Raw genomic sequence first — 111,421 nt, forward strand, 5'->3', positions numbered from 1 at the left:
TGTGTCTTTTCTTGTGGTGGGGCTGGGGGGGTTGGGGGGGGGGGGCGGGGCGCCCCGCCCCCCCCGCGGGGATCAGCAGCTCGCCTGGTTGAGCAACGGCGTGAGCACGTTTTCGAGCCACACCGTGTGCGTCTTGATGTACTGGTCGAGGTTCAGCAGGTCGGTCACCTGCTGGCCCAGCGACGTCTCCAGGTGCGCGCTCTTGATGTGCGCGACGATCGGCGCGAGCGTGTCGGTGAGGACCTGGCTACCCGAGCCGTCGAACGCCGGGGCGAGCACCGTTTCCAGCCACACCGTGTGGGTCTTGATGTACTGGTCCAGGTTGAGGATGTCCTGCACCTGCTGACCGGGCGAGGTCTCCAGGTGCGCGCTCTTGATGTGGTCGAGGATCGGCTGCAGGACCGCCTTCGGCACGCAGGAGCCGCCGCCCGGGGGAGTGGACGGGGCCGGCATCGTGTGGGTGGGCGCCGAGGTCGGGGTGGACGGCGGTGCCGAGGTCGACGGGGTGCCGGTCGGCGCCGAGCCGGTGACGGTGACCGTGGCCTTCATGTCCGGGTGGATCGAGCAGTAGTACGAGTACTTGCCCGCCTTGGTGAAGGTGTGGCTGAACGTCTGGCCGGTCTGCAGGGTCGGCGAGGTGAACTTCTCCGGCCCGTCGGTGACGACGACGTTGTGCGGCGCGGTGTCGTGGTTGGTCCACGTCACCGTGTCACCGACGTTGATCGTCAGGTCGGCCGGCGAGAACTTGTAGCCCATGGCTTCGACCGACTTGCCGGACGACGCCGCGGCCGGGGCGGCGGCCCCGCCCGCCTGTTCCTGGACCAGTCCCTGGTAGAGCGGGATGGCCAGGGGGCCCTGCTGGGCCAGCGCGGCGAGGTCGACGTTCGCCGCCTGGCTCGGCGCGGCCTGCTCGGTCTGCCCGCCGCGCAGGGTGGCGAGGCTGAACAGCGCCGCCGCCAGTGCGACGATCGCCACGGCGATCGGCCAGTTCCGCCGTCGCCGCACCACCTCCGGCTGCTCGGGGGCGGTGGGGGTGGGGTTGTCCATCGAGGGACTCCTTTCGCAGGGCGATCAGCGGCCGGGGCTGGCCGTGACGAGGAAGCTCGCCGCGAGGAGGACCACGAGCACGAGCGTGGTCTCGGCGGCGACGGAATGGACGAAGGGACGGACGGTGCCGGCGTCCCCGCGCAGGACGACGGCGAAGTCGAGGCGGCGCCCCACCCAGCGGCGGCTGAACTGGGCGGCCAGCAGCACGACGGCGAGCACGCCCAGCTTGACCAGCAGCGTCTGCCCGTAGGACGTGCCGAACACCCGGCTGACGCTGCCGACGGTTTGCCACGCGAGCACCACGCCGGCGGCGACCACGACGGCGACCGACGTCATCGCCAGTTTCGAGTAGCGGGGGATCACCGAGGCGAGCTCTTCGGGGTCACGGCGGGCCAGGACGCCGAAGAGCAGCACGGCCAGGCCACCGATCCACGCCGAAGCGCCCGCCAGGTGCGCGAAGTCCGCCAGCTGCGTCAGCCACGGCCGGGTGCTCTCCACCGCGTGCCCGGTGAGCCCGGTCGTGCGGAGCAGCCCGACCAGGACCGCGCCGGCCCCGACCCGCCAGGGCAACGCCGTGGCGGCGTCCCGGCCGCGTTGCAGCAGCCAGGCCAGTACCACCCCGCCGAGCAGCCACAGCAGCGCCCTGGCGAACCAGATCCGCCCGAACTGGCTGTCGAGGGCCTGGCTGAGCAGATCCCAGCTCAGGAAGTCGCCGGGCGGGCGCTGCGCGGCCCACGCGGCCTGCAGGCCCAGGCCGGCGAGCGTGCCGAGCAGGCCGAGGACCCAGCCGGTGACCAGCACCGCGCGGGCGCCGCGGTGGCCGGCGCCCGCGGGCCAGAGCACCGCCAGGAAGAGCAGGCCGCCGGCGAACAGGGTGAGACCGGCGTAGTCGACGGTGCGGGCGAGGACGTACCACGCCTTGACGGGTTCCACCGGCTCACCGTCCACTCGGGACGGTGGAGGCCGGCACCATCGCGGGCTCCAGGCCGCCGTCGGTCGTCCGGCAGTAGCCGAGAACGAGCGCGCCGGCCCCGTCCGGCCCGGTCACCCCGAGCCCGGTGGTGACGGCCCCGAGCAGCGGCAGCCCGCCGACGGTGTCCAGGACCTGTTGCGGCACACCGGGTTGGCACGCCGGCACGTCGGTGCCCGGCGGCGGGGGCGTGGGCGGGGCCGACGGCGGCGGGGACGAAGGCGGTGGGGAGCCAGGACCGGGGGCGCCCGGATCCGGCACCGGCGCCACGACGCCGCCGTCGCCGGGCATCGGCGGCATCGGCGCGGCCGGCACGTCGCCCACCGGCAGTGCGGGCAGCGGGGAGGCCGGGCCGCCGGTCGGCAGCCGGCCGGTCGGGATCGGTTGCGGCGCAGGGGTTTGCGGGGTGACCGGGTGTCCGCCGTCCGCCACGACGGGTGGGGTGGCCGCCGCGGAGCCCGGACGCAGGCCGATGCCGGACGCGTAGCCGACGACGATGACGACCGCGCCGGCCAGGCTCGCGGCGATGACGTGGTCACGGCGCAGGGCGGGTCCTCGCACGGTTTCGTCCTCCAAAGAACGGGAATGCGCTTCCCGGAAAGGGTTCTCGGGTAATTCCGGAGCAGTGGGGAAAGAGCGGGATGTGGGAGCAATAAACCAGCCGGCACGTTTCGCGGGGTGATCCTCACGTGAAGGACAGGTAAAGTCGAGCGGGGCGCGGTCGGGGCGCAGCGGTGAGAAGCTGGGCCGAAAGCCGGTTCTGCTGGGCTGTTCGGGTGACCGGCGGTGCCGACCGCCGGGCTAGCTGCCCGATTTGTCCGTTTACCGGGCCGGGCTCCGCGGCGGCGGTGAGAATTGGTTAACACAGGCGTTTCACGGCCTTCCGCCGTGGCGCCGGATCCGCTCGCTACGGTTCCGCTCGTCGCTCGAATTCCCAGAAGGCGAGGAACCATGACTTCCCGCTGGTCATTCCCGGTCCGCGTCGCCGCCGCGCTGGCGGCCGCCGGCGCCGCGGCCCTGCTGTGCGCGCCCGCCGCGGCCGCGCACAGCGTCCTGGTGTCCAGTTCGCCGGCCGCGGGCGCGTCGGTCGCCACGGGCCCGGCCGAGGCGGTGCTCGAGTTCAACGAGCAGGTGGAGAACCGGTTCACCGAGCTCGCGGTGCTCGGGCCCGACGGGACTTCGCATTGGGAGTCCGGTCCGGCGTCCGTTGTGGACGGCAAGGTCTCCGCGCCGCTGCGCCCGCTCGGCCCGGCCGGCGCCTACACCATCCGGTACCGCGTCACCTCCGCCGACGGCCACCCGGTCTCCGGCACCATCCCGTTCCGGCTCACCGTGGCGGGCCCGGGCGCCGCGGTGCCCGCCGTCGCGGCGGTCGCGCACCAGGACGGCGACGGCCCGGTACCGCTGTGGCCGTGGATCGCCGGGGGCGCGGTCCTGCTCGGCACCGGGTTCGCGGTGGCCCGGCGCCTCGGCCGCGCGGACGCTTGAAGCCGTGACCGGGCGGGTATCCCGGGCCCATGACGAACCTCGACGACACCACGACCGCGAAGCTCGACGAATTCGTGCTCGCCCGGCTCGCGGAGGACGAAGAGCGCGTCCGGGCGGGGGAACTGCCGCTGATCGACGAGGCCGAACGGCGCGGGCGGCTGCGGATCATGTACGCCGACGACGGCGACGGCCTGCTGCTCGCCGGCGGGCCGGTCGAGGCGATGGAGGACCGGCACCCGGTGCCGTTCGCCGAGAAGGCCGAGTTCCTGCGCCGCGAGATCCGCGACGCCCACGACGACGCGTCCGTCAAGCTCATCGCGTCCGTGTACGAAGCCCACCCCGACTGGCGCGACGAGTGGCGCCCGTGACCTGATGCCCGCGTGGGAGGCCCGTCCGCGCGTCTTCGCCGACCGCGAGGACGGCGGCCGCCGGCTCGCGGGCGAGCTGCGGGGCCGCCGGTGGGCCGACCCGCTGGTGCTCGGGCTCGCCCGCGGCGGGGTGCCGGTGGCCGCCGTCGTCGCCCAGCGGCTCGGTGCCGAGCTCGACGTGGCGGTCGCCCGCAAGATCGGCGCGCCGGGCCACCGCGAGTACGGCGTCGGCGCGGTCACGCCGGACGGCCCGGCGATCTACGACGAGGCCGGCCTGCGAGCCCTGAAGCTGACTGCCGCGCGGATGGCGCGGGCCGAAAGCCGCGAACGGGCCGAGGCGCGCCGGCGGCTCGCGCGGTACCGCGCCGGCCGGGAGCCGCCCGGTGTCACCGGCCGTGACGTCCTCCTCGTCGACGACGGCCTCGCCACCGGCGTCACCGCGACGGCGGCGCTGCGGGAGGTCCGCGTGGCCCGGCCCCGGACGCTCGTCTTCGCCGCGCCGGTCGCCGCCCCGGGCGCGGCGGCGCGGGTGCGGCTGGAAGCCGACGACGTCGTCTGCGTCGCCGAGCCGCGGGGATTTCGCGCGGTCGGCCAGTGGTACGCCGATTTCCGCCAGCTGGGTGACGACGATGTCCTTGACCTGCTCGGCCGGGGCGCGTCGGGTTGACCTGATGGGTGATGGGGTATCACCCGTTGGGGCCACCGACCGGAGGGGCGGGAGCGGGATGAGTGAACGGGACGGGCTCGGCGCGGCGGCGCGCGGGCTGCGGCAGTACCTGCTGGCCGTCGCGGCCAGGCTGGACGCGCCCGCCTGGTTCTGCGAGGTGGACGTCCCGGCGGGGGCGTACCTCGCGCTGGAGCGGCGGCTCGCCCGCTTCCCGGACCACGAGCTGGCACTGATGTGGGACGAACGTGACGGCTGGTCGGCGGCCGTCGAGACGGCGACCGGCGACGAGGTCATCGTGCTCGCCTACCTCGGCGAGGACGTCCTGCCGGCCCCGGAAGCCGTCGTGGCGTTCGTGACGGGCCTGTACGGCGAGAACTACCCAGGGCGGCCGGATCCACCGGACTTCCGCAGACCCGGCACCGCGGACGGCTTCGACGAGCGGCTGGCGGCGTACGCCGGGGACCCGGTCGGGCAAGCCTGAATCAGCGGGGCGGGAGCACGCAGAACTCGTTTCCCTCCGGGTCCGCGAGCACGACCCACGGGTCGTCGGCCGGGTCGTCGATGACCTTCGCGCCGAGCATCACCAGGCGCTCGACCTCCGCCCGCTGGTCCAGGTCCACCGGGGCCAGGTCCAGGTGCAGCCGGTTCTTGACCGTCTTCTCCTCGGGGACCGGCTGGAACAGCAGCGCCGGACCGCCGGGGATCTCGACCTGGCGGTAGGTGAGCCCGTGGGAGTCGGTCCACGTGCGGGTCTTCGGACTGCCGAGCACCGCGGACCAGAACTCGGCGAGCAGGTCCGGCTGACGGCAGTCGACCGTCACGGCGAGCATGCGCGCGGCGGTCATGACGCCGCCACGATCCGGGTGATGGCCTCGGCGACCAGCTCCGGTTCGGACACCGTCACCGTCAGCCCGGGGTGGCGGATCCACCCCTGCGGGTCGATGCCCCGCACCGGTTCCCGGAACCGGAGGCACACGCCGCCCCGCGTCGTCGTGCCGAAGGTCAGACCCCGGTCGGCGAGGGAAAGCCGGACACCGAAGACGCGAAAAGCGCGGTACGGGCCGGTCGCTTCCGCCCCGGCCAGGTTGCTCAGCGGGGTCTCGACCAGCCACGGCCCGAACCGGACGCGCAGGCCGGCGGCGTCGAGTTCGAGGCCGGCGCGCGGACCCAGGATCCGGCGCAGCCACCCGGGACCGGCGAACTCCGCGTGGAGCCGGTGGTGCACGACGACGGTGGGGTCACCCACCGCCGCCGTTTCGCTCGTCGTCATGCGCCGCCGCCCAACGGCGGGACTTCCGGCTCGTCGTCGGCCGGGAGCTCCGGGTCGCGCCAGTCCTCGGCGCGGGACGGGCCGTTGCCCTGCAGGGTCCCGCGCAGCTCGGATTTCATCGCGTCGTCCTCCCGGGGCGAATGCCGGTCGCTTTCGCGGTGCATGGAACCTCCTTCACGCGGTGCTCTTTCCCGGCTACCCGGTGGCGGCCCGCCGAAACGCCATGATCACCGCGAGCGCGCGGCGGCCCGGTTGACCGCCCGTGCGGCGACGATCCCGAGCACCAGCCCGGCGACGGCGGTCAGCCCGTGCAGCCAGTTGTCCGCCCAGTTCAGGTTGATCGGGTCTTCGGGGTTGACGAGCGAGGTGGCGAGGATGCCGTACGCGGTCATCCCGGTGAAGCCGACGAACAGCACCCAGCAGTAGATGATCGCCCCGGTGCGGCGGGTCGCGGCGAGCAGCCCGAGCACGCCGACCGCCGTGTGGACGAGGTTGAGCAGCGGGGTCACGCTGAAGATCCAGACCGCGCGGCTGGTCTCGTGCCCGACGTCGGCGGTCTCCGGGGTGAGGAACCCGGCGATCCCCAGCGCGAGGTAGAGCAGCCCGAGGACGGCGACGACCGGCCGGAGCCAGGACGCCGGGAAACGGGTTTCGGCGGAAGACATGGGGTTCTCCTTCCCTCCCTGGCCGGATACCCCGTCACGGGTGCGGAAAACGGACAAGTGGAAAGGGCCGGACGGCGGGCTGGGGAGCCGCCGTCCGGCCCTTGGCCGGGACCCGCGCCGGTCCCTGCAACCAGGACGCGGGCCCCTGGTCTCAGGGGGAACAGTCTCAGGGGGAGCGCCAGTCGTGACCGCGGTAGGCGGTCCCGTGCTGGGCTCCCATCAGCAGCAGGCCGCCGTCGACGACGAGCGACGCGCCGGTGATGTAGCCGGCCGCCGGGGTCGCCAGGAACGCGACCGCGGCCGCCACCTCGGCCGCGTGGCCGGGGCGGCCGAGCGGAATACCGGGCCGGTCCTGCTCGCGCGGGTCGGCGTCGGTCTGGCCCGTCATCGGCGTCGAGATCTCGCCCGGGGCCACGGAGTTCACGGTGATGCCGTGCTCGGCCAGCTCCAGCGCGAGCACCTGGGTCAGCGCGCCCGCCCCGGCCTTCGCGGCGCAGTAGGGCGCGGCGCCGACGCGGGGCACGTGTTCGTGGACGCTGGTGATCGTGATGATCCGGCCGCCGCGGCCGGCGTCGATCATGTGGCGCGCCGCGCGTTGCGAAAGCAGGAAGACGCCGTCGAGGTCGACGTCGAGAACTTGGTGCCACTTTTCGTAGTCGAGGTCGATCGCGAGTTCGCTGCTGCCGGTGCCCGAGCAGTTGACCAGGACGTCGATGCCGCCCAGGTCGTCGGCGAACGCGTCGACGACGTCGGCGGCGCCGGGCAGCTCGGTCAGGTCGAGCTGCCGGACGTGCGCGGCCACGCCGTGCGAACGGGCCTCGGCCGCGGTCTTCTCGGCGCCGTCGGCGTCGGAGTGGTAGGTGAGGCCGACGTCCAGGCCGCCGCCGGCGAGGGCGGCCACGACCGCGCGGCCGATGCCGGAGTCTGCGCCGGTGACGACGGCGCGCCGCGGCGAAGCGGCTTCGGCGGGCAGGGGCGCCGGGAGCGACACGGGCTTCTCCTTTCGTTCCCGGTCGGCTACCACCCCCGCCGGGGACTAAACGCGGTCGCCGCGGGGTATTCCGCTCCGATGAGACTGGCCGTGCTGGACATCGGGTCGAACTCCGCGCAGCTGCAGGTCGTGGACGTGTCCGCCGGAGCCCCGCCGCTGCCGGCGCACGCGGTGAAGGAACCGACACTGCTCGCCGAAGAGCTCCAGCCCGACGGGACGCTGAGCGACGAGGGGATCGAGCGGGTGACCGCCGCGGTGAGCCGGGCGGTGGACGCGGCGGTGCGGCTCGGCGTCGACCACCTGTACCCGTTCGTCACCGCGGCCGTGCGCGACGCGGTCAACCGCGACGACGTGATCGACCACATCCAGGCGGGTGCCGGGATCCGGCCCCAGTTCCTCTCCGGCGAGGAGGAGGCGCGGCTGACGTACTTCGCCGCGCGCCGCTGGTACGGCTGGTCGGCCGGGCGGCTGCTGCTGATCGACATCGGTGGCGGGTCGATGGAGCTGGTGCTCGGCCGCGACGTCGAACCCGAGCTGGCCGTCTCGCTCCCGCTGGGCGCCGGCCGGCTCACCCGCGAGTTCCTCACCGCCGACCCGCCGACGCGCAAGCAGCTGAAGGCGCTGCGCCGGCACGTCCGCGACACGCTGTCGGAGGTGCTCGACCGGCTGCGCTGGGAAGGCCCGCCGCGCCGCGTGGTCGCGACGTCGAAGACGTTCAAGCAGCTGGCCCGCCTCACCGGCGCGCCGCCGCAGCGCAAGGGCCCGTTCGTCACCCGGGAGCTCGTCGTCGCGGACGTGCGCGGCTGGATCCCGCGGCTGGCGCGCATCCCGGCGGCGGAACGGGCGGGGCTGCGCGGCATCTCGAAGCCGCGGGCCCGGCAGGTGGTGGCCGGCGCGGTGGCGGCGGAAGTGACGTTGTCCGCGCTGGACGTCCCGAGCGTCGAGGTCTGCCCGTGGGCGCTGCGGGAGGGAATCCTGCTGCGGCACCTGGAACAGCTCGCCGACTCGATGCCGTTGCCGCTGCAGCCGCTGACCCGGCACCCGGACGCCACGGTCCGCCGGCTGCACCCGGCGGGGGAGCAGCCGGTGCCGTCCTGAGCGTGTGGGGGCGGCCGGGCGGGGTAACCGGGCCGTTCCCCGAACGGAAGGAGAGTTCCCGTGAGCAAGCCGAACCCGATCGAACTGCAGAAGTACCTGTCCGGCGTCGACTACCCGGCTCAGCGCGACGACCTGGTGCGCGCGGCCGAGCGGAACGGCGCGGACTCCGGCACCCTGGACGTCGTGCGCGGCCTGCCGGACCGGACCTACGAGGGGCCCAGCGGCGTGAGCAAGGAGATCGGCGGCTGACCCGGGCCCTCGGACGGGGCTTTCACGGGAAAGCTCCGTCCGTCGCCGCCGCCGGAACAGTGGCACTCGGCTGCGCGAGAGCCGTCACCGCGCGGCAGACATCGGCGGGGTCGATCGTCTCGAGGCAGGGGTGACCCGGGACCGGGCACACCCGCGCGCGGGTGGCGCGACAGGGCGCGTGCTGGTCACCGAGCACCACCGTGGGGACGCCGTAGGGCGCCCACCGCTCCTGCGGCACGACCGGGGCGAACAGCGACACCACCGGCGTGCCCGCCGCCGCGGCCAGGTGGGCCGGCCCCGTGTTGGGCGCCACCACGACCTGCGCGCCGGACAGCACCGCCGCCAGCTCGGCCAGTGACGTCCGGCCGCCGAGGTTCACCGCCGACGACCCGGCCACCTCGCGGGTCAGTGCGCGCTCCGACGGCGCGCCCGTCACGAACACCCGGTGCCCGTCGGCGGCCAGCGCCCGCACGGTCTCGCGGCTCCAGGCCGCCGACGGCTGGCGGGCGGGCACCGACGCGGCGGGGTGCACCACGACGTACGCCCCGCCGCCGGTCAGCCGGGTGATGTTCGGCAACGGTCGTCGCAACGCCAGGGCGCCGTGGTCGTCCGGAGGCAATGAATAGCCCGCCGCTTCGGCGAGCGACAGCATGCGGACCGGCTCCGGCGGGTCGCCGTCGACGCGGTGGCGCAGGTCGAGCAGGCTGCCCGGGTAGTCCTCCGAGATCGCGCCGATCCACGGCACCCCGGCCTGGCGCAGCAGCAGCGCCAGCGGCAGCGGGGACTGGTGGAACGACGTCAGGACCAGCGCGCGGTCGAACGCCTTCGCCCGGACCAGCGCGACGAACTCACCGGTGTCCTCGGCGGTCACCGGCGGCGGCTCGGGGTCGATCCAGGGCGCGGTCCAGGTGAGCAGGTCGGTCACGCCCGGCAGGAGTTCGCCGGCGGCGCGGCCGTGCGGGCCGGTCAGCAGCGTCACGTGCGCGCCGGACGCGGCGACCGCGCGGACGCAGGGCCCGGCGAGCAGGACGTCACCGAGGTTGTCCTGGCGGGCGACGAGCACCCGGGTCATCCGGCGACCCCGGCGACGCGCAGCGCCTCGGACAGGTCGCGGGCGACGGCGGCGTGCCGGCGGGCCCGGGCGATCTCCGGTTCGAGCGTGCGGCCGGTCGGCACCAGCACCGCGCGGGCGCCGGCCGCGAGCGCGGCGTCGACGTCGGCGCCGGTGTCGCCGATGACCACACAGGACGCGGGGTCGACGCCGAGCTCGCCGGCGGCCCGCAACACCATGCCGGGGGCGGGTTTGCGGCACGCGCAGCCGTCGCCGTCGTCGTGGACGCAGACCTGCCAGGTGCCGAACGGGCCGAAGATTTCCCGGACCCGCGCGTTGACCGCGTCGAGCTGCTCCGGGGAGATCAGTCCTTTCGCGACACCGGACTGGTTGCTCACCACGCCGACCGGGATCCCGCGCTCGCGCAGGCCCCGCACCAGCTCGACCGCGCCGGGGACCGGACGGACGCCGTCCGGGTCGTTGAGGTACGGGACGTCGACGATCAGCGTGTCATCCCGGTCGAACAGCACCGCCACCGGGGGCCGCGGCCGCCGGGCCGCGATTTCGCCGCGCAGCCGGTGGTAGCACGCGGCGGGCGGGATCAGGGCGCTGGTGACGACCATGCGTGCCACTTCGCCGGGGGTCCGCGGACCGGGCAGGATCCGGCGGGTGGCGAACTCCGCCGTCAGCCCGGCCCAGACGCCGGCCGCGAGCCGGGCTTTTCCGCGCTGGTCGAACAGCGGCAGCGCGAGCGCGGCCAGACCGGCCACTGTGGACAGTGCGTGCAGGCCGAGCCTGCCGGGTCCCGCTCCGGTGCGCTGCCGCCACAGCACGCCGTGCTTCGCGCGCATCAACGCGTTGTCGGCGTTGCCACGTTGGGCTTTCAAGCTGTAGAAGAACCCCGCCCGCCGGGCCGGGTGCGTGGTCAGCCGTTCGCCCTGGTCGATCCGGTGCCCGGCTTCGGCGACGCGCAGCGCGAGGTCGGAGTCTTCGCGGAACGCCCGCGGGAACCGCTCGTCGAAGCCGCCCGCCTCGACGAGCGCGCGGCGGCGGTAGGCCATGTCGGCGGTGATCCACCGCGCGTGCTCGAGGCCCGCGGTGCCGCGCTCGTCGTCGGTGGGACGGCGATCTCCGGGGAGCGGGACGGTGATCCGGCCCTGGGAGGCGGCGACGTCCGGCGGCAGCGCGGCGAGGTCGCGTTCGAGCTGCCGCGGCCAGTCGGGAGCGAGCACGACGTCGTCGTCGACGAACGCGATCCACTCGCTCTTCGCCGTGCGCCAGCCGAGGTTGCGTGCCGCCGCCGGCCCGCGCCCGCCGGAGCGGAGCACGCGCACGCCGTCGGGAAGGTCCAGACCGGACCCGCCGGGGCGGTCGTCGACGACGAGGATTTCGGCCGGTCGCGGGTCCGGGCCGTTCCGGAGGGTTTCCAGCAGTGGCCGAAGCGTCTCCCGGCCGGTCGTGGGGATCACCACGGTGTAGTCGAGGGTCACCGGCCCCGGTTACCCCGGGCGGGGGTGATCAAACGGCGTGTCGAAGCCGTCGTGCCCGGGTAACCGCCGGGCGACGAGAAGGAGGTGCGGATGATCGAGATCCGGAACCCGGCCGACGGCGGCGTGGTGGGCACGGTGCCGACCGCGGGCGACGACGAGATCGACGCGGCACTCGCGCTGGCCCGCCGGACCCGGGCGCGGTGGGCCCGGACGCCGGCCGCCGAGCGCGGGGCACTGCTGCACACCGCGGCCGAACGGCTGCGCGCGCACGCCGACGAGCTGGCGAAGACGAACGAAGCGGAGACAGGGAAGCCGCGGGACGAAGCGCGCGAAGGCGTGTTGGCGGGGGCGGGCACCTTGGACCAGTACGCCGAACTCGGCCCGGTCCACCGCGGCCGCAGCCTGCTCGGCGACGTGGGCGCGACGGACCTGATGGTGCCCGAGCCGCACGGCGTCGTCGTGGCGCTGACGCCGTGGAACGACCCGGTGGCGGTGGCGTGCGGGCTGCTGGGGGCGGCGCTGGCGACCGGGAACACGGTGGTGCACAAGCCGAGCGAGCGCGCACCGCACACCGGGCAGCTGCTCGGCGAGGTGCTCGGCGGCGTCTTCCCGGGCGGGGTGCTGCAGACCCTGCAGGGCGACGGCGCGGTCGGCGCACTCCTGGCGATGCGTTCCGAGGTCGACGTGATAGCCCACGTCGGCAGCACGGCGACCGGCCGGTCCATCGCGGCGAGCGCGGCCGCGACGGGGGCGAAGACCTTGCTGGAGAACGGCGGCAACGACCCGCTGGTGATCGACGAGGACGTCGACCCGGCGTGGGCGGCCGGTCAGGCGGCGCTGGGCGCGTTCGCGAACTCGGGCCAGATCTGCGTGGCGGTCGAGCGGATCTACGTGTGTTCGGCGATCGCCGAGCCGTTCCTGGCGGCGCTGGTGAAGGAGGCCGAGTCGCGGACGGTGGCCCCGCTGGTGGACCGGCGCCATCGCGAGCACGTGCATTCCCACGTCGCGGACGCGGTTTCCCGTGGCGCTCGGCTGTTGACGGGCGGAACGGTGCCGGACGGTCCGGGCGCGCACTACCCGGCAACGGTCCTGACCGGGTGCGGGCCGGAGCTGCGGGTGATGACGGAGGAGACGTTCGGCCCGGTGGCGCCGGTCCGGGTGGTGTCGAGTTTCGACGAGGGTCTGGCGGAAGCGGCCAAGGGCGAGTACGGCCTGGCGGCGACGGTGCTGACGGCCTCGATGGCGCACGCGCAGCGAGCCTGGCGCGAGCTGCCGGCGGGGACGGTCAAGGTGAACAACGTGTTCGGCGGAGCGCCCGGAGGGGCGGCGCACCCGCGCGGCCGGAGCGGGAGCGGGTACGGGTACGGGCCGGAGCTGCTGGACGAGATGACCCAGACGAAGCTCGTGCACATCGCGCCGCCGGCATGACGGGACAGCGGGAGAGACGGACGAGTGAGGAGGACCGGCCGGGCTCGCCGGGGGAGACGGATCGCGGTGGCGGGGCTTCGGCGGGCCGGGCACCTGGGCGGCCGAGTGGTGGCTCCGCACCGGACGGTGACCGGCGTGGCCGGTTGGCTCGCGCACTCCGTCTCCCCGCCGGCGGCTCCCCGGACGACGAGCGGCACGACCGCACCCCGATCGGCTGGTTCGCTCGCGCCCTCCGGGTTCCCGGCCGGGAACGCCGCGTCCTCGTCCAGAGCGCCAAAGCCACCCTCGCCGCGACCGCCGCCTGGTTGCTCGCCACCCTCGTGCTGCACCTGCCGCAGCCCTTCCTCGCTCCCTACGCCGCCGTCTTCCTCGTCGAAGCAACCGTCTACCGGTCCCTACGTGGCTGGATCCAGCAGGTCGGCTCCGTCGGCTCCGGTGTCCTGCTCGCCGCCGTCGCCGGGCACTTCATCCCGTGGCAGGCCGTGGCCCTGGCCGCCGTCGTCTTTCTCGGGTTGCTTGCCGGGAGCTGGCGGCGGTTCGGGGACTCCGGGGTCTGGGTGGGCGTCACCGGCATGCTCGTCATCTCCTACGGGACCGCCCGCGAGCCGGTCCTGCTCGGCGACCGCCTCCTCGAAACCGCGCTGGGCGCGGCCATCGGGGTTGCCGTGAACACGCTGATCTTCCCGCCCCTGTACGGCGAACGGCTGGCCGTCGCGGCCGGGCGGCTCGGGAAAGCGCAGGCCGGCCTGCTGGAGGCGCTGTCCGACCTCATCCGCCGTGACGAGCCGCCGGAAGACCTCGGCGGCCTGCTGTCCGCGGCGCAGGACACGCGCAGCCAGGTGCTGGCCGCCGAAGAAGCCGTCGGCCTGACGCGGGAAGGGCGGCTGCTGAACCTCCGCCGCGGCCGCCCCTCGGCCGGGACGCGCCACGAACGTCCGCTGAGGACGCTCATCGGGCTGTGGCCCGCGCTGTCGCAGCTGCTCGCCGCCGTGCGGACGACCGCGGCGAGCCGGCGGGAACACCCCTTCGAATACCCGTGGCTGGACGCGCGGGAAGCGCTGGCCGACCTGATGCACCACCTCGCGGGCGCCGTGCAGGCCGTGGCGGTGGCCGGCCGGCCCGTCGAACTGGACGAATGCCGGGTCCTGCTCGAAAAGCTCGAGAAGCGCCTGGTGACCGCCGAAGAAGACGGCGTCCCGGCCCGGCTCGGCCTGGGCACGATGACGTTGCCCGCGCGGCTTCTCCTGGAACAGCTGGAAAAACGGTGAAGGAGGCGGCCTTCACCCGCGGCGAGCTAGTGGACCGCGATCGCCTCGGCTTCGGCATCCGACCGGTGGCGACGGCAGGCCGTGCACACCATCGTCTGGCCCAGCAGCGTGCCGTCCCCGGACACCAGCCGGGCGACGTGCAGCGTGGGCAGGCCGCACTCTTCGCAGGGGATCGGCTTGCTGTCGCGGCTGATCATGACTCGGTTCGGCATGTGGAGCCCCCTGACGAGGATCGAAGGTCCGGCTGGGTTACCCACGTGGTCTGCGCCACACTCGTCCGGCGCAGTGATGCCACTCGAATGGCGTAATCATTGGGGCGGGTACTGCTGTTCGCGCAACAGGTTCGCCAGGTGGACGGCGTTGCGGACCAAGGTCGCGTTCGTCGAGGCCACGGCCTCGGGCGTCTCCTCGAGGTCCTGGTAGTCGCCGCCCTGCATGGCCTCGCCGTTCCAGTAGGTCGCGCCCTGGGCCGGCACCGTGAAGCCGACGTCGTTCAGCGCCTGGAACAGGTCCGCGATGATCTTGTGGGCGCCGTCCTCGTTGCCGACGACCGCGGCCACCCCGACCTTGCCGAACATCGCCGGGCGCCCTTCGTCGTCCGTTTCGGACAACTCCGCGTCGAGGCGTTCCAGCACCCGCTGCGCGACGCTCGACATGTGGCCGACCCACGTCGGGGTGGCGATCAGCAGCACGTCGGCGGCGGCGATCTTCCGCCGGATGCCCGGCCACGCGTCCCCGTCGCCCATGTCGGCCTCGACGCCCGGCCGGACGTCGTGGTCGACCACGCGGACCAGCTCGCCGGTGGCGCCGCGCTCGGCGAACAGCTCCAGCAGCTGCCGCGCGATGAGGTCGCTGCTGGACTTCGCCGGCGACGGCTTGAGCGTGCAGGTCAGCGCGAGGACGCGCAGGGTCATGACTGCCTCCGGGGATGGGTGCCGACGCCGATGTGGGCGAACCCGGCCTCGGCCAGGGCGTCGGGGTCGAGCAGGTTGCGGGTGTCGACGACGACCGCGCGGTCGGCCGCGGCGGCCAGCCGGGCCCAGTCGAGGTCCCGGAACTCGGGCCACTCGGTGAGCACGACGAGCGCCGCGGCGTCCTTGGCCACCAGGTACGGGTCGTCGACGACCTGGACCGCGCCCGTGCCGGGCACGCACCCGACGGCCGGGTCGTGCGCGGTCAGCTCGGCACCCGCGCGGGCCAGGTCGTCGGCCACCGCGAGGGCGGGGGAGTCGCGCAGGTCGCCGGTGCCCGCCTTGAAGGCCAGGCCCAGCAGGCCGATGCGGGCCCCGGCGAGGGACCCGGCGGGAGAGCCGGTCACCGCCTGCCGGACGGCCCGCACGACCCGGGCGCGCTGCCGGGCGTTGACGCGGACGGCGTCGCGCAGGATGCCGAAGTCGACGCCCGCCGACTCGGCCGCGTGCAGCAGGGCCGAGGTGTCCTTCGGCAGGCACGACCCACCCCAGCCGGGGCCGGGGGCGAGGAACTCGGGGCCGATCCGCGCGTCGAGGCCCATGGTGCGCGAGACCTCGCGGACGTCCGCGCCGAACCGCTCGCACAGCTCGGCGAGCACGTTCACGTAGGACAGTTTCACGGCGAGGAACGCGTTGCTCGCGTACTTCGCGAGTTCGGCGCTGGCCGAGTGGGTCGCCACCACCGGGGCCCCGGTCGGCTCGTACAGCCGGGCGACCCGCCGCGCCGCGGGCGAATCCGCCGGGTCGGTGCCGACCACCACCCGGTCCGGGTGCAGGAAGTCTTCGACGGCGTGCCCTTCGCGGAGGAACTCCGGGTTGGCCACCACCGGCAGGTCGTCGCGACCCAGCAGGCGGGGCAGCCGCGCCGCGGTGCCGACCGGCACCGTCGACTTGGTGACGACCACGCAGCCGGGCCGCAGCAGCCGGCCGAGCTGCGGCACGACGTGTTCGAGCACGCCGAGATCGGGGCGCCCGTCCTCGGCGGGCGGCGTCGGCAGGCACAGGAAGACGAGGTCCGTGCCGTACAGCTCGGCCTGGGCCGTGGTGAAGCTCAACGTCCGGTCGGCGAGCCCCTGGCCGACCAGCTCGGCCAGGCCGGGTTCGGCGATCGACACCACACCCCGGCCCAGCTCGTCCACTTTGGACTCTTCGGCGTCCACGCAGGTCACCCGGTGCCCGAGCCGCGCGAAGCAGGCGGCGCTGGTCAACCCGACGTAGCCCGCGCCGACGATCCCGATGTGCTCACCCATGGGCCACCCGCATTTCCAGGGCGGCTCGCGTCGCGGCCAGCACGCGCTCTTCGCCGAGCAGCAGCAGCCCGCCGTCCGGCTCCTCGCCGTGCGGGTCGCCGACGTTCCCGGCCCAGAGCACCACGTGCTGCCGGGCGGACGGCGGCGGGCCCCACAACCGCGGCGGAGTCGGACCGAACAGCAGCACCGACGGCGTGCCGAACGCGGTCGCGAGGTGTCCGACGCCGGTGTCGCCGCAGACGACCAGGGCCGCTCCGGCCACCAGCGCGGCCAGTTCCGCCAGGTCGGTGCGCCCGGCCAGCACGGCGTCGTCGCCGAGCCCGGCCGCTTCGGCGATCGAAACCGCCAGGTCGCGCTCGGCGGCGCTGCCGGTGAGCACGACGCGCCGGCCGTCGGCGGCGAGGTCGCGGACGACGGTCGCGAACCGCTCGGGCGGCCAGCGCCGGGCCGGGAACGCCGCGCCGGGGTGCACCACGACGGCGTCCGGGGCCGGGCTCGGGCCGGGCGGCACGGGCAGGCGCAGGGCCGAGCGGTCCGCCTCGAGGTGGTGGTACTCGACGAGCCGGCACCAGCGGTCGACCTCGTGCACGTCGTCGCGCCAGTCGAGCCCGGGCACTTCGGGGTAGTCGGGGTGGCGGTGGGTCAGCAGCTCGGCGGGATCGGTTCCGAGCAGGTCGTGGATGCTCTCCGGGCCGCTGCCGTGCAGGTTGACCGCGAGCCGCGGCGGGGCGCCGGGCCAGGCGAGGTCGCCGAGCCCGGACGTCGGCAGCAGCTCGTCGACCGCGTCGATCAGCTCAACCAGGTCCCGCAGGCCTTCCGGCGCGGCCAGCACCAACCGGTCGTCGGGGTAGGCCGCCCGCAGGGCCCGCAGCGCGGGGACCGCCGTCAGCAGGTCTCCGACGCCGAGCGCGCGCAGCACGAGGACCGCGGAGCTCACGGCCACGACCCCTCCTCCGACGCGCACACGACCATCTCGCGGACTTCGGCGCCCGGCGGCTGCTGGAGCGCGAACACGACGGTGTTCGCGACGTGCTCGGGCTGGTTGAGCTTCGCGTCCGGCGGCGGCTTGTACTGGTCGGTGCGGTCGTCGAAGAAGTGCGTCCACATCCCGCCGGGGACGAGCAGGGTGACGCCGACGCGGCCGGCCAGCTCGGCGGCCAGTGCCCGGGTGAAGCCGACGACGCCGAACTTCGAGGCGCAGTAGGCGGTCGCGTCGCTCACCGCCTTGATGCCCAGGGTGGACGCCACGGTGACGACCGTGCCGTGCGAGCGTTCCAGGTAGGGGAGCGCGGCGCGGATCACCGCGGCCGTGCCGAGCAGGTTCACCTTGACGACCCGCTCCCAGTCCTCTGTGGACACGGTGGCCAAGGGTCCGCAGGCGTCGGTGCCGGCCGCCGTGAAGACGCCGTCGAGTCCACCCGCGCGCTCGGCGAGATCGCGGACCGCGGCCTCGGTGGCGGCGGTGTCGGTCAGGTCGGCTTCGACGTATTCGGCCGGGTCCTCGGGTCGGACGCGGTCGAGGATGTACGGGGTGCCGCCGGCCTTGCGGACGGCGTCGACGGTGGCGGCACCTAGTCCGGACGCGCCACCGGTGATCAGGACGTTGCCGAGGGGTCGCATCGCTCTCCTTCGCGGGCAGAGGATCAGGCGCTGGCCGCCGCGGCGACCAGCCGGGAGGTCGAGTAGCCGGGCACGGTCGGGACGAGGACGACCTCGCCGCCGTGCCGTTCGACCACTTCGCGTTCGGGCAGGTCCGCGTCCGCGTAGTCGCCGCCCTTCACCCAGACGTCCGGGCGCAGCCGCTCCAGGACAGCCGTGGGCGAAGGTTCGTCGAACACGGCGACGGCGTCCACAAAGGACAAAGCCGTCAGCAGCCGGGCCCGGTCGCGGTCGCGGACCAGCGGGCGGCCGGGCCCCTTGAGGCCCCGCACCGAAGCGTCGGAATTGAGGCAGACGACGAGCGCGTCGCCGAGGGCGCGGGCCTGCCGCAGCAGGCTGACGTGCCCGGGGTGCAGGAGGTCGAAGCAGCCGCCGGTGGCGATCAGCCTGCCGCCGGTCTCGCGGATCCGCTCGGCGAGGCCGAAGGCGTCGGTCGCCGGCTGCGGGTCGGGCACCGGTCCGTCGTTCGTGGCCAGCGCGGTCGCACCGCCGGTGGCGACGAACCGGGCGGCCGCTTCGACCGCGGTCACCACGGCTTCGGTCGTGTCGGCGCCGCCGAGCAGGGCCGCGGTGGCCGCGGCGGCGAACCGGTCGCCGGCCCCGCACGTGTCGGGCGCGGGGTGGCCCGGCGTCCGCGCCGCGGCGGGGATCGGGACGGTCGTTTCGCCGAGGCCGTCGGCGAGCACCGCGCCGCGGGACCCGACGGTCACCGCGACCGCGTCGGCGTGCCAGTGGCCGCGCAGCAGCTTGGCCAGCTCGGCCGGTTCGTCGTGCCCGGCCAGCACCGCGCGCGCCTCGGCGAGGTTCGGGGTGACCAGCCGCGTGCCGGGTACCGGCTGCGCGCCGCGGGGGTGCGGGTCCCAGACCACCGGGATCCGCTCGGCCAGCTCCCGCAGGAGCCGCCGGACGTCCGGGTTGCGCGTCAGGCCGCGGCCGTAATCGGCCACGAGGATCGCGCCGGCGTCCGCCAGGACGTCGCGCACCCGGGCGGGCAGCGGGTCGGTGGTCGCCGTGCCGTCGCCGGAATCCAGGCGCAGCAACGACTGCCCGCCGGCGCGGACGCGGGTCTTGCACACCGTCGCGCCGCGCAGCGGCAGCGGCAGCACGGTGACGTCCGGTTCCAGCAGCCCGGTGAGCGCGTGGCCGCCTTCGTCGTCGCCGAGCGGGGTGACCAGGACGACCTCGGCCGCCGACCGCGCGGCGAGCAGCGCGGCGAGACCGGCCCCGCCGGGGCGGCGGCGCCGGGCCGTCAGGTCGACCACCGGCACCGGCGCCTCCGGGCACAGCCGCTCGGCGGTGCCTTCGGCGTCGACGTCCAGCAGCGTGTCGCCCAGGACGACCAGCGGCTTCACGCGGTCACCCCGAGCGCGTCGTCGAGCGCCGCGCACAGGCCGTGGACCAGCGCCAGGTGCATCTCCTGCACGGTCGCGACGGTCGGCGCCTCGACCGTCACGGCGTCGTCGCACAGGGCGGCGAGGGGGTTGGGGGCGGGCCCGGTCAGGGCCCACGTCGTCACGCCGAGCTCGTGCGCGGCCTTGGCCGCGGCGACGACGTTCTGGCTGGTGCCACTGGTGGACAGGCAGACGAGCACGTCACCCGGCCGCCCGTGCGCGCGCACCTGGCGGGCGAAGACCTCGTGGTCGCCGTAGTCGTTGACGATGGCCGTGGTCGCGGACGTGTCCGCGTGCAGCGCGATGGCCGACAGCGGCTGCCGCTCGTCGCGGAACCGGCCGACGAGCTCGCCGGTCAGGTGCTGGGCTTCGGCGGCGCTGCCGCCGTTGCCGCAGGCGAGCAGCCGGCCACCGGCCTCGAACACGCCGGCGAGGTGCCGTCCCCACGCGAGTATCTTGGGGGCGGATTCGCGGGTCCGGCCGGCCGCTTCGGCCAGCGCGGCGAGATGAGCTTCCATCACAGCACCTCCTTTTCCTCCGGCGACGCCGCGCCGGGTCGGGTGGGGCGGGGACGCCGGAGCACGAACGGCCCCAGCGCGAGCAGGTCGATCGGGGCCGAGCCGAAGCACTCCAGCGCGTCCCGGGGCGAGTCGACCATCGGGCGGCCCGCGGTGTTGAGGCTGGTGTTGATCACGACCGGCAGGCCCGTCCGGCGTTCGAAGGCGGCCAGCATCCGCGCCAGCACCGGGTTTTCGCGTTCTTCGACGGTCTGCACCCGGGCCGTGCCGTCGACGTGCGTGACGGCCGGGATGCGGTCCCGCCAGTCTTGCGCGACGTCGTGCACGAACAGCATGTACGGGCTGGGCAGCGGGCCGCGCGTGAAGATCTCGGCTGCCCGCTCGGCCCGCACCATCGGCGCCACCGGGCGGAACTGCTCGCGGCCCTTGACGTCGTTGAGCCGCTCGAGGTTCGCCTTGCGGCCCGGGTGGGCCAGCAGCGAGCGGTGCCCCAGTGCCCGCGGGCCGAATTCGGCCCGGCCCTGGAACCACGCGATGACTTCGTCGTTCGCGAGCGCTTCGGCGACGGTCTCGGCGAGGTCGTCGGGCCGTTCGTAGGGCAGCTTGGCCTTGATGAGGATCTCTTCGAGCTCTTCGTCCGTCCACCCGCGACCGAGCCCGGCGTCCCCCATGGGCGTCCCGCGTTCCCCGGCGTCGGCGGCCAGCTGCAGGGCCGCGCCGAGCGCCGTGCCCGCGTCCCCGGCGGCGGGCTGCACCCAGATCCGGTCGAACGGGCCCTCGGCGTGCAGCCGCGTGTTCGCGACGCAGTTGAGCGCGATCCCGCCGGCCATCGCCAGGTCGCGCTGGCCGGTGGCCTCGTGCAGCCAGTCGGCGAGTTCTAAGAGGATGTCTTCGAGGACTTTCTGGACACTCGCGGCGAGATCGGCGTGCCGCCGCGTGAGTTCTTCGCCGGGTCCGCGCCGCGGGGCGAGTGCGGCCAGGTCGACGCCGGACGCGTGGAAGCCGCCGTCGCCGGTCACGTGGACATGCTCGCAAAGCTCGTCGAGGAACTCCGGCTTGCCGTAGGAGGCCAGCGCCATGACCTTGTACTCGTCGCTGGACCGCGCGAAGCCGCAGTGCTCGGTGAGGTCCTCGTACAGCAGGCCGAGCGAGTGCGGCAGCCGCTGGGCCGCCAGCTCCTTGAACCGCCCGTCGCGGTATTCACCGGCCAGGTAGGACGTGCTTTCGCCGCGGCCGTCGGCGACGAGCACGGCGCAGTCGCCGAACGGCGCGGCGAGCGCGGCCGACGCGGCGTGCGCGACGTGGTGCCGGACGAACTTGACGATCTTCGGGTCCAGTCCGGGCAAAGCGGACTTCAGGAACAAGGGTGCCCGCTTGGCGAACTCCGTTCGCAGCTCCTCGCCGCTGGGGTCGTGGCCGGGCAGGCCCGGCTCGACCAGCGCGGGGTCGTAGGAGTAGCCGACGGCGTCGAGGTCCTTCGCGGACAGTCCCGCCTCGGCCAGGCACCAGGCGGCGGCCTGGGCTGGTTGCTCCCAGGTGGAAAACGGCACCGCCTGCTTGCCGTGCTTGCGGCGGCTGAAGCGTTCTTCCTCCGCCGCGGCGACGATCTCCCCGTCCACCACCAGCGCTGCGGCCGGGTCGTGGAAGACGGCATTGATCCCGAGTATGCGCATCGACCTGCCTCTGGCGTTTCGGCGCGGACTCGTCGGGCCCGCTCTCGCCTATAGCGCTACCCGGCGAAGTCGTTGATAAACGATCGCGGGCAAAAGCCCTGGGCGTCGCTACTCACCGCGACGGCGCCCGGCGGAACCACGCCGCAGTGCGACGGAGGCCGTCGCCGGCGTCGATCTTCGGTTCCCAGCCGAGAACATCGCGGGCGAGGGAGATGTCGGGGCAGCGGCGCCGGGGGTCGTCGACGACGGCGTCGACGTACTGGATGGGGGAGCCGGAGCCGGTGATGTCCTTGATCCGTTCCGCCACTTGACGGACGGTGAGCTCGTCGGGGTTGCCGATGTTCACCGGCCCGGGGTGGCCCGACCGCGCTAGGGTGAGCAGGCCGCGGACGGTGTCCTCGACGTAGCAGATGGACCGGGTCTGCTCGCCGGTGCCGGTGACCGTGATCGGCTCGTTCTTGAGCGCCTGGACCAGAAACGCGGGGATCATCCGGCCGTCGTGGGCGCGCATGCCGGGGCCGTAGGTGTTGAAGATCCGGGCGATGGCCGTGTCGACGCCGTACTCGCGGCGGTAGGCCGAGGTCAGCGCTTCGGCGTAGCGCTTGGCTTCGTCGTAGACACTGCGCGGTCCGATCGGGTTGACGTTGCCCCAATACCCTTCGCGCTGCGGGTGTTCCAGGGGGTCGCCGTAGACCTCGCTGGTCGAGGCGAGCACGAACCGGGCGCCGTCACGGCGGGCCAGTTCCAGCGCGTTCTCCGTGCCGTGCGCGCCGGCACGCAGCGTCTCGATCGGGAGGGCCAGGTAGTCGCGGGGCGACGCGGCCGAAGCGAGGTGGAACACGACGTCGGCTTCGCAGCCCAGCGGCATCGGCTGCGTGACGTCGTGGCGCACGAACCGGAACCGTTCGTGGCGCCGCAGGGCGTCCAGGGTGTCCGCCGAGGACGTCGCGAGGTTGTCCACGGCGATCACTTCGATGTCCTCTTCGAGCAACAGCTCGCACAGGTGGGCGCCGACGAAGCCGGCACCCCCGGTCACCACCGCACGTCCGAACCGCCTGGTCACTCCCGGATCCGTCATGCCGTGGCGGCTACCCGGCGCCGGTGGCCGCAAAACCGTGTAAGGGGGTGGAGAGCGGGTAAGCGTCCCGACCATGCGAGTTCTGCTCACCGGTTGGGCCAGTTTTCTGCACGGGGAAGCCACGGCGGGTGACGTCCTGAGCCTGCGCGCGGCGGCGGACGCGCTGACGGAGGCCGGGATCGACCACCGGATCGCGTGGAGTCCCGGCTTCCGGCCCGCCGCGCTGCACCTGCCCGACGCGCCACCCGAGGACTACACGCACGTCGTGTTCGCCTGCGGCCCGGTCCACGGGCCGCAGGTGCGTTCGCTGCACGAACGCTACGCCGGCTGCCGCCGGATCGCGGTCGGCGTGTCCGTCCCGGACCCGGAAGACCCGGCGGTGACGGGGTTCCACCGGGTCTTCCCGCGCGACGACGGCGGCACCGCCGAACTCGACCTGTCGCTCGGCGCGTCGGTGTCGCCGACGCCGGTGCTCGGCGTGATCCTGGCACCGCACCAGCCCGAATACGGCGGCGCGGGCCGCCACGGCGCCGTCCACGAGGCACTGACCGGCTGGCTCGCGCGCCGGGACTACGCCCGCGTGCCGCTGGACACCCGGCTCGCGCACGAGGACTGGGAGCGGTGCGCGACCCCGGACCAGTTCGCCGCGTTGGTGTCCAAAATGGACGCCGTGGTGACGACCCGGCTGCACGGCCTGGTGTTCGGGCTCAAGGCCGGCGTGCCGGTGCTCGCCGTCGACCCGGTGGCCGGCGGCGGGAAGGTGACCGCGCAGGGCAAAGCGCTGGACTGGCCGGTGCTGGCCACCGAAGACGTCCGCGACACCGCGTTGCTCGACGCCCGCCTGAAGTGGTGCCTGGCCGCGCCGGTGCGGCCGCCCGCGCACCCGCCGTCCCTGACCGCGCTGGTGGATGAGCTGGTGGGGCCGCGGTGAGCGCGCGCACGACCGTCGTCATCGCCACCCGCAACCGCGCCGCCGAGCTGGGGCGCACCCTGACCCAGCTGTCCTCTTTGGACCCGCCGCCGCCGGTGATCGTGCTGGACAACGCGTCCGAGGACGACACGGCGGAGGTCGCCGGGAGGCACGGATGCGTCCGGGTGATCCGCCTGCCGCAGAACCTCGGTGCCGCCGCGCGCACGCTCGGCGTCATCGCGGCCGACACGCCGTACGTCGCCTTCAGCGACGACGACTCGTGGTGGGCGCCCGACGCGCTCGCCGAGGCGGAGCGGATCTTCGACGAGCACCCGCGCACCGGCCTGCTCGCCGCGCGCACCCTCGTCGGCCCGGAATGCCGGGACGACCCGGTGACCCCCGAGATGGAGCGCAGCCCGCTGGGGCACCCGGACGGCGCGCCCGGGCCGCTGGTGCTCGGCTTCCTGGCCTGCTCCGCGATCGTGCGCCGCACGGCGTACCTGCAGGTGGGCGGGTTCAGCCCGCTGCTGCACTTCGGCGCGGAGGAGCAGCTGCTCGCCTACGACCTGGCCGCGCGCGGCTGGGAGGTCTGCTACGTCGGGCGCCTGCGCGCCCACCACCACCCGTCGCGGTCGCGGCCGCCGTCGTCGTGGCGGCGCCGGGCGGAACTGCGCAACCGGCTGCTCATCGCCGTGCTGCGCCGCCCACCGCGCGTCTGCCGCCGCGAGGTGGCGCGGACGCTGGTGCGGGCGCCCGGAGCCGTGCTCGGCGCGGTCCCGCGGCTGCCGCGCGCGCTGAGTTCCCGCCGCGTCCTGCCCGCCCACGTCGAACACCAGGCCCGGACTCTGGAAAGGACCACCGAATGGCGCGAATCTCGGTCGTGATCATCACCTGCAACCGCCGCGAGCAGCTGCGGGAGACCCTGGCGCACATGATGTCCTTGCCGGACGCCGCGCCGGTCTTCGTCGCGGACAACGGGTCCGCGGACGGTACGGCCGACATGGTCGCCCGCGAGTTCCCCGGCGTCCGCCTGTTCCGGCTGGCGGAGAACCTCGGCGCGGTGGCGCGTAACGTCGCCGTCGAGGAGGTGACGACGCCGTACGTGGCCTTCTGCGACGACGACACGACGTGGCAGCCCGGCGCGCTGACCCGGGCCGCGGACCTGCTAGACGCGTATCCCGGTCTGGGGTCAGTGACCGGGCGTTGCCTGGTCGAGCCCGGCCTGGCCGAGGACCCGATCACGCCGGAGCTGCGCGAGTCGCCGGTGCCCGGCCCGGACTGGCTGCCGGGGCCCGCGCTGCTCGGCGTCATGGCGGGCCTGACGGCGGTGCGCGTCCGCGCGTTCCGCGAGGTCGGCGGCTTCTCGACCCGGATGTGGCTCGGCGGCGAGGAGGAGCTGTTCGCCCTGGACCTCGCCGCGCGCGGCTGGTGGATGTGCTGGGCCGAGGACGTGGTGATCCACCACGCGCCGTCGAAGCTGCGCGACCCGCGCCACCGCAGGCGGCTCGGCATCCGCAACACACTGTGGACACTGCTGCTGCGCCGTCCTTGGCCGGCGGTCTTCCGCCGCGGCCGCGAGGTGCTGCGATCGGCGCCGTCCGACCGGGCCACCGCGGCGGCGCTCCTGGACGTGGCCCGCGGCCTGCCGTGGGTGCTGCGGGACCGCAAGGTGGTCCCGCAGCACGTCGAGCACGGGTTGCGGCTGCTGGAAGCACCGCAGCGCGAGTCGAAGGCCCGCCGCTACGTGGGCTGACGCGGTCAGCGGGCCTCGGCGGTGGCGGCCTCCTGCGGCACCAGCTTGTGGTAGGCCCGCAGCGTGTCGGCGGCGACGCGGTCCCACGAATACCGGGCCACCGCGCGGTCGTGGCCCGCGGTCCCGTAGGCGTGGCAGAGGGCCGGGTCGTCGAGCAGCCGCCGCACCCGGGACGCCAGCTCCTTCGGCTGGTGCGGGCGGACCAGCAGCCCGGTGACGCCGTCGACGACGGTGTCGGTCAGGCCGCCCACCGCCGCCGCGACGACCGGGACGCCGCAGGCCATCGCCTCCAGGGGCACGATGCCGAACGGCTCGTACCACGGCGTGCAGACCACGGCGTCGGCCGAGCGCAGCAGGGCCGGCATGTCCTCGCGGGACACCTGGCCGGGCCAGCGGACGCGGTCGCCGACGCCGAGCCGCTCGGCCAGCTCGCGCAACCGGCCCGCTTCGGGGTCCTGGGACAGCCTGCCCCGTTCCGGGCCGCCGGCGATGACGAGCTCGGTGTCCGGCAGCTGCGCCAACGCCGTGATCGCGATGTCGAACCCCTTGCGCGGGACGAGCCTGCCGACGGCGACGAGCCGGTGTGGCAGCCGGCGCCGGGCCGCCGGCCCGTCGGGGGAGAACCGGCCGAGGTCGACGCCGCACGGCACGATCGAGATCCGCGACCGCGGCACGCCGAGGCGGGACAGCTCGAAGACCTCGTCGGAGCAGGTGGCGATCACCCGCCCGGCCTGGCGGCCGATGATCCGCTCCAGCCGGATGCGGTCGGCCGGGCTGGTGTCCTTGTCGCCCTGGTAGCGCTTCTTGACGACGCCCAGGGCGTGGAAGGTCTGGGCCACCGGCGTCCCGGTCGCGCTCGCGGCCAGGGACGTCGCGAGGCCGGACATCCAGAAGTGCGCGTGCGCGACGTCCGGCCGGTCGAGCGTCCACCGGTCCCGCAGGAAGCTGCCGAACTCGCCCATGTACGGCAGGAGGTTGTCCTTCGGTTCCCGCCGCGGCGGCCCGGCCGGCACGTGCACCACGCGGTAGCCGTGCGGGGTCCGGACCTCCGGCGGCTCGTCGCGGCTCTCCCGGCGCGTGTAGACGGTGACGTCGTGGCCGGCGCGCGTCAACGCGGCAGACAGCTCGGCGACGTGCACGTTCTGGCCGCCGGCGTCGGCTTCGCCCAGCGCGGCGAGGGGGTTGGCGTGCTCGGACACCATCGCGATCTTCATCGGTGAGGCGTTCCCTTCGAAGTTCTAACGGGCCGTCTCGGCGAGGAGGTGGTCCCAAGCGGTCAGGAAAGCGTCCAGCCCGAAGTGCTTCAACGCGTGTTCGCGGGCGTTCTTGCCGGCGAGCGCGGCGAAGTCCGGCTCGTGCAGCAGCTCGCGGAAGCCCCGCGCCAGCACGGAGACGTCGGTGGAGAGCACGCCCGCGTCGGCCGGCACCGCCTCGACCGCCTCGGTGGCGGCGAAGACGACGACCGGCATCGCCAGGTGCATGGCCTCCAAAAGGGACAGTCCCAGCGACGTCCACCGGGCGGTGTGCAGGTAGACGCGGCGGCGGGCGATCTCGTCGTGCAGCTTCGGCGCCGGGACGTCGCCCAGGCCGCGCAGGGGCGCGCCGAGCTCCTCGGTCCCCATGCCGAACACGTCGACGGGGGCGGCCCCGGCGAGGGTGCCGAGCAGGTCGGCGCCGGTGACGCGCTCGCGCCGCACCGGCTCGTTGATCATCGACACGCCGGCCGCGAGCTCGCCGGTGTAGCGCGGTCCCGGGTCGGGGATGCCGTGCGGCACCACGGTCACCGGCGCGCGGCCGCAGTCCCACATCGCCGCGTTGAAGTGGGTCACGTGCGCGACGGTGATGTCGGAGCGGCCGGCGAGGGGGTGCTCACTGGACGCGGCGTGGGGCCGGGGCGCGTTGTGTTCCACGTAGACGGCGGGCACGCCCAGACGGGCGGCGAAGTCCAGCTCCTCCGGACGTTGCAGGACCACGACGTCGGGTTCGGCCCCGGACAGCCGGTCGAGCGGCACCTCGGTCACCGACGGCCAGTTCCGTCCCGCCTTGCCGAGGCCCCAAGGCGCACCTTCGGGTGACACCGGCAGCAGGTAGTCGTGGCGGCCGCGGACGAACGCGTCGGTCCACGAGCCGTGCACGTGCCAGAGCAGTACTCTCAGGCGCCGGGATACGGGATCGGTCATGACTCCTGATTTCCCGGAGATCGGCCGTTAAACGTCCGGCCGGACGGGGTACCCGGCCCCCGACGGGCGTGCGCGACGAAGGGACAGCCAGACCATGCGGTTCACCCCACGGGGCACCCGGTTCTTCGACCTGCTCGCCGACGCCGCGAAGAACCTCGTCGTCGCGACCACGCTGCTGAGAGACCTCGTCGCCGCCGATCCCGCCGAGCGGGAACCGATCGCGAAGCGCCTGCACGAGGTCGAACACCAGGGCGACGAGCTGACGCACACGATCATGGTGGAGCTCAACAGCTCCTTCGTGACGCCGTTCGACCGCGAGGACATCCAGGCCCTCGCCGCCAAGATCGACGACGTGCTGGACTTCATGGACACCGCGGCGGACCTGGCCGTGCTCTACCGCGTCGGCACGTTCCCGCCGGGGATCGACGTCCTGGTCCGGGTGCTCTGCCGGGCCGCCGAGCTGACGGCGTCGTCGATGCCGGGCCTGGCCAAGGTCGGCGACCTCGAGCCGTTCTGGATCGAGATCAACGAGCTGGAGAACGAGGCCGACCGCGTCTACCGGCGGATCCTGGCCCACCTGTTCGAGCCGGGCGGAGACGCCCTCGAGGTGCTCAAGACCAAGGAGGTCGTCGAGCAGTTCGAGCTCGCCGCCGACGCCTTCGAGCACCTGGCCGACGTGGTGCAGACCATCGCGGTCAAGGAGTCCTGAGTGACGGGGACCGCCGCCCTGGTCACCGTGATCGTGCTGACGCTGGTCTTCGACTACACCAACGGGTTCCACGACGCGGCCAACGCCATCGCGAGCGCGGTGTCGACCCGGGCGCTGACCCTGCGCGCCGCGCTCGTGCTGGCGGCGGTGATGAACCTGGTGGGCGCGCTGCTGTCCACCGGCATCGCCGCGACGGTGGCCAAGGGCATCATCGACGTCCCGGTCGGCCCGGACGCGCTCACCGTGGTCTTCGCCGCGCTGGCCGGGGCCATCACCTGGAACCTGATCACCTGGTACTTCGGGCTCCCGTCGTCGTCTTCGCACTCGCTGATCGGCGGGATGGTCGGCGCGGCGCTGGCCGCCGCGAGCACCGTGCACTGGTCGGGGATCGCCGAGAAGGTGCTGATCCCGATGGTGGCCTCGCCACTGCTCGGGCTGGCGCTCGGCTACTTCGCGATGGTCGCCGCGCTGTGGCTGCTGCGGCGGGCGAACCCGCACCGCAGCGGCCGGGTGTTCCGCCGGTTCCAGATCGTCTCCGCGTCGGCGCTCGCGCTCGGCCACGGCCTGCAGGACGCCCAGAAGGGCATGGGCATCATCGTGCTGGCGCTGGTGGCGGCCGGGCAGCAGTCGACGTTCGCCGTTCCGGTGTGGGTGAGCCTGGCGTGCGCCGGCGCCCTGTCGCTGGGCACCTATTCGGGTGGCCTGCGGATCATGCGGACGCTCGGCAGGCGCGTCTTCCCGCTCGACCCGCCGCACGGGTTCGTCGCGGAATCGGTGGCGTCGTCGGTGTTGTACGTGACGGCGTTCGCGGTGAAGGCGCCGATCTCGACCACGCACGTCATCACGGCGGCGATCATGGGGGTGGGCGCGACCAAGCGGCTTTCGGCTGTCCGCTGGGGCATCGCCCGCGACATCGTCATGGGCTGGGTGCTGACCTTCCCGGCCGCCGCCGCGGTGGCCGCTGCCGTGTATCTGGTGACCGACCTGCTCACCTGAGTTTGCCCTTCGCCGCGGGCGGGAAGCCGGGTCGGAGACCCCCGCCCGCGGAAAGGGAGAGCCATGAAGGCAGTGACCTGGCACGGCAAACGCGACGTCCGCGTCGAGGAGGTGCCGGACCCGAAGATCGAGGAGGCCACGGACGCGGTCGTGCGGATCACCTCGACCGGGATCTGCGGCTCCGACCTGCACCTGTACGAGGTGCTGGGCGCGTTCATGACCGAGGGCGACATCCTCGGCCACGAGCCGATGGGCGTCGTCGAGGAGGTCGGCCCGGAGGTCACCAACCTCAAGCCCGGCGACCGCGTGGTGGTGCCGTTCAACATCTCCTGCGGCCACTGCTGGATGTGCGAGCGCGGCCTGCAGTCCCAGTGCGAGACGACCCAGGTCAGAGACCAGGGCAAGGGCGCCGCGCTGCTCGGCTACACCAAGCTCTACGGCCAGGTTCCCGGCGGCCAGGCCGAGTACCTGCGCGTCCCGCAGGCGCACTACGGGCCGATCAAGGTCCCGGACGGCCCGCCGGACGAGCGCTTCGTCTACCTCTCCGACGTCGTCCCGACCGCCTGGCAGGCCGTCGAGTACGCGAACGTGCCGGACGGCGGCACGGTCGTCGTCTTCGGCCTCGGCCCGATCGGGCAGATGAGCTGCCGGATCGCCCGGCACCGCGGGGCCGGCCAGGTGATCGGCGTCGACCTGGTGCCCGGGCGCCTCGCCCGCGCCCGCGAACACGGCGCCACCGCGCTCGACACGCGTGACCACAAGGAAATCGGCGACACCATCCGCCAGCTGACCCACGGGCGCGGCGCGGACTCGGTGATCGACGCGGTCGGCATGGAGGCGCACGGCGCCCCGGTCGGCAAGCTGGCGCACACCCTGGTCGGGCTGCTGCCGCAGCCGCTCGGCGAGAAGATCACCGAGAAGGCCGGGATCGACCGGCTCAGCGTGCTCTACGCCGCCATCGACAGCGTCCGCCGCGGCGGCACGATCTCGCTGTCCGGCGTCTACGGCGGGATGGTCGACCCGATGCCGATGATGGAGCTGTTCGACAAGCAGGTGCAGCTGCGGATGGGCCAGGCCAACGTCCGGCACTGGCTCGACGACGTCATGCCGGTGCTCACCGGCGACGGCGACCCGCTCGGCGTCGAAGGCTTCGCCACGCACAAGCTGCCCCTGGAAGAGGCGCCCCGCGCCTACGAGATCTTCCAGAAGAAGCTCGACGGCGCCCAGAAGATCCTGCTGCAGCCGTAATCCTTGGGAGGAAGTTGCTCTTGCGAGCCGTCACCTCGCTGCCGTACGAAATCACCGAGGAAGACCACGTCCGGATCCCGATGTCCGACGGGACCGTGCTGTCCGCCCGCGTCTGGCGGCCGGTCTCGTCGGACACCGAGCCGGTGCCGGCGATCCTCGAATACATCCCCTACCGCAAGCGCGACCTCACCGCGCCCCGCGACTCCATCCACCACCCCTACCTCGCCGGGCACGGGTACGCGTGCGTGCGCGTGGACATCCGCGGCACCGGCGAGTCCGAAGGCGTCCTGGCCGACGAGTACCTCGAACGCGAGCAGCTCGACGCCGAGGAGGTCCTCGAGTGGATCGCCGGGCAGCCGTGGTGCACCGGCGACACGGGCATGATGGGCATCTCCTGGGGCGCGTTCGCCGCGCTGCAGGTCGCGGCGCGGAAGCCGCCGAGCCTGCGCGCGATCGTGATCTCGTCGTTCACCGACGACCGCTTCGCCGACGACATGCACTACATGGGCGGCTGCCTGCTCTCGGACAACGTCGCCGAGTCCGGCACGATGTTCGCCTACGCCACGCTGCCGCCCGACCCGGCGGTCGTCGGTGAGCGGTGGCGCGAGATGTGGCTGGAGCGCCTCGAGAACTGCAGTCTGTGGATCGAGAACTGGCTCGGCCACCAGCGCCGCGACGACTACTGGCGGCACGCGTCGGTGTCGGAGAACTACACCGACGTCCAGGTGCCGGTGCTGGCTTCGAGCGGCTGGGCCGACGGCTACTCCAACGCCGTCATCCGGCTGCTGGCCCACCTCGACGTCCCGCGCCGCGGGCTGATCGGGCCGTGGTCGCACAAGTACCCGCACCTCGGCGAGCCGGGCCCGGCGATCGGGTACCTGCAGGAAGTCGTCAAGTGGTGGGACCACTGGCTGCGCGGCGACGAGAACGACGCCATGGACGGGCCGATGCTGCGGACGTGGATGCAGGAGAGCGTGCCGCCGTCGACGTCGTACGAGGACCGGCCCGGCCGCTGGGTCGGGGAGGCCACCTGGCCGTCGCCGCACGTCGAGCCGCAGGAGCTGCCGCTGGCCCGCCACCGCCTCGCGCGGCCGGGCGAAGACGTCGCCGACGAAGCCCTGACTGTGTCGTCGCCGCTGTCGGTCGGGCAGTTCTCCGGGAAGTGGGCGTCCTACAGCGCCCCGCCGGACCTGCCCTACGACCAGCGCGAAGAGGACGGCGGGTCGCTGGTGTTCGACACCGACGTGCTGACCGAGCGCTGCGAGATCCTCGGCTCGCCGAAGGTGCGGCTGGAGGTCTCGGCCGACCAGCCGGTCGCGATGGTCGCGGCGCGGCTCTCGGACGTCGCCCCGGACGGGCGGGCCACCCGCGTCACCTACGGGCTGCTCAACCTGACCCACCGCGACGGCCACGACGAGCCGGCGCCGATGGAGCCGGGTGAGCGCTGCGCGGTCGAGATCGAGCTGAACGCCGTGGCGCAGGCTTTCCCGGCGGGGCACCGGATCCGGCTTTCGCTGTCCACGTCGTACTGGCCGCTGGCCTGGCCGCCGCCGACGCCGGCGCTGCTGTCCGTCCACACCGGACACAGCGCGCTCGAGCTGCCGGTGCGCCCGGTCGCCGAACCGGACGAGCTGCCGGCCCGGCCGTTCGGCGAACCCGAAGGCGCGCCGCCGATGTCCGTGACGGCGCTGACGCCCGGGGAGCAGCGCTGGACCGTCTCGCGGGACCTCGTCGACTACCAGTCGGCGCTGGACATCGTGAAGGACGCGGGGACCGTCCGGTTCGACGACCTCGACCTGGAGGTCACCCGGGACGTCCGCGAGCGGTACAGCTGGGTCGCCGACGACTTCTGCTCGCCGGTGGCCGAAACCGCGTGGGACGTCACCTTCGCGCGCGGCGACTGGGTGGCGCGCAGCGAGACCCGCACCCGCGTGTCGTGCACGGACACCGAGTTCGTCATCGACGCGCAGCTCGACGGGTACGACGGGGCGCGGCGGATCGTGTCGCGGAACTGGCACCGCCGGATTCCGCGCGACCTCGTCTGAAGTTTCGCGTGTGCGACACGGGGTAAGCCGTTCGGGTGCGCATGGTGATCACCGGAGCCACCGGGAACGTCGGAACGGCCCTGCTGGCCGCGCTCGAGCCCGGCCACGACGTGGTCGGGCTGGCGCGGCGGCTGCCCGACACGACCGTCGAGCCGTACCGCCGGGCGGGCTGGCGGGCCGTCGACGTCGGGCTGCCCGGCGCGGCGGAGGAGCTGGCGGAGGTGTTCGCGGGCGCGGACGCCGTCGTGCACCTGGCGTGGGCGATCTCGCCGGTGCGCGGCGACCCGCCGATGTGGCGCACCAACGACCACGGCACCCGGCACGTGCTCGCCGCGGCGGCCGCCGCCGGAGTGCCGCACGTGGTCGCCGCCTCGTCCGTGGCCGCCTACGGACCGGCGCCGCGCTGGGAGAAGGTGGCCGAGGACTTCCCGTGCGACGGCATCGACGGCAGTGCCTACAGCCGCGGCAAGGCCGCGCTGGAAACCCTGCTGGACCGGTTCGAAGAGAAGTACCCGCAGGTCAAGGTGGCGCGGATCCGGCCGTGCGCGATCGTGCACCGGAGCGCGGCGGGGGAGTTCGCGCGCTGGCTGCTCGGCCCGGCGGTGCCCGCCCACCTCGTCGGCGGCCGGCGGCTGCCGGTTCCGCTGTGGACGGACCTGCGGGCCCAGGTGGTGCACACCACCGACGTCGCCGCCGCCATCCGGCTGATCCTCGACCGGGGTTTCGCCGGCGCGGTCAACCTGGCCGCGCCGGAAGTGCTCGACGCCGACGCGCTGGCGGGCGTCCTCGGCGGCACCCGCGTCCCGGTGCCGAAGCCGGTGGTGCGGCTGGCGACCCGGGCGGCCTGGCTGGGCGGGGTGCTGCCGGTGCACCCCGGCTGGCTGGAGCTGGCCGACCGCGCGGCGCTCGCCGACACGACGCTGGCGGAGACCGCGCTGGGCTGGCAACCTCGGTATGACGCCGCGGCCGCGCTCGCCGACCTGGTCACCGGGCTCCGGGCGGGCGCGGGCGCGGCGAGCGCGCCACTGGCCCCGCCGCGCCGCGACGGGGTCCTGGCCCGGCTCCGCTCGCTCACCCGGGTCGGGCCGAGCCACCAGTCACAAGCCTGAGGCAGCCGGGAGGCCGGAGTGAGTACGGAAGCCGTCGACGCGGTGGTGATCGGCGCCGGGCACAACGGGCTGGTGGCGGCGAACCTGCTGGCCGACGCGGGCTGGTCGGTGCTGGTGCTGGAGGCGACCGAGTACGCCGGCGGCTCGATCCGGACCGCGGAGGTGACCGAGCCGGGCTTCCGCAACGACCTCTTCAGCGCGTTCTACCCGCTGTCCGCGGTGTCGCCGGTGATCAGGGGCCTGCGGCTGGACGAGCACGGCCTGCGCTGGCGGCACGCGCCCGAGGTACTGGCGCACGTGTTCCCCGACGACCGGTGCGCGGTGCTGTCCCGTGACATCGACCGCACGGCGGCGTCGGCCGACGAGTTCGCCCCGGGCGACGGCGACGCGTGGCGGGAGCTGTTCGCGCAGTGGCGTGAACTCCGCGAGCCGCTGTTGAACGCGTTGTTCACGCCGTTCCCGCCGGTCCGTCCGGCACTGAAGCTGCTGCGCCGCACCGGAACCGGCGACGCCCTGCGGCTGGCGCGCATGCTGACGCTGCCCGCGCGCCGCTTCGGCGACGAGCTGTTCGCGGGCGAAGGCGCGAAGCTGCTGGTGGCCGGGAACGCCGCCCACAGTGACCTTTCGGTGGACAACGCCGGCAGCGCGGTGTTCGGCTGGCTGCTCGCGATGATCGGCCAGGACGAGGGTTTCCCGGTGCCCGAGGGCGGCGCGGGGGAGCTGGCCGCGGCCCTGGTCCGCAGGCTGGAATCGCGCGGTGGCCGTGTCCACTGTGGACGTCCGGTGCGGTCGGTGCTCGTGGGGGACGGGCGGGCGCTGGGGGTCCGGGACGCCGATGGCGAGGCGATCCGCGCGCGCAGGGCCGTGCTCGCCGACCTGCCGGCGCCGGTGCTGTACCGCGAGCTGGTGGGGGAGGAGTGGCTGCCCTCCCGGCTGGTCGCCGACCTCGGCCGGTTCGAGTGGGACAGCGCGACGGTGAAGGTGGACTGGGCGCTGTCCGGCCCGATCCCGTGGACGGCCGAAGCGGCCCGGGGAGCGGGCACGATCCACCTCGGAACGGACCTCGACGGGCTGTCGGCGTTCGGGAGCGAGCTGGCCCGCGGCCGCACGCCGCGCCGCCCGTTCCTGTTGCTCGGCCAGATGACCACGAGCGACCCCTCGCGCTCACCGGCGGGCACCGAAGCGGCGTGGGCGTACACGCACGTCCCGCGCGGCACGATGGAGAACCGGGCGGCACTGGAGCGGCGGATCAAGCGGATCGAGGAGACGGTGGAGGCCAACGCGCCGGGGTTCGCGGGGCTGATCAAGGCCCGGTACGCGCAGGGCCCGGCGGAGCTGGCGGGCCACAACCCGGGCCTGGTCGGAGGCGCGATCAACGCGGGCACGACGGCGATCCACCAGCAGCTGTTCTTCCGCCCGATCCCGGGAACGGGCCGCGCGGACACCCCGGTGGACAGGCTGTACCTGGCGGGAGCATCGGCCCACCCGGGCGGAGCGGTCCACGGCGGCCCGGGAGCCAACGCGGCCCGCGCGGCCCTGACCCGGGCGGGAGTCCTGGGCGGCGGCTACGCGGCGGTGATCCGGGCGGCGCACCGGGCGATCTACGGCTGAGGCCGCGACCGCACCACCGGCGCGGCGCGGTCGCCCCCGCCGGGGCGACCGCCCATCACGCGAGCCGACTGTCCCGGTAGGCGAGGCGACCAATTCGGTACGCGAGCCGACTCTTCTCGCACGCGAGCCGACCGCCCGGGGCCGTCCGGCTCGAGCGGGCCTGGCTAGGGGTTCGGGTGGCCGTGCCGGGCTCGGGCGTGCTTGCCCGTCGCCAGGTCCGCCAGCCTGGCCAGCGACTCGGTGTTGCGCGGCTTGGCCAGTAGCGCCTGGGCCGCCTCCGGGAGGACCTTGCCCGGGCCGCGGATGATGTGCTCGGTCATCCGGACCAGCGTCTGCCCGTCGCCGTGGGGGACCAGCGTCAAGCCCACCGCCGCCGCGCCCAGGGGCCAGCCGCGGGCCTCCAGCGACAGGGACAGGCCCGGCTCGACCGCGCGGACCACCGTCACGTCCTGGATGTGCAGCGGCCAGGGGCCCACGCTGTGGTGGATCCGGGAGCCCACGGCGGGCCAGTCCTCGTCGACGTCGCGGATGTGCGAGCTGCCGACCACCCAGCCGGCGTAGAGCCAGCCGTCGGCGAGGACGGCGAACACGGCGTCGGGCGGTACGTCGATCACGCGGCTGACCTCGGGCACGGCTTCCTCCTGCTTCGGGTGACGAATCAGGCATACCCATTCGCGGACGGGGTATGCCTCGCCACGATCGAGCGGAGGTGGCGATGGCAGCCAAGCGAGGGAAAGAACCCGAAGGACCCGGAGAGCTGTCGAAGCGGTCGTGGGGCGCGGTGCTCAAACGGACGTTCAAGCAGTTCAACCGGGACAACCTCACCGACTGGGCGGCGGCGCTCACCTATTACGGCGTGCTGTCGCTGTTCCCGGGCATCATCGTGCTCACCGCGATTCTCGGCCTGCTCGGCCCGGACAAGATCCAGACGGTGATCGACAACGTCAACCAGGTCGTGCCGGGCCAGGGCAAGGACATCCTCGTCGGCGCGATCAGGGAGCTGACGGGCTCCCGCAGCCTGGCCGGCCCGCTGGCGATCCTGGGCCTGCTGGGCGCGCTGTGGTCGGCGTCGGGCTACATCGGCGCGTTCATGCGGGCGTCGAACGCGATCTACGGCATGCCGGAGGGGCGGCCGGTGTGGAAGACGATCCCGCTGCGGATCGTGCTGACGGTCGGGATCGTGGTGCTGCTGGCGGCGTGCGCGCTGGGCGTGGTGGCGACGGGGTCGGTGGCCCGCCGGATCGGCGACCTCATCGGCCTCGGCTCGACGGGCGTGCTGGTGTGGGAGATCGCGAAGTGGCCGGTGATCGCGCTGCTCGTGAGCCTGGCGTTCGCGTTGCTGTACTGGGTGGGCCCGAACGTGCGGCTGCCGAGTTTCAAGTGGCTGACGCCGGGTGGGCTGCTGGCCGTGGTGCTGTGGGTGCTGGCGTCGGCGGGGTTCGCGCTGTATGTCGCGAACTTCGGTTCCTACAACAAGACCTACGGTTCGCTGGCCGGGGTGATCGTGTTCCTTGTATGGTTGTGGATCTCCAACCTCGCGGTCCTGCTGGGGGCCGAGCTGGACGCGGAGCTCGCGCGCGGCCGCACGATCGAGGCGGGGCGCGTGGACGACCAGGAAGAGCCGTTCCTGCCGCCGCGGGACACGAAGGCGATGGACGACGACGAAGCCGCGGCGGTGGCGGAGTCGGAACGGAAGTGAGCGGATGGCCTGCCGGATCACGGAACTGGTGCTGGACTGCCGGGATCCCGGCCGGCTGGCGGAGTTCTGGTGCGCGGTCCTCGGCTACGAGGTGATCGGCCACGAGCCGGACGGCCTGGCCCTGGGCCCGGCGGGCGCCCGCTTCGGCGAAGGGCCGGTGACGCTGATCCTGGCCCAGACGGACAACCCACGCCGGGGCAAGCTCCCGCTGCACCTCGACGTGAGCCCGGCGGGCACGGACCAGGAGACGGAGCTGGCCCGCCTGACGGCGCTGGGCGCGCGGCCGGCGGACGTGGGCCAGACGGGCGAGGAGTCGTGGGTGGTCCTGCAGGATCCGGAGGGCAACGAGTTCTGCCTGCTGCGCAAGGACGTGGACGAAGCCTGAGGCGGGCTCGCCGAGAAGCACCCCAATGTGGCGTTGGTTGCGTCAGACGCACCGAATGCCACATTGGGTGCGTGGGATGCACCGAACGCCACATTGGGGGCGTTCGGCCGCTCCCGAACTCTGGGCCGCATCCTGGAGCCGCGGCCGCCCTCACCTTTCCGGCTTGCTCACCGTTCCCCGGCCGCGCAGCGACGCCACCGCACCCGGTCCCCGGTCCGGTCGGCGTGCCAAACCGGCGCCGCCTCGGGCTCCCACGTCGGCACCAGCCGGCCCGTCACCACGCGGCCGCGCGCGACCCGGCCGAACAACTCCACCCCGTCGCGCCGCCGGGCCGCCGGGATCCACGCCGGGTACCGCGTGCCCGGCAGCTTCCGCTCCACCCACTCCCGCGCCGAGCCCTCGCTCCCGTGCTCGGACTCCACGATGCTCGACACCGGCCCGTCGCCACCCACGGTGAGGGCGATCGACGCGCGCCAGCGGACAGCGGAGGATGTCATCTCCTCCAGGTTCCCCGACGAGCTCGGTCCCCGGCCAGTACACGTTCGGATGGATCCCACCGTGCCTCCCACTCCACACCGTCACGACGCGTTCAGCAGCCGCGCGCACGCCCGCTCCAGCACCGCCCGCGCGTCGTCGCCGTCCAACCGTGCGGCTCGCTTCAACGTCGGCGCGATCGTCTTCTCCGCGCGGTACGCCGCCACCAGCCGGGGGTCCACATAGGACGATCGGCAGACCGCGGGTGTGTTGCCCAGCGCCGTCGCGACCTCCTTCATCACCTTCGCCTCCGCGCGCTTGCGGGCCGTCTCGGACGTCGGGGGGTCCGCCGCCGCGAACGCGGCCGCCGCCAGGACCGTCGCGTTCCACGTCCGCATGTCCTTCGCCGTGCAGTCCTCGCCCGCCAGCTCCTTGAACCGCTCGTTGACGTCGGCCGCGTGCACCTCGTGCCACGTGCCGCCCTCGCGGTAGACCAGCAGCCGGTCGCTGCCGGAGCGGCTGCGCAGCAGCGACTTCACCACCGCCGCCAGCTCCGCGTCGCAGATGGCCACCTCGCGGTCCAGCCCGCCCTTGGCGACGTAGCAGAACCGGCACTCGTCGCCGCGGACGGCCGCGTGGGAACGCAGCAGCGTCGCGACGCCGTGGGTGCCGTTCTCCTCCGCGTACTCCTCGCCGCCGGTGCGGAAGATGCCCCGGTCGAGCATGCGCAACGCGGCCGCCAGGACCCGCTTGCGGGTCAAGCCACGGCCCGCCAGGTCCGCGGCGACCGACTCGCGCCACGCCGGCAGCCGCCGGGCCAGCTGCAGCACCCGGTCGTGCTTCTCCTCGTCGCGGTCCCGGCGCCACTGCTCGTGGTAGAGGTACTGGCGCCGCCCGGCGTCGTCGGTGCCCACCGCCTGGACGTGCCCGTTCGGGTACGGGCAGATCCACACGTTCCGCCAGGCCGGCGGGATGACGAGGGCCTTGATCCGGGCCAGCAGCTCGGCGTCGGTCACCGGGGAGCCGTCGGGCATGGCGTAGGAGAACCCGCGGCCGCGGCGGATCCGTCTGATGCCCGGGCCGCGCAGGTCACTGCGCCGGAGTCTGGTGCGTCCCACCGCCGCGAAATACCCGCCCGGCGTACCGGGAAACCATGATTGCCACCTCCGGTGGCGGGTAGCCGACGGGCAGAAGCACCGGAAGGAGCACGGATGACCACCGCAACCGAAGCAGTCACCGAGAAGGTGAAGCAGCTCCAGCGCGGCTACGCGGGCGAGGCAGACCGGCCGCTGGGCGGGTACGTCGCCGCGATGGGCGCCTACAGCGCGCTGGTGGGCGGGCTGACGCTGCTCGGCCGGGCCGTCGGCGCCCGGCTGCCGCGGCGGATCGGCGCCGGCGACACGGTCCTGCTGGGCGCGGCGACGTTCAAGGCCAGCCGGCTGCTGGCCAAGGACGCGGTCACCAGCCCGCTGCGGGCCCCGTTCACGCGGTACGAAGAGCCGGCCGGCGAGGACGAGCTGAACGAGTCCGTCCCCGCCAAGGGACACGTCCAGCACGCGGTGGGCGAGCTCGTGTCGTGCCCGTTCTGCCTCAACGTCTGGGTCGGCACCGGGCTGACCGCCGGCCTGGTGATGGCCCCGCGCGCGACCCGCCTGGCGGCCACGGTGCTGACCGCCGTCGGCGTGGCCGACGCCCTGCACCTGCTCTACGACGCCGGCAAGAAGCTCGCGTCCGGTTAGTAGCCGGACGAGCCGGCGGAGAACGTCCCCCGCCGGCTCATTCCGGGCCGCGGCGCAGCGGGCGGACCGCCGGGCCCTGCACCACGTCGCCGTCGACGCCGAAGCGCGAACCGTGGCAGGGGCAGTCCCAGGTCTTCTCGGCGTCGTTGAACGAAACCAGGCACCCGAGGTGCGTGCAGTGCGCGCCGACCGTGTGCAGCTTCCCGGCTTCGTCGCGGTGGGCGGCGACCAGCTCGCCGCCGACGCGGACGACCTCGGCTTCGCCGGGCTGGAGGTCGTCGAGCTTCTCCGAGCGCCACAGCGCCGCCACGTGGTCGCCGACGAGGTACTTCGCGACGGTCAGGTTGTCCTGGGCCACCTCGAGCACCGAGCGGGCGTCGAAGCGGTTGGGGTCGAACAGGTCTGCGGCCGCGTGCGGCTCGCCGAGGATCCTCGCCGCCAGCACGTGGCCCGCGGCCGTGCCGCCGGTCATGCCCCACTGGCCGAACCCGGTGGCCACCCACAGGGTCTTCGTGCCCGGCAGGTAGCGGCCGACGTACGGCATCAGGTCGGGGGTGGACATGTCGTGGGCGGACCAGCGGTGGGTGACGCGGCGCAGCCCCGCGTGCGCGTCCGCCCACTCCGCGAGCCGCCGGTAGCGGCGTTCGACGTTGACGTGCGCGCCCACGCGGTAGTGCTCGCCGCCGGCGATCACCATCGGCGTCCCCTGCTCGGTGTACCCGCGCACGGAGTGGTGCGTGTCGGCGTCGAGGAACATGCCTTCCGGCGCGGCGTTCCCGGCGGCCGGGCCCGCGACGACGAGGTCGCGCACCGGGTCGAGCCGGGCGAAGTACAGGCCGCGGTCGAGCACCGGGTAGTGCGTCGCGACGACGACTTCGCCCGCGACGACGTCGCCGCGCGAAGTGCGGACGGTCTGCCCGTTGAGCGCGGTCGCCCGGGCGTGTTCGACGATGGTGCCGCCCGCCCGCTCGGTTTCGGCGGCCAGGCCGAGCAGCCACCGGCGCGGGTGGAAGTGGGCCTGGCCGGTGGTCCGGACGGCGCCGAGCGCGGGGACGTCGAGCGCGACGTCCTCGGTGAACGACGCCGGCAGGCCCGCCGCGGCGGCCGCGTCCGCTTCCTGCTTGAGGGAGTCCACGGTGCTTTCCCGCGTCGTGTAGACGTAGCTGTCCGCGCGGGTGAAGCCGCAGTCGATGCCGAGCTCGGCCGCGGTGGCGGCAATCCACTCGCACGCCGCCGTCTGCGTGCCGGCGTAGGCTTTCGCGGCGCCGGCGCCGTGGCGGGACGTCAGGTCCGCGTACTTCGCCCCGTGCTGGGCGCTGACCTTCGCGGTGGTGTGGCCGGACACCCCGGCCGCGACCCGCTCGGCCTCCAGCACGACCACCGACCGGCCGGCCCGTGCGAGCAGCAGCGCGGTCGTGAGCCCGGCGATCCCCGCGCCGAGCACGGCGACGTCGGCGGACTCCGGCACCGGCACGCCGGTGCGATCCGGGGAAGGGGCGGTGTCGACCCACAGCGAAAGCGGTTCGGGCAGGGCTGTCATGCCTGCGGATGCCCGCTGACGGCCTCGGCAAACCGGCCATCCGGCCCCGTTTGACCCGCTCGAAAGCGGGGGTAGCCCCTGCGCATGAGTACCGACATCTTCGTGATCGGCCTGGACGAGGAGAACCGGCGCGTTCTGGAACGCCTGCCCTGGGCCGGGAACCACCGGTTCCACGGCCTGCTGACCCCCGAAGAGCTGCAGCACGGCGACATCGACTTCGAAGCGCTCCTGAAGACGGCGCAGCACGAACTGGACGCGTTCGACGGCGAGGTCGGCGCGATCGTCAGCTACTGGGACTTCCCGGCCGCTTCGCTGGTGCCCATCCTGTGCGCCCGCCACGGCCTGCCCAGCGTGCCGCTGGAGGCGGTGCTGAAGTGCGAGCACAAGTACTGGAGCCGGCTGGAGCAGAGAAAGGTGATCGACGAGCTGCCGAACTTCGGCATCGTCGACCTCGACGACGAGCACCCGGCCCCGCCGGAGGGTGTCGGCTACCCGATGTGGCTCAAGCCGGTGAAGTCCTTCTCCTCCGAACTCGCCTTCAAGGCGGAGAACGACGCCGAGTTCGCCGACGCCGTCGCCGAGATCCGGGCCGGCGTGGGCCGCGTGGGGGAGCCGTTCGGCTCCGTGCTCGACCAGGTCGACCTCCCGCCGGAGATCGCCCGGGTCGGCGGTGCCGCCTGCCTGGCCGAAGAGGCGCTGCACGGCGTCCAGGCGGCCGTCGAAGGCTACGTTTACCAGGGCGAGGTCACCGTTTACGGCGCCCTGGACTCGATCAACTACCCCGGCAGCTCGTCGTTCCTCCGCCACCAGTACCCGTCGCAGCTGGGGGAGGAGGCGGTCCAGCGGATGCGGGACGTCGCCGAGCGGGTGATGAAGCAGATCGGCTTCGACAACGCCACGTTCAGCATCGAGTTCTTCTGCGACCCCGAGTCGGGCCAGGTGTGCCTGCTGGAGATCAACCCGCGGCACTCGCAGTCGCACGCCGAGCTGTTCGAGTTCGTCGACGGCGTCGCCAACCACGAGATCATGGTCCGCCTCGGCCTGGGCCAGGACCCCGCCCGCCGGGCCACGAAGGGCACCTACCAGATCGCCGGCAAGTGGTACCTGCGCCGATTCGAGGACGGCGTGGTGACGCGCGTGCCGACGCCCGAGGAGATCACGACGGTGCAGAACCGCATCGACGGGACCCAGATCGAGATCGTGCCGGAGGCCGGGCAGCGGCTGTCGGACCTGCCGGAACAGGACAGCTACAGCTTCGAGCTGGCGCACCTGTTCGTCGCCGGGCACACCGAGCACGAGATGGTGCGGAAGTACCAGGCCTGCGTGGACGCGCTGCCGTTCGAGTTCGACCCGGCATAGGCCTGCTCAGTAATAGCCCTTCGTGCCGTCGAGCAGCTCCCGGACGATGTCGGCGTGCCCCGCGTGCCGCCCCGTCTCCTCGATGAGGTGGATCAGCATCCAGCGGAGGTTGGCACCCCCGGCGCGGAAGCCGGCGTGGCGGCCGACATCGTCCAGGGAGGCCGCGGCGACGATGGCGTTGCTGCGGGCGCACTGGGCCTCGTACTCGGCGAGGAGCTCGGCGAGCGGGCGGCCGTCGGTGCGCCAGTCGGCATCCTCGGCGGACTCGTCGAACGCCGGATTCGGCTTCTCGTCGCCGCCGAGGAACAACACCTCCAGCCAGGTGTGCTCGGTCCAGCGCATGTGCGTGACGAGACCGGCCATCGTCATGGCGGGTGAGGTCGGGACGACCGACCGGTGGGCGTCGTCCTCGCTCAGCCCCGCGCACTTCCAGCGGAGGATCTGCCGTTGCAGGTCCAGCCAGCCGATGAGCGCGGTGCGTTCGTCCGCCTGCAGCGGGGGACGTGTCAGTTCCGGGGCCATGCCGGCGCACGCTACCCCGGGGCGGCTTGGAGCGGCACCTGGTTTTGGGACCGGCGCACGGCCGCGAAAAGGCGGGGGCGCGCCCGGACTGTCCGAACGCGACCCCCGCCGCGGGGGTGATCAGCCCGACTGCGGGTCGCTGTCGTCGTGTTCGTTGCCGCCCGACGTGCCCTGCTCGCCGCGGAGCGTCTCGCGCTGCGCCTCCGGCGTGTCACCGTGCGGGTCGTCGCCGCGCGCGCCTTCAGCGGGCTCCGTGGGGTGCTGCGTGCGTTCCTCGGACGTCATCCGGATCCCTCCTTCACGTGGTCCTTTCCGGACCGGATACCCGGCTGCCCGCGGCTCAACCACCGGCGTTTGCCGCGATGATCGCCGGGTAGCCGGGAGCGACGCGGTTGTCCCACCGGCGATCGCGCCGGGACCGCGGTGAGGTGAAGGAGACCCTGATGACCACATCGGCGGAACCCGTCCGCCCGGGCCTCTTGGCCGCCCGGTCCGTCGTCCACCATCCGGTGCCGCCCACGCCGCGGGTGCTGCGGTTGCCCGGCGTCTACCGCCCCCAGGAAGACACCGCCCTGCTCGCCTCGGCGATCACCGAACTGGCGGTCCCGGCCGGTGCGCGGGCGCTCGACCTGTGCACCGGCACCGGCGCGCAGGCGATCACCCTGGCCCGCCGCGGCGCGGCCACCGTGCTGGCGATGGACCTTTCGCGCCGGGCGCTGGCCTCGGCACGGCTCAACGCGCTGATCCGCAGGCTCACCGTGCGCCCGTGCCGGGGCGGCCTCGCCAGAGCGCTGCGCGAAGGCCCGTTCGACGTCGTCGTCGCGAACCCGCCGTACGTGCCGTCGCCGGTCCCGGCGGTCCGGTCCACCCGGGGCTGGGACGCGGGCCCGGACGGCCGCGCGCTGCTGGACCCGCTGTGCGCCGCCGCGGGCACGCTGCTGCGGCCGGGCGGGACGATGCTGCTCGTGCAGTCCGCGCTGTCCGATGTGGACAAATCGCGGGAAATGCTGGCCGCGAACGGGTTGCGAGCCTCGGTGGCCCGGCGGGCGTGGATCCCGTTCGGTCCGGTCCTTTCCGGACGGACGGAGTTCCTCGAGGCGGCCGGGCTGATCGAGCCCGGTCAGCGCGTGGAAGAGCTGGTGGTGCTCCGTGCCGACCGGTGAGCGCGCGCCCCGCCGGGTGACCGTCGTCCCGGGCGGCCCGGTGCTGGTGGAGGGACCGGTCGAGCTGTGCACGCCGGACGGCGAGCTGGTGCGGTCCGACCGGTTCCTGGTCGCGGTGTGCGCGTGCCGGCGCAGCAAGCGGTTCCCGTTCTGCGACACCAGCCACCGCAAACGCGTCCGCACGCAGGACAGCTGAGCCGCCGGCGACGGGTGCTCACGACCGCAGCGAGGACTCCCCGGCCCGCCAGCGGCCGAGCACCTGCTCGCCGAAGCGGCCCTCGAGGAACTCGGTGGCCTGGATGCCGAACACGACGTCGGCGGCCAGCTCGGGCTCCTGCTCCAGCAGGTCGCCGAGCACGTCGTGGCGCATGACCTGCTCGTGGACCGCGTCCGCTTCGATGTGCTCGGTGTAGAAGAGCAGGCACGCCTCCGGCGCGTCGAGGCGCCGCAGGGCCTGGTCCATCCGCTGCGCGGACGGCGCCGTGGTGATCTCCGCCGCCGCGAAGTGCCCGCACAGCGCGCCCCGCAGCGACCGGTGCAGGCCGAACAGGGACATCATGTTGACCACCGCCAGCATCGTGCCGGGAACCTGGTCGATCAGTTCGAGGTAGCCGTCGGGCAGGCCGGCCGCGCGCAGCAGGTCGGCGTAGAGGCGCGCGTGCACCCGTTCCGCGTGGCCGCCGCCGAACTCGTCGAACTCGACCGCGACCAGCGCGGCCTTGGCCCGGCCCCGCAGCCGCGGGATGACCCACGCGTGCGGGTCGGCCTCCTTGTGGTGGTAGATCGAGCGGTGCGTGAAGTACTCCCGCAACTGCGGCCAGTCGCCGTGGTCGCGCAGGAAGTGGGAGATCCCTTCGGCGTCGATCGGCTCGACCAGCAGGGCGTCGAGCTCGGCCGTGACATCCTCGCCGCCGGCCACGTTGTCGCGGAGCGCGGCCAGGAACCGCGTCTCCAGCGCGCCGCGCAGGCGCAGCAGCTCCGGGTCCCACTCCCAGTCGGGCGAGACGCCCGGCAGGCCCTGGTAGTGCAGCTCGTAGCACAGGTGCAGGGCCAGCTGGAGGTCGTCGCCGAGCGGGTCGGTGTCCGCGACGACGTCGAAGTCCAGGTCGGCCCGCGGCCGGGCACGCAGGAGGGTCCCCAGGACGGACTCGGAGAGCGGGCCCCGGGCGGCAGGCAGGGTGACCGCGGCCGGGGTGGTGGAAGTCGTCATGCCACCGGCTACCCGGTGCGCAGCGTTCCATGCCCGGTGGGCACGGTCGCCGCGGTGAGCCACCGCACCGCGGCCGCCGTCCCGCCGTCGGCGGCCGCGCGCTGCTGCGCGGCGCCGGTGCCCTCGGCCCGCACCGCGTCGACGAGCTTCCGGACCTCGGCCAGGTCGCCGCTTTCTTCCAGCGGCGCCCGGACGTGCGTCAGCAGCTCCTCGACCAGGGCCCACGCGGGCCGCCGCGTCTGTTCGGCGGCGTCCACCAGCTGCCCGTCGAGGCCGTGGCGCGCCGCGGCCCACACGGCCGCCGCCGCGACCTGCGGGGACAGCGGCCCGGCTTCCCGGCCCGCGGCGAGGTCGTCCAGCGCCCGCCACACCAGTGCCCGGCTCAGCAGGGCCTGCAGCACGGCGTGGTCGACGGTCAGCGCGGTGTCGGCGACCCGGAACTCGACGGTCGGGAACCGGCCGGACGGGCGGGCCAGCCAGAACGTCTGGTCCGGGTCGACGAGCGCGCCGCACTCGACCAGCGTCTCGACGGCCCGGCGGTACTCGGCGTGTCCCCGCAGGTGCGGCGCGACACCGGACCCCGGGAAACGGGACTGCAGGACCATCCGCCAGCTGGCGTACCCGGTGTCGCGCCCGTGGTCGGACGGCGAATTGACCGACAGGGCGAGCAGCGTGGGCAGCCACCGGCCGAGGTGGTTGACGACGGCGACCGCGGTGTCGGGATCGGGCACCCCGACGTGGACGTGGCACCCGCAGGCTTCGTAGTCGGCGACGACCGCGCCGTAGACGGCGTCGATTTCGGCGTACCGGCCGGTGCTCGCCGGCGGCGGCGCGGCCGGCGCCGGCCCGATCGGCGTGCCGGTCGCCAGGAGCGCGCAGTCCTCGGCCGCGGCGGCCCCCGCCAGCACGCGGCGCGCGGCGGTCAGCTGGTGGCGGAGCTCGTCCGCGCCGGCGCAGACGCCGCTGGCCGCCTCGAGCTGCGTGAGCCGCAGTTCCCGGTGCACCCGCACGCCGTCGGGCAGCGGGCCGTGGTGGCGGTGGCGGGCCAGCACCGGTTCCGCGCACGGCGACGCGTGCCCGGTGCGGGGATTCACGAGGAGGAACTCCTCTTCGACACCCATCGTGGGCGGGCCGTCGGACATGGGCGGGCTCCTTCCGGAGGGCGTCCGCCGGGGTTACCCGTTCCCGCCGCGGAAATGCGCCCGGACGCGGGGCTTGTTTCGCCGTGCGCGCGCCGCGGGTACCTCGCACCCATGACGACTCACGAGCGGCTGCGGGTCGCCGGGGTGGAGACCCCGCCCGCGCACCGGCTGCCTTCGCCCCGCGCCCCGTCCGACGGCGACCTGGGAAGCCGCATCCGCTGGAAGAGCCCCGACGCGGTCGTCGTGGAGGTCACCGGCGAAGTCGACCTGTGCACGGTGGCCGGGCTGGCGGCCGTCCTGGACGAACACCTCCGGGCCCGCCCCGGTGTCCTGCGGGTGGACCTGGGGCAGGTCCGGTTCCTCGGCGCCGCGGGCATCCGGGTGCTGCTGCGCGCCCACCGGCACGCCGAAGCCGCGGGCGTCCACCTGGTCGTCGACCCGGGCCGGTCGCGCGCGGCGGTGCGGGCGCTCGAACTGCTGGACCGCCTCCCGGGTTAGCCGCCGGCGAGCAGGTCGACCACGTCTTCGGCGCGGTTCCGCTCGGCGAACCGCCGCCGTTGCCGGTCCGCGCCCCCGCCCTCGGCGGCCAGCCGGGCCGTTCCCTCCCGCGCGAAGTCCAGGTCGCCGGCCGCTTCGAGGGCGGGAGCCGTCAGCTCGACCAAGTCCTCCAGCACCGCCTTCGCCGGCTCCAGGTCCCCGCTCTTCGGGTGCGGGCAGCAGCCGGTGACCCCTTCGCGCGACGCCCGCCAGAGCTGGGCGCGCAGCACCTCGTTCGACAGCTGCGGTGCGGGCTCGCCGTCGGCCAGCGCCATGGCGACCAGGCCGCGGGCCAGGACACCCAGCAGCACGGCGTCCTCCGGCGCCGCGGCGACGTCGGCGATGCGGAACTCCAGCGTGGGCTGCTTGTCCGAGAGGCGGACGTCCCAGTAGATCATCCCGCGGTCGAGGATCGAGCCCGCGCGCAGCCAGCCGTCGACGATGCTTTCGTACTCGTCCAGCGACGCGAACCGCGGCGGTGGTCCCGCGGACGGCCACCGGCTCCACTGCTGGTACCGCCAGCTGCAGTAGCCGGTGTCGTAGCCGTCGGAGATCGCCGAGTTCGCCGTCACCGTGAGCAGGGCGGGCAGCCACGGCCGGACCCGGTTCAGCACCTGCACCCCGGTTTCCTTGTCCGGGATCGCCACGTGCACGTGGCAGCCGCAGGTGAGCGACGTCCGCGCGGTGGCGCCGAAGTGCTCGGCCATCCGCTCGTAGCGCGGGTTCGGCGTGATGACGGGCGGGTCCGCTTCGAACAGCAGCGGGGAGCCCGCGGGCAGCACGCGGTAGCCGCGGCGCCGGGCGGCCCCGGCGAGGTCGTCGCGCAGCGCGCGCAGCTGGCGCAGGGCTTCGGTGTGGGTTCGGCAGACGTCGGTGGCGGCTTCGGCTTGGGACCGCGTCAGCTCGTGCTGCAGCTCGCCCTGGTCGTCGCCGGCGGCTTCGGCGGCGTCGACCACGTCGTCGCCGGCGTGGGACAGGTGGCCACGGCGGTCGACGACGAAGAACTCCTCTTCGATGCCGAACGTCAGCGGTTGGTTCACCGGTGTGCTCCTGGAGGTCGGGGGACCGGCTGGGTACCCGGGCACCGGTTCGGGCAAACGGCGTTTTCCGGGCCGGTGAGCGGGTATTCGCCCGGTCATGTCAACCGACGCGATCGTGCTGCTCAAGAACGACCACAAGACCGTGGAGAAGCTCTTCAAGCAATTCGAAAAGGCGGGGGAGGACGCGTACGACGAGAAGCGCCGGATCGCGGACTCGATCATCGAAGAGCTGACCGTCCACGCCTACATCGAGGAGGAGATCTTCTACCCGGCGGCGCGGGAAGCCGTGCCGGAGACGAAGGACCACGTGCTGGAAAGCGTGGAGGAGCACCACGTCGTGGTGTGGATGCTCTCGGAGCTGCTCGGCATGGACCCGAAGGACGAGACGTTCGACGCGAAGGTCACGGTGCTCACCGAGAACGTCCGCCACCACGTCGAAGAGGAAGAGGACGAGTGGTTCCCCGAGGTCCGCTCGGCGATGGGCCGCAAGCAGCTGCAGGAACTGGGGCAGCGGATGATCGACGCCCGGTCCGACGCCCCCAAGAACCCGCTGGACCTCAAGAGCGCCACGGCCTGAAGGGCGGCGCCCGGCGGGTCGCGCACCCGCCGGGCGCCTTCGTCACTGCTTCGCGACGACCCGGATGGACTCCAGCTCCGAGTCGGCCGGGTCGGGCAGCTGCATGCCGGCGCCGAGCCCGCTGCGCAGGTAGTCGAGCATCGGCCGGGTGATCACCTCGCCGGGCAGCACCCCGGGCGCCCCGGGCGGGTACGGCGTGATCATCTCGGCGGCGACCCGGCCGGCCGCCTCCGCCGCGGGCACCTGCTCGGCCGGGCCGAAGAAGGCGTCACGCGGCAGCATCGCCGTCTCCAGTTCCATCTCGCGGGGCGACGGCAGGTCGACCTTCGGCGGCTTCTCGAACGAGGGCGCCACCTTCACCAGCGCGTCCAGGGCGTTGATCAGCGTGCCGGCGGTCTTCTCGTCGTCGGAGTGGTTGAACTGGGCCACGATCCGCCGGTGGTCGGCCAGGCCGACGGTGACGCGCTGGTGCTCGCGCAGCCAGTCCGCCGCCTGGTAGCCGCTGATGCCCAGCGTTTCGAGGTCGAGCACGATCTTCAGCGGGTCGAGCGAATCGGCGAGGTCCGGGCCGAGGAACTCGTCGTGCTGCACGGACAAGCCGAGCTCGGCCAGCCGGCCGCGCACCGACTCCACCAGCGTCAGCGCGCCGTCCAGCAGATCCTTGCCGTGTTCGGCCATCTGCCGCCGCCAGCCGTCGAGGGCCGCGTAGACCAGGGAGCTCGGGCTGGTCGTGCCGAGCAGGTCCTCCCGCGCCTTCAGCACGTCCGGGTCGACGCGGTCGCCCTGCAAGTGGAAGACCGAGCTCTGCTCGACCGCGGCCCCCATCTTGTGCACGCTCGTGACGCACACGTCGGCGCCGGCGTCCATCCCCCACGGCGGCAGGCCGTCGTGGAACGGCAGGTGCGCGCCCCACGCCTCGTCCACGATCAGCGGGAGCCCGCGTTCGTGGCACCACTCGGCGATCGCCCCGAGGTTGCCGCACGTGCCGTAGTCGGTCGGGGTCACCACGAGCGCCCCCTTGACTTCGGGATCGCGCTCGTAGGCCTCCGCGAACTCCCGCACCCCCGGCGGGTGGCTGAGGTGCCGCCGGGCGTCCCAGTGCGGGTGCACCCACACCGGCCGGACGCCGCTGACGATCAGGCCCGAGATCACCGACTTGTGGACGTGCCGCGGCACCAGGAGCTTTTCGTGCGGGCCGGCGACGGCGAGCATCGCGCTCTTGACCGAAAGCGAGCTGCCGCACGTCGAGAAGAAGGTGTGTTCGGCCCCGACCGCGTCCGCCATCAGCGCCTGCGCCTCGGCGAGCACACCGCGGCGCATCAGCCGGTCGTCGAGGCCGTTGAGCGCGATGACGTCGGACTTGAACACGTCGGCGCCCACGACGTCCAGCACCCGCGGGTCGATGCCGCGCCCCTGCTTGTGGCCGGGCGCGTTGAACGGGACGTAGCCGGCGCTGTGGTAGTCGCGCAGCGCTTCGAGCACCGGTGCCTTGCTGTGGTCCATTCCGCCGGAGTAGCCCCGCGCGGCCCGCGCGAAACACCACGGTGGCATGACCGTGGGGGGTTGGGGTATTCCGGACGGCATGGAGTGGCACGAGGAGCTGCACGAGCGGGCCGACGAGCGCATCGAGCACCTGGACGAGCGGCTGTGGGCCGTCGCCACCGCGCTGCACGAGCGTCCGGAACTGTCCTATGAGGAACACGAAGCCGCCGAGCGGCTCACCGGCGAACTGGCCGCGGACGGCTTCGCGGTGGAAACCGGCGTCGCCGGGCTCCCCACGGCGTTCGTCGCACGCGCCGGCGAGGGGCGGCCGTGCGTCGCGCTGCTGCTGGAGTACGACGCCCTGCCCGGCCTCGGGCACGCGTGCGGGCACAACCTGATCGCCGCGGCCGGCCTGGGGGCCGCGTTGGCCGCCAAGGAGGTGCTGGGGGACACCCCGGGCTCGCTGCTCGCGGTGGGCACGCCGGCCGAGGAACGCGGCGGCGGCAAGGTCGCGCTGGCCGAGGCGGGCGTCTTCGACGACGTCGACGCGGCCCTGATGGTCCACCCCGGCGTCCACTCGTGGTCGTGGGCGCCGCTGACCGCGCAGGTCGAGCTCAAGGTGACCTTCCACGGCCGGGCCGCGCACCCGACCGGCGACCCGGAACACGGCATCGACGCCCTCGCCGCGCTGATCCAGGCGTTCGGCGCGGTGTCGGCCCTGCGCCAGCGGCTGCCCGCGGGCTCGCACGTCCAGGGCATCATCACCCACGGCGGCGAGGCGACGAACATCGTCCCCGACCGCGCCGAAGGCCGGTTCGGCCTGCGCGCGCTGACGACCGACGCGCTGGACCGCCTGGTCGAGGACGTGACAACGTGCGCGGAGGGCGCGGCGCTGGCGACCGGGGCGAAGGCCGACGTCGAACGCCTCGGGCGCGGGTACGCCCACTTCCGCGACAACCCGGTGCTCTCGGAGCGGTTCACCGAGCACCTGGCGGCGTGCGGCATCCACGCGACCCCGCCGGCGCCGGGGGTCTTCCTCGGGTCGTCGGACATCGGCGACGTCAGCGTCCGCGTCCCGGCGATCCACCCGTTCGTGGCGATCACCGCCGAGGAGATGTCGGACCACACGCCGGAGTTCGCGGCCGCGGCGGCGAGCCCGCGGGGCCGGGCGGCGATGCTGGCCTCGGCGGCGGCGCTGGCGCGCACGGTGATCGACCTGCGGACGCACCCGGCGCTGGTCAGCCGCGCGTGGGACTGCTTCCGGGACCTGGCGCGGAACGGGCGCTGACCGGGCGCCGCCGCAGCAGGCGCTCCACGTGGTTCATCGCCTCGCGGCCCTCCGGGATCGCCTGCATGAGCCAGTTGTGGAACATGCCGGGGTATTCGCGGTAGTCGAGCTCGACACCCGCGTCCCCGGCGCGTTCGGCGAAGCGGCGGGCGTCGGGCAGCAGGACGTCCCGGGTCCCGATGAACAGCGTGATCGGGGCCAGGCCGGCCAGGTCGGCGTGGATCGGGCTGACGAGCGGGTCGCGGGGATGGCTGCCCTCGGCGTACATCCGGCCGGCTTCGCGCAGCCCGGCGATGCCGAGCATCGGGTCGGTCTCGTCGAGCAGCTCCGAGACCGGGTCCTCGAGCAGGACGTCCAGCCACGGCGAGTACAGGACCAGCCGTTCGGGCTGCGGCCGGCCGTCCGCCCGGAGGTTCTGCGCGATCGCCAGCGCCAAGGCACCGCCCGCGGAGTCACCGGACACCACGACCCGCTCGGCGTCGATCTGGTCGTAGGCCGCCTGCACCATCGGGATGGTGGCGGTGTGGTCGTGATGCGGGACCAGCGGGTACACCGGCAGCGTCACCGCGCAGCCGAGCCGCGCGACCAGGTCCGCGGCGTAGCGCCAGTGGTGCTTTTCGACCTGCTCGACGTACCCGCCGCCGTGCAGGTGGAGCACGTGCAGGTCGGACGCCGGTCCAGAGCGCGGCCGGAACGTGTAGCAGGGGAAGCCGCGCACGTAGTGCTGTTCGACGTCGACCCGCCGCCGGACCTTCCGCGGCGGCCGGGCCATCGACGGCTTCTGGTGCCGCGCCAGCCGGTGGTGCAACGCCGAGGCGTCGTCGTAGAACCGTTTCTGGCCCGACGCCCGCAGCAACCCCATCCTGACCTTCGCCTGCACACTGACCACTGCACACTCCTTCCCGTCCGCACCCGGTTACCCGGGCGCGGACGGGCACTAACTACGCGACGGAGGTGTAGTGCGACGCGTCACCTTCGAGTGACTCACTCGGCCGCCCGTCGATGCCGACGGGGACGTCCCCGGCGACCGTGACGCGGTTGAGCCGCCGCGGCAGGCCGTCGTAGTTGTCGATCGCGTAGTGCTGGGTGATCCGGTTGTCGAACAGCACCAGCTGGTCCGGCTCCCACGCCACCCGCACGATGTTCTCCGGCCGCGTCACGTAGGACTGCAGCAGCCGCAGGAGGTCCCGCGACTCGTTCACCGACAGCCCTTCGATCCGCTGCGCGAACCCACCGATGAACAGGCCGCGCTCGCCGGTCACCGGGTGCACCCGCACCACCGGGTGCACGGTCCGGTACTTCCGCGAGACGAACTGCGCCCGGCGTTCCCGCTCCTGCTCGTCCACCGTCTCCGGCGGCTGGACGTAGTCGTAGTCGTTGGTGTGCACCGCCCGCAGCGTGTCGGCGAAGGCGCGCAACGGTTCCGGCAGGTCCCGGTAGGCCGCGGCGGCGTTCGCGATCAGCGTCTCCCCGCCGTAGGGCGGCACCACCAGGCTCCGCAGCGTGCTGGCCTTGGGCGGGTTGAGGACGAAGGTGACGTCGGTGTGCCAGTGGTTGGCGCGGCCCCGCTCGCTGTCGACGGGCAGGATCGTCGGCGCGCCCTCGACGGCCGGAACCGTCGGGTGGGCCTTGGTCAGCTCGCCGAAGTGCGCGGCGAACCGCTGCTGGCCCTCGTCGTCGAGGCGGACGTTCCGGAACACCAGCGCCTTGTGCTCGTGCAGGGCGTCGGTCAGGAACGCCACCTGGGACTCGTCGAGGTCGCCGGCCGGGTCGAAGCCGACGATCTCGGCGCCGATCCTCCCGGTCAGCTTGCGGATGTCGGTGCCGATGGTGGTCATGCGGGCTCCTTCACTCGGTTGCGGTTGACGGGCCGCGCGAGGCCGTAGTGCTCGCGCAGGGTGGTGCCGGAGTACTCGGTGCGGAACAGCCCGCGCCGCTGCAGTTCCGGGACGACGAGGTCGACGAAGTCGTCGAGCCCGCCGGGCAGGGTGGGCGGCATGACGTTGAAGCCGTCGGCGGCGCCGCCGCGGAACCACGCCTCCAGCTCGTCGGCGACCTGGACCGGGGTGCCGGCGAAGACGCGGTGCCCCCGCCCGCCCGCGAGCCGTTCCAGGAGCTGCCGGATGGTGAGGTCTTCACGCCGGGCCAGGCCGACGACCAGGTCGAACCGGCTCTGGCCGCCTTCGGTGAAGCTGCCGACCTCCGGCAGCGGGCCGTCCAGCGGGTAGCCGGTGACGTCGTGGTCGAGCATCTTGGACAGCTGCTGCAGGCCGTAGTCCGGGGTGATCAGCGCGTTCAGCTCGGCTTCGCGCTCGCGGGCTTCCGCTTCGGTGCGGCCGAGGATCGGCGAGATCCCGGGGAGGATCTTGATCTCGTCCGGCGTGCGGCCGTACTTCGCGAGCCGGCCCTTGACGTCGTCGTAGAACGCCTTGCCCTCGGCGAACGTCTGCTGCGCGGTGAACACGGCTTCGGCGTGTCGAGCGGCATATTCCTTGCCGGTCTCCGACGACCCGGCCTGCACGAGCAGTGGGTAGCCCTGCGGTGGGCGTTCGATGTTGAGCGGGCCGCGGACCTGGAAGTGCGGCCCGTCGTGGGCGATCGCGCGGATCCGGTCGGTGTCGGCGTAGACGCCGCTCGCCCGGTCGACGAGCGCGGCGTCGTCGTCCCAGCTGTCCCACAGCTTCTTGACGACCTCGATGAACTCCCCCGCCCGGTCGTACCGCGCGGCGTGCGCCGGGCGCTTGGCCAGGTTGAAGTTGCGGGCCTCGTCGATGCCCGCCGAGGTGACGATGTTCCAGCCCGCGCGGCCGCCGGAGAGGTGGTCGAGCGAGGCGAACTTGCGGGCCAGGTGGTAGGGCTCGTTGTAGGTCGTCGACGCCGTCGCGATCAGTCCGATGTGGACCGTTGACGCGGCGAGTGCGGACAGCAGCGTCAGCGGTTCGAAGTGGCTGTGCGAGTTGTGCTTGACGTTGCCCCACAACGCGACGCCGTCGGCGAGGAAGATCGAGTCGAGCTTCCCGCGCTCGGCGGTCCGCGCGATGTCGACGTAGTGCTGCAGCGTCCGGGCCCGGTGCGGGTCGGTCGAGGGGTGCCGCCACGCGGCTTCGTGGTGGCCGTTCGGCATCACGAACGCGTTGAGGTGCATCATGCCTTCTCCTTGGTGCGCCAAGTGGAAAACCGCCGTTCGAGGCCGACGAAGCCGGCGTTGACGACGACGCCGAGCACCGAGACCGCGATGATCCCGGCGTACATCTGCTGGATCTGGAAGTTCACCTGGCTCGTGTTGATCAGATAGCCGAGCCCGGCCTTGGCGCCGACCATCTCCGCGGCCACCAGCACCAGGATCGAGTAGGACGCCGCCATCCGGATGCCGGTGAACACCGTCGGCACCGCCGAGGGCAGGATCACCTTCCGGAACAGCCGCGGGCTCGACAGGCCCAGCGAGCGGGCCGCCTTGACCAGCAGCGGGTCGACGGTGTTGACCCCGGCGATCGTGTTGAGCAGCACCGGCCACACGCAGGCGTACACCACGAGGCTGACCTTCGACAGCTCGCCGATGCCCAGCAGCAGGGTGAACACCGGCAGCAGGGCCAGCGCGGCGGTGTTGCGGGCCAGTTCCAGCAGGGGCTGCAGGAACCGCGCCACGGGCCGGTACCAGCCGATCAGGAGGCCGAGCGGCACGGCGACCGCGACGGCCACCGCGAACCCCGCGGCGGACCGGCCGACGCTGGCCAGCAGGTGGTCGGCGAGCTCGCCGTCGAGGACGAGCTCCCACAGGGCCTGCAGGTCTTCGGACAGCGGGGGCAGGAACGTCCGCGTGCTCTCGTCGAGGACGAACCGGGGGCCCAGCTCCCAGAGCAGCACGAACAGCACGACCGCGGCCGAGGCGTGCACCGCACGGGTGAGCTTCTTCGTGAACCGGCGCGGTTTCGGCGGTGGATCCTCGGGTCTGGTGTGGACAGCCGGGGCTTCGAGGGTGGTGGTCATCGGGCCGCGCTCCGTTCGTGTTCGGCCGCCTTGCGGACCTCGTCGTGCAGCAGTTCCCAGAGCCGGTGGCGCTGCCGCCCGAACTCCGGCCCGGACCGGACGTCGCCGGTGCGGTCGCCGAGGTCGACGTCCACCACGGCCTTGAGCCGGCCGGGCCGTGACGTCAGCACCGCGACCTGCTGGCCCAGGTAGACGGCTTCGTCGATGCCGTGGGTGATGAAGACGATCGTCTTGCCGGTGCGGCGCCAGATCCGCAGGAGTTCTTCCTGCAGCTGCTCGCGGGTCTGGGCGTCGAGCGCGGCGAACGGCTCGTCCATCAGCAGCACGGCCGGGTCGGAGGCGAGGCTGCGGGCGATCGCTACCCGCTGCTTCATCCCGCCCGACAGTTCGTGCGGGTAGCGGTCCTCGAAGCCGGACAGCCCGACCAGGGCGAGGTATTCGCGCGCCCGTTCCGCCCGCTGCCGCTTGCCGAGCGGCCCGCCTTCGAGGCCGAACTCGACGTTGGCGCGGGCGGTGCGCCACGGGAACAGCGCGTACTGCTGGAAGACGACCCCGCGGTCGAGTCCCGGGCCCCGCACCGGCTCGCCGTCGATGAGCACCTCACCGGACGTCGGGGTGGCGAGCCCGGCCAGCAGGTCGAGCAACGTCGACTTGCCCGAGCCGCTGGGGCCGACCAGCGACAGGAAGGTGCCGTCGGCGATGTCGAGGGAGACGTCGTCGAGCGCGGTGAGCTCGCCAAAGGTCTTGGTCACCGAGCGGATGCTGATCACTTGGTCACCGCCGGCGCGCCGTCGCGGTAGGGGTTGAACTCGTTGGTGTAGAGCTTCGCGGCGTCGATCTTGTCGTGCTTGAGGTAGCCCTCCTGCTTGAGCCACGGCTCCCAGCGGGTGTAGTCGGCGTCGGAGATGAGGCCGCCGCGGGTGATGCCGACGCTCTTCCAGTACTTCAGCGTGTCGGTGCTTTCGTTGCGGCCGCGGGCCTTGATGATCTTCGTGAAGCGGGCGATCACCTCGTCGCGGGGAGTCGTGCGTTCCCACTCGATCGCCCGAGCCACGGCGGAGACGAAGATCTTCGCGGTCTCCGGGTACTTCTTGATGAAGTCGGTGCGCAGCACGTACGGGCCGCCGTTGTAGGGCCCGAACGCGCCGACGTCGGTGAACAGCGGGCGGATGCCGCCGGCCGCGACGGCGTGGTCCTGCAGGATGCCTTGCAGCGCGGCGACGTCGAGCTGGCCGTTGCGCAGCGCCTGCTCGGCGTTCACCGGCGGGATGACGACGAGCTGCACCTGCTTGATCTCGTCGTCGGAGAGGCCCTGCCCCTTGAGCCAGGTGTCGAGCGCGGCCTCGAGGTTCGCGCCCGCGGTGTTGACGCCGACCTTCTTGCCGATCAGGTCGCGGGCGGTCCGGATCGGGCTGTCGGTTTTGGTGTAGAAGCCGATGAAGGCCAAGGCGTCGGAGCCGTAGTAGTTGACGACCGCCTTGACCGGGGCGCCGGCTTCGACGAGCTTGACGACCGCGCCGGTGAAGGCGCCGCCGAAGTCGGTCTGGTCGGTGGCCGCGGACTGGATGTCCTGCGGGCCGCTGATCGTGTTGCCGACCCACTTGAGCTTCACGGGGCCGAAGTAGCCCAGGTCTTCGGCGAGTTCGGGCAGGGTGACGGCGTTCGCGCTGCCTTGGTAGCGCAGCTCCAGCTTCTCCGGTTGCCCGGGCGCACCGGTGGCCGTCGCCGAAGCGCAGCCGGCCAGCAGCATCACGGCGGCGGCGAACAGGGGCAGGGTTTTCTTCACGGTGGTTTCGTCCGTTCCGGGAGTCGGTGGGGTTGCCGCAATTATTCGCAGCACCCGGACGGACGGTCAATTTTGCGAGTTGGTGAAATAACTCCGCCGATTCACGAGGCGTGGGGCCACCGTGTCAGGATCGGACCGAGCGGGTCTCCGTAGAGGACGTCGAGGAGCACCGCGCCGCCGGCGGTGGCCAGCTCGGTGCCCGGGAAGCTCGTGCCCACAACGGTTTCCGCCGGAGTGGGGCAGCGGGACCGGTCGCCGACCTCGTCCCGGATGATGGGAAGGCAGCTTGGCACGTGGGCTACACTCCGATCGACCACCACGAGCACGGCGGGATTGAGCACGTCGAGCAGCAATGCCGCCGCCTGGCCGAGCAACCGGGCGCGCTCGTGGAACATCCGCAATGCCGCGGAATCGCCGTCGACGGCGAGCGTGAGCAATTCCGGAAAGTCCGGAAGCGTGAGCAATCCGTTTTCCACGCCTTTGCGCGCGAGCGTTGCCTCGGAAACGGCCGCCTCGAGGCAGCCGGTCCGCCCGCACCGGCACGGCTCGCCGCTGTCGTCGACGCGCAGGTGCGCCACGGCGCCCGCGGCCGAGCGCGGCCCGTGGTGCACTGTGCCGCCGGTGGCGAAAGCGGCGTCGACGACGTTGCCGGCGAACAGTTGCACCACGCTGTCGCGGGCCCGCGGGTGCCCGAAGAGCCGTTCGGCGTGCACCAGCGCCCGCGCGTGCCCGTCGACCTCCACGGCCAGCCCGGTGCTGCCGGCCAGCAAGTCGCGGACCGGCACGTTCCGCCAGCCGAGCAGCGGGTGCTCGACCACGGTGCCGGACTCGCGGTCGACCCAGCCACCGGTGGCGACACCGAGTCCGAGCGGCTCACGGTCCGGGGCGTGCCCGAGCAGGAGGTCGTCGAAGATCTCGGCGGCGCGGGCGAGCAGGTCTTCGGCGGCCAGGCCGTCGTGTGGTTCTTCGTGCTGGACCAGGACGTTCCCGCGCAGGTCGAGCAGCGCGACGGTGGCGTGGTGCACGGCCAGATGCAGGGCGCCGGCGACATGCCGCCCGGTGTCGAGGTCGACCGGCACGTGCGGCCGCCCGACGCCCCCGCGTGACTCGGCTTCCGGGAGTTCGAGCAGCAGTCCTCGCTGCAGGAGCTCGGTGGTGTGCCCGGTGACCGCGGCGGCGGAAAGTCCCGTCCGCCGCGCGATGGTGCTGCGCGCAATCGGGCCGTCGTCGAGCACGGCCCGCAGCACGGCACTTGCGCTGGCACTGCGCCGGGCACCGCGCGCGTCCGTCCTCTGTGGACTCTCCGCCCGGCTGCTCATCGTCCGATCGTGACAGATCCGGCGGCGCGGGCCCAGCGTGCCCAGGATGCGGGCGGGCCGTCCGCGCCCGAGGTTCCTCGGTTCCTGCCGACGGCCCGGCTCTTGCGCCCCAATGTGGCGTTGGGTGCGTTGGACGCACCGAACGCCACATTGGGTGCATCCCGCACAGCTCCGGATGGGCTTGACGCATACCCATATGGGAATATGATAGGCCGGGTGGCACGAGCAGCGACTACGACGGACACCTTCAACGCGGTCGCCGAACCCCGGCGGCGGCAGATCCTCGACGTCCTCATGGCCGGCGAGCGGTCGGTCGGCGAACTCGTGGACCTGCTCGGTCTGGCCCAGCCCCAGGTGTCGAAACACCTGCGGGTTCTGCGCGAAGTCGGCGCGGTCGACGTGCGCGGCGACGGCCGCCAGCGGCTCTATCGGCTCAACGGCGCCGCGCTCAAGCCCATCCACGACTGGGTCAAGCGCTACGAACGGACGTGGGCGGCGCGGTTCGACCTGATGGACGACGTCCTCGAGGAACTCAAGGAACAGGAGCAGTGACGTGGAGATCACCACCCCCGCCGACGACCGGATCCTCATCACGCGCGAGTTCGACGCGCCGAAGCACCTGGTCTACCGCGTGTGGACCACGCCGGAACTGGTGAGCCGCTGGTGGAGCGGCCACCGCGGGACCACCACCGAGGTCAAGCTCGACCTGAGACCGGGTGGCCGCTGGCGGTACGTGCTGAAGACCGAAGACGGCGCCGAGGTCGGCTTCCACGGCGAGTACCGCGAGATCGTGCCGGACGAGCGGATCGTCTACACCGAGGTGTTCGAACTGCCGGGTGTGGACCCGGACGACGTCGACGGTCCGCTCAACACCGTCACCTTCATCGCCCTCGACGGCGACCGCACGCGCCTGGAGCTGCTGACCGAGACCGGCAGCAAGGAACTGCGCGACACGATCCTGCAGTCCGGCATGGAGGTCGGCATGCGGGAGCAGTTCGCGATCATCCAGGAACTGGCGGACTCCCTGCGTTAGCGGCCCGCAGGAACCGCTCGCCCGTCTTCGCCAGCGCCGCGGCGAGGTCCGGCGCGTCGAGCACCTCGAAGTCCACGTCGAGCAGCCCCAGGTACAGTCCGAGCAGCTGCGCGTTGTCGGACCCGACCTCGGCCACGCAGCTCTCCGGCCCGTCGGCCGTGACGTCGACCGCGATCGGCAGCCGGGCGCGGACGTCCGCCACCGGCGCGTGCAGCCGCACCCGGGCGTGGAACCGCCAGGTCGCCGCGCCCGCGCTGCGCTGCACGAACTGGGCGACGTCCCCCTCCGGGGGCTCGCGCGGGGTGAAGCGCGGGCCGGTCGGCACCTTCGGTGTCATCCGGTCGACGCGGAAGGTGCGCCAGCCGGCGCGGGCGGTGTCCCAGGCGACCAGGTACCAGCGGCGTCCCCAGTGCACCAGCCGGTGCGGCTCGACGTCGCGGCGGCTCGGCGTGCGCTGGTGGCTCGTGTAGTCGAAGCGCAGGCGCTCGCTCGCGCGGATGGCCGCCGCGATCGCGGTGAGCACGTCGGCGTCGACGGCCGGGCCGGCGCCGGGCACCGTCACCGTCGCCGTCTGCAGCGCCCGGACCCGGTGCCGCAGCCGCGACGGCAGCACCTGCTCCAGCTTGGCCAGCGCGCGCACCGACGTCTCGCCGATGCCGGCGACACCCGCCGCGGTCCGCAGCCCGACCGCCACCGCGACCGCCTCGTCGTCGTCCAGCAGCAGCGGCGGGAGCTGCGCGCCCGCGCCGAGGCGGTAGCCGCCCTGGACACCGGGGGCGGCCTCGACCGGGTAGCCGAGCTCGCGCAGCTTGCCGATGTCGGTGCGGACGGTGCGCGCGGTGACGCCGAGCCGGTCGGCCAGGTCGGCACCGGTCCAGTCGCGCCGCGTTTCGAGCAGCGACAGCAGCCGGAGGAGGCGGGCGGAGGTCTGCAACATTTTCCGAGGATCGCACGAATCGCGGAAGGAAGTCTTCCGCAATGGCTCCTAACGTGCTTCTCATGACGAACGAAATCCGCCCCTTCCGCATCGAGATCCCGCAGGCCGAGCTGGACGATCTGCACCGGCGCCTGGCCGCGGCCCGGTTCGCCGACCCGGTCCCCGGCGACGAGGCCGACTGGTCCCGCGGCATCCCGACCTCCGACGTCCGGGCGCTCGCCGAGTACTGGCGCGACGGCTTCGACTGGCGCGCCCAGGAAGCTGCCTTCAACGCGTTTCCGCAGTTCACGACCGAGATCGACGGCCAGACCATCCACTTCCTGCACGTCCGCTCGGCCCAGGCCGACGCGATGCCGCTGCTGCTCACCCACGGCTACCCGAGCTCGGTCGCGGAGTTCCTCGACGTCATCGGCCCGCTGACCGAGCCGGGCCCGGACGCGTTCCACGTCGTCGTCCCGTCGGTGCCCGGCTTCGGGTTCTCGACGCCGTTGAGCGGCCCCGGCTGGGAGCTGGCCCGCACGACCGGCGCGTTCGCCGAGCTGATGACCCGGCTCGGCTACGACCGGTTCGCCGCGCAGGGCGGCGACCTGGGGGCCGGTGTCACCGGCCGGCTCGCGGCGCTGTACCCGGACCGCGTCATCGGCACCCACGTCAACAGCGACCGCGGCACGATCGCCCTGGCCGGTGAGCAGCTGCCGCTGCCGGACGGCCTGTCCGAAGCCGAACAGTCCGAACTGGACGCCGCCCGCCGGGAATGGCAGGCCGACCGCGGGTACCTGGACCTCCAGTCGCACAAGCCGGAGACGATCGCGGCCGCGCTCACCGACTCCCCGGTCGGGCAGCTGGCCTGGATCGCGGAGAAGTTCGAGGCGTGGACCGGCGCGGACGGCGTCGACCGCGACCGGCTGCTGACCAACGTCAGCCTCTACTGGTTCACCCGCAGCGGCGCGAGCGCGGCCCGGTTCCTGTACGAGTCCGCCCACGCGGCGCACGGCTGGCTGGCCCCGTCGGACGTCCCGGCGGGCTGGGCGGTGTTCAACTCTTCGCCGATCGTCCGGCGGATCATGGACCCCGAGGAGAAGATCGCGCACTGGTCCGACTTCGCCGAAGGCGGGCACTTCGCCGCCATGGAGGAGCCCGACCTGCTCGTGGCCGACATCCGCGCGTTCTTCCGCGGACTGCGGCCGTGAACGTCCGCGCGCAGAACCGGGCGCTGCTCGCACGGCAGCACCTCCTCGAACGGACGTCGTCGACGGCCACGGCGATGCTCGGGCACCTGGTCGGGATGCAGGCGCAGGCGCCGCTCGCGCCGTACGTGGGGTTGTGGACGCGGCTCGCCCGGTTCCGGCCGGACGAGCTGGCGACCCTGCTCACCGGCCGCGACGCCGTGCGCGGGCCGCTGATGCGGGGAACTGTCCACCTGGTCCTCGCCGAGGACGCGCGGGTGCTGCGGCCGCTGGTCCAGCGCGTGGTGGCCGGCGGCTACACCGGCCACTTCGGCCGTCGCGTGGGCGACGCCGACCTCGACGCGGTCGCGCGTTTCGGCCGGGTGCTGCTGAACGAGCGGCCCCGCACCCGCCGGCAGCTGCAGGACGCGCTGGCCGCGCGATGGCCGGAGCACGACGCCGAAGCGTTGTCCTACGCGGTCGGCTACCTGGTGCCGACCGCGCAGGTGACGCCCCGCGGTGTCTGGGGCTCGACGGGCCCGGCGACGCTGACGACGTTGGAAGGCTGGCTCGGTGGTCCGCTGGCCGACGGTCCGTCCCTGGCGGACGTCGTGCGGCGGTACCTGAGGGCGTTCGGCCCGGCTTCGGTCGCCGACGTCCAGGCGTGGTCGGGGCTGACGAAGCTCCGCGAGGTCGTGGAGCAGATGGACCTGCGCACGTTCCGCGCGGAGTCCGGCGAGGTGCTGTACGACGTGGAGGACGGCGTGTTGCCGAACCCGGACACCCCGGCGCCGGCGCGGTTCCTGCCGGAGTACGACAACGTGCTGCTTTCGCACGCCGACCGGGCGCGGATCCTCCCGCCGGGCCGGCGGGTGCCGCTGCCGCCGGGCAACGGCGCTTCGCGGGGAACGCTGCTGGTGGACGGGTTCTATCGGGCGGACTGGCGGCTGCACCCCGACCGCCTGGAGGTCACCGCGCACGACCGGCTCACGGCGGGGGAGCGAGCGGAGATCGAGGCGGAAGCCGGGCGGCTGCTGGAGTTCCTCGGCGCGGGGGAGCGGTCTGTGCGAATCACCGGAAACTGAGCGCCGTGGTGGGCCAGAATCGTCCCTGTGCAGTTCGCCATCCTCGGGCCGGTCGAAGCCCGCCGTCGCGATGGGACCCCGGTCGCCCTCGGCGGGCCGCAGCTGCGGGGGCTGCTGGCGCTCCTCGCCCTCGACGCCGGGCGCGTCGTCAGCGCCGGACGGCTCATCGACGGCCTGCACGGCGAACACCCGCCCGAAGGCGCGGCCGAAGCCCTCCAGTCCCAGGTCTCCCGGCTCCGGCGGCGGCTGCGGGACGGCGGCGCGCCCGACGGCCTCGTCGAATTCACCCCCGCCGGGTACCGGCTGGCCGTCGACCCCGCCGACGTCGACCTCCACCGCTTCGAACGCCTCACCGCGCAAGCGCGGGAGACCGCCGATCCGGTGGTGAAGTTCAAGCTGTGCACCGAAGCACTCGCCCTCTGGCGCGGTCCCGCGCTCGACGGGCTCGCCGACCCGCCGCGCGCGGCCCGGCTGGCGGAACTGCGCCTGAGGGCGACCGAGGACCGCGTCGAAGCCGGGCTCGCGCTCGGCCACCACGAACGGCTCGTCGCCGAGCTGCGGGAGCTCACCCGCGAACACCCGCTGCGCGAACGGCTCACCGCCCAGCTCATGCGGGCCCTGCACGGCAGCGGGCGGTCCGCCGAAGCCCTCGCCGTGTTCGCCGAGACTCGGGAACGCCTCGCCGGCGAACTCGGCGCCGACCCGTCGGCCGAACTCGCCGACGCGCACCTCGCGGTGCTCCGAGCCGCCCCGGCCCGCCGGGTACCCGTGCCGCTCACCGGGTTCGTCGACCGCGCCGAACTCGGCAGGCTCACCGCGGCCCTGCGCGACGCCCGGCTCGTCACGCTCACCGGACCGGGCGGCGCGGGCAAGACCCGGCTCGCCCTCGAAGCCGCAGTCCGGGGGCTTCCCCACCCGGACCCCCGAAAAGCCGTGTGTTTCGTCGAACTCGCGACGACCACCGACGTCCCGCGCGCCGTCCTCGCCGCGCTGGGCCTGCGCGAACAGGGCGTGCTGACGCCGGGCACGGCCGCGGACCCGGCCGACCGCCTGGCCGCCGGGCTCGCCGGCCGGTCGCTGCTGCTGGTCCTGGACAACTGCGAGCACGTCGTCGCCGAGGCCGCGCGGCTGGTGCGCCGCCTCCTCGGCGAGTGCCCGGGCCTGCGCGTGCTGGCCACCAGCCGCGAAGCACTGGGCCTGACCGGCGAGACGCTGGTGCCGGTCGGCGCCCTGCCCGCGGACGCCGCGGCGCGCCTGTTCACCGACCGCGCCGCGGCAGTCGCTCCCGGCGCGGCACCCGATCCGGGCGCGGTCACCCGCATCTGCGCCGCCCTCGACGGCCTCCCGCTGGCCATCGAGCTCGCCGCCGCCCGGCTGCGGTCGCTGTCCGCCGACGACGTCGCCGCCCGGCTCGGCGACCGGTTCGCGCTGCTGTCCCGCGGCGACCGGACCGCCGAGCCGCGGCACCGGACCCTGCGTGGCGTCGTCGAGTGGAGCTGGGACCTCTTGGACGCGGACGAACGGCTGCTGGCGAGCCGGTTCTCGGTGTTCGCCGGCGGCGCGCGGCCGGCCGCCGTCGAACACGTCTGCGCCGGCTCCGACGCCGTGCTGGCCGGTCTCGTCGAGAAGTCCTTCGTCGAGTTCGACGGCGGCCGCTACCGGATGCTGGAGACCATCCGCGCGTTCTGCGCCGAGCAGGGCGACGACCGGCACGCGGCCCACGCCGGGTACTTCCTGGACTTCGCGTGCGCCCGCGAGCCGAAGCTGCGTGGCGCGGACCAGCTGGCGGCGCTGGCCGAGCTGACCGCCGAACACGCCGACCTGCACGCGGCCCTGCGCTGGAGCGCCACCGAAGACCCGCGAACCGCGGTGCGGCTCGTCACCGCCCTGTCCTGGTACTGGTGGCTGCGCGGCCTGCGCAGCGAGGCGACGCCGATCGCGGACACCGTGCTCGCCGCCGTCGGTCCCGAACCGCCGCCGGGACTGGCCGAGGAATACGTCCTGTGCGTGATCCAGGCGTCGCACACCGACATCGCGATCGAGCCGATCCTGCGGCACCTCGACGGGCCGCTGCGGTACCCGTACCTCTTCCTGCTGTGGGCGTTTTCCCCGCGCGCCAAAGCGGAAGACGGCGAACGGCTGGCCGCGCTGATCGGCCCGGACGCGTGGTCCCGGGCGTTCGCGCGGATCGGCGACGGCCTCGGCGCCCAGTACCGCGGCCGGATCGCCGAAGCCGAAGCGCACTTTTCGGCGTCACTGGACGGTTTCCGGACGCTGGGCGACCGCTGGGGCGAGGCGAGCGCGCTGGAGAAGCTCGCGGAGTTCGCGGACTGGCGCGGCGACCACGCGCGGTTCCGCGAGCTGATGGACGAGTCCGTGCGGCTGGCCGGCGAGCTCGGCGCCGCCGAAGACGCCGCCGACCTGCTCTGCCGGCGCGCCGACGGCGTCCTGCGCCACGGCGACGCCGAAGCCGCGAAGGCCGACTACGAAGCCGCCGCCGAGCACGCGCGCGCCGCGGGTACGCCGCTGACGCTCGCCCGCGCCCACGGCGGCCTGGGCGAGATCGCGCGGCGCGCGGGCGACCTCGTCGCGGCCCGGCGCTGGTACTCCGCGGCGCTCGCCCTGGCCGCCGACCCGGTGACCGGCGGCGAGACACGCATCCGCGTCCACACCGGTTTCGGCTGGACAGCGGCCGCCGAGGGGCGCCTGGACGAGGCGACCGAGCTGCACCAGGAAGCTCTCGCCACGGCGCTGGAACACGCGAACCTGCCCGGCGCGGCCCAGGCGATCGAAGGGCTGGCCGGCGTCCTGGCCGCGCGCGGCCAGGACGAGCGGGCGGCGTTCCTGCTCGGCGTCGCGGTCGGGCTGCGCGGCGCGCCCGTCGCCGGGGACGCCGACGTCGACGGCGTCGCCGGTCGCGTCCGGGCCCGCCTCGGCGCTCCGGCGTACACCGAGGCGTTCGGCCGCGGCCGCGAACTGCCCCCGGAGCAGGCCGTCGGGGAGGCCGGTCAGCGGCGGTTCGCGCTCGGTTCGTGACCGGTCAGCGGCGGCGTCGATCGTCCGGGGCATGACGAAGCACATCCTGATCTCCGGCGCGAGCGTCGCCGGCCCCGCCCTCGCCTGGTGGCTGCACCACCACGGCTTCCGCACCACCGTCGTCGAGCGGGCGCCGAGCCTGCGCGAAGGCGGCTACAAGGTCGACATCCGCGGCGTCGCGGTCGACGTCGTCCGCCGGATGGGCCTGCTCGAGAAGGTGCACGCGGCGAGCACCGGCATGCGGGGCGCGGCCTTCGTGAACAAGCGCGGCAAGCAGGTCGCCACCCTCGACGCGGACACGTTCGGCTTCCGCCACGGCGACGACACCGAGATCCTGCGCGGCGACCTGGCCCGGGTCCTCTACGACGCCACCCGCGCGAACACGGAGTACGTGTTCGGCGACTGGATCACCGGGCTCGACCAGCAGGCCGACGGCGTCGAGGTGACGTTCGCCCACGGCGCGCCCCGCCGGTTCGACCTGGTGGCCGGCGCGGACGGCCTGCACTCCGGCGTCCGCGCGCTGGCGTTCGGCCCGGAGGAGGACCACCTGCGCCGGTTCGACGCCTACATCTCGATCTCGACGGTGCCGAACGGCTTCGAACTGGACCGCTGGGAACTGCTGCACTCGGCGGCGCCCGGCAAGATGGTCAACGTCTACAGCACGGCGCGGGCGGCCGACGCGAAGGCGGCGTTCTGGTTCACCGCCCCCGAGCTGACGTACGACCGCCGGGACGTCGATGGCCAGAAGGACCTGGTGGCGGACCGCTTCGCGGGCCTGGGCTGGGAGATCCCGGCACTGCTGGAGGCCATGCGCGCGGCCGGCGACTTCTACTTCGACCCGGTGTGCCAGATCGTCATGGACCGCTGGTCGACCGGCCGGGTGACGTTGCTGGGCGACGCCGGCTACTGCCCGTCCCCGGCGTCGGGCCAGGGCACGAGCCTCGCCTTGGCGGGCGCGTACGTCCTCGCGGGCGAGCTGGCTTCGGACTTCGCGAAGGCATTGCCCCGGTACGAAGCGGTGATGCGGCCGTACGCCGAGAAGAACCAGGCGCTGGCGAAGACGGCGTTGCGCGGGATCATCCCGCAGTCACGGGCGTTCGCGTGGTTCAACACCCGGATGATCCGCCTGATGCCGTACCTGCCGGGGCGCAACCGCGTCCTGGAGCGGATGTCCCGTCCGATCCGCGAGGCGGCGAATGCGTTGGTGCTTCCGGATTACGCGGGCCGCGCAGCACGCAGGTCAACATCGGAAGGGTGAACTCGCCGTCGGCGGTCTCCGGTGCGGCGGCGAGAAAGGCCCTGATCCGGCCGAGCGTGTCCGCTCGTTCCCGTGGCGGCATGACCAGCACGCCCGCCCGGGTGGCCAGGGCCGCCACCAGGGAATCGGCCGTGCGGCGCTGCCCGTGCGGGAACTCGGCCCGCTCCGGCGCGGCCCCGGGGCGCAGCACCTGGGCTGTTTCGGCGCGCCAGCCGCTGGGTGTGTCACGCGGGCCGATCACCGCGCTTCCGGCGACCCGTGCCAGTTCGGCCACCCAGCCGACCCGGTCGTCCACGACGTTCCACAGCCCGGCCAGGATGCCGCCCGGCCCCAGGACCCGGGCGATTTCGGGACCCGCGACGGCCATGTCGAACCAGTGCAGGGCGTTGCCGGCCAGCACCGCGTCGACGGACGCGGCCGGCAGCGGGATCGCCTCGGCACTGCCCGGCCGGGCACGGACGTCCGGCAAAGCGCGGCGCAGCTCGGCCAGCATGGCCGGGTCGGGCTCGACCGCGGTCACCTCGAGCCCGAGGGCCACCAGCGTGGCGGTGAGCTTGCCGGTCCCGGCGCCGAGGTCGAGCACCCGCGGGCCGGGTGCGCGGTCGAGCGCCCAGCGCACGGCGGCGGCCGCGTAGTCCGGGCGGTGCTCGGCGTAGGCCGCGGCCGCCGCTCCGAACGACGAGGCGAGCTCCACCCGGTCACTGTAATCCGGGCACCACCCGGACAAGCTGAACAAGATTCAACGCGCCGCCCGGACCTTCGCCGCGACCTCCGTCAGCTCCTCGCGCGTCCGCACCCGCCAGTCCGCGTTCATCACGAAGCCGTCGCCCGCGAACCGGGGGATCACGTGCAAGTGGACGTGCGGGATCTCCTGGCCGGCGGCCTTGCCGTCCGCCAGGAACAGGTTGATCGCCTCGCACCGCAGGTGCGTGCGCCGCAACGCCGCCGCCAGTTCCTGGGCGATCGTGAACATCCGCGCGCCCGCCGGGGCCGGCAGCGAAGCGAGGTCCGCGTAATGGGCGCGGGGCAGCACCAGCAGGTGACCCGTGGTCACCGGGCGCAGGTCGACGACCGCCACGAAGTCGTCGTCTTCGTGGACGAACGCCGCCGGGGCCTGGCCCGAGCCGATGGCGCAGAAAACGCATTCTCCGGTCGACGTGGTGGCCGGCATGCGGCGGAGTTCAGCCATGCGGGTGACCCTAGCGGCCGCCGAGCCAGTGGTGCAGGGCCCACCACGACCGGACGGCCTCCAGCACGCCGCCGCCGCTGTTCTCCGCCAGGGCCACCGGGGTCAGCTCGGCCAGGCGGTCGAGGCGGTAGCGGACCGTGTTCGGGTGCAGGTGCAAGGCCTCCGCCGTGGGGCGCAGGCGTTGGCCGTGGTCGAGGTAGGCCAGCGCCGTCGCCGCCAGTTCGCGGTGGAACGCGTTGGCCCGGTCGAGCGCGCCGAGCAGGCCGGTGGTGAGCAGGTCCGCCAGCAGCGGCTGGGCCCCCAAGGCGACTTCGCCCGCCAGCGCCGTGAGGTCGTGGTGCCCGGGCCCGGCGATCCGCGCGGCCGCCGTGCAGAGCCGGTGCACTTCCGTCAGTTCGGGCAGCGCGGCCGGGGGTGCGACGACCAGCACGACGCCGTCCGCCAGGGAGACCCCGGCCGGCGGGCGCGCGGCCAAGCCGGTGAGCCTGCCTTCGACCAGCCCGTACACCCCGCCGAACTCCAGCAGCGCCTGTTCGAGCGTGCGGGCCCGCGCCGGGTCGCTGACGTCGGACACCACGCAGGAGTACCGGACGTCGGGACGCAGTCCCGCCTGCCGGAGCTCTTCCGGTGTGGGCGGGTGCCCGGCCAGCAGCAGCGTGCGCAGCAGCTGGGTCCGCGCGTCACGCACCGTCCGCGACAGCTGCAGCTCGGCCGCGTGGTAGCCCTTGACGATGTGCCGTTCCAGCGCGCCGGTGTAGCGCTCGGCGTCGAGCACGGTCTCGAGGATGACGTCGTCGGCCAGGCCCGCCGCCCGCGCGCGTTCGACGGCGAAGCGGGCCGCGAGCGTGCGCCCGGCCTGGACGCCGCGCAGCAGATCGGTGAGCGGCACACCCTGCGCGGCCCGGTCGGCGCCCAGCGCCTCGGCGGTCGTGTAGTCGGCGCTGTCGGGGTTCGTCGTGGCGCGCAGCGCGGCGGACAGCAGGAACTGGACGTGCCGCCGGTTCTCCGCTTCCGGCAGCCGCGCGACCTCGGGCGACTGGCTCCGCGCGGCCTTCACCAGCTCGTCCACGACGGTGTCATCGGCGGCCATCGCGTCCAGCACCTGCCGGAGGAGCGGTGAGGCCGGCACGGCACCTCCCGTTGTGGCAGGGCCACAACAGCGTGGCCGCGATGTTGGGCGAGCGGCCCTACCGGAGCGGCTCCGGTGGCCGGTTATCGTGACAATACCGGACAGTAACCTCGTTTCTCCGCGAAATCCACCGCACCTCTTCAATGCCGAAAGGGTGTCCCCCTGTGCGCAATCCCCGTCGGAAACGGTCGTACCTCTCGCGCCTGGCCTGCCTCACCGCCTCCGTCGCCCTGCTGGCGACCGGCGCCGCGGTGCCGGCCACCGGCGCGGTCCTGCGGGAGGTGATGTTCGTCGGCAACAACTGGGAAGGCACGGCGGACGTCATCCAGTCCCGCGGCTCGTTCGCCAAGATCGGCCGGGTGAACATCATCCCCGACAAGGACGAGCGGCTGCGGGAGATCTACCTCAATCCGATCAAGCTGGCGTTCTTCCTCGGCATCCGCAACGGGCCGGGCGAGGGGCACGACCAGTTCGTCGACGACATGTACACCACGCCGGACGGCGGTTCGGTCGTGGCGTCGCGGCCGAGCTTCGCCGACGTCGTCTCGATCAACCTGGCGACCGGCCGGATCAACTGGCGCTTCCCGGTGTCGGGCTTCCGCTCCGACCACATGGCCGTCTCGCCGGACGGCCGCCGCGTCGCCGTCTCCGCCTCGACGTCCAACACCGTGCACGTGCTGGACATCGTCACCGGCCAGCAGGTCGGCTCCTTCTCGACCGGCGACAAGCCGCACGAGAACGTCTTCACCGATGGCGGCCGGTACCTGTGGAACATGTCGATCGGCGAGGTGAACACCGACCTCGACGACCCGGGCTGGGACTTCACCAAGGGGGACCGGCGGATCACCGTGGTCGACGCGGCGACCTTCCGCCAGGTCAAGGTGATCGACATGCGCCAGCGGCTCGACGCCTTCGGCCGCGGCGACCTCTCGGACGCCGTGCGGCCGGTCGCGTTCACCCCGGACGGGTCGAAGCTGTACTTCCAGGTGTCGTTCTTCAACGGTTTCGCCGAGTACGACGTCGCGACCGACAAGATCACGCGGGTCAAGGAGCTGCCGAAGAACCCGGCCACCAGCGACGACCGCAAGACCTACGTCAACGACTCCCGCCACCACGGCATGTCGATGAACCCGGCGGGCACCAAGCTGTGCGTCGCCGGGACGATGGACGACTACGCCACGGTCGTCGACCGCGCGACGCTGCAGCAGGGCACGCTGGTGCCGGCGCTGAAGCCGTACTGGGCCACGGTCAGCGGCGACGGCAGTGCCTGCGTCATCTCCGAGGCCGGCGCCGACCAGGTCACCGCGATCGACTTCGCGACCGGGCAGAAGCTCGTGTCGGTCCCGGTGGGCGACCACCCGCAGCGGGTCCGCATCGGCCACGTGCCCGACGGCTGGACGGGACCCGCGCGGTCCTGATTCAGGAGACGGCGAAGGCCGCGGTCGGCCACCCGCGGCCTTCGCCGTCCACATAGGACACGCGGGCAGGCTCAGCCGGTGCCCGGCCCACGGTCCGCTCGCCCGGCTCGCCGGGGCGATGCGGGCCGGTTCGACCGGCCGCGGCAGCCACGGCGCCCTGCCGGCGTGGCACTCACAGTGCTGCCGGGCCGAGCGCCGGGATGGTGGCTGCCGCGTGCAGCAGCTGCCGGGCCGCCTTGCCCGCGGCCTTCCGCTGCGACGGCGGCAGCTTGTCCAGCAACGCCCCCAGCGCCGCGTGCCGCCGTTCGAGCATCCGCGTCACGATCTCGTGGCCGGACTCGGTGACCTCCAGCGTGACGACGCTGCGGTTGCCCGGGCTGCGGCCGCGGGCCACGTAACCGAGCGCTTCCAGGCGGTCGGCCAGCCGCGTCACGGACGACGCGTTGACGCCCATCGCCGCCGCCAGCTGCGAGCTCGGGACCCGGCCGAGGCGGTCGAGGATCAGCAGCAGCCGCGTCTGCGGGAACGACACCTCGGGTGGGGCCGCGTGCGCGCATTCCCACGCGATCCCGACCAGGACCACGGTGAGGCCGTCGAGGGCGGCCACGTCCGGGTCGGCGCCGGGGGCCGCGTCTTCGAGGGGTTGCATGCCGCAATACTTGCCAATCGCAAGAGCATCGGTCAAGATGGACATCCCCGGCGCTCGCCGGATGTCCGGCCGGATCGGCCCACCCTTCTCTTTCCGCATGCCCTTGGCATGCTCGCGCGCCAAATCCGTTGGCACGGAAGAAAATTCCTTCGGATTTCGCTGAACCTCCCCGCGACGACGTCCGTGTACCCCGTACCGAACTGTCGTCTCAAAGGAGGAACCATGCCGGATCACCGTGGTATGACGGGCCGCGCCAAGGCCCGGACCGCGCTGGTCATCGTGGCCACGCTCGCCGTGGTCGGCGTGGGCTCGGTGATGGTGTTGCAGGCCAACGCCCAGACCGCGCCCGGCTCGACGCAGGCGGGGGTCCCGGCGCACAACATGGCCGGCATGCAGATGGGCTCGGCCGCGCAGGCCGGGGCCGACAGCAACATCGCCGGCGCCGGACCGGTCACCGAGCTCGACAAGACGTTCCTGGTCAAGGTCCGCCAAGCCGGCCTCTGGGAGATCCCCGCCGGTGACCTCGCGCAGACCAACGCCAGCAGCGAGCAGGTGAAGCGCGCCGGGCTGCACCTGCTGGACGGGCACTCGCACCTCGACCAGCTCGTCCGCGAGGACGCGAGAATGCTCGGCGTGCCGCTGCCGGACAAGGCGACCGCCGAACAGCAGGAGTGGGTCCGCCAGCTGACCAACGCCAAGGGTGCGGAGTTCGACAAGCTGTTCGCGAACGTGCTGCGGTCGTCGCACGGCAAGATCTTCGCGACCATCGCCGAAGTCCGCGCGGGTACGCAGAACGACGTCATCCGGCGGCACGCGACGCAGGCGAACGCGACCGTCCTCGACCACATGACGGTCCTGGAGGACACCGGCCTGGTCGACGCCAAGACGATCGAGGAGGTCGCCACGGCGGTGAACCCGCCGGCGAAGTGACGCCGGCGATCCCCGGTAGCCGCTCGCCGGGGATGCGGGCGGCTACCGGGCCGGTGGCACGATGCCGTGAGCCCCGGCGGGAAGACCTCCGGCTCACGGGGCGAGGCCGTGCCGGGCCAGTTCATGGCCGGCCAGCTTCCCGATGACCTCCCGGTCGCGCTCCCGCCAGCCGGTCGCCGGTTCGCCGACCGAAGCCAACCGCCGCAACGGCTGGGTCGCCAGGGCCCGCAGGGCCAGGAGGTCCCGCCCTTCGTCGCCCAGGGCCCGCAGGTGGGCGGCCGCCGTGGCGCGGCGGGTGTAGTTCCAGCGCAGCGGCAGCCAGGTGAGCGCGAGGGTGAGGATCGGCAGCGCGATGATGATCGCCGCCAGCCACCACGCCAGGTTCTCGACGGCCTCGATCTGCCAGCGGCCCGCGTCCGTGAGCTTCGTCCCGACGTCCGAACCGCCGTGCAGGGCCTTGGCCAGGGCGTCTCCGACGAGCGGGATCCCGTCGGCGGAGTTCGCCGCGGAGTCGAAGGTGCCGCGCAGGCCGGTGCCCGCGTCGACCAGCCCGTCGCCGGGTGCCCGCAGCTTCATGACCTGGTCGTACACCGAGGTCCCGACCCGGACCGCGAGGACGACGAGCAGCACGGCCAGCAGGTCGCTGACGAGCTGGGCGGTACGGCGGACCGGCCGTTCGGCGTAGAGCTGCATCGGAGCTGCCTTTCGCGGTGGGGGAGCGCGGCCACGGCAACGTACCCGCGTCCGCTTGGCGCGAATCGCCGCGGCCTTCTATGACACTCGTCATGGTGTTTTTCGCGCTCCCGTGGTCTCATGTTCTTATGACCACTGTCATAGAAGGCGTGGACCACGGTGGCGTCGCCGCTCTGGTCGCGGCTTGCTCACCGGACAGCCTCCGGAGCCGGTTCCTGATGGGCGGCCCCGCCCGGCCGGCCGAGGTTTTCCGGCGCTACCAGCGCTTCCTGCTCGCCGGGCCGCCGGACGGCGTCGCGCTGCTCGCCTGTCGTGGCGGCATTCCGGTGGGGCTGCTCAACCTCGTCTCGGAGACACCAGGGGAGGCGGAGATCGGGATCCTCGTCGCCGACGCGTGGCAGCGGCAGGGGATCGGCAGCGCCTTGAGCCGGTGGCTGTGGGCGTCCGGGCGCTGGGCGGGCTGGACCGTGCGGGCCACCGTCCAGGCCGGCAACACCGGCGCCGAAGCGTTGCTGCTCGGCCAGGGCTTCCGGCCGGTGCCGTCGTACGAGCGCGGCGAACGCGACTTCGCGCTGGTCGTACCGGATTGGGCTACCATGACGGACGTCATGAAGGAGGCAGCCGATGACCAGGACACCGCGCGAGCGGATGGTGCTCAGCGCCGCGCAGCTGGTGCGGATCCACGGTGTCGGGGCGACCGGCATGCGGGACGTGGTCGCCCACGCCGAAGCCCCGCGGGGGTCCCTGCAGCACTACTTCCCGGGCGGTAAGGACCAGCTGATCGCCGAAGCGGTCACCTGGGCGGGCGACTACGCGGCCCGGCGCGTGGCGCGCGTCGCCGCGAAGCTCGAGGACCCGACGCCCGGGAAGCTGTTCGCGGCGATGGCCGCCCAGTGGACCGACGAGTTCACGGCAGCGGGCTTCGACGCGGGCTGCCCCCTGGTGGCGACGGTCGCCGACGCGGCGGCCACCAGCGACAGCCTGCGCGAAGCGGCCGGCAAGGCGTTCGAGGGCTGGCAGCGTCCGGTCGCGGCCACGCTCGAGCAGCTGGGCGTCCCCCCGGCCCGCAGCGGATCCCTGGCCGTGCTGATGCTCAGCGCCCTGGAGGGCGCGATCGTCCTGGCGCGGGCACACCAGGACGTCGCGCCACTCGACACGGTGGTGGCGGAACTGCGGCCGTTGCTCGACGGCGCCGTGGACAAGCGCCGCCGCCGGGTCTAGATGTCGCGGAAGAACTCGCGGATGTCCTTGACCAGCACGTCCGGCGCCTGCAGGGACGCGAAGTGGCCCCCGGCGTCGTACTCCGACCAGCGCGTCACGGTGTTGGACAGTTCGGCCAGACCGCGGATCGCGAGGTCGCCCCGGAAGTTCGCGACGGCGGTCGGGACACCGGAGGGAGCGGGCCGCTCACCCCAGCCGTCCTGACCGGCTTCCAGGTAGAGCCGCGCGGCCGAGCCGGCGGTGCCGGTGAGCCAGAAGATCGTCGCGTTGGTGAGGATGGCGTCCCGGCCGACGGGCGTCTGGTTCGTGGTGGCGGGGTTCCAGTCGACGAACCACTCGAGGTTCCACGCGAGCTGCCCGGCGGGGGAGTCGTTGAGGGCGTAGGCGAGGGTCTGCGGGCGGGTGGCCATCTGCGTGGCGTAGCCGGAGTGGGAGTACCACCAGGCTTCGTTGGCTTCCGCTTGTTTACGGTCCTCTTCGGACAGTCGTTCGAGGTCGCCGGGAGCGGTCGCCACCCCGGCGTTGGCCATGGCGTTGACGTGCACGCCCAGCACCGCATCCGGGGCGGTTCTCCCCAGTTCGGGGGAGACGATGCTGCCGAAGTCGCCACCGTGGGCGCCGTAACGGGCGTAGCCGAGCCTTTGCATCAGCTCGGCCCAGGCCTTGGCGACCCGGCGGGTGTTCCAGCCTCGTTCGTTGGTCGGGCCGGAAAAGGCGAACCCGGGCACCGACGGCGCGACGACGTGGAACGCGTCCTTCGGATCGCCGCCGTGGGCTTTCGGGTCGGTGAGGGGGCCGATGATGTCGCGGAAGTCGGCTGTGGTGCTCGGCCAGCCGTGGGTGATGATGAGTGGTGTCGCGTCCGGTTCGGGGGACCTCGCGTGGACGAAGTGGACTTTCTGGTTGTCGATTGTCGTTGTGTACTGGGGGTGTTCGTTGAGGCGGGCTTCCTGGGCTCGCCAGTCGAAGCCGTTCTGCCAGTAGTCGACGAGATCCTTCAGGTAGGTCTCGTTGACGCCGTAGTCCCAGTCTGCGTCGGGTAGTTCGCCTGGCCAGCGGGTCTTGGCTAGGCGGGTGTTGAGTTCGTCGAGGTCTTGCTGGGGGATGTTGATGTGGAAGGGATCCATGGGGTTCAGCTTGGCTTTGATCTAGGTCAGTTGGTGGCCTAGATCTTGGTCGGGTTTCAGGCACGGCTTCGCCGTGGCGTGGGAAATCGGCGCTCCACGGGGTTGCGTCACGTCGTTGGTCGCCAGCGCCGATTCCCCACGCTTCGATTGCCCTGCCGTGGTTTCCGGTGTTCTCGGGTGTGGACAGTGGCTTTACCTTTTGTTCCCACCGTATCGAGTGATGACCCTGTGTTCGATCGCCGGTAGCTTGGAGATATGACCAACGACGTGGCTCTCTCCTCCGAGGCGGTGGCTCTTGCCGACCGCATCGGCGAACTGGTCGCGTCGATGCGGTCTGCTGAGGCCGAACTTGGTGCGGTGCTGGTGGAAATCGAGCAGCGGGGTGTGATGGAGCTGTTCGGCTACCGCTCCGCAGCCCGGCTTATGGAGCACCTCGCCGATATGCCGAAGCCGGCTACGGAACGGCTGATCAAACGCGCCCGCTTAGTGAATCCGGGCCGCAACCTCGACGGCTCCCCGATTCCTGCCTTGGCTCCCGCCACTGGTGTTGCGGCTCGGGCGGGGCGGTTGAGCAACCCGATGATCGATGTGATCACCTCGGTGCTGGCTCAGGTTCCGCCCGAGCATTGTGTGAGTGCCGAGGCCAACCTGCTGGCTTTCGCTGAGGAGGCCGGGCACAAGCAGGTCGCCGCGCTCGGTGCCCGTATCCTCGCTCACCTGGTTCCCGATGGTCAGGAGCCCGACGACACCGAACCCGTGGTTCCCACCCGGGAGCTGTTCCTGCGCCGCAAAAGAACCGGGGTGTGGGAGCTGAGTGGCCGGTTCGATGATGAGACCGGCGCACGCGCCCACGCATTGTTGGACGCCCTCGCCGAGCGTCGCACCGGGGACGACGGCCCCGACTTCCGCACGACCCCACAGCGCTACGGGGACGCCTTCTCCGATGCCGTTGACCTCGCCCTCAACTCTCCGGATCTGCCGATGCAGGCCGGAGAACGAGCCCACGTCATGGTCGCCGTGTCATTGGAAGACCTGAAGTCCGGTGTTGGCAAGGTCACCCTCGGCGACACCGGCACCATGACCGCGGCCGAAGCGCGGGTGCATGCCTGCGACGCCATGATCATCCCCGCGGTGCTGGGCGACAAAAGCGAACCGCTGAACCTGGGCCGCCTCCGCCGGTTGATCTCCGCCGGACTGCGCCGCGCTCTCTTCCTCCGGGACCGGGGTTGTGCGTTCCCGGGCTGTCATCGGCCACCCCGGCACTGTCAAGGTCACCACATCCGCCACTGGGCAGACGGCGGCCCCACCAACCTCACCAACCTGGTGCTGATGTGCGCCCACCACCACCGGCTCCTGCACCGATCCGGCTGGGAAGTCCGCATCGCCCCCGACGGCCTCCCCGAATTCCTCCCACCAGTGTTCATCGACCGACGCCGAAAACCAAGGCGCAACAACCTGCACGAACCACTCCCATTCGCAGCCTGAACACGGGACAGGCCCGCAGCCACACGGCTACGGGCCCACACCCACGCGACGCCTCAACCGGCCAGCAACCAACAGAGGAACTAGGACCAGCCCGGCAATCGCCGCGAAAGAACACCACCAGCGGTGTCCAGCACCGCCCGCGCCGACAATGGCCGCACCAAGAGGTCCGCCGGGGCAACCGCGTGCGCCCGGCGGAGACTCGCCATCTGAGCCAGCTCCCACACCCACGCGCGAACCGCGGCTCGATGTCCGGAGGGAGGCGGGCAAGTGGACGCGACTGCGTCGCCATCGACCTCGCCATCCGCCCGCCGCGGCGTCCGGCACACCCGGGCACATCTCCGGCGCACGTCCGGCACACCGCCCCCGGCACATCTCCGGCGCACGTCCGGACGGTCCCGCCCCGCGCCCAGCCGAACTCAACCTCCGCACGCGGTCAGACCAGTCGGTCCTGCCCGTCGACCGCACGACCGAAGCCGTCCGCCCGCCCGGCCACGACCGGAACCTCAGTCGCGTCCCGGCTCTCGGGCAACCGGCCGCACCGACCAGCTCTCCCGCATCCCGGCGCGTGTCCGCCGGATGCCGGCACAGCTACCAGACCGCTCACGTGTGCGTGCCGCCGTCGATGCGGATCTCCGTTCCCGTGATGAACTTTCCGTCCTCCGAGGCCAGCATGGCCACCACTCCCGCCACCGCCTCGGGGCCCGCCACCGCGTTGCCCACCTCTGTCGTGTGGTCCGTCGGCAGGATCGGCAGCAACCGGCCGAACAACGAAAAATCGACGTTCGCGGGCAGCCAGCTCGCCGCCGAGTCCGTTATTCCGCTCTTGACACTGCCCGGGGCGATGCTGACCGCTCGCAGCCCCTGCTTGCCGTACTCCAGCGCCAGCGCGTGCGTGAACGACTGGATCCCGCCCTTGCTGGCCGAATACGCCGCCATGTACGGGTGTGCGAACGAGGCCGATGTCGAACTGAAGTTGACCACCACCCCCGCCGAAGACTTCAGCAAGGCCGGGAGGGCCGCGCGTGTCACCAGGAACGTGCCCGTCAGGTTCACCGCCAGTACCCGGTTCCACAGCTCCAGCGATGTCTCGTGCGTGTGCGACGCCAGCAGGATCCCCGCCGCGTTGACCAGCACGTCGAGGCCGCCGAGGGTCTCGACTGCCGCCTTCACCGCGGAATCCACCGAGGCTTCGTCGGCCACGTCCATCGGGACCGTCGTCAGGCCCGGGGGAGCGGCCGCCTGCGTTGCCGCAAGTCCTTCGGTGGCGACGTCGGTGCCGATGACCCGGGCACCCTCCTCCAGCAGGCGCAGCGTGGTGGCCCGGCCGATGCCGGAACCCGCACCGGTGACCAGGACCCGTCGATCGCGCAGGCGTTCCATGGTGATCACCGTAGCCAAGATCTCAGAGCGGCGGCACCCGCTCGTCGGCGGGCGGCGGGCCCGGTGGTGTCCCGTCGCCGAACGGGTGGCCGCCCAGCTCCTCGCGGCCGTGGGGGGTGAGCCAGCCGGACGGGTCCGGCCCGGCCGGCACGATGCCCGTCGGGTTCACGTTCCGGTGCACCACGTAGTAGTGCTCCTTGATCTGGGCGAAGTCGATCGTGTCGCCGAAGCCGGGCGTCTGGAACAGGTCGCGCGTGTACGCCCACAGCACCGGGAGCTCGGCCAGTTTCTGGCGGTTGCACTTGAAGTGGCCGTGGTACACCGCGTCGAACCGGACCAGCGTGGTGAACAGCCGGATGTCCGCCTCGGTGATCGTGTCGCCCACCAGGTAACGCTGACCCGCCAAACGCTCCGACAACCAGTCCAGGGCGGCGAACAACTTCCGGTACGAGTGCTCGTACGCCTCCTGGGACCGGGCGAACCCGCACTGGTACACCGCGTTGTTGACGTCGGTGAACACCCGCTGCGCCACGTCGTCGATCTCGTCGCGCAGCTTCTCCGGGTACAGGTCCGGGGCGCCGGGACGGTGGAATTCCGTCCACTCCGTCGACATGTCCAGCGTCATCTGCGCGAAGTCGTTCGTGACGACCTTGCCGGTCGGGATGTCGACGAACGCCGGGACCGTGATGCCGCGCGGGTACTCCGGGTCGCGCCTGAAGAACGCCTCCTGCAGCCGCTCGATGCCGAGGACCGGGTCGCGGCCACCGGGATCGAGGTCGAAGCTCCAGCTGCGCTCGTCGTGCACCGGGCCGGCGATCCCCATCGACAGGACCGGCTCGAGGCCCAGGAGCCGCCGGACGATCACCGCGCGGTTCGCCCACGGGCACGCGCGGGCGACCACCAGCCGGTAGCGGCCGGGCTCGACCGGCCAGCCGTCGCGGCCGTCGGCGGTGATCCGGTCCGGGATGTAGTTGAGGTCCCGCTTGTACTCGCCCTTGTCGGTCATCGGCGTCCTCAGCAGTCGTCGGTCGGGGGAGTCGTGTCCAGTGCCGCGGCCAGCCGGGCCAGCACCGGCCCGGCCGTGCGGATGTCCTCGGCGCTCAGGTGGTCGAACACCGCGGCCCGCACGCGGGCGAGGTGGCTCGGGTAGGCCGCCTCCAGTTTGGCCAATCCGGCCTCGGTCAGCACGGCGTTGGACGCGCGGCCGTCCTCGGCGCACCGGCGCTTCTCGACCAGGCCGCGGCGGGTCAGGTCGTCGACGACCCGGCTGATCCGGCTCAGCGACAGCCCGGTGGTCGCGGCCAGCGCCGAGATGCGGAGCAGGCGGTCCGGCGCCTCGGACAGCGCCACCAGCACCCCGTAGTCGGTGATCGCGAGGCCTGTCTCGGGCAGGAACTGGTCCTCGAGCGCCCGCGGCAACGCCGTCATGATGCGCATCAGCGGCCGCCAGAAGGCGGCTTCGTCGAGGTCGAGCGCGGACAGATCACCCATGTCGGCGACTCTACCGAAAGCTTGCTTGCGCAACCAGCCAAAGTGAGTACAGTGTCGTTGAACCCTCAATCACCGGGGGGTGCCACCACGAGGAGAGAAGAACAGCGATGACCAGCGCGACCACCTACCCCCAGCTGACCGGCGAATACACCCTCGACGCCGCCCACTCGCGGATCGGGTTCGTCGCCCGGCACGCCATGGTGACGAAGGTGCGCGGCAGCTTCAACGAGTTCACCGGCGCCGCGACCATCGACGGCGACGCCCCGGAGAAGTCGAGCGTCCAGGTGACCATCCAGGCCCACAGCATCGACACCCGCAACGCCGACCGCGATGGGCACCTGAAGAGCAACGACTTCCTGTCGATGGACGAGTACCCGCAGATCACCTTCACCTCGACCGAGATCAAGCAGACCGGCGACACGAGCTTCGACGTCACCGGCGACCTGACCATCAAGGACGTCACCCGTTCGGTGACCGTCCCGTTCGAGTTCGAGGGCTCGGCCAAGGACCCGTTCGGCAACGACCGGATCGGCTTCGAGGGCTCCACCACGATCAGCCGCAAGGACTACGGCATCACCTGGAACGCCGCTCTCGAGACCGGTGGCGTGCTGGTGAGCGACAAGGTCACGCTGGAGTTCGAGATCTCCGCGATCAAGTCCGCCTGATCCCCGGCGCGGGAGCCGGCCTCAGCGCCGGCTCCCGCTCGCCCGCAGGTTCGCGATGCCGACGTCGAGCGCCGCTTCCAGGTGGTCGATGCGGCCGGTCGACAGCATCACCACCACGCCGCCCTGGATGCCGGCCAGCAGGGCGGCCGCCGTGCGTCCGGCGGGGAGCTCCGGGGCGACCTCGCCGGCCTGCTGCAGGTGGCGGATGCCCGCCTCGATCTCGTCCTGCCAGCGCCGCAGCAGCTCGGTCACCACGGCCTGCGCCCCCGGCGTCGCTCGGCCGAGCTGGGAGATCAGCACGTTGAGCGGGCAGTGCCGGCCGCGGCTGTCGTAGTGCGAGACGACGGTGTCGCGCCAGCGCTGCCACGCCGCCCACGACGTCAGGCTGCCCAGCTGGGGCCGCTGGACTTCCAGGACCTGGTCCGCCTCGAAGCGGGCCACCGCCAGCAGGAGCTCCTCCTTGCCGTCCGGGAAGTAGTGGAAGAGCTGGCTCTTGCTCGTCCCCGTCCGCGCCCGGACGTCGTCGAGCGTCGTGACGGCGACACCGCGCTCGCGGATCTCCGCCGCGGCGCCCTCGACGATCCGCTGCCGCGTCGCGGCGCCCTTCGGGGTCAGCTTTGGACTCACAGGTCCACTTTAATTCGCTGGCCACCGCCGGGAGAATCGTGGGCATGTCCACGGTCACGCCGTTCGCGCTCCTGGCGCTGATCGGCGCCGTGTCCGGCTCGGTCACGGCGTGGCTGCTCCTCCGCCGGGACCGTCCCGCCGAGGTGCTGACCCCGTCGGCGCCGCCCGAGCCGGTGCCCGACGAGGTCGCGGCCCGGCTGCTGGCCGACGAGCGGGCCGCCCGGCTGACCGCGCTCGCCTCCTTCGCCCGGCAGGCCGACGGTGACCCTGGGCTGCGCCAGGAGTGCGTCGGCGAAATCCTCGGCCAGTTCGAGGACGACTGGCCCGACTCACCGGAGTGGCAGGCCGAGCTGTGGCGGCTCCTGCGGCCGCACCTGCGGCCCGATTCGCCGTGGTTCTGGCCCGGGATGGACCTCGACCTGGCCGGCCTGGTGCTCCACGCCGTGGACCTGCGCGGCTGCGAAGTCCGTGACGCGTCCTTTCGCGACGTCCACTTCGACGGCGACGCCCGGTTCGGCGGAACGGTGTTCACCGGAACGGCGAACTTCGCAGGAGCGTGCTTCGGCGGCCGCGTGGACTTCACGGGCGCGACGGCCGCCGAGTTCGACTTCACCGGGACGCAGGTCGGGCCGTGGTGACCGCTACGGCTCGCGGATCGGCAGGTCCGCGCCGTCGCGGAGGAACACCGGGATCCGCTCCGCCGGGGCCGGCGCCTCGACCCACTCGCCGCCCTCGTGGCGGGTGCCGGTCACCGCGTCCGTCCAGGAAGCCCCGGCCGGCAGGTACACCCGCCGGGAAGTGACCCCGGCTTCGAGGACCGGGGCGACCAGGACGTCCGGGCCGAGCAGGAACTGGTCGTCGACGTCCCAGGCCGCACTGTCCGCCGGGAAGTCGACGAACAGCGGGCGCATCGGCGGGACGCCCTGCTCGTGGGCCACCCGCATCTGCTCCATCAGGTACGGCCGCAGCCGTTCGCGCAACCGCAGCGACCCGGCGATCGACTCGTACGCGGGCTCGCCGTACGACCAGACCTCGTTGGGGCCGCCGGACATGTCCGGGCCGAACGCCGGGCGCGGGTCGCGGTAGCCGTGCAGGCGGAACAGCGGGCAGAACACGCCGTACTGGAACCAGCGGACCATCAGCTCGCGGTATTCGGGCGACGACGGGTCGCCGCCGTGGAAGCCGCCGATGTCCGTGGTCCACCACGGGATCCCGGCCACCGCCACGTTCAGCCCGGCCCGCACCTGCGTCCGCAGCGACTCCCACGTGGCGCCGATGTCACCCGACCAGAGCGCCGCTCCGTAGCGCTGGCTGCCCGCCCACGCCGAGCGGGACAGCAGCACCACCTCGTCGTCGCCCTCGGCGCGGATGCCGTCGTGGAACGTCTGCGCGTTGGCCTGCGGGTACATGTTGAACACCTCCGCACCCGGCCCGGCGTGGAAGCCGAGGTTGTGCGGGTGGCCCGGCTGGATCTCCGGCTCGTCGCCGTCCAGCCACCACGCGCGCACGCCGAGGTCGTAGTAGTTCTCCTTGACCTTGCTCCAGACGAACTGCCGCGCCTGGGGATTGGTCGCGTCGTAGAACGCCACCGGCATCTCGACGTCGAAGCCCTTGTCCTTCCACGGCGCGTGGAACGGGACGCCGTTCTCCGCGGCGACCAGCAGGCCGTTCTCGTGCAGTTCGCGGTAGTTCTCCGACAGCGGGTTCACCGACGGCCACACCGACACCATCAGCTTGACGCCGAGGCCGGCCAGCTCGCGCACCATCCCGGCCGGGTCCGGCCAGTCCGCGGTGTCGAACTTCCAGTCGCCGAGGTGCGTCCAGTGGAAGAAGTCGGTCACGATCACCGACAGCGGCAACCCGCGCGAGTGGTACTCCCGCGCGACGGACAGGAGCTCCTCCTGCGTGCGGTAGCGCAGCTTCGACTGCCAGAAGCCGGCCGCCCACTCCGGCAGCATGGGCGCGTGGCCGGTCGCGTCGGCGTAGTGGCCGAGGATCTGACGCGGGCCGTCGCCGGTGGTGATCCAGTAGTCGATCTGCCGGGCGTCGTCGGCGACCCAGCGGGTGCCGTTGGCGGCCAGCTCGACGCGGCCGACGGCGGGGCTGTTCCAGAGGAACCCGTAGCCGCGGCTGGACAGCAGGAACGGCACCGAGACCTCGGCGTTGCGCTGGACCAGGTCGAGCACGAGGCCCTTCTGGTCGAGCCGTCCGTGCGTGCGCTGCCCGAGGCCGAAGATCCGCTCGTCGTCGTAGGCGGTGAACCGCTGTTCGAGGCGGCCGTAGCCGTTGCGCGACGGCATGAACAGCCGCGCGCCGGGCCACCAGAAGTGCGCGCGCTGCTCGGACAGCAGCTCTTCGCCGGTGTCGGTGCGGACGAACTTCAGCTGCGTGTCGATGCCGGTGTCGGTGTCGGCGATCTCGACGATCGCGGTGAGCGCGCCGTTGACCACCCGGCCGGTGCGTCCGTCCACGGTCGCGGTGGCGGCGGACGGCTTCGCGGGCAGCAGCGCGCCCGGGACGTCGTCGAGGATGCGGTGCCGTCCGGCGCGCACGCGGAGGCTGTCGGCGCCCCACGGCTCGATGCGCAGCACCTCGTGCCGCACGCGGACTTCGAGCGAACGGCCGTCTTCGGTCGTGGCGATCACGCAGGTCTCCTTGAGAAGGTTCAGTCTTTGACGGCGCCGCTGGTGAGCCCGGCGACGACGTAGCGCTGGGCGACGACCAGCAGCACGGCCGCGGGGATCGCGGCGAGCACGGCGGTGGCCATGATCCCGTTCCAGTCGGCGGACTGGTTGCCGACGAAGCGGTAGATGCCCACGGTGATGGGCTCGAACGACTGACCGGTGGTCAGGGTGACGGCGAACAGGAAGTCCGCCCAGGCGAACAGGAACGCGAACAACCCGGCGGTGACCAGCGCGTTGCGGCTGACCGGCAGGATGATCGAGAAGAACGTGCGCCAGTACCCGGCACCGTCCACTCGGGACGCTTCGGTGAGCTCCTTCGGCACCGAGATCATGAACGCCCGCAGCAGCAGGATGGCGAACGGGATGGTCGCGGTGGAGTCGGCGAGCACCAGCCCGAGGTAGTTGTCGATCAGGCCGAGGTTGCTGAACACCGTGTAGAGCGCGTTGGCCATCACGATGCCCGGGATCATCTGCACGATGAGCAGCACGAACACGAGCACCGGGCCACCGCGCACCTTGAGCTGGGCCAGCGCGTAGGACGCGGGGGCCGCGACCAGCAGCGACACGAACACCGTGCCGAGCGCGACGACGACGCTGGAGAGCAGGTGCGGCCCTTGGGAGGACAACGCCTTGCGGTAGCCGTCCAGGGTGCCGTCGACGGGGAAGAACGCCGGGTCGGGGCGCAGCAGCGCGCCGCTGGGCTGCAGGGACGCGTTGACCATCCAGTACAGCGGGAACAGCAGCACCGCGACGATCAGCACGCCGAACACCGTGCGCGGCCAGTTCGCGGTCTTCATGCTGCCTCCGCCAGGGTCGCCTTCGCCGAGCGCAGGTAGAGCAGCCCGAACAGCGTCGCCACCACGATGAGGACGTTGCCGACCGCGGCGCCCTGCCCGAACGCGAAGTCCTGGAAGGACAGCCGGTACGACCACGTTGTCAACGTCTGCGTCGCGTTGGCCGGCCCGCCGCCGGTGACCACCATGATCACGTCGAACACCTTGATCGTGTAGACCAGGCCGAGCATGAGCACGATCCCGGTGACCGGCCGCAGCAGCGGCCAGGTGACGTGCCGGAACCGCTGCCACGCGCCGGCGCCGTCGAGCGCCGCGGCCTCGTAGAGCGACGCCGGGATCGCGCGCAGGCCGCCGTGCAGGATCACCAGGTTGAACGGGATGCCGATCCAGATGTTGGTGAGGATCACCGCCGGCAGCGCCCAGCTCGTGCTGCTCAGCCACGGCACCGCGTCGAGACCCACCGCCCGCAGGAAGGCGTTGAGCACGCCGTGGTCCTGGTCGAACATCCACCGCCAGACCGCGCCGCTGACGACCAGCGGCAGCAGCCACGGCAGCAGGAGCAGCGACCGCAGCAACGCGCTGCCGAGGAAGCGGCCGTTGAAGAACACCGCGAGTGCCAGGCCGATGCCGAACTGGAAGACGATCGACCCGGCGGTGAACAGGACCGTGTTGAGCGCCGCCGTGGAGAACAGCGGGTTGTTCAGCACGGCGGAGTAGTTCGCGATACCGACGAAGGGTGCTTCGCCGGTGTAGAACGACTTCACCGTGTAGTTCTGGGTGCTCATCACCAGGTTCGCGACCAGGGGATAGCCGAAGAACAAGATGATGTAGGCCAGGGCGGGCAGCAGGAACGCCCACGCGGCGAACCGGCTGTCCCGGCGGGACTTCCGGTTCGCGCGGGGTGCCGCCGAGACCGACGGGGCGGCGGCGAGCGTCACGAGCCGCTCGCCTGCTGCGCGGCCTTGAGAGCCTGGTCGACCGGCGTCTTCCCGGTCAACGCCGCCTGGAGCGCGTCGGCCAGCGCCTGCGAGACCTTCGGGTACTTCTCGCCGAGCTCGGCCGTGCGGGAGCGGGCCGTGCCGACCTCGTCGACGAAGGCCTGCATCGACGGCTGGTCCTTGCCGAACTTCTCCGCCACCGCCGTCTTCGAGGGGATGTAGGCGTGCGCCTTGCTCCACTCGACCATCGTGGGTTCGGACAGGATGCAGGAGAGCACCTTGGCGGCGGCCTGCTGGGCGGGCCCGCTGGTCACGGGCACCGTGCCGACCTCGCCGCCGAGGGCGACCACCGGCTTGCCGCCGGCCTGCGGGACCGGGATCGGCACGACGCCGTAGTGCAGCGACTTCTGCTCGTCGAGGCGGGCGAGGTTCCACGACCCGTTGATCATCATCGCCGCGTTGCCGCCGACGAACTGGTCCGCGACGTCGTTCTGGTTCCAGGTCACCACGGACTTCGACGCCGAACCGGAGTTCACCAGTTCGGTGACGTACTGCAGGGCCTGCGTCGACTGCGGGGAGTCCAGCTGGGACAGCTCGGCGCCGTTGCTCCAGAAGAATGGCAGGAACTGCCAGGTGCCCTCTTCGGACGGGATGGCCGAGAACGCGAGCCCGTACTTGCCGTCCTTGGTCAGTTTCGCCGCGGCGGCCTTCAGCTCGTCCCACGTCTTCGGCGGCTCGACACCGGCGGCCTGCAGGAGGTCCTTGTTGTAGATCAGCGCGAGGCCGTTGACGCCGGGGGCGACACCGTACAGCTTGTCCTGGTAGGTGCCGGCCTTGACGATGCTCGGGTAGTAGCCGTCGGTGCTGATGCCGTAGTCGGTCAGCGGGGTCAGCGCGCCGGTGGCGGCGACCTGCTGCAGCGTGGGGTTGTCGGTGAAGAGCAGGTTCGGCAGGGTCTTCGAGCTGGCGCTCTGCAGGACCTTCGGCAGCATCTGGTTGGTCGGCACCTTCTGGCGCTCGATCTTGATCCCGGTCTGCGTTGCGCAGGTGTCGAGGATCTTCTGCCAGGCGGCGGACCCCTGCTCGTCGGCGTAGTAGTCGAGCTCGGTGATCGACGTGGCGGCCGGGGCATCGGCGCCGCCGGGCGCGGACGGGGCCGGGCTGGGGCTGCAGGCGGCCAGCAGCACGGCACTCGTGGCACTCGCGGTCAGGACGAGGGCGCGGCGGACTACGGGCATGGTGATTCTCCTTCGGCGGCGGAGCAGAACCGGGACTGTGTCGATCCCTACTGGACGCGGGGCGCGGCGGTGCTTTCGCGCCGGGTGAGGCGGGGTCCGAGCAGCCGGACCTCCGGGGTGGAGTGGCCGGCGAGCCGGCGCATGGTCATTTCGACGGCCTGGGTGCCGACCTCCTCGGCCGGGATGGCCACGTTGGTCAGCGAGACGACGTGCTGCTCGGCCATGCTGTCCGGGCACACGGCGATGACCGAGATGTCCTCGGGCACCCGCAGGCCGCGGTGGCGCAGGTCCGACAGCAGCCCGGGCAGCACGGCCTCGTTGTGCACGACCAGGCCGGTCAGGCCGGGATCGGCGGCGAGCAGCTCGTCCAGGCAGGCGCTCACCGCTTCGTAGGAATGGGCGCACGCGTGGGAGGCCGCGCGCACGTCCCGGCTCTTCGCGGCTTCGTCGAAGCCGCGCAGGAATCGCGTCGCGTAGCTCGTGCCGCGCCGGTAGACGGCCGGGGAGGGGCCGATCAGCGCGATCGAGCGGTGGCCGAGCTCGGCCAGGTGCGCGACGCACGCCGAGGCCGCCGCGGTGAAGTCGAGGTCGACGCAGCTCAGCCCGGCCGGGTGGTCGGGCACGCCGATGAGCACCACCGGCAGGTCGAGGGCCAGGAGCATCGGCACCCGCGGGTCGGCGGTTTCGACGTCCATCACCATCAGCGCGTCGGCGATCGCCGAGGACGCCACCCGCTGCAGCGCGGCCGGGCCCTCGTCCTTGGTGAGCAGCAGCAGGTCGTGGTCGTGTGCGCGGGCCGCGGTGACGGCCGAGGCGACGAACTCCATCACGACGGCGACGTTGAGGTCCGTGCGCAGCGGCACGACCAGCGCGAGCACGTTGGTCTTGCTGCTGGCCAGCGCCCGCGCCCCGGCGTGCGGGTGGTAGCCGAGCTTGCGGATGCTGTCCTCGACCAGCCGCCGGGTCTTCGGCGAGATCGAGCGCTTGCCGCTGATCACGTACGACACCGTGCTGGGGGCCACGCCTGCCGCGTTGGCGACGTCGTTGATCGTGACCACGGGCGGCCTCCAGGGGACGGGGAGGGGGGACGGGGGAGGGGGTAAGGCACAGGACGGGAAGTTCGCTGTCGAAGCGCATCGACGATGGCACGAAGGTAAGTGACACCCGGCCGAAACACAAGCATCATTCGCCGTTTGCCGCCATTCGATGAATATTCGACGAAGAACGTCTTCGTCGAATAAGTCGAAACCTCCTGATGAAGGCTCTTCTTGCAGCTCAGCGCCTGGGTCGGCGCCGGTCGGCTGCGCCGCCCGAGAGCGGTCCCAGGCAGTCTTGACCTCTTGCTCACACGGCTGTAATAGTCGTCGGGTTCCCCGCCGTTCGACGCGAATGTTCCGCGCCACGCCGTCGAAACGATTCGACGATTCGGAGGCCGTCCGTGCGCTTGTCCCTCATCCGCCGTGCTCTCGTCCCGGTGGTGGCCGCAACCCTGCTGGTGACCCCGTCGCCGGCACTCGCGGCGCCGCCCCCACCCTTCCGCGATCCGTCGCTGCCCCTGGCGACCCGGATCGACGACCTGCTGTCCCGGTTGACGGCGGACGAGAAGATCTCGCTGCTGCACCAGTACCAACCGGCCATCCCGAGGCTGGGCATCGGGGTCTTCAAGACCGGCACCGAGGCCCTGCACGGGGTCGCCTGGTCGACCGACTACGACAACAAGGGTGCCGTCGTCAAGGCCGACGGCACGGTGTTCCCGCAGGCCATCGGCCTGGCCACCACCTGGGACCCCGCGCTGGTGAAGCAGGTCGGCGCGGCCGTCGGGCAGGAGGCGCGCGGCTTCAACGCCCGCAACCCGACGCTGTGGGGCCTCAATCTGTGGGCCCCGGTGGTCAACCTGCTGCGCGACCCGAGGTGGGGCCGCAACGAGGAGGGCTACTCCGAGGACCCCTACCTGACCGGCGAGCTCGCGATCGCCTACGGCCACGGGATGCAGGGTGACGACCCGCGGTACCTCCAGGCCGCGCCGACGCTGAAGCACTACCTCGCCTACAACAACGAGGTCAACCGCGACACCACCAGCTCCTCGGTGCCGCCGAAGATCCTGCACGACTACGACGAGCAGGCGTTCAGGGCCCCGCTGCAGGCGGGCGCGGCCAACGCCGTGATGCCGTCGTACAACCTGGTCAACGGCCGGCCCAGCCACGTGAGCCCGGACCTCGACGAAAAGCTGCGGAAGTGGGCGCCGCAGGACATCGCCGTGGTCAGCGACGCCGGTGCGCCGTCGAACCTGATCAACTCGGAGAAGTACTACCCGACGAAGGCCGAAGGGAACGCGGCGGCCATCAAGGCGGGCCTCGACAGCTTCACCGACAACGACACCGACGGCTCGATCACCACCAACGCCGTCAAGGAGGCACTCGCCAAGGGTCTCCTGACGATGGCCGACGTCGAGAACGCCGACCGGCACCTGCTGTCGCTGCGGTTCCGGCTCGGCGAGTTCGACCCGCCGGGAAGCAACCCGTACGCGAAGATCACCCCGGCCGTCATCGGCTCGCCCGAGCACCGGGCCCTCGCCCGCAAGACCGCCGACGAGCAGATGGTGCTGCTGCGCAACAACGGCGGCGCGCTGCCGCTGAAGGCGGAGCAGAACAAGAAGATCGCGGTCGTCGGCCCGCTCTCGAACACCCTGTACGAAGACTGGTACAGCGGGGCGATGCAGTACAAGGTCACGCCGCTGCAGGGCATCAAGGAGCGGCTCGGCTCGGCGGGCACGGTCGCGTCGTCCGAAGGCGTCGACCGGATCGCGCTGAAGGACCTGTCCACCGGCAAGTACCTGACGGCGCCCGCCACCGCCGGCAAGGTGACTGCGGGCGGGACCGTCGCGGGCACCGCCGAGTCGTTCGACGTCTACGACTGGGGCGCGGGCAAGAACACGCTGCGCGCGGCCGCGAACGGCAAGTTCCTCAGCTACTCCGGCGGGGCGCTGGTGAACGACGTCGACCAGCCGGCCGGCTGGTACGTGCAGCAGCAGCTGAAGCTCGCCGCCCAGCCCGACGGCAGCTACGTGCTCGAATACGCGGGCAACGAGGTGAACGAGCCATGGTTCGGCCCGAACCGGTTCGCGGTCGTCGGCGCGGACGGCGTCCTGACGATCTCGTCCCCGGACGCCGCGCACGCCACCAAGTTCGGCCGTGAGGTGCTGAGCAGCGGTGTCGGCAGCGCCGTCGCCGCCGCCAAGGACGCGGACACCGCCGTGGTCGTGGTCGGCAGCATGCCGTTCATCAACGGCCGCGAGGCCAACGACCGCACGAGCACCGAGCTCGCCCCGGCGCAGCGCGCGCTGATCGAGGCGGTGCAGAAGGCGAACCCGCACACGATCGTCGTGGTGGAGAACAGCTACCCGACGACCGGCTGGGACACCCTGTCGGTGCCCGGCATCCTGTGGACCAGCCACGCCGGGCAGGAAACCGGGCACGCGGTCGCGGACGTGCTCTTCGGCGACAAGGACCCGGGTGGGCGGCTGACGCAGACCTGGTACGCCTCCGACGCCGGGCTGCCGAGCATCCTGGACTACGACATCGCCAAGACCGGGATGACCTACCAGTACTACCGCGGGAAGCCGCTGTTCCCGTTCGGCTACGGGCTCAGCTACACGAGCTTCCGCTACGACAACATCCGCGTGTCCCAGGCGGGCGGCAAGGTCCGGGTGAGCGTCGACGTGACGAACACCGGCGCCCGCACCGGCAGCGACGTCGTCCAGCTCTACTCGAAGAACTCCGGCGTGCAGCGGTTGCGGGACTTCTCGAAGTTGTCCCTGGCACCGAAGGAGACCCGCACGGTGCGGTTCGAGGTGCCCGTGACGGATCTGGCGTCCTGGGACGTGTCCCGGGAGCGGTCGGTGGTGGCGGCGGGGGTGTACGAGTTCTCGGTGGGCCGCAACGCCTCCGAACTCTCCGCGACGCGGCCGGTCTACGTGCCGGGGGAGCGGCCGCTGCCCCGCGATCTGAGCCGTCCGACGCAGGCCCAGAACTTCGACGACTACTCCGGGACGACGTTGACGGACACGTCGAAGGTCTCGGGCACCTCGGTCGCGGCCACCGCCGGGAGCTGGGTGGCGTTCAAGAACGTCGCACTGGGCGGCCCGCAGAAGTTCACGGCTTCGGTGTCCAAGGCGGAGGCCGGCACGACGCGGATCACGGTCCGCCTCGGCTCGCCGACCGGTCGCGTGCTGGGCACGGTGCCGGTGTCTTCGACCGGTGACCGGTACGCGTACACGACGGTGACCGCGGCCTTGGCGAAGGCGAGCGGCCGGCAGGACGTGTACCTGACGTTCGACGGCCCGGTGAACCTGGCGACGTTCTCGCTGCGGTGACGGCGAAGGCCGCCCGGCTCCGGCCGGGCGGCCGTTCCGCGGATGGCGGGACCTAGGGTTTGCGCCCCACTCCCGCGTACGGGAGCGAGTTGATCGACGGGTCGTCGGACATGTCGCCGACGCCCTGCGGGTTCCACATCGCGCAGCCGACCAGGCCCGGTTCGACGAGGTCGAAGCCTTCGAAGAACCGGAGCACCTGGTCGTGCGTGCGCGGGAACGGCTGGTTCTGCTGGTGCTGGCCCGTCTTGTACATCTGGACCGCCTCGTCGAGGCGCTCCGACCCGGAGTCCGCCGCGACGTGCGTGACGGCCAGGAAACTGCCCGGCGCGAGCCGTTCGCGGTAGCGGGTCAGGATGCCGGCCGGGTCCCACTCGTCCGGCACGAAGTGCAGCAGCAGCAACATGAACACGCCGGTCGGCTGTGCCGGGTCGAGCAGCCGGCGTGCCGGCTCCGAGTCGAAGATGTCGTTGACGTCGCGCAGGTCTGCCTGGAGCACCGCGCAGTTGTCGTTGCCCTGCAACAGCAGTTCGCTGTGCGCGACCGCGACCGGCTCGCGGTCGACGTAGAGCACCCGGCACGCCGGGTCCACCTGCTGGACGATTTCGTGCAGGTTGCCGACGGTCGGGATGCCGGAGCCGACGTCGAGGAACTGCCGGACCCCGGCGTCGACCATGTACCGCGCGGCGCGGCGCAGGAAGGCGCGGTTGAGCCGGGCCGCGTCGCGGACGCCGGGCATGATCTTGAGGATCTGTTCCCCGAGCGCGCGGTCGGCGGCGAAGTTGTGGTCGCCGTCGAGCCAGAAGTCGTACACCCGGGCCGGGTTCGGCACCGTGGTGTCGATCTCCGGCGGTACCCAGCTCGCTTTTCCGGTCACGGGACCTCCCACCCTCGCGGACGCTGCGGGGTCGGAGCTTAGCCCTCTCATCCGTTCGTGTGGAGCCGCACTCGGGGTGCCCGGTCCCCGGCTAAGGTGGCCCCGTCACGAGGAGACGAGGCCATGACGAACGCGCGTCCCGTTCCCGGACGGCGCCCCCTGCTCGGGCACAGCGTGCCCCTGCTGCGCGACCCGCTGAAATTCTTCACTTCCCTGCCCGCGCACGGAGAAGTCGTCAAACTCCACCTCGGTCCGCTGCCGGTGCACGTGGTCACCACCCCGGAGCTGGCCTGGCAGGTGCTGGCCACCGACGCCGGCAAGTTCGACAAGGGCCTGGTCTTCGACAAGATGCGCCCGCTCTTCGGTGACGGCCTGGCCACCTCGAACGGCGAGCTCAACCGCCGCCAGCGCCGGCTGGTGATGCCCGCGTTCGGCCGCGCGCGGATCGCGGGCTACGCCGAGCACACCATGACGAAGCTGGCCGGCGAGCTCGTGGATTCGTGGCGGCCCGGCGAGGTCGTCGAGTTCGACCGGTGCATGCAGGACCTGGTGCTGACCATCGCCGGGCAGACGCTGTTCTCCACCGCGCTCGGCGACGACGCGCTGGCGGAGATCCGGCGGTCGATCCCGATCATGCTGAAGTACGTGCTGGTCCGGGCGTTCTCCCCGAAGTTCGTCGAGAAGCTGCCCATCCCGCCGAACCGGCGGTTCGACGCCGCGGCCGCCCGCCTGCGCGCGGTGATCGGGGAAACCGTCGTCGCGGCCCGCGAGGGCGGCGCCGACCACGGCGACCTGCTCTCGATGCTCCTGCTGGCGCGCGACGAGGACACCGGCGAGGGCATGTCCGACCGCCAGGTGCACGACGAGGTCATCACGATCCTGACCACCGGCGCCGAGACCACCGCCGTCGCGCTGGCCTGGTTCTTCCACGAGCTGGGGCAGCACGCGGACGTCGAACGGCGGTTCCACGCCGAGGTCGACGAGGTCCTCGGCGGCCGGCCCGCGCGCTTCGAAGACCTGCCGGATCTCGTTTACACGCACCAGATCGTGCACGAGATCGTCCGCCGCACCCCGCCGCTCATCCTGATGCGCCGCGCCCGGGAGGACGTCGAACTCGGCGGCGTCGCGATCCCGGCGGGCAGCGAGGTCGCCGTCAGCCAGCACACGCTGCACCGCGATCCGCGCTGGTTCCCCGAGCCGGACCGGTTCGACCCGGACCGCTGGACGCCCGGCCACACCGCGGAACTGCCGAAGGGGGCGTACATCCCGTTCGGCGCCGGGGCGCGGCTGTGCCCGGGGCACGTGTTCGCGCCGACGGAGATCGCCATCGTCGCCGCGACCGTCGGCGCGCGGTGGCGCCTGGTCCCGGTGCCGGGCAAGAAGGTCCACGCGCAGATCAAGGCCACGATGCAGCCGAACCGGCTGCCGATGACCGTGGTGCCGAGGAAGACCTGACGGTACGCGTTCGGCTACCGGGTGTAGTGTTCCGGAGTTCCTTCACCTGTCCGAGTCCAGAGGGAGTGCGGCGTGAAGCTGCCCGTCAAGGTGACGTCGGCGTTGTTCGCCTGCGGTGTCCTGTTCGCGTCTCTGACCGCGGCGGTGCCCGCCGAGGCGGCCGCGATCTCCTGCACCGACACGGATCTGCCGGTCACCGGGCCCGGGCTGCCCCCGCTGGTGCCGGGGGCGCCCGCGACCATCCACGGCCGGCTGTGCCTGCCCGCCGGCGATGCTCCCGACACCGTCCAGCTGCTCGTGCACGGCGGGACGTACAACAGCGCGTACTGGGACCTGCCCTACGAGCCGGCCCGCTACTCCTACCAGCGCGACATGGCCGCGCACGGCTACGCGACCTTCGCCGCCGACCAGCTCGGTGCCGGGCGCAGCAGCCGGCCGCTGAGCCTGCCGCTGTCGGTCTGGGCCGCGGCCGAGTCGATGCACGAGGTGGTCGGCCACCTGCGGGCCGGCCGGGTCGGCGGGGTGCCGTTCGCGAAGGTGGTCATCGTCGGGCACTCGGTCGGGTCGGGGATCGTCGCCGTGGAGGCGTCCACGTACCGCGACGTCGACGGCGTCGTCCTCACCGGCATCACGCACCTGCCCGCGCTGCCCGCGCTCGCCCTCGGCGCGGCGCTCGGCCTGCAGCCCGCCTTCCTGGACAGCCAGCTGGCTTCGCTGGGCAGCGATCCGTTGTACTTCACGACGAAACCGGGCGCGCGGGCCGGGCTGTTCTACGCCGCCGGCGACGCCGATGCGGGCGTGATCGCGGCCGACGAGGCGACCAAGGACCAGGTTTCGGTCCCCGGGATGGGCACCGTCGCGGTGTTCGGCATCGTCCTGCCCGCGACGTGGGGAATCACCGTGCCGGTTTTGCAGGTGGTCGGGGAAAAGGACGTCCTTTTCTGCGGAGTCTTCGCGTTGCGCGACTGTTCGGACGCCGCGGTGCTGCGGGCCCAGGAAGCGCCGTATTACGCGGACCCTTCGAGGTTGTCGATGTACGTCCTGCCCGGGGCGGGCCATTCCGTGGCGTTGCACGAAAACGCGAACGAATACCGCAACGTCACCCGTTCGTGGTTGCAGGACCGGCTCGGAGTGGCTGCGCAGGGTTATCACTCGATTGGACGAAACTGAATCGGTGCGTGTCGCACAATTCCGGGCCAAGATATATCGGTTAACCCGAACCGGTGTGTGCACTGAACCCCTGGACAGCCTGAGGTGACTGCTCCCCAACCCCACGGCGGCGCCCCGCGGAACAAGCCGTCGGCCGAGCGCGCGGCGAGACGGCTCGGCACGCTGGCGCGCAAGTGGGGCTACCTGATCAGCACCACGGCGTACCTGCCGCACACGCCCGAGGAGATCGAACGCGAGCTCGGGGCCCTCACCGGGCGGCTGTTCGACGCCGTGGTGAGCGACCCGCCTGGCCTCGAGGCGGCCGCGGCCGCGGGCGCGCGGCTGGTCGAGCTGCGGTGCGTCGGCGCGGACAGCCTGCGCCGCACCCTGGAGGTGCTCGGCAAGGGGCTGCTGCGGGAGCCGGAGCTGCGGGGCGTCGACGGGCTCGCCGAGCGGGTCGTGCTGGTGCTCGGCGCACTCAGCTCCGGCTACGGCGAGATGCTGCGCGAAGACATCCAGAAGCGGCAGGAGGGCCTCAGCCGGGCGCTGCTGAAGGTCGAGCAGGAGACGCGGCAGAAGCACGTCATCACCCGCGCGCAGTTCGAGGAGGTGTTCGCCGGCTCGGCCAGCGGCGTCGCGCTCACCGAGCTGGACGGCCGGGTGCTGCGGGCCAACGCGGCGCTCGCCAAGACGCTCAACCGCACGCCGGCGGAGATCGCCGCGATGTCCCTGTTCGACCTGGTCCACCCCGAAGACGTCGAGCAGCTGCGGGAGAGCTACCGCGAGCTGGTGGCCGGCCGGCTGCACCGGCTGCGGGCCGGCCGCCGCCTGGTCGGCAAGGACGGCGAGCCGATGTGGGCGACGTTCGCCGCGTCGGTGATCCGCGACGCGGTCGGCGCGCCGCGGCAGCTGCTGACGATCGTCGACGACGACACCGAGGTGTCGCTGCTGCAGCGGCGGCTGAGCCACCAGGCGCTGCACGACGTGCTCACCGGGCTGCCCAACCGGCAGTTCTTCAGCACCCGCCTGGAAACCTTGCTGCGCGACGCGGACCCGGCGCGCGGTGTCACGCTCTTCCACCTCGACCTCGACGGCTTCTCGCAGATCAACGGCGGGCTCGGCCAGGAGCTCGGCGACCGGGTGCTGCGCGGGGTCGCCGCGAAGCTCAAGACGGTGTTCGAACCGGAGAAGGCGCTCGTGGCGCGCCTCGGCGGCGACGAATTCGGTGTGCTGGTGCAGAACACGGAAGACACCCCGGGCGTGGTGACGCTGGTCCGGCGGATCACCCGCGAGCTCGCCGAAGCCGAGTACGTCGACGGGCAGCGCGGGGTGGCGGTGTCGGCCGCCATCGGCGTCGTCCACCGCCCGCCGCGCGACATCACGCCCGCGGAGCTGCTCCAGGCGTCGGACCTGACGCTGCGGCGCGCCCAGCGCACGGGCAGCCAATGGGGCCTGTTCGACCGCGAGCTGGACCGGCGCGACCGGCACGGCTTCGGCCTGGCCGCGTCGATGGCGGGCGCGTGGGAGAACGGCGAGATCGAAGCCCGCTACCGCGTGCTCGTCTCCGCGACGAGCGGTGCGGCCGAGGCCGTCGAGGCGCGGCTGTGCTGGAACCACCCGGCCGAAGGCGTGCTGCCGCACCAAACCTGCATGCGGCTGGCCGCGGAGACCGGGCTGGCGCTGCCGCTGGGCACGTGGCTGCTGCGCACGGCGGCCGAACGGCTGGCGACGGCCGGGATCGGGGTGCCGCTGGTCGTCGAGCTGACGGCGCAGCAGGCGGCGGACCCGGAGCTGGTCGGCGAAATCCGCCGCGTGCTGGGCGACACCGGCCTGACGCCGGACCGCCTGCGGCCCGGCTTTCCGGCGGCGGCGCTGGACGCGGGCGACGCCGTGGACAACTTCAAGGTGCTGGGCGAAATCGGCGTCCAGGCGGAGATCCACGGCTTCGCCGACGCCACGTCGCTGACGGAGTTCCCGGCCCACACGGTCCGGATCGCGCCGAACCTCGCCGCCAAGCGGGAGCACCCGCTGGTGACCGGGTCGCTGTCGGCCCTGATCGACGCCGCCCACGCGGCCGGGGCCGCGGTGTCGGTCGCCGGGATCTCGACCGCCGCGGAGGCCGCGTGGTGGCAGGACCGGGGAGCTGACCTGCTGGCGGGCCCGGCGTTCCCGGAACTGCCGGGCGGCTTGCCCGGCTGCTGAGGCGGCGGTTCAGATCCGCACGAGGACCTCGTCGAGGGGCTTGCGCCGCAGGTCCGGCACGACGCAGTCGTCGGCGGGGTAGCCGACCGGGATCACCGCGAACGCCTTTTCGTTGCGGGGACGGCCCAGCAGCTCGCCCAGGAACCGCATCGGCGACGGCGTGTGCGTCAGCGCGGCGAGGCCCGCCACCTGCAACGCCGTGAGCAGCATGCCGACCGCGATGCCGACCGACTCGTCGACGTAGTAGTGCTTGCGGACACCGCCGTCGTCGTCGAAGGCGAACCGTTGCTGGAACACGACGATGAGGTAGGGCGCGTCGGTCAGGTGCGGCTTGTCGGCGTCGGTCCCGAGCGGCCGGAGCGCGGCGAGCCAGGCGTCGCCGAGCCGGCCGTCGTAGGAGATCCGTTCCTCCGCCTCGGCGGCTTCGCGGATCCGGCGGCGCACCTGCGGGTCCGAGACGAGGACGAACGTCCACGGCTGCTGGTGCGCCCCGCTCGGCGCGGTGGAAGCGATGGCGATCGCGTCGAGCACCACACGTTCGGGAACCGGGTCGGGCGAGAACATCCGCACCGAGCGGCGGGCTTCCATCCGCCGGCGCAACGCGGCCGCCCGGGCGACGGCTTCGTCGTCGGGAAGCCGGGCGGGCCGGTAGGGGACCGGGTGCTCCGCCTTCCTCCCCACCACCGCCCTCAACGGAGGCGCTTCGCGCCGCTGTTTCCTTTCCGGATTGTGGCGGGGGACACGGATGCCGCAGCAGGTCCGAACGTACGATTCGCGGTGTTATGCGTCCGGTGAACGGACAGTAAGGTGATCCTTGCTTCGGAAATTGCGCCGAACGGGCCAGGGTAACTGCGCCGTTCGGTCCTGTCGCGCGAAGTGATCTCCTCATTACCCTCCAGTAGCAGACAGTGGTGCCGATCACAGTCGTTCCAGGAGGCCTCATGGCGTCGCGCGAACTGCGGATCCGGCACCTGACCGGCTGCCTTCCCTGCACGCTCAAATGCGGGTACTGCGGGTTGCCGGTGCGGCTCGCCGGGCCGGGCGACCATCCCGGCTACGGCGTGGTCGACGAAGTGACCGGCGAACTCGTGCTGCTGCACCGGTTCTGCCGCACCGCACTCGGCCGCTGCCGGACGCGGGGGTGCGTGCTGCGGCGCGCCCACCTCGGCCGCGCGACCGAGCAGTACGAAACCGGCCGGCGGCCCGGGCGCTACCAGCGCCTCGGCGTCCGGCGGTCACCCGACCTCGATCTGTACCGGAAACACTGGCGGGTCGCGAAGATGCGGTACGCGTGCAAGGCGTGCCGGTACTACACCGGCTCGCACTGAGCCGGTCCTTCCATCACGACGCGGAGGACTCGTGCTCGTTCGTCTCATCCTCGGCCTGCTCATGACGGTCGTCGGCCTCGCCGTCGCCGGCAAGCGCGTGGCCTTCCTGTACCGGCTGATCAAGGCCGGCCAGCCGGACACCAAGCGGTCCGACGACCTGGGTGCCCGGGTCTTCGCCCAGGTGCGCGAGGTGTTCGGCCAGCGCAAGCTGCTGAAGTGGTCGGTGCCCGGCCTGGCGCACTTCTTCACGTTCTGGGGCTTCGTGATCCTCGCTTCGGTGTACCTCGAGGCGTACGGCGCGCTGTTCGACGAGAAGTTCGCCATCCCGTGGATCGGCCACTGGGCGGTGCTCGGCTTCCTGCAGGACTTCATCGCCGTCGCGGTGGCCGTCTCGCTCGGCGTGTTCACGATCATCCGCATCCGGAACGCCCCCGAACGCAAGGACCGCGCGTCCCGGTTCTACGGCTCGCACACCGGCGGCGCCTGGCTGATCCTGCTGATGATCTTCAACGTCGTCTGGACGATGTTCTTCTTCCGCGGCGCGTCCGCGGCGTCCGGGAACTTCCCGTACGACTCGGGCGCGTACGTCTCCCTCGGCGTCGGGAACCTCCTCGAACCGCTCGGGCACGCGACGACCGAGGTGCTGGAGACGATCGGCCTGCTGCTGCACATCGGCGTCATGCTGGTGTTCCTGTCGATCGTGCTCTACTCCAAGCACCTGCACATCTTCGTGGCGCCCATCAACGTCTCCGCGAAGCGGCTGCCGGACGCGCTCGGCCCGCTGCTGCCGATGGAGTCCGGCGGCAAGCCGATCGACTTCGAGGACCCGGGCGAGGACGACACGTTCGGCCGCGGCAAGATCGGCGACTTCACGTGGAAGGGCATGCTGGACTTCACCACGTGCACCGAGTGCGGCCGCTGCCAGTCGCAGTGCCCGGCGTGGAACACCGGGAAGCCGTTGTCGCCCAAGCTCGTCATCATGAACCTGCGCGACAACCTGTTCGAAGAGGCGCCCTACATCCTCGCGGGCACCGAGCACGAGGGCGCGCGCCCGCTGGTCGGCCCGGAGGACGACGGCGGCGTGATCGACCCCGACGTCCTGTGGTCGTGCACCACCTGCGGCGCGTGCGTCGAGCAGTGCCCGGTGGACATCGAGCACGTCGACCACATCGTCGACATGCGCCGCTACCAGGTGATGATCGAGTCCGCCTTCCCGACCGAGCTGGGCGGGCTGTTCAAGAACCTGGAGACCAAGGGCAACCCGTGGGGCCAGAACAACGCCGAGCGCCTCGCCTGGACGAAGGACCTCGGCTTCGACGTCCCGGTGTTCGACGGCGAGCTGGCCGAGGACGTCGAGTACGTCTACTGGGTCGGCTGCGCCGGCGCGTTCGACGACCAGGCCCGCAAGACCGTCCGCGCGACGGCCGAGCTCCTGCACATCGCCGGGGTGAAGTACGTGGTGCTGGGCAAGGAGGAGTCCTGCACCGGTGACCCGGCCCGCCGCGCGGGCAACGAGTTCCTCTTCCAGATGATGGCGCAGCAGACGGCGGAGACGCTCAACGCCGTGTTCGAGGGCCGCGAGCCGCGGCTGCGCAAGATCGTCACCACGTGCCCGCACTGCCTGAACACGCTCAGCCGCGAGTACCCGGACCTGGACGGGCACTACGAGGTCGTCCACCACACGCAGCTGCTCAACCGCCTGGTCCGCGGCGGGCAGCTGACCCCGGTCAAGCCGGTCGAGGACGGCCCGCGCGTCACCTACCACGACCCCTGCTACCTGGGCCGCCACAACAAGGTCTACACCCCGCCGCGCGAGCTGGTCGGCGCGACGGGCGCTGCCTTGGCGGAGATGCCCCGCCACGCCGACCGGGCCCTGTGCTGCGGCGCCGGCGGCGCCCGCATGTGGATGGAGGAGCAGATCGGCAAGCGCATCAACCTCGAGCGGGTGGACGAGGCGATCGCCACGGACGCGGAGACGATCGTGACCGGCTGCCCGTTCTGCCGCGTGATGCTGACGGATGGCCTGGTCCAGCGGCAGAGCGAGCAGCAGGCGGAGAACGTCGACGTGCGCGACGTCGCCCAGCTGCTGCTGGAGCGGGTGAAGGCCCCGGACGCGTCGACGCCGAAGGTCTGAACGGGTTCACCCGTTCGCCGGATATCTCCGGCCCGCCGCACGGCTCTTCCTGTAAGGGAGCCGTGCGGCGGGAGGAGGGCCGATGGGCGGGGCGAGGATCGAGACGCTCGGTGGGTCCGGGGCGAGCCTGGCGGTGCGCCGGGGCTCGTGGCTGGTGGGGCGCGGCCCCGACGCGGACCTGCGGCTGCGCTCCGAGCAGGTTTCGCTGCGGCACGCCTGGATCCGGCAGGACGCGCGGGGCACCTGGGTGGCCGACGCCGGGTCGCGCAACGGCACCTGGGTCAACGGGCGGCGGCTGGCGCCGCGGCGGGACCACCCGCTGCGCGACGGCGACCGGCTCGAGTTCGGCCCGGTCGCCGCCGTCTACTCCGACGGGTCCGGGGCCGCGCACACCCGGACGTGGCAGCGACCACCGTCCGGCGGGATCTCGTTCGGCGACGTGTCGGCCGGCACGATCAACAACGCCGGGCGCGACGTCAACAACAGCTACGACCACCGGCAGCAGCACAACTACGAGTTCACCACGCCCGAAGGCGAAGCGATCACGCTGCTCGCGACCGGCAGGGGCGCCGGCCGCGCGGTCATGGTGCTGGGACTGCTGATGGTCCTCGCCGGGTTCGGCATCTGGGCGTCGGTGATCTTCCGGTTCGTCAAGGCGGGGTCCGACTCGGTCGCGTCCGGGTCGTTCGACGCGCCGCCGCCGCTGCTCGGCCCGGAGGTCTTCGACGGCGTGCCGCTCGGGGCGGTGGGGTTCGCGCTCTTCGGGCTCGGCGGCGTCGTGCTGCTGATCGGGATGGTCATGGCCAAGGCGGCGCGCGAGCGGCGCCGGAACGGGAGGCGCTAGATGGACGGCATCCACTTCCACGGCGACGTCCGGGCCGGGACGGTCAACAACGCCGTCCACGGCGACGTCAACACCGTCCACGGAGGACACCAGGAGATCCACCGCGGCTTCGACGCGCGGCAGGTCGCCGCGCTGGTGCGGGCGGTCCGCGCGGAACTCGACGCGGCCCGGCTGCCGCCGGCCACCAAGGAAGCCGTGCACGACGCCCTCGACGAGGTCGACCGGGACGTCGTGCACGGCGGAAAAGACGCCGGCGCGAAGGTGCGCCGGGCCCGTGACCTGCTCCGGGACGCCGGCGGCCTCGCGACCGCCGGCGCCGGGCTGTGGACCGCGGTGCGGGCGCTCGCGGCCGCGGCCGGCGTTCCGTTCTAGCTGTCCACAGTGGACGCGACCACAGTGGACGGTGTGCCGGCCGTGCGGCCGCCCAGCTGCGCGGTCGGCACCCGGTAGGTCTCGCGGGCGGTCGCCGCGGCACCCGCCGCCACCACGCACACCGCGGCCGTGAAGATCGCGACGCCGAGCCAGTCGTCCCGGCCGGAGCCGATCGCCGCGACCACGCTGGGGGCGAAGCCCGCCACCGCGAAGCCGATCTGGGTGCCGATCGCCATGCCGGACAGCCGGACCCGGGCGCCGAACATCTCGCCGTACAGCGACGGCCAGACGCCGTTCACGCCGGAGTAGGCCACCCCGAACAGCACGATGCCGAGGACGAACAGCAGGGCGTACGAGCCGATCGAGATCGACCACAGGTACGGGAAGATCAGCACCCCGCAGGCCAGGCAGCCGGCGATGAACACCGGTTTGCGCCCGACGCGGTCGGCGAGCGCGGCCAGCAGCGGGATCGCCGCCAGCGCGACGACGTTGGCCAGGACGCCGACCCACAGCATCGGGGTGCGGGCCAGGCCGATCGTGTTGACCGCGTAGCTCAGCGCGTAGACGGTGAAGATGGTGCTGACCGAGGCGATCGTCGCCGCGACGACCACGCGCAGGACGTCCGCCCAGTGGTGCCGGAACAGCAGCGCGACCGGCAGCTTCGCGACCTCGGTGCGTTCGAACACCGGCGTCTCGTCGAGCTTGCGCCGGATCACGAACCCGACGACGATCACGAGCGCGCTGCCCCAGAACGGCACCCGCCAGCCCCAGGTCAGCAGGTCCTCGGCGGGCAGCGCGGCGACCGGCAGGAAGATCGCGGTGGCCAGGATCTGCCCGGCCTGCGTGCCGCTCAGGGTGAAGCTGGTGAAGTACGCGCGCCGGTGCTCCGGGGCGTGTTCCAGCGACATCGAGTTCGCGCCCGCCTGCTCGCCGGCCGCGGAAAGCCCCTGCAGCAGCCGGAGGATCACGAGCAGCACCGGGGCGAGGACGCCGATGCTCGCGTACGTCGGCAGGCAGCCGACGCAGAACGTCGCGACCCCCATGAGCAGCAGGGTGAAGACGAGCACGCGCTTGCGGCCGAACCGGTCGCCGACGTGGCCGAGGACGAACGCGCCGACCGGCCGGGCGAGGTAGCCGACGCCGAAGGTGGCCAGGGCCAGCAGGGTGCCGGTGGCGGGGGAGGAGGCGGGGAAGAACACCTTGCCGAACACGAGCGCGGCGGCGGTGCCGTAGATGAAGAAGTCGTAGTACTCGAGCGCGCTGCCGATCCAGGCGGCCAGCGCCGCCTTGCGGGGCATCGATCCGGTCACGGGCACGATCTCCTGACGTCCGTGCTTCGTTGCGCAGAGTCGGCGGGGAAGCAATGTACGGTCTAGTTAGTTAATAGAGAGTGGAAGACCGGACCCCGGGTGTCAAGAGATCCTTTTTGCCGGGGGGCGCCGCGCTCAGCGCGCGGTCAGATACTCGATCAGCAGCGTGCCCAGCATTGCGCGGTAGTGCTGCCGGCGGTCCGGGTCCAGCATGTCGCGGCCGAAGATCGCCTGGAACGTGTGCCGGTTCGCCAGCCGGAACACGCAGAACGAGCTGATGAGCATGTGGACGTCGAGCGCGTCGACGTCCTCGCGGAACAGGCCGGCCTTCCGGCCTCGCTCGAGGATCCGCGTGATCCCGCCGAGCGCCGGGTCGGCCAGTCCGGCGAGGATCTCCGATCGCGACAGGTGTTCGGCGTGGTGGATGTTTTCGATGCTGACCAGGCGGATGAAGTCCGGGTTGGCTTCGTGGTGGTCGAACGTCAGTTCCGCCAGCTGGCGCAGGGCCTCCTCCGGCTCCAGGTGTTCGACGTCCAGTCGCGCCTCCGACGTGCGGAGCGCGGAGTACGCCTGCTCCAGCACGGCGATGTACAGCTGCTCCTTGCCGCCGAAGTAGTAGTAGATCATCCGCTTGGTGGTGCTGGTGCGGGCGGCGATCTCGTCGACCCGGGCGCCGGTGTAGCCCTTGTCCGCGAACTCCCGGGTGGCCACTGCGAGGATGTCGGCGCGCGTGCGTTCCTTGTCGCGCTGGCGCTCGGCCTCCGACGATGGTGCGGCCACCGGGCTCCCTTCGCTGTGGGTGACGGCCCCACTCTAGCCCTTCCGTCGCAACGACCAGCACGCTACCGTGAACGTACTAGTTCGTACATTAACCACGGAGGGCGCGGCGTGAGCAGCTACCTGATCGGACTCGTCGGCACGGGCATCGGGCCGTCCGCCAGCCCGGCGCTGCACGAGCGCGAGGCCGACGAACTGGGCCTGCGCTACCTCTACCGGCTGCTGGACCTCGACGTGCTGCGCCGCCCGGTCGCCGACGTCCTCGCCGCCGCCCGGCTCGCCGGGTTCGACGGCCTCAACGTCACCCACCCGGCCAAGCAGGCCGTCGTCCCGCACCTCGACGAGCTCTCGCCGGAAGCCACCGCGCTCGGGGCGGTCAACACCGTCGTCTTCCGCCAAGGGCGCTCGATCGGCCACAACACCGACGCGACCGGGTTCGCCCGCAGCCTCAGCCGCGGCCTGCCGGACGTCCGCTTGGACGACGTCGTCCTGCTCGGCGCCGGGGGAGCGGGGGCGGCGGTCGCCCACGCGCTCCTCTCGCTGGGCACCGGACGGCTCACCGTGCACGACGTCGACGGCGTCCGGAGCGCCCGCCTCGTCGAGGCTCTCGAGCGGCGGTTCGGGGCGGGCCGCGCGCGAACCGGCGACCCGGCCGCGCTCGCCCGCGCCGACGGCCTCGTGCACGCCACCCCGACCGGCATGGCCGCCCACCCCGGCTCGCCGGTCCCGGCCGAGCTGCTGCATGAAGACTTGTGGGTCGCCGACATCGTCTACCGCCCGCTGGAAACCGCGCTGCTGGCCGCCGCCCGCGCCCGCGGGTGCCGGGTGCTGCACGGCGGCGGCATGGTCGTGCTGCAGGCCGCCGAGTCGTTCCGGCTGTTCACCGGTGCCGACCCGGACCCGGACCGGATGCTGCGCCACTTCGACGCCCTGGAAGGGAAGGCCGCCCGTGCTGCCTGAACCGCGCACCGCCATCGCCACCGTCTGCCTCTCGGGCACCCTCGAAGACAAGCTCGCCGCGGCCGCCGCGGCCGGGTTCGACGGCGTCGAGCTGTTCGAGAACGACCTGCTGGTGTCCCCGTCGAGCCCGGCCGAAATCCGCCGCCGCTGCGCCGACCTCGGCCTGTCGATCGACCTCTACCAGCCGTTCCGCGACTTCGAAGCCGTCCCGCCGGACCTGCACCGGGCCAACCTGCGCCGGGCGGCGCGCAAGTTCGACGTCATGGCCGAGCTCGGCACGGACACGATCCTGGTCTGCTCGTCGGTCTCGCCGGAGGCGATCGACGACGACGAGCTGGCCGCCGAACAGCTGCACGCCCTGGCCGAGCTGGCCGCCACGCGCGGGCTGCGGGTCGCCTACGAGGCACTGGCCTGGGGCCGGCACGTCAGCGGGTACGAGCACGCCTGGCGCATCGTCCGCCGCGCCGCGCACCCCGCGCTCGGCGTCTGCCTGGACAGCTTCCACATCCTGTCGAAGGACCACGACCCGGCGCCGATCCGCGCCATCCCCGGCGACAAGATCTTCTTCCTGCAGCTGGCCGACGCGCCGAAGCTGCCGATGGACGTGCTGCCGTGGAGCAGGCACCACCGGCTCTTCCCGGGCCAGGGCGACTTCGACCTGACGGCGTTCACCGGGCACGTGCTGGCCGCGGGCTACCGCGGGCCGCTGTCCCTGGAGGTCTTCAACGACGTGTTCCGCCAGGCCGACCCGCGCCCGGCCGCGATCGACGCGCTGCGGTCGCTGCTGGTGCTGCAGGAGTCCCTGGGCGTGCTCGACCTGCCGGCCGCGCCGGCCCTGACCGGGCACGCGTTCGCCGAGGTCGTGACCGACCCGGGCGCCGGGCGCGTCCTCGCGAGCCTCGGGTTCGCGCGCACCGGCGTGCACCGCACCAAGCCGGTCGAGCTGTGGGAACAGGGCGACGCCCGGGTGGTGGTCAACGAAGGCGGCGCGGCGCACGGTGCCGTCGGCGCGGTCGCGCTGGCCAGTACCGACCCGGTCCGCTCGGCCCGCCGGGCCGAAGCGCTGCGGGCGCCGGTCCTGCCGCGGGTGCGCGGCCCGCGGGAGGCGGACCTGGCGTCGGTCGCGGCGCCGGACGGTACCCAGGTGTTCCTCTGCGGCGACGACTGGCGCGACGACTTCGTGCCGACCGGGGAAACGGCCGGGGGCGCCGGGGTTTTCGGGATCGATCACGTGGCGCTCACGCAGCCCTTCGACCACTTCGAGGAAGCCGCGTTGTTCCACCACGCGGTGTTCGGGCTGACGCCGTCGCCGGTGACGGAGTTCGCGGCGCCGTTCGGGCTGGTGCGCAGCCGCGCGGTGGCGGCGGGAGACGTCCGGCTGACGCTGGAGGCCGCCGTGGTCCGCCGCGGCGAATGGGCGCCGGCGGTCCCCGAACCGCAGCACGTCGCGTTCGCCTGCACGGACGCACTGGCCGCGGCCGCGGCGATGCGCGCGGCGGGCGCACCGCTGCTGGACATCCCCGGCAACTACTACGACGACCTCGAAGCCCGGCTGGAGCTGCCGCCGGCGCGGCTCGCCGCGCTGCGCGCGCACTCGGTCCTCTACGACCGGGACGCGCAAGGCGAGTTCCTGCACTTCTACACCGCGCTGGCCGGGGCGCGGGTGTTCTTCGAGGTGGTGCAGCGGATCGGTGGGTACCGCGGCTTCGGCGTGGCCAACGCGCCGGTGCGGATGGCCGCGCACCGCGCCCGGCGACACGCGTCCCCGCCGGTGAAAACGCCGGCCTGATCGCCGCCTGATCACCACTGCCGCCCCGGGAAGTCTTTCCCGGGGCGGTTTTCGTCGTGGCCCGGCACCGCGAGCGCCGGGAATTCCGGTGCGCCAGCGGTGAAAAACGCCCGACTCACCTTCCTATTCGGACGACTTCTGGCATGCCCGTTTCCGGCGTGGGTAACCGCCCGGCTACTCCTCGCAGGCGTTTACAACGTTCCGGCAACCGCCTTGACAGGGCCTGTGGTACGTACCACTCTAACCCCAACATTGGTCTACACCATTTGGGGCGTCCGGCCGCGGTGGCCGGGCATGGAAAGGACGGCATCGAGTGAAACGCTGGCTCAAGCTGGCGGCGGGCGCCGCCGCACTCACGCTCGCGACCGCGGGCTGCGCGGGCTCCAGCGGCTCGGACACCGCGGCCTCGTCGAGCGGCAATGCACCGCTGAGCGGGACCGTCACGGTCTGGCTGATGACCGGCTCCGCGCCGACCACCCTGACCGACGCGCTGCACAAGGAGTTCGAGGCCGCGCACCCCGGGGTCAAGGTCAAGTACGAAATCCAGCAGTGGGACGGCATCCAGCAGAAGCTGACCACCGCGCTGGCCAGCGGCGCGCCGCCGGACGTCATCGAGATCGGCAACACGCAGACCGCCGCGTTCGCCTCCCAGGACGGCGTGCTGACCGACCTGACCGCCGACAAGGACAGCTTCAACGGCTCGCAGTGGCTCAAGGGTCTCGCCGACTCCGGCAGCTACGACGGCAAGGTCTACGGCGTCCCGTTCTACGCGGCCAACCGCGAGGTCATCTACCGCAAGGACATGTTCGAGCAGGCCGGCATCACCAAGACGCCGACGTCGAACGACGAGTGGATCGACGCCATCGGCAAGCTGAAGACCAAGTTCGGTGCCGACCCCGAGTTCCAGGCGCTCTACATGCCGGGCCAGAACTGGTACGCGCTGCTGTCGTTCATCTGGGACAACGGCGGTGACATCGCCAAGGCGAACGGCAAGAACTACCAGGCGACCCTCGACACCCCCGAGGCCAAGGCCGGCCTGGAGTTCTACAAGAAGCTCGTCGACACCTCCGGCACCAAGGCGCCCAAGGACGCCGACGAGGCCAAGCCGCAGCAGGCCACCGTCTACGGTGCCGGCAAGGTGGCCATGATGATCGGCCTGCCGTGGGAGCTCGCGACCGCGGCCAAGACCGACCCGAGCCTGACCGCCAAGACCGGCGCCTTCGCCATCCCGGGCAAGACCGCCGGCCAGAGCGCCCCGGTGTTCCTCGGCGGCTCGAACCTGGCCATCCCGGCCAACAGCAAGAACGTGGCCGCGGCCAAGGAGTACATCAAGCTGCTCGCCAGCCCGAAGTACCAGAGCCAGCTCGCCGCCGCCGGCGTCGTGCCCGGCACGTCGACCGACCTCACCGGCCTGGACAAGGACCCGCTGGGCAGCGTGATGGCGAAGGCCTCCACCAACGGCAAGGCCGTCCCGGCCAGCCCGAAGTGGGGCGACGTCGAGTCCGGCCAGAACCCGGTCAAGGACATGCTGACCGCCTACCTGACCGGCAAGAAGACGCTCGACCAGGCGACCGCCGACGCCAACGCAGCGCTGAACAAGCTCATCGGCGGATGACCGCGACCGCGAATGTGACGATGCCGGCGGGGGCGACCCCGCCGGCATCGCCGCGCGACGCGGGGGTCAAGCGGCGCAGGCGGGGCCGGTTCGGCGACCGGGTGCTCCCGTACCTGCTGCTGCTCCCCGCCCTCGCCGCCATCCTCGTCCTGCTCGCCTGGCCGCTGGTCCAGGTGCTCGTGATCAGCTTCCGGAAGCTGGACATCGGCCAGCTCGTCTCCGGCAAGCTGATCTGGATCGGGTTCGACAACTACACGACCATCCTGTCGGACCCGGAGTTCTGGACGATCACCGTCCGGACCCTGGTCTTCACCGCCGCGATCGTGGCCGCCACGATCCTCGGCGGGCTGCTGCTGGCGGTGCTCATGCGCCACCTCGGCCCGGTCGTGCGGATCATGGTGCAGGTGACGCTGGTCCTGGCGTGGGCCACGCCGGTGATCGCGACGACCACGGTCTTCCAGTGGATCTTCGACGAGCAGTACGGCATCCTCAACAAGACACTCGACCGGCTGGGGTTCCCCGGCTTCATCGGCTTCTCGTGGTTCTCCAGCGGCGCGAGCACGCTGACCGTGATCGGGCTGCTCATCGTGTGGCAGGCCGTGCCGTTCGTGACGTTCTCGCTGTACGCGGGCATCGTCGGCGTCCCGCGCGAGCAGTACGAGGCCGCGGGCATCGACGGCGCCAGTGCGTGGCAGACGTTCCGCGCGGTCACCTGGCCCGCCATCCGGCCGATCACCACCATGGTGACGTTCCTGTCGGTGCTGTGGGACTTCAACGCCTTCGCGCAGATCTGGGCGATCCGGGAGGGCGGGCCCGACGGCGGGAGCACCACGCTGGCCGTCGTGCTGTACCTCAAGGGCATCGCGGGCAACCACTTCGGCGCGGCGGCCGCGATCGCGACGCTGATGCTGATCGTGCTGGCGCTCATCACCGGCCGGTACATCCAGCTGCTCGTCCGGACCCCGGAAGGTGATCTCAAGTGAGGAAATCGCTGCCGCAGCGGATCGTGCTGTCGGTCGTCGGCGTCCTGGTGGCGCTGCTGATCCTCTTCCCGACGTACTGGATGTTCGTCACCTCGCTGCGGACACCCGGCGAGATCCTGTCGCCGAAGTACGACCTGATCCCGACGTCGTTCTCGTTCGGCAACTTCGCCACCGCGCTGAGCAAGGACAACTTCCCGACCTACCTGCTGAACAGCCTGATCGTCACGGTCGGGTCGGTGCTGTGCGCGCTGGTCGCCGGGACGCTCGCGGCCATCCCGCTGTCGCGGCTGCGCTTCACCGGCCGCAAGGGCTTCCTGGTCCTGGTGATGGTGGCGCAGCTGGCCCCGGTGTCGGCGCTGTTCATCCCGCTGTTCCTGCTGATGCGGGACGCCGGGCTGCTCAACACGCTGCCGTCGCTGCTGCTGATCTACTTCGCCACCACGCTGCCGTTCACGGTCTGGATGCTCTACGGCTTCGTCAACGGGATCCCGTACGAGCTGGAAGAGGCCGCGATGATCGACGGCTGCAGCCAGACCGGCGCGTTCCGCCGGGTGACGCTGCCGCTGCTCGGGCCGGGGCTGGTCACCACCTCGGTGTTCAGCTTCATCACCGCGTGGAACGAGTACCTGTTCGCGCTGGTGTTCATCCGGGACAAGCCGAAGGAGACGCTGCCGGTGTGGCTGGCGTCGTTCCGCACCGCGTTCGCCACCGACTGGGGCGGCGTCATGGCCGCGTCGGTCATCTACGCGATCCCGGCGCTGGTCTTCTTCCTGCTGGTGCAACGCAAGCTGGTGTCCGGCGGGACCGCCGGCGCCGTGAAGGGATAGCCCCGTTGTCCTCTTCCGAGAAGCCGTCCTCGCCCGAGAAACTCGCCGAAGCCGTCCTCCTGCCCGGGTTCGCCGGGACCACCGCGCCGGACTGGCTGCGCCGCCGGGTCGCCGGCGGCCTGGGCGGAGTGGTCCTGTTCGGCCGCAACGTCGTCGACGACGAGCAGGTGGCCGCGTTGACCGCGCAGCTGCGCGGGGAGCGCGACGGCGTGCTGGTCGGCATCGACGAGGAGGGCGGCGACGTCACCCGGCTCGACGTCGGCGCCGGGTCGTTCGTGCCGGGGCCGCTGGCCCTCGGCGCGGCGGACGACCCGGAACTGACCACGGCCGTCGCCGCCGCGCTCGGCGAGCGGCTGGCCGCGTGCGGCGTCACGGTGAACCTCGCGCCGTGCGCGGACCTCACCCTGGCCGAAGCGGACCCGATCATCGGCGTCCGGGCGTTCGGGTCCGACCCGGCGAAGGCGTCGCCGCACGTCGCGGCGTACGTGACGGGCCTGCAGAAGTACGGCGTGGCGGCCTGCGCGAAGCACTTCCCGGGCCACGGCGCGGCGACCGAGGACTCGCACGTGGCGTTGCCGGTGCTGCCCCGGACCGTCGAAGAGCTGCGGGAGATCGAACTGGTCCCGTTCGCGGCGGCGATCCGGGCCGGGGTGCGCTCGGTGATGTCGGGCCACCTGGTCGTCCGGGCCTGGGGCGACGAGCCGGCCACGCTCAACCGGACCGCGCTCACCGACGTCCTGCGCGGCGAGCTCGGCTTCACCGGTGCGGTGATCACCGATGCCCTGGAGATGGGCGCGGTTTCCGGGGCGTACGGGCGCCACGACGGCCTCGGCCGGTCGGCGGTGCGGGCCCTGGCGGCCGGGGCGGACGCGCTCTGCCTCGGCGGCGCGGCGTTCGAGGCGCCGGCTCTCGATGCCTGCGTCTCGGCGATCGTGGCCGCGGTCGCGGCGGGCGAGCTGCCCCTGGAACGGCTGGCGGAGGCGGCCGCGCGGACGGCGGCACTGGGCACCGACCCGGCCCCGGCGCCGGTGGGGCCGGTCGACCGGCGGCTCGGCCTGGAGGTGGCCCGCAAGGCGCTGCGGGTGCGGGGTGAGCCGCGGCTGGCCGGACCGCCGTTGGTGGTCGACGTCCAGACCGAGCCGACCATCGCGGCCGGGCCGATGCCGTGGGGCCTCGGCGCGCACCTGGCCGAGCTCGTGCCGGGCACCCGGGCCATCACCGCGACGCCCGATGACGCCGACGCGGTGCTCGAAGCGGCGAAGGGGTTCCGCAGCGTCGTGGTGGTGACCCGGGAGGCGCACCGGCACCCGCGGGTGCGGGCGCTGCTCGACGCGCTGTCGGCGGTGGAGTTCATCCGCGTCGAGACCGGGGTGCCCGGCGGCGGTGGCACCGGTCCGCGGATCGACACGTTCAGCGGCTCCTGGGTCAGCCTGCGCGCCGCCGCCGAATATCTCGCCTGAGCGGGGTTTCGTCCGCTTTGCCGCATCTCCAGAAGGCCGCTCGCGGTTTTGTACGCGCCTTGTACCGGCCGCGGTCATTCTGTCCGCACACCGGAAAACTGGAGGACGGAAGAATGAACATGGGGATCGTGAAGCGGCTGGCCGGGGTGGCCGGCATCGCCGCGGCGCTCGTGGTCGCCGGGGCGGGCCCGGCGTTCGCGGCCACGGGGACGGTGCACACGGACTCGGGCGCGCCGCTGACCGTGCGGTCCAGCCCGAGCGCCACCGCGGGCGCGATCGGCACCATCGCCGACGGCACCGCGGTGACCATCACCTGCCAGACCAACGGCTCCACGGTCGACGGCAAGTACGGCACCTCGGACATCTGGGACAAGGTGGGCAACGGCTACGTCAGCGA

111 protein-coding genes and 1 pseudogene (1 of these 112 cut by a window edge) are annotated in these 111,421 nt (G+C 72.6%); 54 read left to right on the top strand and 58 right to left on the bottom strand.

Annotation, left to right across the window (positions count from 1 at the left end; all coding sequences use genetic code 11):
* Positions 1-72: 72 nt before the first annotated feature.
* Genes I4Q55_RS08970 through I4Q55_RS08980 form a run of 3 tightly spaced genes read right to left on the bottom strand, consistent with a single transcriptional unit; the run spans position 73 to position 2,578 of the window.
* Positions 73-1,047 (bottom strand): plastocyanin/azurin family copper-binding protein, encoded by a 975-nt coding sequence (locus tag I4Q55_RS08970; protein ID WP_206785576.1) that lies wholly within the window; start codon positions 1,045-1,047, stop codon positions 73-75.
* Between the two features lie 24 nt (positions 1,048-1,071).
* A complete protein-coding gene (locus tag I4Q55_RS08975; protein WP_206785577.1) occupies positions 1,072-1,980 on the bottom strand; it encodes a copper resistance D family protein in 909 nt (302 codons plus the stop codon).
* A gap of 4 nt (positions 1,981-1,984) precedes the next feature.
* Complete coding sequence (locus I4Q55_RS08980; RefSeq protein ID WP_206785578.1) at positions 1,985-2,578, bottom strand: hypothetical protein; 594 nt, start codon at positions 2,576-2,578, stop codon at positions 1,985-1,987.
* Between the two features lie 390 nt (positions 2,579-2,968).
* Here I4Q55_RS08980 and I4Q55_RS08985 point away from each other — a divergent pair, with 390 nt between their 5' ends.
* The 4 genes from I4Q55_RS08985 to I4Q55_RS09000 are packed head-to-tail and all read left to right on the top strand — an operon-like array spanning position 2,969 to position 5,021.
* Positions 2,969-3,505, top strand: a complete 537-nt coding sequence (locus tag I4Q55_RS08985; protein ID WP_206785579.1) for a copper resistance CopC family protein — start codon at positions 2,969-2,971, stop codon at positions 3,503-3,505.
* Between the two features lie 29 nt (positions 3,506-3,534).
* Positions 3,535-3,873 carry a DUF6221 family protein gene (locus I4Q55_RS08990; RefSeq protein WP_091312950.1) on the top strand — a complete coding sequence of 113 codons (339 nt, stop codon included), beginning with the start codon at positions 3,535-3,537 and terminating at the stop codon, positions 3,871-3,873.
* A gap of 4 nt (positions 3,874-3,877) precedes the next feature.
* Positions 3,878-4,540 (top strand): phosphoribosyltransferase, encoded by a 663-nt coding sequence (locus tag I4Q55_RS08995; RefSeq protein WP_206785580.1) that lies wholly within the window; start codon positions 3,878-3,880, stop codon positions 4,538-4,540.
* 58 nt (positions 4,541-4,598) lie between these two features.
* Positions 4,599-5,021, top strand: a complete 423-nt coding sequence (locus I4Q55_RS09000; RefSeq protein WP_206785581.1) for a DUF6292 family protein — start codon at positions 4,599-4,601, stop codon at positions 5,019-5,021.
* A gap of 1 nt (position 5,022) precedes the next feature.
* Here the strand turns inward: I4Q55_RS09000 and I4Q55_RS09005 are convergent, their stop codons facing one another.
* The 5 genes from I4Q55_RS09005 to I4Q55_RS09025 all read right to left on the bottom strand — a co-directional run bounded on the left by I4Q55_RS09005 (position 5,023) and on the right by I4Q55_RS09025 (position 7,466).
* Positions 5,023-5,385, bottom strand: coding sequence for a VOC family protein (locus I4Q55_RS09005; protein ID WP_206785582.1), 363 nt, complete (start codon positions 5,383-5,385; stop codon positions 5,023-5,025).
* Positions 5,382-5,810 carry a hypothetical protein gene (locus tag I4Q55_RS09010; protein ID WP_206785583.1) on the bottom strand — a complete coding sequence of 143 codons (429 nt, stop codon included), beginning with the start codon at positions 5,808-5,810 and terminating at the stop codon, positions 5,382-5,384. The genes I4Q55_RS09005 and I4Q55_RS09010 overlap by 4 nt, the downstream gene beginning before the upstream one ends.
* The gene (locus I4Q55_RS09015; protein WP_206785584.1) at positions 5,807-5,974 is read right to left on the bottom strand and encodes a hypothetical protein; all 168 of its coding nucleotides are present in this window, start codon (positions 5,972-5,974) and stop codon (positions 5,807-5,809) included. The genes I4Q55_RS09010 and I4Q55_RS09015 overlap by 4 nt, the downstream gene beginning before the upstream one ends.
* Before the next feature lie 63 nt (positions 5,975-6,037).
* The gene (locus I4Q55_RS09020; protein ID WP_206785585.1) at positions 6,038-6,475 is read right to left on the bottom strand and encodes a DUF4383 domain-containing protein; all 438 of its coding nucleotides are present in this window, start codon (positions 6,473-6,475) and stop codon (positions 6,038-6,040) included.
* Between the two features lie 166 nt (positions 6,476-6,641).
* Complete coding sequence (locus I4Q55_RS09025; RefSeq protein ID WP_206785586.1) at positions 6,642-7,466, bottom strand: SDR family oxidoreductase; 825 nt, start codon at positions 7,464-7,466, stop codon at positions 6,642-6,644.
* A 78-nt stretch (positions 7,467-7,544) separates the two neighbouring features.
* Here I4Q55_RS09025 and I4Q55_RS09030 point away from each other — a divergent pair, with 78 nt between their 5' ends.
* Complete coding sequence (locus I4Q55_RS09030) at positions 7,545-8,564, top strand: hypothetical protein (protein ID WP_242545615.1); 1,020 nt, start codon at positions 7,545-7,547, stop codon at positions 8,562-8,564.
* A gap of 60 nt (positions 8,565-8,624) precedes the next feature.
* Positions 8,625-8,813, top strand: coding sequence for a DUF2795 domain-containing protein (locus I4Q55_RS09035; protein ID WP_206785587.1), 189 nt, complete (start codon positions 8,625-8,627; stop codon positions 8,811-8,813).
* A 22-nt stretch (positions 8,814-8,835) separates the two neighbouring features.
* On the opposite strand, the gene I4Q55_RS09040 is transcribed toward I4Q55_RS09035, so the two are convergent.
* Positions 8,836-9,885, bottom strand: coding sequence for a glycosyltransferase family 9 protein (locus I4Q55_RS09040; RefSeq protein WP_206785588.1), 1,050 nt, complete (start codon positions 9,883-9,885; stop codon positions 8,836-8,838).
* Complete coding sequence (locus I4Q55_RS09045; protein WP_206785589.1) at positions 9,882-11,354, bottom strand: HAD-IIIA family hydrolase; 1,473 nt, start codon at positions 11,352-11,354, stop codon at positions 9,882-9,884. Before I4Q55_RS09045 ends, I4Q55_RS09040 begins: the two co-directional genes overlap by 4 nt.
* A gap of 90 nt (positions 11,355-11,444) precedes the next feature.
* On the opposite strand from I4Q55_RS09045, the gene I4Q55_RS09050 reads away from it, so the two are divergent.
* Entirely contained in the window at positions 11,445-12,782 is a 1,338-nt protein-coding gene (locus I4Q55_RS09050; RefSeq protein WP_206785590.1) for an aldehyde dehydrogenase, read from the top strand.
* A gap of 143 nt (positions 12,783-12,925) precedes the next feature.
* On the top strand, positions 12,926-14,050 hold the full coding sequence (locus I4Q55_RS09055) for an aromatic acid exporter family protein (protein ID WP_206785591.1): 1,125 nt from the start codon (positions 12,926-12,928) through the stop codon (positions 14,048-14,050).
* Positions 14,051-14,076: 26 nt separating this feature from the next.
* Here I4Q55_RS09055 and I4Q55_RS09060 read toward each other — a convergent pair whose 3' ends face one another.
* From I4Q55_RS09060 to I4Q55_RS09100, 9 genes are all read right to left on the bottom strand, one after another.
* The gene (locus I4Q55_RS09060; protein WP_206785592.1) at positions 14,077-14,262 is read right to left on the bottom strand and encodes a hypothetical protein; all 186 of its coding nucleotides are present in this window, start codon (positions 14,260-14,262) and stop codon (positions 14,077-14,079) included.
* Between the two features lie 96 nt (positions 14,263-14,358).
* Entirely contained in the window at positions 14,359-14,964 is a 606-nt protein-coding gene (locus I4Q55_RS09065; protein ID WP_206785593.1) for a flavodoxin family protein, read from the bottom strand.
* Entirely contained in the window at positions 14,961-16,271 is a 1,311-nt protein-coding gene (locus I4Q55_RS09070; RefSeq protein ID WP_206785594.1) for a UDP-glucose/GDP-mannose dehydrogenase family protein, read from the bottom strand. The genes I4Q55_RS09065 and I4Q55_RS09070 overlap by 4 nt, the downstream gene beginning before the upstream one ends.
* The gene (locus I4Q55_RS09075; RefSeq protein WP_206785595.1) at positions 16,264-17,214 is read right to left on the bottom strand and encodes a glycosyltransferase family 9 protein; all 951 of its coding nucleotides are present in this window, start codon (positions 17,212-17,214) and stop codon (positions 16,264-16,266) included. The genes I4Q55_RS09070 and I4Q55_RS09075 overlap by 8 nt, the downstream gene beginning before the upstream one ends.
* Complete coding sequence (locus I4Q55_RS09080; RefSeq protein ID WP_206785596.1) at positions 17,205-17,891, bottom strand: SDR family oxidoreductase; 687 nt, start codon at positions 17,889-17,891, stop codon at positions 17,205-17,207. The genes I4Q55_RS09075 and I4Q55_RS09080 overlap by 10 nt, the downstream gene beginning before the upstream one ends.
* A 23-nt stretch (positions 17,892-17,914) precedes the next feature.
* Positions 17,915-19,282 carry a PfkB family carbohydrate kinase gene (locus I4Q55_RS09085; protein ID WP_206785597.1) on the bottom strand — a complete coding sequence of 456 codons (1,368 nt, stop codon included), beginning with the start codon at positions 19,280-19,282 and terminating at the stop codon, positions 17,915-17,917.
* Complete coding sequence (locus tag I4Q55_RS09090) at positions 19,279-19,839, bottom strand: SIS domain-containing protein (protein WP_206785598.1); 561 nt, start codon at positions 19,837-19,839, stop codon at positions 19,279-19,281. Before I4Q55_RS09090 ends, I4Q55_RS09085 begins: the two co-directional genes overlap by 4 nt.
* On the bottom strand, positions 19,839-21,512 hold the full coding sequence (locus I4Q55_RS09095; RefSeq protein ID WP_206785599.1) for a carbamoyltransferase C-terminal domain-containing protein: 1,674 nt from the start codon (positions 21,510-21,512) through the stop codon (positions 19,839-19,841). The genes I4Q55_RS09090 and I4Q55_RS09095 overlap by 1 nt, the downstream gene beginning before the upstream one ends.
* Positions 21,513-21,624: 112 nt before the next feature.
* Entirely contained in the window at positions 21,625-22,590 is a 966-nt protein-coding gene (locus I4Q55_RS09100; protein ID WP_206785600.1) for a UDP-glucuronic acid decarboxylase family protein, read from the bottom strand.
* A 73-nt stretch (positions 22,591-22,663) separates the two neighbouring features.
* On the opposite strand from I4Q55_RS09100, the gene I4Q55_RS09105 reads away from it, so the two are divergent.
* From I4Q55_RS09105 to I4Q55_RS09115, 3 genes are read left to right on the top strand one after another with little or no spacing between them, the layout of a single operon-like run.
* A complete protein-coding gene (locus tag I4Q55_RS09105; RefSeq protein WP_206785601.1) occupies positions 22,664-23,521 on the top strand; it encodes a polysaccharide pyruvyl transferase family protein in 858 nt (285 codons plus the stop codon).
* A complete protein-coding gene (locus I4Q55_RS09110; RefSeq protein ID WP_206785602.1) occupies positions 23,518-24,384 on the top strand; it encodes a glycosyltransferase family 2 protein in 867 nt (288 codons plus the stop codon). The genes I4Q55_RS09105 and I4Q55_RS09110 overlap by 4 nt, the downstream gene beginning before the upstream one ends.
* On the top strand, positions 24,363-25,253 hold the full coding sequence (locus I4Q55_RS09115; protein ID WP_206785603.1) for a glycosyltransferase family 2 protein: 891 nt from the start codon (positions 24,363-24,365) through the stop codon (positions 25,251-25,253). The genes I4Q55_RS09110 and I4Q55_RS09115 overlap by 22 nt, the downstream gene beginning before the upstream one ends.
* Before the next feature lie 5 nt (positions 25,254-25,258).
* On the opposite strand, the gene I4Q55_RS09120 is transcribed toward I4Q55_RS09115, so the two are convergent.
* Positions 25,259-26,467: a glycosyltransferase family 1 protein gene (locus I4Q55_RS09120; RefSeq protein ID WP_206785604.1), complete on the bottom strand. Its 1,209-nt coding sequence runs from the start codon at positions 26,465-26,467 to the stop codon at positions 25,259-25,261.
* A gap of 24 nt (positions 26,468-26,491) precedes the next feature.
* Positions 26,492-27,433 carry a glycosyltransferase gene (locus I4Q55_RS09125; protein WP_206785605.1) on the bottom strand — a complete coding sequence of 314 codons (942 nt, stop codon included), beginning with the start codon at positions 27,431-27,433 and terminating at the stop codon, positions 26,492-26,494.
* A gap of 94 nt (positions 27,434-27,527) precedes the next feature.
* On the opposite strand from I4Q55_RS09125, the gene I4Q55_RS09130 reads away from it, so the two are divergent.
* From I4Q55_RS09130 to I4Q55_RS09155, 6 genes are all read left to right on the top strand, one after another.
* Positions 27,528-28,142, top strand: a complete 615-nt coding sequence (locus tag I4Q55_RS09130) for a DUF47 domain-containing protein (protein WP_206785606.1) — start codon at positions 27,528-27,530, stop codon at positions 28,140-28,142.
* Positions 28,143-29,138 (top strand): inorganic phosphate transporter, encoded by a 996-nt coding sequence (locus tag I4Q55_RS09135; protein WP_206785607.1) that lies wholly within the window; start codon positions 28,143-28,145, stop codon positions 29,136-29,138.
* 63 nt (positions 29,139-29,201) lie between these two features.
* A complete protein-coding gene (locus tag I4Q55_RS09140; RefSeq protein ID WP_206785608.1) occupies positions 29,202-30,386 on the top strand; it encodes a zinc-dependent alcohol dehydrogenase in 1,185 nt (394 codons plus the stop codon).
* A gap of 20 nt (positions 30,387-30,406) precedes the next feature.
* Entirely contained in the window at positions 30,407-32,431 is a 2,025-nt protein-coding gene (locus I4Q55_RS09145; RefSeq protein WP_206785609.1) for a CocE/NonD family hydrolase, read from the top strand.
* 35 nt (positions 32,432-32,466) lie between these two features.
* Complete coding sequence (locus tag I4Q55_RS09150; protein WP_206785610.1) at positions 32,467-33,540, top strand: NAD-dependent epimerase/dehydratase family protein; 1,074 nt, start codon at positions 32,467-32,469, stop codon at positions 33,538-33,540.
* A gap of 18 nt (positions 33,541-33,558) precedes the next feature.
* On the top strand, positions 33,559-35,151 hold the full coding sequence (locus tag I4Q55_RS09155) for an NAD(P)/FAD-dependent oxidoreductase (protein WP_206785611.1): 1,593 nt from the start codon (positions 33,559-33,561) through the stop codon (positions 35,149-35,151).
* Positions 35,152-35,315: 164 nt separating this feature from the next.
* Here the strand turns inward: I4Q55_RS09155 and I4Q55_RS09160 are convergent, their stop codons facing one another.
* Positions 35,316-35,783 (bottom strand): SRPBCC family protein, encoded by a 468-nt coding sequence (locus I4Q55_RS09160; protein ID WP_206785612.1) that lies wholly within the window; start codon positions 35,781-35,783, stop codon positions 35,316-35,318.
* Positions 35,784-35,866: 83 nt separating this feature from the next.
* On the opposite strand from I4Q55_RS09160, the gene I4Q55_RS09165 reads away from it, so the two are divergent.
* A complete protein-coding gene (locus tag I4Q55_RS09165) occupies positions 35,867-36,850 on the top strand; it encodes a YihY/virulence factor BrkB family protein (RefSeq protein ID WP_206785613.1) in 984 nt (327 codons plus the stop codon).
* Positions 36,851-36,854: 4 nt separating this feature from the next.
* Positions 36,855-37,235, top strand: coding sequence for a VOC family protein (locus I4Q55_RS09170; RefSeq protein WP_206785614.1), 381 nt, complete (start codon positions 36,855-36,857; stop codon positions 37,233-37,235).
* Positions 37,236-37,402: 167 nt separating this feature from the next.
* Here I4Q55_RS09170 and I4Q55_RS09175 read toward each other — a convergent pair whose 3' ends face one another.
* The gene (locus I4Q55_RS09175; RefSeq protein WP_206785615.1) at positions 37,403-37,732 is read right to left on the bottom strand and encodes a hypothetical protein; all 330 of its coding nucleotides are present in this window, start codon (positions 37,730-37,732) and stop codon (positions 37,403-37,405) included.
* Between the two features lie 81 nt (positions 37,733-37,813).
* A complete protein-coding gene (locus tag I4Q55_RS09180; RefSeq protein ID WP_206785616.1) occupies positions 37,814-38,827 on the bottom strand; it encodes a DNA topoisomerase IB in 1,014 nt (337 codons plus the stop codon).
* Between the two features lie 93 nt (positions 38,828-38,920).
* On the opposite strand from I4Q55_RS09180, the gene I4Q55_RS09185 reads away from it, so the two are divergent.
* Positions 38,921-39,448, top strand: a complete 528-nt coding sequence (locus tag I4Q55_RS09185) for a DUF1360 domain-containing protein (protein WP_206785617.1) — start codon at positions 38,921-38,923, stop codon at positions 39,446-39,448.
* Positions 39,449-39,485: 37 nt separating this feature from the next.
* Here the strand turns inward: I4Q55_RS09185 and I4Q55_RS09190 are convergent, their stop codons facing one another.
* A complete protein-coding gene (locus I4Q55_RS09190) occupies positions 39,486-40,988 on the bottom strand; it encodes an FAD-dependent oxidoreductase (RefSeq protein ID WP_206785618.1) in 1,503 nt (500 codons plus the stop codon).
* Between the two features lie 84 nt (positions 40,989-41,072).
* On the opposite strand from I4Q55_RS09190, the gene I4Q55_RS09195 reads away from it, so the two are divergent.
* Positions 41,073-42,347: an acetyl-CoA carboxylase biotin carboxylase subunit family protein gene (locus I4Q55_RS09195; RefSeq protein ID WP_206785619.1), complete on the top strand. Its 1,275-nt coding sequence runs from the start codon at positions 41,073-41,075 to the stop codon at positions 42,345-42,347.
* 6 nt (positions 42,348-42,353) lie between these two features.
* Here the strand turns inward: I4Q55_RS09195 and I4Q55_RS09200 are convergent, their stop codons facing one another.
* Complete coding sequence (locus I4Q55_RS09200) at positions 42,354-42,869, bottom strand: DinB family protein (RefSeq protein ID WP_206785620.1); 516 nt, start codon at positions 42,867-42,869, stop codon at positions 42,354-42,356.
* A 120-nt stretch (positions 42,870-42,989) separates the two neighbouring features.
* The gene (locus tag I4Q55_RS09205) at positions 42,990-43,154 is read right to left on the bottom strand and encodes a hypothetical protein (RefSeq protein ID WP_206785621.1); all 165 of its coding nucleotides are present in this window, start codon (positions 43,152-43,154) and stop codon (positions 42,990-42,992) included.
* 158 nt (positions 43,155-43,312) lie between these two features.
* Here I4Q55_RS09205 and I4Q55_RS09210 point away from each other — a divergent pair, with 158 nt between their 5' ends.
* Together I4Q55_RS09210 and I4Q55_RS09215 are read left to right on the top strand one after the other, a co-directional pair.
* Positions 43,313-44,032, top strand: coding sequence for a methyltransferase (locus I4Q55_RS09210; RefSeq protein ID WP_206785622.1), 720 nt, complete (start codon positions 43,313-43,315; stop codon positions 44,030-44,032).
* The gene (locus I4Q55_RS09215) at positions 44,019-44,228 is read left to right on the top strand and encodes a CDGSH iron-sulfur domain-containing protein (protein WP_206785623.1); all 210 of its coding nucleotides are present in this window, start codon (positions 44,019-44,021) and stop codon (positions 44,226-44,228) included. The genes I4Q55_RS09210 and I4Q55_RS09215 overlap by 14 nt, the downstream gene beginning before the upstream one ends.
* Positions 44,229-44,246: 18 nt before the next feature.
* Here I4Q55_RS09215 and I4Q55_RS09220 read toward each other — a convergent pair whose 3' ends face one another.
* Positions 44,247-45,242 carry an iron-containing redox enzyme family protein gene (locus I4Q55_RS09220; RefSeq protein ID WP_206785624.1) on the bottom strand — a complete coding sequence of 332 codons (996 nt, stop codon included), beginning with the start codon at positions 45,240-45,242 and terminating at the stop codon, positions 44,247-44,249.
* A gap of 8 nt (positions 45,243-45,250) precedes the next feature.
* Complete coding sequence (locus I4Q55_RS09225) at positions 45,251-46,384, bottom strand: glutamate--cysteine ligase (RefSeq protein ID WP_206785625.1); 1,134 nt, start codon at positions 46,382-46,384, stop codon at positions 45,251-45,253.
* Positions 46,385-46,495: 111 nt separating this feature from the next.
* Between I4Q55_RS09225 and I4Q55_RS09230 the strand changes: the two genes are divergently transcribed.
* Positions 46,496-46,882, top strand: a complete 387-nt coding sequence (locus tag I4Q55_RS09230; protein WP_206785626.1) for an STAS domain-containing protein — start codon at positions 46,496-46,498, stop codon at positions 46,880-46,882.
* Here I4Q55_RS09230 and I4Q55_RS09235 read toward each other — a convergent pair.
* Positions 46,879-47,961: a glutamate--cysteine ligase gene (locus I4Q55_RS09235; protein ID WP_206785627.1), complete on the bottom strand. Its 1,083-nt coding sequence runs from the start codon at positions 47,959-47,961 to the stop codon at positions 46,879-46,881. The genes I4Q55_RS09230 and I4Q55_RS09235 overlap by 4 nt on opposite strands.
* 97 nt (positions 47,962-48,058) lie before the next feature.
* On the opposite strand from I4Q55_RS09235, the gene I4Q55_RS09240 reads away from it, so the two are divergent.
* Positions 48,059-48,538, top strand: a complete 480-nt coding sequence (locus I4Q55_RS09240) for a hemerythrin domain-containing protein (protein WP_206785628.1) — start codon at positions 48,059-48,061, stop codon at positions 48,536-48,538.
* A gap of 42 nt (positions 48,539-48,580) precedes the next feature.
* Here I4Q55_RS09240 and I4Q55_RS09245 read toward each other — a convergent pair whose 3' ends face one another.
* Positions 48,581-50,041, bottom strand: a complete 1,461-nt coding sequence (locus I4Q55_RS09245; RefSeq protein WP_242545617.1) for an aminotransferase class I/II-fold pyridoxal phosphate-dependent enzyme — start codon at positions 50,039-50,041, stop codon at positions 48,581-48,583.
* Between the two features lie 46 nt (positions 50,042-50,087).
* On the opposite strand from I4Q55_RS09245, the gene I4Q55_RS09250 reads away from it, so the two are divergent.
* Complete coding sequence (locus I4Q55_RS09250) at positions 50,088-51,308, top strand: amidohydrolase (protein WP_242545618.1); 1,221 nt, start codon at positions 50,088-50,090, stop codon at positions 51,306-51,308.
* On the opposite strand, the gene I4Q55_RS09255 is transcribed toward I4Q55_RS09250, so the two are convergent.
* The 7 genes from I4Q55_RS09255 to I4Q55_RS09285 form a co-directional block, all read right to left on the bottom strand.
* Positions 51,259-52,197 (bottom strand): alpha/beta hydrolase, encoded by a 939-nt coding sequence (locus tag I4Q55_RS09255; protein ID WP_206785630.1) that lies wholly within the window; start codon positions 52,195-52,197, stop codon positions 51,259-51,261. The genes I4Q55_RS09250 and I4Q55_RS09255 overlap by 50 nt on opposite strands.
* Positions 52,198-52,249: 52 nt before the next feature.
* Complete coding sequence (locus I4Q55_RS09260) at positions 52,250-53,146, bottom strand: TauD/TfdA family dioxygenase (RefSeq protein ID WP_206785631.1); 897 nt, start codon at positions 53,144-53,146, stop codon at positions 52,250-52,252.
* Positions 53,143-54,456 carry an LLM class flavin-dependent oxidoreductase gene (locus I4Q55_RS09265; RefSeq protein WP_206785632.1) on the bottom strand — a complete coding sequence of 438 codons (1,314 nt, stop codon included), beginning with the start codon at positions 54,454-54,456 and terminating at the stop codon, positions 53,143-53,145. The genes I4Q55_RS09260 and I4Q55_RS09265 overlap by 4 nt, the downstream gene beginning before the upstream one ends.
* The gene (locus tag I4Q55_RS09270) at positions 54,453-55,295 is read right to left on the bottom strand and encodes an ABC transporter permease (RefSeq protein WP_206785633.1); all 843 of its coding nucleotides are present in this window, start codon (positions 55,293-55,295) and stop codon (positions 54,453-54,455) included. The genes I4Q55_RS09265 and I4Q55_RS09270 overlap by 4 nt, the downstream gene beginning before the upstream one ends.
* Positions 55,292-56,065 (bottom strand): ABC transporter ATP-binding protein, encoded by a 774-nt coding sequence (locus I4Q55_RS09275; protein ID WP_206785634.1) that lies wholly within the window; start codon positions 56,063-56,065, stop codon positions 55,292-55,294. Before I4Q55_RS09275 ends, I4Q55_RS09270 begins: the two co-directional genes overlap by 4 nt.
* Positions 56,062-57,081 carry an ABC transporter substrate-binding protein gene (locus I4Q55_RS09280; RefSeq protein WP_206785646.1) on the bottom strand — a complete coding sequence of 340 codons (1,020 nt, stop codon included), beginning with the start codon at positions 57,079-57,081 and terminating at the stop codon, positions 56,062-56,064. Before I4Q55_RS09280 ends, I4Q55_RS09275 begins: the two co-directional genes overlap by 4 nt.
* A 101-nt stretch (positions 57,082-57,182) precedes the next feature.
* The gene (locus I4Q55_RS09285) at positions 57,183-58,400 is read right to left on the bottom strand and encodes an ROK family protein (RefSeq protein ID WP_206785648.1); all 1,218 of its coding nucleotides are present in this window, start codon (positions 58,398-58,400) and stop codon (positions 57,183-57,185) included.
* A 216-nt stretch (positions 58,401-58,616) separates the two neighbouring features.
* On the opposite strand from I4Q55_RS09285, the gene I4Q55_RS09290 reads away from it, so the two are divergent.
* Both I4Q55_RS09290 and I4Q55_RS09295 read left to right on the top strand, forming a co-directional pair.
* Positions 58,617-58,952, top strand: coding sequence for a helix-turn-helix transcriptional regulator (locus I4Q55_RS09290; RefSeq protein WP_206785650.1), 336 nt, complete (start codon positions 58,617-58,619; stop codon positions 58,950-58,952).
* Between the two features lies 1 nt (position 58,953).
* The gene (locus I4Q55_RS09295) at positions 58,954-59,433 is read left to right on the top strand and encodes an SRPBCC family protein (RefSeq protein WP_206785652.1); all 480 of its coding nucleotides are present in this window, start codon (positions 58,954-58,956) and stop codon (positions 59,431-59,433) included.
* Here the strand turns inward: I4Q55_RS09295 and I4Q55_RS09300 are convergent.
* Positions 59,402-60,370 carry a YafY family protein gene (locus I4Q55_RS09300; RefSeq protein WP_206785653.1) on the bottom strand — a complete coding sequence of 323 codons (969 nt, stop codon included), beginning with the start codon at positions 60,368-60,370 and terminating at the stop codon, positions 59,402-59,404. The genes I4Q55_RS09295 and I4Q55_RS09300 overlap by 32 nt on opposite strands.
* 62 nt (positions 60,371-60,432) lie before the next feature.
* On the opposite strand from I4Q55_RS09300, the gene I4Q55_RS09305 reads away from it, so the two are divergent.
* The 4 genes from I4Q55_RS09305 to I4Q55_RS09320 are packed head-to-tail and all read left to right on the top strand — an operon-like array spanning position 60,433 to position 66,915.
* Positions 60,433-61,560, top strand: a complete 1,128-nt coding sequence (locus I4Q55_RS09305) for an epoxide hydrolase family protein (protein WP_206785655.1) — start codon at positions 60,433-60,435, stop codon at positions 61,558-61,560.
* Positions 61,557-62,621 (top strand): winged helix DNA-binding domain-containing protein, encoded by a 1,065-nt coding sequence (locus I4Q55_RS09310; RefSeq protein ID WP_206785657.1) that lies wholly within the window; start codon positions 61,557-61,559, stop codon positions 62,619-62,621. The genes I4Q55_RS09305 and I4Q55_RS09310 overlap by 4 nt, the downstream gene beginning before the upstream one ends.
* Positions 62,622-62,648: 27 nt before the next feature.
* The gene (locus tag I4Q55_RS09315) at positions 62,649-65,657 is read left to right on the top strand and encodes a BTAD domain-containing putative transcriptional regulator (protein WP_206785667.1); all 3,009 of its coding nucleotides are present in this window, start codon (positions 62,649-62,651) and stop codon (positions 65,655-65,657) included.
* Between the two features lie 31 nt (positions 65,658-65,688).
* Entirely contained in the window at positions 65,689-66,915 is a 1,227-nt protein-coding gene (locus tag I4Q55_RS09320) for an FAD-dependent monooxygenase (protein WP_206785670.1), read from the top strand.
* On the opposite strand, the pseudogene I4Q55_RS49050 reads toward I4Q55_RS09320, so the two are convergent.
* The 3 genes and pseudogenes from I4Q55_RS49050 to I4Q55_RS09330 all read right to left on the bottom strand — a co-directional run.
* Positions 66,884-67,609 (bottom strand): annotated as a pseudogene (locus I4Q55_RS49050) (class I SAM-dependent methyltransferase); the annotation flags it as partial. The gene I4Q55_RS09320 and the pseudogene I4Q55_RS49050 overlap by 32 nt on opposite strands.
* A gap of 45 nt (positions 67,610-67,654) precedes the next feature.
* Positions 67,655-68,104 carry an HIT family protein gene (locus I4Q55_RS09325; protein ID WP_206785672.1) on the bottom strand — a complete coding sequence of 150 codons (450 nt, stop codon included), beginning with the start codon at positions 68,102-68,104 and terminating at the stop codon, positions 67,655-67,657.
* 10 nt (positions 68,105-68,114) lie between these two features.
* Positions 68,115-69,233 (bottom strand): helix-turn-helix domain-containing protein, encoded by a 1,119-nt coding sequence (locus I4Q55_RS09330; protein WP_206785674.1) that lies wholly within the window; start codon positions 69,231-69,233, stop codon positions 68,115-68,117.
* Positions 69,234-69,397: 164 nt separating this feature from the next.
* Here I4Q55_RS09330 and I4Q55_RS09335 point away from each other — a divergent pair, with 164 nt between their 5' ends.
* Entirely contained in the window at positions 69,398-70,651 is a 1,254-nt protein-coding gene (locus tag I4Q55_RS09335) for a YncE family protein (RefSeq protein ID WP_206785683.1), read from the top strand.
* 172 nt (positions 70,652-70,823) lie between these two features.
* Here I4Q55_RS09335 and I4Q55_RS09340 read toward each other — a convergent pair whose 3' ends face one another.
* Complete coding sequence (locus I4Q55_RS09340) at positions 70,824-71,300, bottom strand: MarR family winged helix-turn-helix transcriptional regulator (protein WP_206785685.1); 477 nt, start codon at positions 71,298-71,300, stop codon at positions 70,824-70,826.
* A 222-nt stretch (positions 71,301-71,522) separates the two neighbouring features.
* Between I4Q55_RS09340 and I4Q55_RS09345 the strand changes: the two genes are divergently transcribed.
* Entirely contained in the window at positions 71,523-72,230 is a 708-nt protein-coding gene (locus I4Q55_RS09345) for a DUF4142 domain-containing protein (RefSeq protein ID WP_206785687.1), read from the top strand.
* 93 nt (positions 72,231-72,323) lie between these two features.
* Here I4Q55_RS09345 and I4Q55_RS09350 read toward each other — a convergent pair whose 3' ends face one another.
* Complete coding sequence (locus I4Q55_RS09350) at positions 72,324-72,923, bottom strand: hypothetical protein (RefSeq protein ID WP_206785689.1); 600 nt, start codon at positions 72,921-72,923, stop codon at positions 72,324-72,326.
* Between the two features lie 218 nt (positions 72,924-73,141).
* Between I4Q55_RS09350 and I4Q55_RS50945 the strand changes: the two genes are divergently transcribed.
* A complete protein-coding gene (locus tag I4Q55_RS50945; protein ID WP_374194459.1) occupies positions 73,142-73,693 on the top strand; it encodes an N-acetyltransferase family protein in 552 nt (183 codons plus the stop codon).
* Complete coding sequence (locus I4Q55_RS09360; RefSeq protein ID WP_374194460.1) at positions 73,635-74,144, top strand: TetR family transcriptional regulator C-terminal domain-containing protein; 510 nt, start codon at positions 73,635-73,637, stop codon at positions 74,142-74,144. Before I4Q55_RS50945 ends, I4Q55_RS09360 begins: the two co-directional genes overlap by 59 nt.
* Here the strand turns inward: I4Q55_RS09360 and I4Q55_RS09365 are convergent.
* Positions 74,141-75,271, bottom strand: a complete 1,131-nt coding sequence (locus I4Q55_RS09365; RefSeq protein WP_206785695.1) for an epoxide hydrolase family protein — start codon at positions 75,269-75,271, stop codon at positions 74,141-74,143. The two genes, I4Q55_RS09360 and I4Q55_RS09365, sit on opposite strands and share 4 nt — an antisense overlap.
* Before the next feature lie 255 nt (positions 75,272-75,526).
* Here I4Q55_RS09365 and I4Q55_RS09370 point away from each other — a divergent pair, with 255 nt between their 5' ends.
* Positions 75,527-76,756, top strand: coding sequence for an HNH endonuclease signature motif containing protein (locus I4Q55_RS09370; protein WP_206785697.1), 1,230 nt, complete (start codon positions 75,527-75,529; stop codon positions 76,754-76,756).
* Between the two features lie 600 nt (positions 76,757-77,356).
* On the opposite strand, the gene I4Q55_RS09375 is transcribed toward I4Q55_RS09370, so the two are convergent.
* From I4Q55_RS09375 to I4Q55_RS09385, 3 genes are read right to left on the bottom strand one after another with little or no spacing between them, the layout of a single operon-like run.
* Positions 77,357-78,136: an SDR family NAD(P)-dependent oxidoreductase gene (locus I4Q55_RS09375; RefSeq protein ID WP_206785699.1), complete on the bottom strand. Its 780-nt coding sequence runs from the start codon at positions 78,134-78,136 to the stop codon at positions 77,357-77,359.
* Between the two features lie 22 nt (positions 78,137-78,158).
* Complete coding sequence (locus tag I4Q55_RS09380) at positions 78,159-79,142, bottom strand: glutathione S-transferase family protein (protein WP_206785701.1); 984 nt, start codon at positions 79,140-79,142, stop codon at positions 78,159-78,161.
* A gap of 8 nt (positions 79,143-79,150) precedes the next feature.
* A complete protein-coding gene (locus I4Q55_RS09385; protein ID WP_206785703.1) occupies positions 79,151-79,627 on the bottom strand; it encodes a MarR family winged helix-turn-helix transcriptional regulator in 477 nt (158 codons plus the stop codon).
* 107 nt (positions 79,628-79,734) lie between these two features.
* On the opposite strand from I4Q55_RS09385, the gene I4Q55_RS09390 reads away from it, so the two are divergent.
* Positions 79,735-80,292: a YceI family protein gene (locus tag I4Q55_RS09390; protein ID WP_086865416.1), complete on the top strand. Its 558-nt coding sequence runs from the start codon at positions 79,735-79,737 to the stop codon at positions 80,290-80,292.
* A gap of 21 nt (positions 80,293-80,313) precedes the next feature.
* Here I4Q55_RS09390 and I4Q55_RS09395 read toward each other — a convergent pair whose 3' ends face one another.
* On the bottom strand, positions 80,314-80,919 hold the full coding sequence (locus I4Q55_RS09395) for a TetR/AcrR family transcriptional regulator (protein ID WP_206785705.1): 606 nt from the start codon (positions 80,917-80,919) through the stop codon (positions 80,314-80,316).
* 44 nt (positions 80,920-80,963) lie between these two features.
* Here I4Q55_RS09395 and I4Q55_RS09400 point away from each other — a divergent pair, with 44 nt between their 5' ends.
* Complete coding sequence (locus I4Q55_RS09400; RefSeq protein WP_206785707.1) at positions 80,964-81,557, top strand: pentapeptide repeat-containing protein; 594 nt, start codon at positions 80,964-80,966, stop codon at positions 81,555-81,557.
* Positions 81,558-81,560: 3 nt separating this feature from the next.
* On the opposite strand, the gene I4Q55_RS09405 is transcribed toward I4Q55_RS09400, so the two are convergent.
* The 5 genes from I4Q55_RS09405 to I4Q55_RS09425 are packed head-to-tail and all read right to left on the bottom strand — an operon-like array spanning position 81,561 to position 87,631.
* Positions 81,561-83,564, bottom strand: a complete 2,004-nt coding sequence (locus I4Q55_RS09405) for a TIM-barrel domain-containing protein (protein WP_206785709.1) — start codon at positions 83,562-83,564, stop codon at positions 81,561-81,563.
* A gap of 20 nt (positions 83,565-83,584) precedes the next feature.
* Positions 83,585-84,400 (bottom strand): carbohydrate ABC transporter permease, encoded by an 816-nt coding sequence (locus I4Q55_RS09410; RefSeq protein WP_206785711.1) that lies wholly within the window; start codon positions 84,398-84,400, stop codon positions 83,585-83,587.
* Positions 84,397-85,335, bottom strand: a complete 939-nt coding sequence (locus I4Q55_RS09415; protein WP_206785712.1) for a carbohydrate ABC transporter permease — start codon at positions 85,333-85,335, stop codon at positions 84,397-84,399. The genes I4Q55_RS09410 and I4Q55_RS09415 overlap by 4 nt, the downstream gene beginning before the upstream one ends.
* Positions 85,332-86,573: a sugar ABC transporter substrate-binding protein gene (locus I4Q55_RS09420; RefSeq protein ID WP_206785721.1), complete on the bottom strand. Its 1,242-nt coding sequence runs from the start codon at positions 86,571-86,573 to the stop codon at positions 85,332-85,334. Before I4Q55_RS09420 ends, I4Q55_RS09415 begins: the two co-directional genes overlap by 4 nt.
* A 47-nt stretch (positions 86,574-86,620) precedes the next feature.
* Positions 86,621-87,631: a LacI family DNA-binding transcriptional regulator gene (locus I4Q55_RS09425; protein WP_206785730.1), complete on the bottom strand. Its 1,011-nt coding sequence runs from the start codon at positions 87,629-87,631 to the stop codon at positions 86,621-86,623.
* Between the two features lie 380 nt (positions 87,632-88,011).
* Between I4Q55_RS09425 and I4Q55_RS09430 the strand changes: the two genes are divergently transcribed.
* Positions 88,012-90,945 (top strand): glycoside hydrolase family 3 protein, encoded by a 2,934-nt coding sequence (locus I4Q55_RS09430; protein WP_206785740.1) that lies wholly within the window; start codon positions 88,012-88,014, stop codon positions 90,943-90,945.
* Positions 90,946-90,997: 52 nt separating this feature from the next.
* On the opposite strand, the gene I4Q55_RS09435 is transcribed toward I4Q55_RS09430, so the two are convergent.
* Complete coding sequence (locus I4Q55_RS09435; RefSeq protein WP_206785742.1) at positions 90,998-91,819, bottom strand: SAM-dependent methyltransferase; 822 nt, start codon at positions 91,817-91,819, stop codon at positions 90,998-91,000.
* A 123-nt stretch (positions 91,820-91,942) separates the two neighbouring features.
* Between I4Q55_RS09435 and I4Q55_RS09440 the strand changes: the two genes are divergently transcribed.
* From I4Q55_RS09440 to I4Q55_RS09450, 3 genes are all read left to right on the top strand, one after another.
* On the top strand, positions 91,943-93,274 hold the full coding sequence (locus I4Q55_RS09440; RefSeq protein ID WP_206785748.1) for a cytochrome P450: 1,332 nt from the start codon (positions 91,943-91,945) through the stop codon (positions 93,272-93,274).
* Between the two features lie 72 nt (positions 93,275-93,346).
* Positions 93,347-94,444, top strand: coding sequence for an alpha/beta hydrolase (locus I4Q55_RS09445; protein WP_206785755.1), 1,098 nt, complete (start codon positions 93,347-93,349; stop codon positions 94,442-94,444).
* A gap of 84 nt (positions 94,445-94,528) precedes the next feature.
* The gene (locus I4Q55_RS09450; protein WP_206785763.1) at positions 94,529-96,625 is read left to right on the top strand and encodes a diguanylate cyclase; all 2,097 of its coding nucleotides are present in this window, start codon (positions 94,529-94,531) and stop codon (positions 96,623-96,625) included.
* A 9-nt stretch (positions 96,626-96,634) separates the two neighbouring features.
* Here I4Q55_RS09450 and I4Q55_RS09455 read toward each other — a convergent pair whose 3' ends face one another.
* On the bottom strand, positions 96,635-97,309 hold the full coding sequence (locus tag I4Q55_RS09455) for a nitroreductase family protein (protein WP_307793161.1): 675 nt from the start codon (positions 97,307-97,309) through the stop codon (positions 96,635-96,637).
* 257 nt (positions 97,310-97,566) lie between these two features.
* On the opposite strand from I4Q55_RS09455, the gene I4Q55_RS09460 reads away from it, so the two are divergent.
* The 4 genes from I4Q55_RS09460 (at position 97,567) to I4Q55_RS09475 (ending at position 101,303) form a co-directional block, all read left to right on the top strand.
* Positions 97,567-97,953: a hypothetical protein gene (locus I4Q55_RS09460; protein WP_206785767.1), complete on the top strand. Its 387-nt coding sequence runs from the start codon at positions 97,567-97,569 to the stop codon at positions 97,951-97,953.
* 31 nt (positions 97,954-97,984) lie between these two features.
* Positions 97,985-100,087, top strand: coding sequence for a (Fe-S)-binding protein (locus I4Q55_RS09465; RefSeq protein ID WP_206785774.1), 2,103 nt, complete (start codon positions 97,985-97,987; stop codon positions 100,085-100,087).
* Between the two features lie 82 nt (positions 100,088-100,169).
* The gene (locus I4Q55_RS09470) at positions 100,170-100,931 is read left to right on the top strand and encodes an FHA domain-containing protein (protein WP_206785776.1); all 762 of its coding nucleotides are present in this window, start codon (positions 100,170-100,172) and stop codon (positions 100,929-100,931) included.
* The gene (locus tag I4Q55_RS09475; protein ID WP_206785778.1) at positions 100,932-101,303 is read left to right on the top strand and encodes a hypothetical protein; all 372 of its coding nucleotides are present in this window, start codon (positions 100,932-100,934) and stop codon (positions 101,301-101,303) included.
* Here the strand turns inward: I4Q55_RS09475 and I4Q55_RS09480 are convergent.
* Both I4Q55_RS09480 and I4Q55_RS09485 read right to left on the bottom strand, forming a co-directional pair.
* Positions 101,300-102,613, bottom strand: a complete 1,314-nt coding sequence (locus tag I4Q55_RS09480; protein WP_206785780.1) for an MFS transporter — start codon at positions 102,611-102,613, stop codon at positions 101,300-101,302. The genes I4Q55_RS09475 and I4Q55_RS09480 overlap by 4 nt on opposite strands.
* Before the next feature lie 135 nt (positions 102,614-102,748).
* Positions 102,749-103,393 carry a TetR/AcrR family transcriptional regulator gene (locus I4Q55_RS09485; protein WP_206785781.1) on the bottom strand — a complete coding sequence of 215 codons (645 nt, stop codon included), beginning with the start codon at positions 103,391-103,393 and terminating at the stop codon, positions 102,749-102,751.
* 108 nt (positions 103,394-103,501) lie between these two features.
* Between I4Q55_RS09485 and I4Q55_RS09490 the strand changes: the two genes are divergently transcribed.
* The 7 genes from I4Q55_RS09490 to I4Q55_RS09520 form a co-directional block, all read left to right on the top strand.
* Positions 103,502-104,350, top strand: a complete 849-nt coding sequence (locus I4Q55_RS09490; RefSeq protein ID WP_206785784.1) for a shikimate dehydrogenase — start codon at positions 103,502-103,504, stop codon at positions 104,348-104,350.
* Positions 104,340-106,139, top strand: a complete 1,800-nt coding sequence (locus I4Q55_RS09495; RefSeq protein ID WP_206785798.1) for a sugar phosphate isomerase/epimerase and 4-hydroxyphenylpyruvate domain-containing protein — start codon at positions 104,340-104,342, stop codon at positions 106,137-106,139. Before I4Q55_RS09490 ends, I4Q55_RS09495 begins: the two co-directional genes overlap by 11 nt.
* A 313-nt stretch (positions 106,140-106,452) precedes the next feature.
* Positions 106,453-107,754 carry a sugar ABC transporter substrate-binding protein gene (locus I4Q55_RS09500; protein WP_206785800.1) on the top strand — a complete coding sequence of 434 codons (1,302 nt, stop codon included), beginning with the start codon at positions 106,453-106,455 and terminating at the stop codon, positions 107,752-107,754.
* Positions 107,751-108,737, top strand: a complete 987-nt coding sequence (locus I4Q55_RS09505) for a carbohydrate ABC transporter permease (RefSeq protein WP_206785802.1) — start codon at positions 107,751-107,753, stop codon at positions 108,735-108,737. The genes I4Q55_RS09500 and I4Q55_RS09505 overlap by 4 nt, the downstream gene beginning before the upstream one ends.
* On the top strand, positions 108,734-109,564 hold the full coding sequence (locus I4Q55_RS09510; protein WP_206785804.1) for a carbohydrate ABC transporter permease: 831 nt from the start codon (positions 108,734-108,736) through the stop codon (positions 109,562-109,564). Before I4Q55_RS09505 ends, I4Q55_RS09510 begins: the two co-directional genes overlap by 4 nt.
* Before the next feature lie 5 nt (positions 109,565-109,569).
* Positions 109,570-111,024, top strand: a complete 1,455-nt coding sequence (locus tag I4Q55_RS09515) for a glycoside hydrolase family 3 protein (protein WP_206785806.1) — start codon at positions 109,570-109,572, stop codon at positions 111,022-111,024.
* A gap of 113 nt (positions 111,025-111,137) precedes the next feature.
* On the top strand, positions 111,138-111,421 hold the start of the coding sequence (locus tag I4Q55_RS09520; protein ID WP_206785808.1) for an SH3 domain-containing protein. The gene runs 475 nt beyond the window's last position; only the first 284 of its 759 coding nucleotides appear in the window; it begins with the start codon at positions 111,138-111,140; its stop codon lies off the right edge, out of view.

Origin of the sequence: Amycolatopsis sp. MtRt-6, from assembly GCF_017308975.1 — a bacterium.
Lineage (GTDB): Bacteria > Actinomycetota > Actinomycetes > Mycobacteriales > Pseudonocardiaceae > Amycolatopsis.

Excerpts from the sequence above, each read along its gene's own strand:
- I4Q55_RS08970 (WP_206785576.1), bottom strand. The coding sequence starts at position 1,047 with ATGGACAACCCCACCCCCACCGCCCCCGAGCAGCCGGAGGTGGTGCGG.
- I4Q55_RS08985 (WP_206785579.1), top strand. The coding sequence starts at position 2,969 with ATGACTTCCCGCTGGTCATTCCCGGTCCGCGTCGCCGCCGCGCTGGCG.
- I4Q55_RS08990 (WP_091312950.1), top strand. The coding sequence starts at position 3,535 with ATGACGAACCTCGACGACACCACGACCGCGAAGCTCGACGAATTCGTG.
- I4Q55_RS08995 (WP_206785580.1), top strand. The coding sequence starts at position 3,878 with ATGCCCGCGTGGGAGGCCCGTCCGCGCGTCTTCGCCGACCGCGAGGAC.
- I4Q55_RS09000 (WP_206785581.1), top strand. The coding sequence starts at position 4,599 with ATGAGTGAACGGGACGGGCTCGGCGCGGCGGCGCGCGGGCTGCGGCAG.
- I4Q55_RS09005 (WP_206785582.1), bottom strand. The coding sequence starts at position 5,385 with ATGACCGCCGCGCGCATGCTCGCCGTGACGGTCGACTGCCGTCAGCCG.
- I4Q55_RS09010 (WP_206785583.1), bottom strand. The coding sequence starts at position 5,810 with ATGACGACGAGCGAAACGGCGGCGGTGGGTGACCCCACCGTCGTCGTG.
- I4Q55_RS09015 (WP_206785584.1), bottom strand. The coding sequence starts at position 5,974 with ATGCACCGCGAAAGCGACCGGCATTCGCCCCGGGAGGACGACGCGATG.
- I4Q55_RS09020 (WP_206785585.1), bottom strand. The coding sequence starts at position 6,475 with ATGTCTTCCGCCGAAACCCGTTTCCCGGCGTCCTGGCTCCGGCCGGTC.
- I4Q55_RS09030 (WP_242545615.1), top strand. The coding sequence starts at position 7,545 with ATGAGACTGGCCGTGCTGGACATCGGGTCGAACTCCGCGCAGCTGCAG.
- I4Q55_RS09040 (WP_206785588.1), bottom strand. The coding sequence starts at position 9,885 with ATGACCCGGGTGCTCGTCGCCCGCCAGGACAACCTCGGTGACGTCCTG.
- I4Q55_RS09050 (WP_206785590.1), top strand. The coding sequence starts at position 11,445 with ATGATCGAGATCCGGAACCCGGCCGACGGCGGCGTGGTGGGCACGGTG.
- I4Q55_RS09060 (WP_206785592.1), bottom strand. The coding sequence starts at position 14,262 with ATGCCGAACCGAGTCATGATCAGCCGCGACAGCAAGCCGATCCCCTGC.
- I4Q55_RS09065 (WP_206785593.1), bottom strand. The coding sequence starts at position 14,964 with ATGACCCTGCGCGTCCTCGCGCTGACCTGCACGCTCAAGCCGTCGCCG.
- I4Q55_RS09070 (WP_206785594.1), bottom strand. The coding sequence starts at position 16,271 with ATGGGTGAGCACATCGGGATCGTCGGCGCGGGCTACGTCGGGTTGACC.
- I4Q55_RS09080 (WP_206785596.1), bottom strand. The coding sequence starts at position 17,891 with ATGCGACCCCTCGGCAACGTCCTGATCACCGGTGGCGCGTCCGGACTA.
- I4Q55_RS09090 (WP_206785598.1), bottom strand. The coding sequence starts at position 19,839 with ATGGAAGCTCATCTCGCCGCGCTGGCCGAAGCGGCCGGCCGGACCCGC.
- I4Q55_RS09095 (WP_206785599.1), bottom strand. The coding sequence starts at position 21,512 with ATGCGCATACTCGGGATCAATGCCGTCTTCCACGACCCGGCCGCAGCG.
- I4Q55_RS09100 (WP_206785600.1), bottom strand. The coding sequence starts at position 22,590 with ATGACGGATCCGGGAGTGACCAGGCGGTTCGGACGTGCGGTGGTGACC.
- I4Q55_RS09105 (WP_206785601.1), top strand. The coding sequence starts at position 22,664 with ATGCGAGTTCTGCTCACCGGTTGGGCCAGTTTTCTGCACGGGGAAGCC.
- I4Q55_RS09115 (WP_206785603.1), top strand. The coding sequence starts at position 24,363 with ATGGCGCGAATCTCGGTCGTGATCATCACCTGCAACCGCCGCGAGCAG.
- I4Q55_RS09120 (WP_206785604.1), bottom strand. The coding sequence starts at position 26,467 with ATGAAGATCGCGATGGTGTCCGAGCACGCCAACCCCCTCGCCGCGCTG.
- I4Q55_RS09125 (WP_206785605.1), bottom strand. The coding sequence starts at position 27,433 with ATGACCGATCCCGTATCCCGGCGCCTGAGAGTACTGCTCTGGCACGTG.
- I4Q55_RS09130 (WP_206785606.1), top strand. The coding sequence starts at position 27,528 with ATGCGGTTCACCCCACGGGGCACCCGGTTCTTCGACCTGCTCGCCGAC.
- I4Q55_RS09140 (WP_206785608.1), top strand. The coding sequence starts at position 29,202 with ATGAAGGCAGTGACCTGGCACGGCAAACGCGACGTCCGCGTCGAGGAG.
- I4Q55_RS09165 (WP_206785613.1), top strand. The coding sequence starts at position 35,867 with ATGGCAGCCAAGCGAGGGAAAGAACCCGAAGGACCCGGAGAGCTGTCG.
- I4Q55_RS09170 (WP_206785614.1), top strand. The coding sequence starts at position 36,855 with ATGGCCTGCCGGATCACGGAACTGGTGCTGGACTGCCGGGATCCCGGC.
- I4Q55_RS09175 (WP_206785615.1), bottom strand. The coding sequence starts at position 37,732 with ATGACATCCTCCGCTGTCCGCTGGCGCGCGTCGATCGCCCTCACCGTG.
- I4Q55_RS09185 (WP_206785617.1), top strand. The coding sequence starts at position 38,921 with ATGACCACCGCAACCGAAGCAGTCACCGAGAAGGTGAAGCAGCTCCAG.
- I4Q55_RS09190 (WP_206785618.1), bottom strand. The coding sequence starts at position 40,988 with ATGACAGCCCTGCCCGAACCGCTTTCGCTGTGGGTCGACACCGCCCCT.
- I4Q55_RS09195 (WP_206785619.1), top strand. The coding sequence starts at position 41,073 with ATGAGTACCGACATCTTCGTGATCGGCCTGGACGAGGAGAACCGGCGC.
- I4Q55_RS09200 (WP_206785620.1), bottom strand. The coding sequence starts at position 42,869 with ATGGCCCCGGAACTGACACGTCCCCCGCTGCAGGCGGACGAACGCACC.
- I4Q55_RS09205 (WP_206785621.1), bottom strand. The coding sequence starts at position 43,154 with ATGACGTCCGAGGAACGCACGCAGCACCCCACGGAGCCCGCTGAAGGC.
- I4Q55_RS09210 (WP_206785622.1), top strand. The coding sequence starts at position 43,313 with ATGACCACATCGGCGGAACCCGTCCGCCCGGGCCTCTTGGCCGCCCGG.
- I4Q55_RS09220 (WP_206785624.1), bottom strand. The coding sequence starts at position 45,242 with ATGACGACTTCCACCACCCCGGCCGCGGTCACCCTGCCTGCCGCCCGG.
- I4Q55_RS09225 (WP_206785625.1), bottom strand. The coding sequence starts at position 46,384 with ATGTCCGACGGCCCGCCCACGATGGGTGTCGAAGAGGAGTTCCTCCTC.
- I4Q55_RS09230 (WP_206785626.1), top strand. The coding sequence starts at position 46,496 with ATGACGACTCACGAGCGGCTGCGGGTCGCCGGGGTGGAGACCCCGCCC.
- I4Q55_RS09240 (WP_206785628.1), top strand. The coding sequence starts at position 48,059 with ATGTCAACCGACGCGATCGTGCTGCTCAAGAACGACCACAAGACCGTG.
- I4Q55_RS09245 (WP_242545617.1), bottom strand. The coding sequence starts at position 50,041 with ATGGACCACAGCAAGGCACCGGTGCTCGAAGCGCTGCGCGACTACCAC.
- I4Q55_RS09250 (WP_242545618.1), top strand. The coding sequence starts at position 50,088 with ATGACCGTGGGGGGTTGGGGTATTCCGGACGGCATGGAGTGGCACGAG.
- I4Q55_RS09260 (WP_206785631.1), bottom strand. The coding sequence starts at position 53,146 with ATGACCACCATCGGCACCGACATCCGCAAGCTGACCGGGAGGATCGGC.
- I4Q55_RS09265 (WP_206785632.1), bottom strand. The coding sequence starts at position 54,456 with ATGATGCACCTCAACGCGTTCGTGATGCCGAACGGCCACCACGAAGCC.
- I4Q55_RS09270 (WP_206785633.1), bottom strand. The coding sequence starts at position 55,295 with ATGACCACCACCCTCGAAGCCCCGGCTGTCCACACCAGACCCGAGGAT.
- I4Q55_RS09285 (WP_206785648.1), bottom strand. The coding sequence starts at position 58,400 with ATGAGCAGCCGGGCGGAGAGTCCACAGAGGACGGACGCGCGCGGTGCC.
- I4Q55_RS09300 (WP_206785653.1), bottom strand. The coding sequence starts at position 60,370 with ATGTTGCAGACCTCCGCCCGCCTCCTCCGGCTGCTGTCGCTGCTCGAA.
- I4Q55_RS09305 (WP_206785655.1), top strand. The coding sequence starts at position 60,433 with ATGACGAACGAAATCCGCCCCTTCCGCATCGAGATCCCGCAGGCCGAG.
- I4Q55_RS09320 (WP_206785670.1), top strand. The coding sequence starts at position 65,689 with ATGACGAAGCACATCCTGATCTCCGGCGCGAGCGTCGCCGGCCCCGCC.
- I4Q55_RS09325 (WP_206785672.1), bottom strand. The coding sequence starts at position 68,104 with ATGGCTGAACTCCGCCGCATGCCGGCCACCACGTCGACCGGAGAATGC.
- I4Q55_RS09340 (WP_206785685.1), bottom strand. The coding sequence starts at position 71,300 with ATGCAACCCCTCGAAGACGCGGCCCCCGGCGCCGACCCGGACGTGGCC.
- I4Q55_RS09345 (WP_206785687.1), top strand. The coding sequence starts at position 71,523 with ATGCCGGATCACCGTGGTATGACGGGCCGCGCCAAGGCCCGGACCGCG.
- I4Q55_RS09350 (WP_206785689.1), bottom strand. The coding sequence starts at position 72,923 with ATGCAGCTCTACGCCGAACGGCCGGTCCGCCGTACCGCCCAGCTCGTC.
- I4Q55_RS50945 (WP_374194459.1), top strand. The coding sequence starts at position 73,142 with ATGGGCGGCCCCGCCCGGCCGGCCGAGGTTTTCCGGCGCTACCAGCGC.
- I4Q55_RS09365 (WP_206785695.1), bottom strand. The coding sequence starts at position 75,271 with ATGGATCCCTTCCACATCAACATCCCCCAGCAAGACCTCGACGAACTC.
- I4Q55_RS09370 (WP_206785697.1), top strand. The coding sequence starts at position 75,527 with ATGACCAACGACGTGGCTCTCTCCTCCGAGGCGGTGGCTCTTGCCGAC.
- I4Q55_RS09375 (WP_206785699.1), bottom strand. The coding sequence starts at position 78,136 with ATGGAACGCCTGCGCGATCGACGGGTCCTGGTCACCGGTGCGGGTTCC.
- I4Q55_RS09380 (WP_206785701.1), bottom strand. The coding sequence starts at position 79,142 with ATGACCGACAAGGGCGAGTACAAGCGGGACCTCAACTACATCCCGGAC.
- I4Q55_RS09385 (WP_206785703.1), bottom strand. The coding sequence starts at position 79,627 with ATGGGTGATCTGTCCGCGCTCGACCTCGACGAAGCCGCCTTCTGGCGG.
- I4Q55_RS09390 (WP_086865416.1), top strand. The coding sequence starts at position 79,735 with ATGACCAGCGCGACCACCTACCCCCAGCTGACCGGCGAATACACCCTC.
- I4Q55_RS09400 (WP_206785707.1), top strand. The coding sequence starts at position 80,964 with ATGTCCACGGTCACGCCGTTCGCGCTCCTGGCGCTGATCGGCGCCGTG.
- I4Q55_RS09410 (WP_206785711.1), bottom strand. The coding sequence starts at position 84,400 with ATGAAGACCGCGAACTGGCCGCGCACGGTGTTCGGCGTGCTGATCGTC.
- I4Q55_RS09420 (WP_206785721.1), bottom strand. The coding sequence starts at position 86,573 with ATGCCCGTAGTCCGCCGCGCCCTCGTCCTGACCGCGAGTGCCACGAGT.
- I4Q55_RS09440 (WP_206785748.1), top strand. The coding sequence starts at position 91,943 with ATGACGAACGCGCGTCCCGTTCCCGGACGGCGCCCCCTGCTCGGGCAC.
- I4Q55_RS09460 (WP_206785767.1), top strand. The coding sequence starts at position 97,567 with ATGGCGTCGCGCGAACTGCGGATCCGGCACCTGACCGGCTGCCTTCCC.
- I4Q55_RS09470 (WP_206785776.1), top strand. The coding sequence starts at position 100,170 with ATGGGCGGGGCGAGGATCGAGACGCTCGGTGGGTCCGGGGCGAGCCTG.
- I4Q55_RS09475 (WP_206785778.1), top strand. The coding sequence starts at position 100,932 with ATGGACGGCATCCACTTCCACGGCGACGTCCGGGCCGGGACGGTCAAC.
- I4Q55_RS09505 (WP_206785802.1), top strand. The coding sequence starts at position 107,751 with ATGACCGCGACCGCGAATGTGACGATGCCGGCGGGGGCGACCCCGCCG.